This window comes from Brevundimonas intermedia (genome assembly GCF_027922165.1).
Classification (GTDB): domain Bacteria; phylum Pseudomonadota; class Alphaproteobacteria; order Caulobacterales; family Caulobacteraceae; genus Brevundimonas; species Brevundimonas intermedia.
On record NZ_BSFD01000006.1, the window covers coordinates 126779 to 239715 of the forward strand.

Here is a 112937-nt window from a genome sequence, read left to right on the forward strand (position 1 = left end):
TCTCGGCGAACCGCTGCCTATTCGGCCGCGATCGGCGCCTCGGTTTCCGGGCCCCGGGCCAGGTTGCGCAGGACGTAGGGCATGACGCCGCCGGCCAGCAGATAGTCCATCTCGGTCTGGTTATCGATGCGGCAGCGGACCGGGAAGCGGGCCATCTTGCCGTCCGACGGGCGGAACAGCTCGACCCACAGATCCTGACGCGGACGCAGCTTGCCGACATTGGCGTCGGACAGGCCGCGGATGGTGACGATCTCCTCGCCGGTCAGGCCCAGCTTCTGCCAGCCGTCCTGTTTGAACTGCAGCGGCACGACGCCCATGCCGACCAGGTTCGAACGGTGGATACGCTCGAAGCTTTCGGCGATGACAGCGCGAACGCCCAGCAGGCGGGTGCCCTTGGCCGCCCAGTCGCGCGACGAGCCGGTGCCGTATTCCTTGCCGGCGAAGACGACCAACGGCCGACCTTCCGACTGATACCGCATGGCGGCGTCATAGATCGACATGGTGTCGTTCGACGGGAAGTGCTTGGTGACGCCGCCCTCGATCTCGGGCGTGATCCGGTTCTTGATCCGGATATTGGCGAAGGTGCCGCGCATCATGACTTCGTGGTTGCCGCGACGAGCGCCGTAGCTGTTGAACTCGGCCGCCTCGACGCCGTGGTTGGTCAGATAGACGCCGGCGGGCGAGGTCTTCTTGATCGAACCGGCCGGAGAAATGTGGTCGGTGGTGATCGAGTCGCCGAAGATGGCCAGGACGCGCGCCTCGACGATGTCCTGGACCGGGGTCAGGTCCATCGACAGACCTTCGAAGTACGGCGGGTTGGCGACATAGGTGGAGGCGTCGTCCCACTCATAGGTCTGGCCGCCCGTGACCTTGATCGCCTGCCAGTGCTTGTCGCCCTTGAATACGTCCTTGTAGCGTTTGGCGAACATGGCCGGGGTGACCGACTTCTTCTGGATGTCGGCGATCTCCTGCGAGGTCGGCCAGACATCCTTCAGGAAGACGTCGTTGCCCTTCTTGTCCTGACCGATCGGATCCTTGGTGATGTCGATCCGCATCGAGCCGGCGATGGCGTAGGCCACGACCAGCGGGGGCGAGGCCAGATAGTTGGCCTGGACGTCCGGGTTCACGCGGCCTTCGAAGTTGCGGTTGCCCGACAGGACCGAGGTCGCGACCAGGGCGTTGTCGTTGATCGCCTTCGAGATCGCCGGATCCAGCGGGCCCGAGTTGCCGATACAGGTGGTGCAGCCATAGCCGACCAGGTTAAAGCCCAGGGCGTCCAGGTCCTTCTGCAGGCCGGCGTCGGTCAGATAGTCGGTGACGACCTGCGAACCGGGGGCCAGCGAGGTCTTGACCCAGGGCTTGGCCTTCAGGCCGAGCGCATTGGCCTTGCGCGCCACCAGGCCGGCGGCGATCAGGACCGACGGGTTGGAGGTGTTGGTGCAGGAGGTGATGGCGGCGATGACGACGTCGCCGTCGCCGACGGTGAACTTCTCACCGTCCACGGCCGCGCGCGGGGCGTCGGTCGGACGGGCGAAGACATCGACCAGGGCGGTTTCGAAGGCCGGGGCGGCCGTGGTCAGTTCGACGCGGTCCTGCGGACGCTTCGGACCGGCCAGCGACGGCACGACCGAGGCCAGGTCCAGTTCCAGAACGTCGGTGAAGACCGGGTCTTCCGAGGTCTCGTCGATCCACAGGCCCTGGGCCTTGGCGTAGGCTTCGACCAGGGCGACGCGCGCCTTGTCGCGGCCCGTGGCGGTCAGATAGCCGATGGTGGCGGCCGAGACGGGGAAGAAGCCGCAGGTGGCGCCGTATTCCGGGGCCATGTTGGCGATCGTCGCCTGGTCCTCGATGGTCATGTTCGGCAGGGCGTCGCCGAAGAATTCGACGAACTTGCCGACCACGCCCTTCTTGCGCAGCATCTGGGTGACGGTCAGCACCAGATCGGTCGCGGTCGTGCCTTCCGGCAGGCGGCCGGTCAGCTTGAAGCCGATGACCTCGGGGATCAGCATCGGGATCGGCTGGCCCAGCATGGCGGCCTCGGCCTCGATGCCGCCGACGCCCCAGCCCAGAACGGCCAGGCCGTTGATCATGGTGGTGTGCGAGTCAGTGCCGACGACGGTGTCGGGATAGGCGACGGTCTTCTTGCCTTCGTCCAGGGTCCAGACGGTCTGGGCCAGGTTCTCCAGGTTCACCTGGTGGCAGATGCCGGTGCCGGGGGGCACGACGCGGAAGTTGTTGAAGGCCGACGAACCCCAGCGCAGGAAGTTGTAGCGCTCGATGTTGCGCTCATATTCGCGCTCGACGTTCTGGCCGAAGGCCTTGGCCGTGCCGAAGTGGTCGACCATGACCGAGTGGTCGATGACCAGATCGACCGGGACCAGCGGATTGATCTTGGCGGCGTCGGCGCCCAGGGCGCTCATGGCGTCGCGCATGGCGGCCAGATCGACCACGGCGGGCACGCCAGTGAAGTCCTGCATCAGGACGCGGGCCGGGCGGAAGGCGATCTCGTGCTCGACCGAACCCTTGTTCTCGACCCAGGCGGCGACGGCCTTCAGGTCGTCCTGCGTCACCGAGACGCCGTCTTCGTTGCGCAGCAGGTTCTCCAGCAGCACCTTCATCGAGCGCGGCAGGCGGGAAATCCCGGTCAGACCGGCTTCCTCGGCGGCCGGAAGGCTGTAATAGGCGTATTTCTTGCGCCCGACGGAAAGATCCTGGCGGGTGTTGAAGCTGTCGGTGGACGGCATGGAGAGTTTTCCTCTGGTCAGCGCCGCCCGACAATCCGGTTGCGCCTTCGCGCGGCAGACGCAGCGGCTCACAGGGCCCCTGCGCGCGCGGCGAAAGCCTGCTGCGGCAATCGTGCCTATAGTCCGCTCATCGCGCACCGTCCATGTGTCCACACCCTCGACGCGGACATTGAGAAAGGTTCTCAAAACAAAGGCGTTCTTCTCCCTCCCCGTTCCGGGGAGGGGGGCTGAGCGGAGCGAAGCCGGGTGGGGCGGGCTCCGCGCCCCATCACTGGCCTTGCTTCCCGGAAATCGTACACCCTCGCCGGGCCGCCCCCACCCCGTCGCTACGCGACGCCCCTCCCCGGAACGGGGAGGGAGAGTGTCGCCGTCATGATCCACACCCTCTCCATCTCCGACCTGACCGTCTCCCGCGGCGAGCGGCTCCTGTTCCAGGGGCTCGACCTGCGCATCCAGGCCGGGGAAGCCGTAGTGCTGACGGGCGCCAATGGCGCAGGCAAGACCAGTCTGCTGCGCGCCATCGCCGGCCTGCTGCGCCCCGACGCGGGGGAGGTCGCCTTCCACGACGGCGACGGCAATCCGCTGGACGAGCGGCTGGCGCGCGGCCGCGAAACCCATTTCCTCGGCCACCAGGACGGATTGAAGACCAGTCGCACGGCGCGCCAGGAGCTGGGCTTCCAGTGCGACTGGCTGGGTCACGTCCAATGCGGCTTGGACGATGCGGTCGAAGCCTTCGGCCTCGCCCCGCTGCTGGACCTCGAAGTCCGCCGCCTGTCCGCCGGTCAACGCCGCCGTCTGGCCATGGGCCGGCTGGTCGGGTCGCCGCGCGCCCTATGGCTGCTGGACGAGCCGATGGCGCCGCTGGACGCTCGCTGGCGCGCCGTCTTCGCCGACCAGATGCGCCGCCATCTCGACGCCGACGGCCTGATCCTCGCCGCCGTTCACGACCCCCTGCCCCTCCCCGCTCGCACCCTGGACCTGGGAGGTCTGACGTGAGCCGTCCTGTGGACGCCGAACCCCGCCCCCCCGGCCTGCGCGGCGCGACGCGCGTGCTGCTGGAGCGCGAGCTGGACCTGGCCTGGGGCGGCGGGGGCGGCCCCCTGCTGGCCTGCGGCTTCTTCGCCTGTCTGACCGCCGTCCTGCCCCTGGCCGTGGGCGGCGATCCGCGCACGCTTTCACCCGTCGCCGGCGGGATCGCCTGGCTGGCTCTGGCCCTCGCCTCGCTGTTGTCGCTGGAGCGGCTGTTCGAGCGGGATCTGGAGGACGGGGCGCTGGACCTGTTGGCCCTGGGCCATCTGCCGCTGGAATCGGTCGTTCTGATCAAGGCCCTGGCCCAGTGGATCGCGGTCGGCCTGCCCCTGGCCCTGACCGCGCCGGTCGCCGCCCTGGCCCTGGGTCTGCCGCCGGCTTTGATCCCGCTCACCGCCTTGTCGGCCTTGATCGGCGGGGCGGGCTTCGCCTTCACCGGAACCCTGGGCGCCGCCCTGGCCCTGGGAGCGAAACGCGGAGGCCTGTTGATCGCGGTCGTGGTCCTGCCCCTGTTCATTCCGCCGGTCGTCTTCGGGGCCGGCGCGCTGGAACGCGCCGCCTCAGGCCAGTCGCCCGGCCCGGCCCTGGCCTTCCTCACCGCCTATGTCCTGTTCGCGGGCGTCATCGCCGCCTTCGCCGGGGCCGCAGCGGTCAGGAACGCCCAGGGATGACCGACGCGATCCGCCGCTTGCCCGCCGTCCCGACGCCGCGTAATCGCTGACGCCATGTTCGGCCTGTCCAACCCGCAGCGCTTCATGGCCTTCACCGGCCCTCTGACCCCCGTCCTCTGGGCAGTCGCGGCCGTGCTGCTGGCGGTCGGAACCTGGCTCAGCTTCACCGTCCCCGCCGACTATCAGCAGGGCGACACGGTGCGGATCATGTTCGTCCATGTGCCCGCCGCCGTCTGGGGCCTGGGCGCCTACTCGGCCCTGGGGGTGTCCAGCTTCTTCGCCCTAGTCTTCCGCCACGCCCTGGCCGACGCCGCCGCCCGCGCCGCCGCCCTGCCCGGCGCCGCCTTCACGGCGCTCGCCCTGTTCACCGGCTCGCTGTGGGGCCAGCCGATGTGGGGAACCTGGTGGGTGTGGGACGCGCGCCTGACCAGCGTCCTGGTGCTGTTCCTCTTCTACCTCGGCTATATGGCTCTGCGGGCCTCGATCGACGACGAACAGAAGGGGGCGCGCGCCGCCGCCGTCCTGGGTCTGGTCGGCCTGATCAACCTGCCCATCGTCAAATTCTCGGTCGACTGGTGGAACACCCTGCACCAGCCGGCCAGCTTCCTGACCCCCGGATCCTCAGGCCTGGATACGGTCTATCTGCCGCCCTTCCTGACCATGCTGGCCGCCTATGGGATCCTATTCGCGGCCCTATGGCTGACGGCGATCCGCACCGAGATCCGCCGCCGCCGCGTCCTGACCCTGCGCGCTCGCCAGGCCCTGGAAGCGTAAGATGCTCGACCTCGACATGACCCCCTACGCCGCCTTCGTCTGGCCCGCCTGGGGCGTCAGCGCCCTGGTCCTGGCCGCCCTGGTCGCCCGCGCCGTCATCGCCTCGCGCAGATGGAAGCGTGAGCTGGAGCGACTGGAAGCCGACGCGCCGTCTAAAGCGGTGGACGCCCCTCGTCCTCAAGCAGCGCAAAGCGCGGTAGGACAACCAGAAAGTCCTCAAGTAGCGCGAAGCGCGATAGGACCCCAAAAGTGAACCGCTGGCTGGCCCTGCTTCCCCTCGTGGTTCTGGTCGCCCTGGCCGCTCTGTTCGTCGGCTGGTCGCTGAAGCGCGATCCGGCCTTCAAGCCCGACGCCATGGTCGGCCAGCCCATCCCGGAAACGGTTCTGCCCATGCTGACCGGCGACACCGCCGGGCCTGGCAATCTGGACCTCAAGACGGCGGGGGTCGGTCGGCCCATGCTGGTCAATGTCTTCGCCTCCTGGTGCGCCCCCTGCCGGATCGAACACCCCAAGCTGTTGGCCCTGAAGGCGCGCGGGATCGCCGTTGTCGGCGTAGCCTACAAGGACGAGCCGGTCGCCACCCGCGCCTTCCTGGACGAGCTGGGCGATCCCTATTCCATGGTTCTGGTGGACCGCGATGGTCGGGCCGGTCTGGACCTGGGCATCTCCGGCGTGCCCGAGACCTTCGCCGTCGACGCCATGGGCCGGATCACCGCCAAACAGTCCGGCCCCCTGCTGAACGACGCCGATATCGACCGGCTGGTCGCCTCTATGCAGGCCCCGCCGAGACCCCTGCCGAACGAAAAAGCGCGTTAACCCTCTTTCGAGAGGCATTGTTAACGATTGATCGCTCCGAATGCGTTAACGATTGGGCATGAGCGCGATTCGCCCCGGTTTGCCGCAGTCCCTGCCCACGCCCGTGGGCGAGGCTCCGTCTGCGCGAAACGCCCAGGCCGCCTTCTTCCGCGCCGCGATGAATCAGGTTCAGGCGTCCCAGGTTCAAACCACGCCGATCCAGGTTCAGGCGCCTGTCGCCGCCCCGACGCGCCCCGTAGCGCCGCCGCCCGCGGCCGACGGAGAAACGCCCCGGATCATGCGTCCGGGCACCTATCTCGACATCAAGGTCTGATCAGTTCCAGCCCTTGCTGGCGATATACTGCTGCAGCAAATTGATCCGCGTCGCATCCGACGGGTGGGTCGAGGCGAACTGCGGGACGCTGGCTTGGCGTTGCGCCGCCATCAGCCGCCACAGGGCCACGGCCTCGGACGGCTTGAACCCCGCCGCCGCCATATAGTCCACGCCCAGCCGGTCAGCCTCCAGCTCATCGCGTCGCGAGTAGGGCAGCAGCAGCCCGTATTGGGCCGCCAGGCCGCCATAGGCGTTGACCGCATCGCCATAGCGTCCCGCCGCACCGCCCACGGCCGCCAGGCCGACAGCGGTCAGCGACTGGCTCGAGGCGCGCTCGGCCGCGTGGTTGGCGACGACATGGCCGATCTCATGACCGATGACGCTGGCCAGCTGGTCGTCGTTCTGGACCAGGGCCAGCAGGCTGTCGGTCACGCCGATCTGGCCGGACGGGAGGACGAAGGCGTTAGGGCTCTTCTCGCTGAAGACGGCGTAGTCCCAGGTCCGGCCGCCCAGGCCCGCCGCCTGAACCAGCCGCCCGCCGACACGACGGATACGATCGACCTGGGCGCCGGAGGTCTGAACGCCCGGCTTGGCGATGGCCTCGCGCCAGGCGGCGGTCGACTGCTGCGACAGGGAGGCGTTGTCCACCAGCAGCAGCTGATTGCGCCCCAGCGCCTCGTTATAGGCGCAGGCGGACAGGGCCGAGGCCGCAACGGCGGCGACAGCCAGGACACGGAAGGGGCGACGAACAGGGATCACAGGCGGCCTCGTGCACGATTTGCGGAACAGCCAAGCAAATCTCGCAGCCCCCGTCGAGGTTCCAGTCGAGGTTCCAGTCGAGGTTCCGCTCAATCCCTGGGCGTCGCCCCCAGCAGGGTGCGACAGGCTTCCGCCTCGGCCGCCAGGGCCGCGCGCCGGGCCTCGCCGAAACCGTCCAGGGTGCGATAGGGCATGGCCAGCCGCACATTGTCCCTCAGCCGGCCCCGGTTTCGCTCCAGAAAGCCCCAGTACAGCCGGTTGAAGGGACAGGCCGCGTCGCCGCTCTTGCTCTTCACATCATAGCGGCAGCCGCCGCAGTAGTCGCTCATCCGATCGATATAGGCCCCTGACGCCGCATAAGGTTTGGACCCCACGATCCCGCCGTCGGCGAACAGGGCCATGCCCCGCGTATTGGGCATCTCCACCCATTCGTAGGCGTCGGCGTAGACAGCCATATACCAGTCGTCCACGGCGTCGGGATGCACGCCCAGCAGCAGGGCCAGGTTTCCCGTCACCATCAGCCGCTGGATATGGTGGGCGTAGGCGTTGTCCCGCGTCGTCTTCACCGCATCGGCGACACAGGCCATGTCGGTCTCGCCGGACCAGTAGAACCACGGCAGGGCCCGGTCTGCGTCCAGGAAATTCCTGACCCGATACTCCGGCGCCTTCAGCCAGTAGATTCCGCGCACGAACTCCCGCCAGCCCAGGATCTGGCGGATGAAGCCCTCGACCGCGTTCAGGGGCGCCCGCCCGGCGCGATAGACCGCCTCGGCCCGGCGGCAGACGTCCAGCGGATCGAGCAGGCCCAGGTTCAGAGAGGTCGAAATCAGCCCGTGCCACATCCACGGCTGGTTCTCCGCCATGGCGTCCTGCCAGTCGCCGAAAGACGGCAGGATCACCTCCAGGAAATGCGCCAGCACCGCCTCGGCCTCCGCCGCCGTCGTCGGCCAGCCGAAGGCCTCCAGCGACCCGAAATGGTCCCCGAACAGCCGCTCGACATCTGCGATGGCCACTCGGGTCGTCGCATTCGGCGGGGTGCGCAGCCGCGCAGGCGGCGTCACGCCGCGCGGCAGTTTCTTGCGGTTCTCGGCGTCATAGTTCCAGCGCCCGCCTTCCGGCTGGGCGCCGTCCATCAGCAGGCCCGTCTCGCGCCGCATCTCGCGATAGAAGAACTCCATCCGCAGCTGCGACTTGCCCGAGGCCCAGCGCCGGAACCGGTCATGCGAACAGAGGAAACGGCGATCCTCGCGGATCTCGACAGGCAGCCTCGCCCCTTCCGCAAAGCCCGCCAGATGCTCAGCCAGCCGCCATTCGCCGCATTCGGTGGCCACCACCCGGTCGTAGCCGCCGCCCTCCAGCACCCGATCCAGTTCCCCGGTGATCGAGCCGCTGTTGTCGGGATCGTCGATCCGCACATAGCGCACCCGCACGCCCCGCGCCGCCAGCCGCTCGGCATGGTTCCGCATGGCCGCGAAGGTCAGCGCGATCTTCTGCTTGTGATGGCGGACATAGGTCGCCTCGTCGCGCACCTCGGCCATCAGGACAGTGTCGACCCCGGGCTCAAGCCCCTCCAGCGCCGACAGGCCGTCGGACAGTTGGTCGCCCAGCACCAGCCTCAGGACAGCCATGGTTCACCCCGCCTTGCGGGCCAGGGCCTGAAGCCGGGGGCGCACGCGCAGAAACACCCGATAGGCGGCCTCCAGCCCCGCCAGCACCATGGGTGCGCGCGCCGCCAGCCCGAGAGGGCGCAGCAGGGGAATGGCCCGCCACATGGCCGCAAAGGCCGCCGCCCCCGACAGCAGCCGCCCGTCCTCGCGGGCGTGGAACCGGGCGAGCAGGGCGTCGCGGTCCAGGGGACAGGACGCGTCGTCGCCTGAGGCCACATCGACGAACTGGATCGCGTCCCGGCGATCCAGCCGCCGCATCAGGGCGATCTCGCGACGGCACAGGGGGCAGCCCCCATCATACCAGACGAGCAGCGGGGTCTGGGTCGGGGTTGAGGGCAAGGAAAGGCTCCAGTCATCGACGACGACGGCCTTCCGGGCACGCAGCGCGCAGTCGCAATCCTATACGCAAATTTCTATAACCTGGATCAGACGCCGCCCTGATCGATGGCCGATATCCAATGGATGCCGAAATGACCGACCGCCCCGCACTGCCGCCCCTCCCCCGCGTCCTGGGCTTCGCCGGACTTCTGCCCCAGGCGGCGGCGGTCGCGGTCCTGGTTTTCGGCGGGCCGGACGTCCGGTTCGCGGCCCTCAGCCTCGCCTACGCCTACGCCGCCCTGATCTTCAGCTTCCTGGGCGGGGTCTGGTGGGGCCTGGCCGCGACTGCGCAGGGCGGGGCGCCGCGTTGGGTCTGGATCGCCGCCGTGGCTCCGTCCCTGCTGGCCCTGGCGACGGCCTGGCCCTGGGCGACCGGTCAGACCTGGCCCGGCCCATCCCTGATCGTCCTGGGAGTCTGCCTCGCCGCCAGCCTGGGCGTGGATCTCCGGCTCAAGGCCGCCGGTCTGACGCCCCAGGGCTGGCTGGCCCTGCGCGCGCCTCTGTCGCTCGGACTGGGCCTCCTGACCCTCGCGGCCGGCCTGATCTAGGGCAAAAAATCGGGGCCTGCCGAAAACGACAGGCCCCTGATTTTGTCAGTCTCGACTTGGAGCGGGCGAAGAGATTCGAACTCTCGACCCCAACCTTGGCAAGGTTGTGCTCTACCACTGAGCTACGCCCGCACTCCGTAGGAGCTAGGTGCGCTCCCCGTCGAGGAGGGGGCGTATAGCGGAGGGTTGCGGCAGGCCGCAACCCCTTTTTTTGGGGCTGTCGCACTTCGTGCTGCTTGAGCCCAAAAAACACTCGCCGCCCCGCCGTAGACGCGCCCCGACGCTCGCCACGGAGGCGCCTTCGCGCTAAAGCAGCGAGCCTCGTCATTCCCGCGAAGGCGGGAACGCGTCGCGAGCGTAGCGCCCTTCCGCGCCTCAGCGCGGCGCCAAGCGTATAGCCCCGTCCAGCCGGATGCACTCGCCGTTGATATAGACATTGCGGGCCAACTCCAGCACCAGGGACGCATAGTCGGCGGGCGTGCCCAGGCGGCTGGGGAAGGGAATGGCGGCGGCCAGGGCGTCCTGGATCTTCTGGTCCATGCCGGCCATCATCGGCGTCCACATGATGCCGGGCAGGATGGTGTTGCAGCGCACCCCTTCCTGGGCCAGATCCCGCGCGATCGGCAGGGTCATGGCGTAGACCCCGCCCTTGGACGCCGAATAGGCCGCCTGGCCGATCTGGCCGTCCTGGGCCGCCACCGACGCCGTATTGACGATCAGGCCGCGCTCGCCGTCCGCCATCGGCTCCAGGGTCACCATTCCGGCCGCCGACTGCGACAGGACGCGGAAGGTGCCGAACAGATTGACCCGCACGGTGCGTTCGAACTGGGCCATGTCATGGGCCTTGATCTCGCCGGTGTCCTTCTTGCGCGAGACAGTCTTCATGCCGGTGGCGATGCCGGCGCAGTTGACGGTCAGCCGCTCCTGGCCGTGGGCGGCGCGGGCCTTGGCGAAGGCGGCGGCGACCGAGGCGTCGTCTGTCACGTCCACCTGGCAGAAGACGCCGCCGATCTCGGCCGCGACGGCCTCGCCCTTTTCGGCGTTCAGATCGAACAGGGCGACCTTGGCGCCCGTGGCGGCGATGGCGCGCGCCGTGCCTTCGCCCAGGCCCGAGGCCCCGCCCGTGACCACCGCTGCGATGCTGTTGTCGAGTTTCATCCCGGTCGTTCCTATGTTGTAATGAACCTGAGTTTCGTTTGAGGATTTAGCGGCCATGACCGCCAAAGCCAAACCCGCCGATCCCGCCGACGCCCTTGACCCGCGCAAGGCCCTGGTCCCGTCGGTGGTCAAGGTCAACGAGGTGCGCGTGACCAAGGGCTTCTGGCCCAAGCTGCAGCGCACCGCGGCCCGCATTCCCTTCGCGGATCAGGCCCTGGCCGCCTGGTACGCCGCGCGCGACCCGGCTACGCCCCTGCCCGCCAAGGGGATGATCTTCGCAGGCCTGGCCTATTTCATCATGCCGATCGACGCGATCCCCGACCTGTTCGCGGGCATCGGCTACACCGACGACGCCGCCGTCATCGCGGCTTTGATCGCCACCCTCGGCGCCAACATCAAACGCCGCCACCGCGACCAGGCCGAGGACGCGGTGCAGCGGCTGAAGGGGGAGTAGGTCCTACCCCTCTCCCCCCTGCGGGAGAGGGAGACCGCGCACGGCGGCGCAGCCGTCGTCCTGGCGCGGTCGGGCGAGGGGTCGTACAGGCCTCGCCGTTTCGCACCGACCGACCCCTCATCCGGCCCTTCGGGCCACCTTCTCCCGCAAGGGGAGAAGGAAACTCAATCCCCCACGACCACCACGATCTTGCCCAGAGCCTGACGATCGCCCAGCGCCTTGATCGCCGCCCCCGCCTTCTCCAGCGGGAAGGTCTGCGACACGCGCGGCTTGATCTTTCCGTCGGCGTACATCTGCATCAGCTCGGCCATATTGGCGGCGTGGCCCTGGGGATCGCGCGCCACCGCGGCGCCCCAGAAGACCCCGATCACCGACACCGACTTCAGCAGGGTCAGGTTCAGCGGCAGGGACGGAATCCCCGCCGGGAATCCGACCACCAGATACCGCCCGTTCCAGTCCATCGCCCTCAGCGCCGGATCGGCATAGTCGCCGCCCACCGCATCATAGACCACGTCGGCGCCGTCCCGCCCCGTCGCCAGCTTGAACTCGCCCGACAGTTCCTTCTGCGCCGCCTTGTCCATCGGCCCGGTCGGATAGATCAGGCCGTTGTCCGCCCCCAGGTCCAGAGCGAACTGGACCTTGTCGTTGGTCGAGGCGGCGGCCACGACCCGCGCCCCCATGGCCTTGCCCAGTTCGACCGCGGCGGCGCCCACGCCCCCGGCCGCCCCCAATACCAGCAGCGTCTCTCCCGCCTTCAGCTGCGCCCGGTCCTTCAGCGCATAATAGCTGGTGCCATAGGTCATGATCAGGGCCGCCGCCTCTTCGAAGCTCATGGCCTCGGGAATGGGAATGACCGTCTCGGCCTTGACCGCCAGCCGTTCGACAAGCCCGCCCCAGCCGGGCACGGCGATGACCCGGTCGCCCTTGCGAACCCCTTTGACGCCCTCGCCCACCGCCTCGACCACGCCCGCGACCTCAGCGCCGGGCGAGAAGGGCCGTTCGGGGCGGAACTGATACCTGTCCTCGATGATCAGGGTGTCGGGATAGTTGATCCCAACGGCCTTGACTTCAATCACCACCTCGCCCGCCTTGGGCGTGGGATCGAGCACGTCTTCGACCACGAGGGTTTCGGGACCACCGGGGGCCTTGGACAGGACTGCGCGCATTATTCCTCCCTTGGGCCTATCGCGCTTCGCGCTACTTGAGGCCCGTTTGTGTTCGGCCGACATGGCGCGGCCTTCTCGACGACGCTAAAGAGCGCCACGCCCGTTTGAAAGAGGCGAAACAACAGGCTCAGGAAGACGACATGACCGCCCTCATCCTCCACGGCGGCGCCGGCGCCCGGCGCGAACGCAACTATGACGCCGAGGTCGTTCACATGCGCCAGGTGGTCGAGGCCATGAAGGCCCGGCTGGATGCAGGCGACAGCGCTCTGGACGTCGCCGTGGCGGCGGTGACCCTGCTCGAGGATTCCGGCCTCTATGTCGCCGGCAAGGGCGCCTCTCCCAATCTGGCCGGCGCCTATGAGCTGGACGCCAGCCTGATGGACGGCGCCACCCGCCGGGCCGGCGCCGTCGCCGCGCTACAGGGCTTCCGCAACCCCGTCGTCGCCGCCCGTGCGGTGATGGACCGCACCCCCCACGTCATGCTGGTGGGCGAGGGCGCGGCCCTATTCGCCCACGACCAGGGGCTGGAGCCCATCGCCGACGAGGCCGCCTGGTACACGGGCGCCGGCCAGGGCGAGGACAATCATCCGCCCGGCACCCTCAGCCACGGCACGGTCGGCTGCTGCGTACTGGACAGCCGGGGCCGTCTCGCCGCCGCCACCTCGACCGCCGGGGTCTTCGGCAAGATGCCGGGCCGCGTCGGCGACACCCCCATCCCCGCCGCCGGAACCTGGGCCGACGGCCACGCCGCGACCTCCTGCACCGGCCAGGGCGAATATTTCATCCGCGTCGCCGCCGCCGCCCAGGTCGCCTGGCGCGTCGCCACCGGCCAGACTTTGGCGCAGGCGACCCAGGCCGTCATCGACGAGATCGGCCATATGGGCGGCGACGGCGGCCTGATCGCCCTGGACGCCGCCGGAAACATCGCCTGTCCCTTCAACAGCCAGGGCATGAAACGCGCCTGGCTGACGCCGGAGGGCGAGATCGGCGTCGAGGTGTTCGGCCGCTGAGCTGAGCCCAGGTCGAAGCGCCCATAGAAAAAGGGCGGCGAGACCAGCTCGCCGCCCTCCTTCCGTTCTGCCTGCTCAGCCGAGGCTCAGAAGGTCCAGTCGAAGCCCACGCGGACATAGCGCGGCGACTGATAACTGGTCGGCTGACCATAATAGAGGTCAGCGCCGTCGGGGCCGTTCAGATCGCCGAACTCGTAGAGGTCGGAGACGGCGTCCAAGTCGAACAGGTTGAAGATGTCGGCCCGGAGAACCAGGTCGCCCGGCATGCTGACCGGCACGGTGTAACGCAGCGAGACATCGAAGGTGGTCTGCCAATCCGAGGTCATCTGCGAGCCGCGCGGCGTAGCTTCACCGTTGCAGTAGTAGGATGAGGCTCCATAGTCGTAAGCCGGGTTATTGGCGTCGGGATAGTATCCGATGCAGCCATAGTGACGCGGCGACGCCACGGTCAGATTGCCGCCGACCGTCAGGTCACGCAGCACCTGATAGGAGCCGAACAACTTCAGGACATGAGCCCGGTGGTTCGGCAGCAAACCATAGGCGCCGTCCGTCAGGCCCGGCTGATCGAAGTCCTGAGTGATGCCGGCGTCGGTCTGGCCATTGTCCGACTTCACATAGCCCTCGGTATTTCCTTCGCTCTTGGACAGGACATAGGAGCCGCGCAGGCTCCAGATCCCGTCGAAGGCGCGGTCGAAGGTCAGCTCCAGCGACTGATAAATACGCTTGGCCTTGGGATAGCCCAGGTCTTCGGCCGAGAACTCGATCGTCCGCACCTCGGTCTCGCCCGGCAGGGGGTCCGACAGGGTGATGGTCGAGGCGGCGCCGGGATTGACGATCACATACTGGTGGAAGCCCGACCAGATGCTTCCGCAGCCCGAGATTCCCTGTTCCTCGCAATAGTTCACGACGGCTAGGTCGATCGCCACGTCTTCGGCGTTCCGCAGCAGGTTGCGATAGGTGTAGTTGGCGCCGACGGTCCACAGATCGCCGATCTTGCGCTCATAGCCGAACTGGAACTCATCCTCGGCGGTCGATTCCAGGTTCTTGGCCACCAGCGACTCGGTCGAGGGCGCCGAGCCGTCCGCTGTCACGGTGCAGCCCGACACGCCAACCGTGCCTATGCCGCCGGCGGGACATGCCGCCGCGCTCGAATAGCCGACGATCTGTTCGCCCAGATTCGGGACGCCGTTCTCATCATAGGGCGTGGTCTGATCGACGAGGAAGTACTCGGTGATGCTCAGTTCCGACGACGCCATGCGATAGGCCGTGTTGGACGCGATGGGCAGATAGTACCGTCCGTAGGACCCGTAGAAGCGGCTACGGCCGTCATTCAGCGGATCAAAGGTGAAGCCCAGACGCGGCCCGATCTCTTCGTCAAATGACGAGATGGTCTCCCCAGTCGCCCCATTCAGATTGAACTTGTCGAGCCGGATGCCGAGGTTCAGCGTCAGCTGCTCGTTCACGTCCCAGGAGTCCTGGAGGTAATAGGCTTCGTTCTCGTTCTCGAACGTGCCGCCGGCGCTGTAGCTGCTGACCGCCACATAGGTTTGCCCCGGCGACAGATTGCCACCCTGCGCTTGCGAAGTCGCAGAGGTCGCCGTGTAATAATAAAACCGTTGCCCACCTGTACGACGGGTTTCTCGAGCGAGAGACAGATTTTCGTGATCTATTCCCGCCCGCAAATGGTGCTTTCCGAACAGATCGAAATAGAGGTCTGCGTCAAAACGCCAGAATTCGCGTTCTGTTTCACGAACAGGCGTGTAGCTGCTCGAAGTCTGCTCCGACACGCGGCCGATATAGGCCGTGCCAGCATCATTCAGCCTAAAATCGTAAGCATAGGGCGCCGTGACATCGCCGCTGGTCGAAACGGCGCTGTCCTTGTTCTTACCATAGGCGGCTGAGACCGTGAGCCAGTCCGTCAGCGTGCCCGTATAGCGGGCCACAAAGCTCTCACCGCCGCTCTTGGCGTAAGAGGTGTTGGCCAGATCGCCGACGGCGCCGGTTTCGGAGTCCCAGTTGTAGATGTCATAGTTGGTTTCCCGGGTCGTATCGAACCAGGTGAACTCCAGATGGTGGTCGTCGGTGACATAGCCGTCCAGCTTCACACCATAGAAGGGGTCATCCGAGGCGCTAGTGGTCTTTGTCCCACCGGTGATGCTGTAAGAACTGGCCTCGGTGTCGCGGAACTCGGTGAGGCCGTAGAAGAACAGCCGATCCTTGATGATCGGACCGCCCAGCTCCAGCGTGGTGGAGCTTGAATCGGCTTCATAGAGCGAGTTGGCCGAGGCGTAGGTGTCGGGCGACTGGGATCGCAGGCTATCGGGCGCATAGTTGCCATGCAGGGCGATGTAGAGGTCGTTGGACCCGGACTTGGTCACGGCGTTGACGATGCCGCCCGTGGCGCGACCGAACTCGGCCGCATAGCCGCCCGTCTTGACCTCGACCGACCGATAGAAGTCGAACGGCACCGTGGAGGCGCCGATGTAGTTGTCGAAGTTCGTGATGTTCAGGCCGTTGATATAATAGGCATTCTCGGCCACCGACGAGCCGCCGATCGAGGGCACGTCGCCAAAGGTGCTGTCACCAGCCACCGTGCCTGGCGCCAGAAGGATGATGGAGCTGATGCTGCGGCCGACCGGGGTGGTCTTGACCAGGTCTTCCACGTCGACCGTCAGGCCCGTGGTCGTTTCATTGAAGTCCAGGTTCCGGCGCGCCGCCGTCACCACGATCTCGCCCACGGTGTCCGCCGAGCCTTCAGTCAGGCTGAAGCTGTAGGACGAGGTTCCGCCCAGAGCGATCTGAACCGACTGGGCCACCGGAGCGTAGCCGGGCGCCGTGATGGTGACCTTATAGCGACCGATCGGCAGAAGGGCGGCGCGGAAGTCGCCCTCGGCGTCTGTGGTGGCCGAGCGGCTGAACCCCTGTTCCGTCGACTGGATTTCGACCGTTGCGCCGACGACCGGGGCGCCGCCCTCGCCGACGACCGAACCGGTCAGGGTGCCTGAGGAAATGTCCTGAGCCATGGCCGGCGTCGGCGTCGCCAGAACCGGCGCCAGAACGCCGACCGCGGCCGTCAAGCTGCTGATGATCGTGCCGGACAGCAAGGTCCGCCGGATGCTTCGAATGTTCAACTCAATATCCCTCCAGTTGAGTAACGGGCCCAACCCTGACCCATCGATCGCCGCAAAAACGACGATCTGGAGAACACTTGTCGATAAGAGTGCAGCCCACCAACCCACAAACCCCTCTATAATTAAATTTCATACATAGATGTCACTCATTTGCCTCAATGATTATTGCACATCTGCAATAATGGATGCTCTTTAATACAATAGTGATACGCCTGAAACTGTCTCGATACACAGTCGCACGATGCCGACGCAGTCGCAGGAATGGTCGATCGTCCGCCATCTCTCCGCGCGGAGTCGGTCATCATTACAGCTCCGTAAGGTGCACAACCGGCGGACGCTGGTACGGTCGCCTCCGCCCCGGCGTTCCGGGCCTGGAGACCCCCGATGAAAATCCGCCTGACCGTCACCGTCGCCGCCTCGGCCCTGCTGCTGGGATTGACCGCCCCCGCCTTCGCCGCGCCCGCCCCTGTCGCCGCCGCCATCGCCGTCCAGGCGCCCCAGGGCGTCACGGTCCCGCCGTTGGGCTTCGCCAAACGCGTGCTGCCGAACGGGCTTGAGGTCTATACGGCCCGCGACGCCGACACCTCGAACGTGACGGTCCAGGTCTGGTACAAGGTCGGGTCCAAGGATGATCCCGCCGGCCGCTCGGGCTTCGCCCACCTGTTCGAACACCTGATGTTCAAGGCGACCAAGAACCTGCCGCCCGAGACTTTCGACCGGCTGACCGAGGACGTGGGCGGGTCGAACAACGCCTTCACCGCCGACGACACCACCGCCTATTTCGAGACCGTGCCCGCCAACCACCTGCAGCGGATGCTGTTCGCCGAGGCCGAGCGCATGGGCTCGCTGGTCGTGGACGAGCCGACCTTCGTCGCCGAGCGCGACGTGGTGAAGGAAGAATACCGCCAGCGCATCCTGGCCAATCCCTATGGCCGCCTGTTCGGCCTGTTCGTGCCCGAGACCCTGTATCAGGAGAGCCCCTATCGCCGCGCCGGCATCGGCTCGATCGAGGAGCTTGAAGCCTCGTCCCTCGACGACGTGCTGCGCTTCCACGCGACCTACTACCGGCCCGACAACGCCTATCTGATCGTGGCCGGCAACTTCGATCAGGCCCAGCTGGACCGCTGGATCGACCAGTATTTCGCCCCGCTTAAGAACCCGACCACGCCCCTTCCGGCCAATAATGTCGTAGAGCCCGAGCCGACCGGCCCGCGAGACGCCACCTATTATGCGCCGAACGTCCCCCTGCCCGCCGTCGTGGTCGGCTGGCCGACGGTCAAGTACGCCGACGCCGACCGCGCCGCCCTGACCGTGCTGGACGGCATACTGTCGACCGGCGAGAGCAGCCGCCTGTACCGTTCGCTGGTGTATGATCAGCAGATCGCCGCCCAGATCGGCTCGACGCCCGACTTCGCCCAGCAGGCCGGCAATCTGACCGCCCTCGCCATCATGGCTCAGGGTCACACCGCCGAAGAAGGGATCGCCGCCCTGAACGCCGAGATCGCCAAGCTGCGCGACGCCCCCGTCACCGCCGCCGAACTGACCGAGGCCAAGAACGAGATCGTTGCTGACGCCCTGCGCAGCCGCGAGACGGTCGACGACCGCGCTACGGCGCTCGGGTTCGCCCTGATCAACACCGGCGACGCCGCCGCGGCCGACCGCGAGATCGCCCAGATCCAGGCCGTCACGGTCGCCGACGTCCAGCGCGTGGCCCGCAAATATCTGACGCCGCAGCGCCAGTCGACGATCCGCTATCTGGCCAGCGACGCCCAGACCCCGCCCTCGGTGCAGAAGATGAACGTGGACGCCCCGGTCAAGGTCGCCGACCTGGCGCCGGCCGGAACCCCCGCCGTCCTGCTGCCCGAGGCCGAGCGCACGCCCCTGCCGCAACCGTCGGCCGAAGTGGCCCCCGCCACGCCCAGCGTCGCCGACTTCCGTCTGGACAACGGCCTGCGCATTCTGGTCGCCCCGACCGACGGGGTGCCGCTGGTCTCGGCCCGCCTCAGCTTCGACGCCGGTTCATCCGACGATCCGGCGGGCAAGGCCGGGATCGCGTCGATGACCGCCGCCCTGCTGACCCAGGGCACCAAGACCCGCACGGCGCCCGAGATCGCGACCCAGATCGAACAGCTGGGCGCCTCCATCGGCGCCGGCGCAGGCGTGGACTTCACCAATGTCTACGCCAACGCCCCGGCCAACGCCTTCCCGGCGACGGTCGCCCTGATGGCCGATCTGGTGAAGAACCCGGTCTTCGCCGCCGAAGAGCTTGAGCGTCAGCAGGCCCAGGCCCTGGACGGCCTGCGCGTCGCCCTCAGCCAACCGAACGCCATCGCCAGCATGACCGTGGGCCGCGTCATCTACGGCGACGCCCCCTATGGCGCGACCCTGACGCAGCAGACGGTGCCGGCCATCACCCCGGCCGACGTCGCCGCCTTCCACGCCGCCCGCTATCGGCCGTCGGACGCGACCCTGGTCTTCTCCGGCGACATCACCCCCGCCGCCGCGCGCGCCCTGGCGCAACAGGCGTTCGGCGACTGGCGTCCGGCTGGCGCCGCCCCCGCCGTCACGGCCAATCCCGCCGGTCAGGCCCTGAACCCGCGCGTCGTCGTGGTGAACCAGCCCGGCGCCGGCCAGGCCGCCGTCACCGCCGCCCTTCGCGGCGTGTCGCGCACCGACGCCGACTTCTTCCCGCTGACGGTCGGCAACACCCTGCTGGGCGGCGGCTTCTCGTCGCGGCTGAACCAGGAGATCCGCATCAAGCGGGGCCTGTCCTACGGCGCCGGATCCTCGCTGGGCGTCCGCGCCGACGCCGGGGTCTTCACCGCCTCGACCCAGACCAAGAACGAGACCGCTGACGAGGTCGCCGATCTGATCCTGGCCGAGATCGCCAAGATGGGCGCCGAGACCCCGTCCCAGGCCGACCTGGCCCCGCGTCGCGCCACCCTGATCGGCGGCTTCGGCCGGTCTCTTGAGACGGTCGACGGCCTGGGCGCCCTGGTCGCAAACCTGGCGCTCTACGACCTGCCGATGACCGACCTGGCCGACTACGCCGGCCGCGTCCGCGCCGTGACCCCGGACCAGGTCCAGGCCGCCTTCGCCGAACACCTGCCGGTCAATCGCGCCAGCCTGGTGATCGTCGGCGACGGTTCTCTGTTCCTCGACGCCCTGCGCGCCAAATACCCGAACCTCGAGGTCATCGAGGCGGGAGAGCTGAACCTGAACAGCGGTTCGCTGAAGTAGGGATCGCAAAGACTTCTCCCTCCCCGTCCGGGGAGGGGGGGGGGGGCGCGTAGCGACCGGGTGGGGGCGGCCAGGCAAGGCCGCACCTGTCCGATCCAATACAAGCCTGTGGCGCATCACCCTGCCGTCCCCACCCGGCTTCGCCTACGGCTCAGCCCCCCTCCCCCGCAGGGGAGGGAGAGGCGCCGTCTCAGATCCTCAAACCGACAGGCACACCACCTGCGCCACCCGCAGGTCCCGCCGCAGCGCATCCGCCACCCGGCCATAGTTGTCGATGGTCACCGGCTCGCCCAGCACGACCTCGTCCGCGCGCTGTTCGCCGCGAATGGCGGGCGCGAAAGACTCGGGCGCCGTGGTGTAGATTCGGCCCCGACGCGGCGCCTCGGCGATGGTGACGCCCAGGACGCGGCCGCGCCCATCCATCACCGGCGCCCCCGACAGGCCCGACAGGGTTCCCTCCAGCCCGTCGGTGCGACCGACCTCGGCCCAGGCCAGGACTGGTTCGTCATGGGCGCCGCGCCCGGACACCTTCAGGGTCTCGCGGCCCAGCAGGCGCGAGGTCACCTCGCCGGCCCGCCCCTGGGGGAAGCCGGGATGAAAGGCGCGCTGGCCCTTGCGCAGGGGCGTCTGGGCGGCGACCGGCAGGGCGGGCGGCCCGCCGTCGGTGATCAGCAGGGCCACGTCGGCGCGCGGCGCCAGCCGCACGTCGGCGGCCACGGCCCGGCCGCCGCCGATCACAAGGGCCGGGCGACGACAACCCTCGACCACATGCCGGGCGGTGACCCAACGCCCGCGCCCGGCGATGGAGAAGGCGGTGCCGGACTGGGGCGTGAACGGCGTGTCCGGCGCATCCAGGGTCACGGTCGAATCGAACGGGGTGACGGGCCCCAACAGGGCGCCCTCGATCTCGTCCGGCGGCGGCGGCGCCGGCGGAGCGTCTGCGTTCTCGCGTCGGCCCAGCGACACGGCCAGCAGCACGCCCGCGACCGCGCTGTAGATGGCCCAGTCCGGCAGGCGAGGGAATTGCATGATGCGACCCGTTCGCCGCTCAGCCGGTCAGGGCGGCGGACAGGATCAGGGCGGTCGCCAGCTTGGCCCCGACTAGGACCACGGCGGCCGAGACCTCGCCGTCCTTGATCCGCTGCGGCAGGCCGTGCAGCATCAGGTCCACGATCCGGAAGGCCAGCAGCTGCAGCACCAGGGTCGCCACGCCCCAGATGGTGATGTCGCGCACCGAGGTCGAGACCGACAGGGACACCGCCAGCGGAATGGCCAGACCCACCAGAATCCCGGCGAAAGCCACTGCGGCGGCCGGATTGCCCTCGCGGATCAGGGCGATCTCCCGCCACGGCGTCAGCATGGCGTAGACCGCCGCCCCCGCCGCGAGCAGCAGCAGGGTGACGGCCAGGTGCATGACCATGACCGGGAAGCCCGAGGCGAAAGCCTGCACCTCGGCGCTCGACAGGACGTTCGACAGTGAGGGGTCCATATCCACACGCCTTGCCCGATTGCCGCCCCAATCCGCAAGCGCGACGAAGCAACACCTTGTGACGAAAGATTACAGACCGTTGTCCTGCGGCTTGTTCGCACGCGCCTTGGCCAGGGCCGCGCTCTCGCGTTTCAAGGGCTTGGCGACCGGGCAGACCTCCTGGACATAGCCGTTCAGGGTATTGGTCAACTGGTCCGGCGCCAGGCTGTAGTGGACGTATTGTCCCTTCTTCTCGCTGGTCACCAGACCCGCGACCTCGAGCACCGACAGGTGTTGGGACACGGCCGGCTTGGAAATCTCGAACTTGGCCGCGATCTCGCCCGCCGTCAGGTCGGCGTGGGCCAGATAGGCCAGGATCTTGCGACGGATCGGACTGGAGAGGGCTTCAAACACGCGTTGCATGGGTTGGTATTTAAGCGATTTGCTAAGCACTTGCCAGGGGTTCATTTCGGTGTTTAAGTGATTACCTAATTACCTACCGGGAGACGCGACATGCACCACCCTGATCCCTGCGCGGTGAACAGCCTGGTCGAGACGCCCGGCTGCAGCCCGACCGAGGGCCGGGTCGTATGGGACCCGCTTCATTCGCTGTGGAACGGCGGCATGTTGGCGGCCACCCTGATCTTCGGTGCCACGACCTTCAGCCTCGCCGCTGTCGCGGTCTTCGGGGTCACGACGGGTGCGACGCTTCTGCTGGGCCATTCGGTCGGATTTCACCGCCGGCTGATCCACGGCAGCTTCGACTGCCCGCTGTGGCTCGAGCGGATCCTGGTCTGGTTCGGGACCCTGGTCGGCATGAGCGGCCCCTTCTGGATGATCCGCAGCCACGACATGCGCGACTGGGCCCAGCGCCAGACCGACTGCCACGACTATCTGGCGCACCGGCGGCCGATGGCGATCGACGCCTGGTGGCAGATGCACTGCCGGCTGGTGCTGGAACGGCCGCCGCGCTTCGAGCTGGGCCGGATCGGCCGCGACCCCTTCTATCGGTTCCTTGAACGGACCTGGATGCTGCAACAGCTTCCTGCCGCGGCGGCGCTATGGCTGATGGGCGGCTGGGGCTTCGTGGTCTGGGGCGTCTGCGCCCGGGTCTCGGCCAGCGTCATCGGCCACTGGTTCGTCGGCCATCTGGCCCACCGTCGCGGTCCGCAGACCTGGCTGGTGCGCGAGGCGGGCGTCCAGGCCCATGACGTGCCTTGGGCCGCCATCCCGACCATGGGCGAGGCCTGGCACAACAACCACCACGCCTATCCCGGCTCGGCGAAGATCGGCCTCTATCCCGGCCAGAGCGACTGGGGGTTCCGCTTCATCCAGCTATTGGAGCGGCTGGGTCTGGCCCGGGATGTACGGACGCCAGAAAACATGGGTCCGAGACCTCTAAACAGAGTTGGGACGAAGATATGATCAAGTCAATGTCGGAGCGGCTGGGCGCGCTCATCATTGCAAACGTCCTTGCCGCAAGCACCATCGCGGGGATGTCGGCCGTCGGAATGTGGATCGGCATAATCATTTCACCCGGCGAAGCTGGCTTGGGCGACGCCATAGGCTTGGGACTGCTGTTCGGGCTGCTCGCAGCCCTCTACAGCTTCATAATCTCTTTCCCAGTCTATCTTGTTGGGTTGATTGTCGTCGGAATTCCAACTTGGTGGATTCTTCATAATTCAGGCCGAGTCAGTGCAGGGGCTTTCTCGATTACGGCGGCAATCGAAAGCGTTCTCGCAGGCGCAATCGTCTTTCGACTTCTTGCCCCGGGCACGGAATTAGCCGCCCCACTGCTGGCGATCCCAGGCGGGCTGGCCGGATGGATCATTTGGAGGCGTAGCTATAAGGCCGTCACGCCGCAGCCTGCTCCGCCTTCCTGAGCGTGCTCGCCCGCACCTTCTCGCTCTCGGACTTCAGCTGGCCGCAGGCGGCCAGGATGTCGCGACCGCGGGGGGTGCGGATGGGGCTGGCGTAACCGGCCTTGTTCAGGATGGCGGCGAAACGCTCGATCGTCTTCCAGTCCGAGCATTCGTATTCGACGCCCGGCCACGGGTTGAACGGGATCAGATTGATCTTGGCCGGAATGCCCTCGATCAGCTTCAGCAGGGCCCGCGCCTCTTCCGGGCTGTCGTTGACGCCCTTCAGCATGACGTATTCGAACGTCACCCGGCGCGCATTGGACAGGCCCGGATAGGCCCGGATGCCCGCCATCAGCTGGTCCAGCGGGTATTTCTTGTTCAGCGGCACCAGGACGTCGCGCAGGGCGTCGTTGGTGGCGTGCAGGCTGATGGCCAGCATGGCCGCCGTGCGCGTGCCCAGGGCGTCCAGCTGCGGCACGACGCCCGAGGTCGAGACGGTGATCCGGCGACGCGACAGGGCGATGCCCTCATTGTCCGAGATGATGTCGATGGCGTCGGCGACATGATCCAGATTGTAGAGCGGCTCGCCCATGCCCATGAAGACGATGTTCGACAGGCGGCGGTCTTCCTTCGGCGACGGCCATTCCTCCAGGTCGTCGCGCGCCACCTGGACCTGGGCCACGATCTCGGCCGCGGTCAGGTTGCGGACCAGCTTCTGCGTGCCGGTGTGGCAGAAGGTGCAGTTCAGGGTGCAGCCGACCTGGCTGGACACGCACAGGGCGCCGGCCCGACCCACGTCGGGAATATAGACGGTCTCGATCTCGATGCCCGGCGCGGTGCGGATCAGCCATTTGCGGGTGCCGTCCTTGGACACCTGGCGCTCGACCACTTCGGGACGGGCCAGGGTGAAATGCTCGGCCAGCTTGGCCTGCATGTCCTTGGCCACATTGCTCATGGCCGCGAAATCGGTGACGCCGTAGTGGTGGATCCAGCTCCAGACCTGGCTGGCGCGCATCTTGGCCTTCTCGGGCGGACAGACGTTCGCGTCGATCAACGCCTGGCGCAGGCCCGCGCGCGTCAGACCGGACAGGTTGACGGGGGCCTTCACGGCAGGCGCGTTCGAGACACGGGAAAGATCGAGCGTGATGCTCAAGGCGGCGATCCTGGATGCGGTTTAGCCGGCCTCTATAGCACAAACCCCGGCAATTGCATGACCGGGTGGTTCAGGACGCGGCTAGAGCCCTACGTCCCAGACGCCGGCGTCGCGCATCCGGGTCAGTTTCGCCTCTTCCGCCCGGCCGCCCATGTCCTGAGCCATGCCGCGTACGGCGGTCGAGACGGTCGTCTTGTGTACGCCCGGAACCACGGCGTGGGCGAAGGCCGCGCCGGCCAGGCGCAGCAGTCGGAACCCAAAGGCGGCCGAAGCGGTCATATGCTGGAAATAGGTCTCGCCGACCTCGCGCGGATGGTCGCGGAACAGGCGGTCGAACGGCGTCGAGCCCGAACGGGCGCGGTCGATCGTCGTCTGGCTCATGCGGCGGCTCCGGCGGTTCGAAGAGACCGATGGTCACGTGGGAGCGGGCCTGACGCAAGCCCTGTTTTGCAAACACCGACACAAGCCGACGCCCAGCCCATCGTCATGCGCGAGAACTCGGGCTAGAGTCGCGTCTCGATCAAGGGAATTTCGATGACGCTTCGCTCAAAGGCCGCCTCCTCCATGGCTATAGCCGCGGCTTTGCTGGCCTTCGCCGGTCCGGTCTTTGCGCAGTCTCTGGCGCAATCCGGTCAGAGCTATCTTCCCTATGACGCCCGGCGCGGCGTGTTCAGCTTCGCCCCTGGTCTGGAAGGCTCCCTGCCCGCCGTGGTCCAGGTCACGACCCTGGGCCAGTCGCGCGGCCCCAGTTCGGACGCCGAGGATCCCAAACCCTATGCCTCGGGCTCGGGCGTCATCGTCGATGCGGCACAGGGGATCCTGATCACCAACAATCACGTGGTCGAGAACGGGCGGAAATTCACCGTCGACCTGACCGACGGTCGGCTGTTCGACGCCGTCCTGGTCGGGGCGGACAAGGCCACCGACATCGCCGTGCTGAAGATCGTGCCCGACGGCCGGCCGCTGAACCTGAAACAGGTGCAGACGGTGGATTCCGACACCCTCCGGACCGGCGACCTGGCCTTTGCGGTCGGTTATCCCCTGGGTCTGGACCAGACCCTGACCATGGGCGTCATCTCGGGCCTGAACCGCTCGGGCCTGGGCGACGCGGTCGAGGACTATATCCAGACCGACGCGGCCGTGAATTCGGGTAACTCGGGCGGGCCGCTGCTGGACAGCCGGGGTCGGCTGATCGGCATCAACACCTCCATCCTGTCCGGCGGCATGGGCGGCGGCAATGACGGCATCGCCTTCGCGGTGCCCACGCGCATCATGCTGTATGTCGCCGACCAGCTGCGGACCCAGGGCGAGGTCAAGCGCGGCGAGACCGGCGCCATCTTCGCCTCCCTGACCGCCGAGCGCGCCCGCCAGATGCGGCTGGGCATCGTGCGCGGCGCCGTAGTGGCCGATGTGGCGCCCGGCTCGCCGGCCGAAGAGGCGGGCCTGCGCGACGACGACGTCATCACCCGCATCCAGGGCCGTCCGGTGGCCAACGCCGGCTCGGTCAACGCCACGGTCGGCATCGCCGCGCCGGGTTCGAGTCTGAACGTGGTCTATCTGCGGGCCGGGCACGAGGCCACGACCGCCCTGACGGTCGCCACCCCGGTCGAGGGCGCGGTCCAGGTCGGCGCCAACCGGGTGCTGGCCTATGGCGCGACCCTGCGCGACCTCGACGGCGAGGTTCAGGTCGTCGCTGTCGAAGGCGGATCACTGGCGGCCCAGGGCGAGCTGATCGCCGGCGACATCATCACTTCGGTCGGAGGCGCCCCGGTGTCGAACGCCCGCGCGGCGGCGGAGGCCCTGCGCGGATCGGCCGGCGCGGTCGCGGTCGAAGCGCGCCGCAACGGCGATACGGTGACGGTGAACCTGGAAATCCCGCTTACGGCCTGAGGGCGGAACGAGTCCGGATCGGGAGCCGACCATGGCGCATCCGATCCGGACCTAGCTCCAGACAGCGAAACACCCGCCTTGCCTGGGAGGGGGAGGGGATCGGCAAGGCGGGCGCTCGCTTGGAGGAAGCATCGGCCGCCGGAGCCCTTGGTGGAAACATCCAGGGGGGCTGGGGGGGGCTGTTCAGGATCCGGACGCTTCCGAACTCCGACGAGCCGATGATCGATATTTCGCCGCCCAAACAGGCGCGCGAAGGACCGAAACAGGGCCATTTGGTGTCGCTTGCGTTTTCTTCGCCTGTCCGCCCCCTCTGGCGCCCCCCCTCTGGCGCCCCCCTCTGGCGTCTGCGGCGGCTTGGCCTAAGTTCAGACCATGAGCATGAACCCGCACGAGACCCAGCCCCAGTCAGGCCCGGTCTTCTTCGAACGGCGCGAGTTGGACCTGATCCTGCGGGTCTATGGCCGTATGGTCGCCCAGGGCGAATGGCGCGACTATGCCATGGTCGGCCACAAGGAGTTCGCCGAGTTCGCCGTTTTCCGCCGCTCGGGCGACGCCCCCCTCTACCGCATCGAAAAACGCCCGGCCCTGCAAACCCGCCAAGGCCAGTGGGCCGTCATAGGCGAAGGCGGCCAGATCCTGAAACGGGGCCGTGACCTGGCCCAGGCGCTACGGGTGTTCGACGGGCGACGGTTTCAGGTGATCGACTGAAACCATTCACCTCTGGCGCACGACAGGGGAAAGCCAATCGTCGTCGCTTAAAGCGATGTTGACCGGGCTCCTCGCTGGTCCGCCGACGACGGTTATCGGCTTGAGGACGATGTCGAAATCCTCGTCGGGATCGATGACCGCGTAGGCTGGCGGCGAGATCTTAGCCATCACGAAATAGCGTCCGTCCGGGACGCCGTCGAATCGGAACGCGCCGACTGCGCCGCACACCGCTTCTCGGATCAGTGCTGTCGACTCGGGCCACCGCCACTCCGCGACGGGTCCGCTGCGCCAGGCCCCTTCGTCTTTAAGGCCCCACGCCATCTGTTCAGTCAGCAGCCAGCGATTCCGAGGCGTATCCGGAATCAGTCTGATCGGCTTACCTTCGCACGTCAGCGTCTCTTCGGGCCCAAACCCCATGCCGGCCGGCAACACTCGCGTGCGACGGGCCGTCATCTGAAGCACGCCGGATAGCGGAAAGCCCTCCACCCGGAGCCACGCTTGGTCCGATGGATCAGGCTCGCGAAACCGATCAAACGTGCGCTCTTCGGACGCTCTTTGATAGGCAGCCATAGTGAGGCAGCTCGTAAGCGGCACGGTCAGCAAAAGACTGACGGCAACCCTGACCAGGTTCAGCATTCGCGCCATGGCCCACCCCTCCGTTGGTCTCGACGACGAATAGCCGGCGCCTCAAAAAAGAAAGGGCCCAGCGAGGGGCCCTTTCCGCATCCGTCTTGCGACCGATCTTTAGTTCCGGTTGCCGCCCATGAAGGCCAGCAGGAATTGGAACAGGTTCACGAAGTTGATGAACAGGCTCAGGGCGCCGAAGCCCGTGGCCACGCCCATGGCGTTCTGGTCGCCGCCCAGGGCGTAGTAGGTCATCTTCAGGCGCTGAGTGTCATAGGCGATCAGACCCGCGAAGATCAGCACGCCCGCGCCGGAGATGATCAGATACAGGGTCCCCGACTGCATGAACATGTTGACGATCGAGGCGATGATCAGGCCGATCACGCCGAAGATCAGGAAGGTGCCCATGGCCGTCAGGTCCTTCTTGGTGGTGTAACCCACCAGGCTCAGACCACCGAAGGCCGCCGCCGTGACCAGGAAGGTCGAGGCCAGCGAGGCGCCCGTATAGCGCAGGAACAGGATGCCCAGGCCCGCGCCGATCGAGGCGACCACGGCCCAGTACAGCAGGTTCACGCCCTTGGCCGTCGGGTTCTTCATGAAGAACATCGAGCCGAACAGCAGCACCAGGGGCGAGAACTGGACGATCATGCCCAGCATCGTCAGACCCACGCGTCCGTCCGGCGTCACGCCGAACAGCAGTTGCTGCACCGCCGGCACATTGCCGGTCACATAGGCCAAGGCCGCCGCGACCACGAGGCCCAGGGCCAGCTTGTTGTAGACGCCCAGCATGAAGCCGCGCAGGCCGGCGTCCACCGACATGTCGGCCGTCTGCGGCAGGGGACGGGCGTAGCCGTTGTTGAAATCGCTCATGGCGACGAACTTTCTCCGATTGGCCGAAGAGACTTCTTCGGTCACAGGCCGTGAATATCGGGAGCCACGGGCTCCACTGCAAGGAAAACCGGACTTGGACGGGCCGGTTCCTGCCGCTACCTTCGGTCGCATGCTTCGCCTGTTCGCCGCCCTGACCTTGCCGCCCGACGTCGGCGAGACGCTGAAACGCCGCCAATCCGGGCTTCCAGGCGCGCGCTGGCGGCCGCTGGACGCCCTTCACGTCACCCTGGCCTTCTATGGCGAGACGGACGAGCGCCGGGCCGACGACCTGGCCTCCGAGTTGGCCCGCGTCGCCGGCGGCCCGTTCGAGATCGTGCTGAAAGGCGTCGGCGCCTTCGGCGACGACCACCGCAGCCACACCCTCTGGGCCGGGGTCGAGACGCCGAACGAGCGACTGGCCGTCCTGGCGGGGCGTTGCAAGACGGCCGCCGCACGGGCGGGCCTGACGCTGGAGGCGCGCGACTATCGCCCCCACGTCACACTGGCCTATCTGAAACCCCAGACCAATCCCGACCGGATCGGCGCCTGGATGGCGGGCCACAATCTGCTGCGTTCGCCCCCGATCCGCATCGACCGTTTCGGCCTCTATTCCAGCGTTCTGACCGGCGACGGCAGCCAGTATGCGCTGGAGCGGGAGTATCTGCTGTGAACCCCTACGCCGTTCCACCCCACGTCACCCTGGGACCGACGCTGGAGACGGCGCGCCTGATCCTGCGCCCGCCGGCGGTCGAGGACTTTCCGCGCTGGGCCGAATTCATGACGGACGAGGAGACCGCCCGCTTCATCGGCGGCGTCCAGTCCCCGCCCCAGGTCTGGCGCACCCTCTGCGCCGTCGCCGGCATGTGGGCCCTGACCGGCGAGGGCATGTTCTCGATCCTGGAAAAATCGACCGGTCTCTGGATCGGCCGCATCGGCCCCCTTCACCCCTACGGCTGGCCGGGCCGCGAGGTGGGCTGGAGCCTGCACCGCGACGCCACCGGCAAGGGCTACGCGGTCGAGGCGGCGGCGGCGGCGATGGACTACGCCTTCGACGTCCTGGGCTGGGACGACGTAATCCACTGTATCGACCCCGACAACCTGCCCTCAGCCCGGGTGGCGGCGCGGCTGGGCTCGGTCAATCGCGGACGCGGCCAGTTGCCGGATCCGATGCAGGACCATGTGATCGACCTGTGGGGTCAGACGCGCGCCGAGTGGGCGGTCAATCGGGCGAAGCTGAATCCCTGACGGCAACCGAAGGCCCGTCTTCGACGTATCCGCTTTTCAACCTCGAACAAGGATACGCCCGATGATCCGCGCCGCCCTGATCGCCGCCGCCCTGGTCGCCCTGCCTTCGACCGCCCTGCCTTCGACCGCCCTGGCCCAGTCGCGCGACGTCGATCTGGACCGGTTCGACGGCCGCTGGTTCGAGATCGAGCGCAGCCATAACGACGTCCAGAAGGACTGCAGCCGGGCCCAGATCGACTTCACGCGTCAGGATCGGCCCGACCGCTACGGCATCGTCGTCACCTGCACCCGCCGCGCCGACGGGCGCAACGAGGTGCTGCGCGCCAACGCCCGCATCGCCGACACCACCACCAACGCCAAATTCCGCTTCACCCTGCCCGGCCTGCTCAGCTTCGGCGGCCTGGCCGGCCAGAACTACTGGGTCTGGGACCACGATCCCGAATACAACTGGGCCATCTTGGCCCTGCCGAACAAGTCCGACTGGTGGATCTGGCACCGCGACCAGAACGCCTCCGCCGCGGAACGCACCCGCCTGATGGCCCGCGCCCGCGCTTTGGGCCTGGACATGAGCCGGGTGGTCAGCACGGGACGCTGACGGGCCGGCGCCGGGCTTAACGAGGGCTTATCGCAAGGCTCCGGACAACTACGAATAGGCACACTCGACGAACATGGATACCGATTCCGCCACCCTCAACGCGGAGCGACCATCGTGAACGACTGTTGTGCACCCAAAAGCCCGGCTCCCCTTTCCACCATGTCGCGGCGCGGGGCCTTCGGCCTTATCGCACTCGGCGCCGGCGTCAGCCTGATGTCCACCCTGGCGCCGGGCGTCGCTCGCGCGCGCGGCCACACCGAGATCCTGCTGCTGACCTGCATGGACTATCGCCTGACCGACGACACCATCGCCTATATGGAAGGGCGCGGCCTGCACGACAAATACGACCACATCGCTCTGGCCGGCGCCTCGCTGGGCGCCATTACCGACAAATACCCCGCCTGGGGCCAGGCCTTCTGGAGCCATCTGGACGTCGCCATGGAGCTCCACCACGTCCACAAGGTCGTGGTGATCGATCACCGCGACTGCGGCGCCTACAAGGTCATCTTCGGCGAGGCCGCCGTCGATACGCCCGAGAAGGAGCTGGCGCTCCACACCCAGGAGCTTCACGCCTTCCGTGACGAGATCAAGCAACACCACCCCGAGATTGAGGTCGAGCTGGGCTTGATGTCCCTGGACGGCAAGGTCGAGGAAATCGCTTAAGGCGGGACCTCCGCGCACACGCCAAAAAACGCGCCCGCGATCCTGAGCCTGTCGTCCCCGCCGGACGACAGGCCGCTTGCGTTCGGAACATATCCGGAACATAAATCCGGCATGGCCGCCACCGCCGTCTCTCTCGAACTGGTCTTCAGCCGGCCGGAAACCACCCTGTCGGTCACGCGCGGGGCGGCGCGGCTGATGCTGGATCTGGGCTATGCGCCCCTGCTGGAGGTCGGCCTGCCCAATGGGCGGCGGGCCGACGTCATGGCGATCGGGCGGCGGGGCGATATCGTGATCTGCGAGGTCAAGTCGGGGATCGACGACTATCGCATCGACCGCAAATGGCACGAATACGGCCCCTTCTGCGACGCCTTCTATTTCGCGGTGGCGCCCGAGTTTCCGCAAGCCGTCCTGCCGGAGACGCCGGGCCTGATCGTCGCCGACGGCTTCGGCGGGGCCGTGGTGCGCGAGGCGCCGGCGACGCCCCTGGCGCCCGCCCGTCGCAAGGCCCTGACCCTGGCCTTCGCCCGCCTCGGGGCGATGCGGACGATGCGGGACTAGGGTTCAGCGCGCGCAATTTTGCGAAGAAGACCGCGCCGATTCAAGACCTTGAAGAAATCCTGCGGGGTTCGACCTGACGCGTTCCGGAACGGGCTTATGATCGGATCTGGGTCTTTGACATCGCAATCAAGCCACGCACGCGGGCGCCCGAGGCCGAAGCGCTACCTATGGTCGAAAGAATAGACTCAAATAGACTCAAAATTTTCTCGGTGAATTGAGTCTATTTCGCCGCCCCCAGTCCACTCCAATTGCACCGCGCAATTTCATCGCTCAGCTTTCACAAGCTAAAACAGCGTGTTGATCGCCAGTTGCACAGATTGCACCGGTTTCGAACGACAGTGGAATTTCGGCGGCAAGACCGGGACGTCCCGCTTCAGAGACGGCGGAACACAGCGGTGGCGAAGCCTTCGGCGGTCAGGCGCGCCTCGACCTCGGCCAGGGCTTCGATCACCACGCCGCCCCCATGGCCGACCGTCGTGTCGCCGGTCGAATGGATGATCCGCTCGGCGTCGATCATCAGGGCGGAATGGCCGGTCCAGTCGTGATCCCCGCCGGACGCCCGCCAGACGACGATGTCGCCGCGCTTCAGGGCCCCGGCGGGCGCAGCCCGGCCCAGTTCGGCCTGGCCGTCAGAACGACGCGGACCCGGCAGGCCGCAGGCCAGCAGGGCCTGCTGCACCAGGCCGGAGCAATCGGTCGAGATTGAGGATCGTGCGCCCAGTTCGTGCGGCCGGCCCAGCAGGCGTTCGGCCACGGAGACCAGGTCGCGCTCGAACTCGCCGACCGGCGCCAGATCCGTCTCCGCCACGCCTTCGACGGCGTCGACCACCAGGGCGTTCAGCGGCAGGGCGGCGTCCACAGCGGCGACCCGGCGCGTCGCGAGGGGCGCGCCCTTCGACAGGCTGTCCAGCACCACCCAGCCGACCACGCCGTCGCGGCGGGCGCGGCCCCAAGCGCGGCCATTGGCCCGGTCCAGCACGTCGAAGGCCTCGCCGTGCAGCAGCTGATTGATACGGACATCCTGGTCCGACAGGATATCCGCCACCGCGACGCGGCAGTGCATGGCCTCGGTCTTCCGATAGGCGGCGGCGCGCACCAGGCCTTCCAACGCCTGTTCGGCGAGGTCGGGGCGGGCCAGTCGGTCGCCGGCAGGAAGAAGATCGAGGACGTCGGTCAAACGCGGTCTCGCATTGGTTTGGGCGACCGTCTTACCCCCCGAAGCCGAATCCCCCGTTAATGGCGGTCGCTTTTCGGACGCGCCTCCGGGATGCGGCGCTCCGCTTGACGCCTGGGCGCGGCGCCCCATCTCCTGATCGACCGCGATGACGCGGACGGGCTTGCAGGGGGTGTCCCGGTGTTTACGTCTTTAATCCTCTTCATCGTCCTCGGCCTGACGATCTTCGATGAGGGTCCAGTCGGCGGCGTCCTGCGACGCTGGCTGGTTTCCGTCCCAGCGCAATTTCTGTCGCAACTGTCCCGGGGGCAGTTGATCGGCCTGGCCTGTTTCGCGCTCATCGGAGCGGCGGCCGTCACCCTGTTCGAAGCCGAAGGTTTGAGGCTGTTCGCAATGGCTGCGCCCGAGATGGTCGGCTGGTTCCTGATGTTCGACGTGACCGTGCTGTTCGACCTCTTGGTCCTGACGGTCAGTCTGCACGCCCTCGCCGGCTGGCGCGGCCTCGGCCGCCTGGCGCAAGCGGCGCGGGATCAAGGCCTGCGCCTCTGGGCTCAGGTTCGGACACGAGCCCGATCCCGCGCCCGTCGCCTGCGGCGCCCCCGTCCGCCCGCCTCCGGGTCGCTGGACGACGAGCCGGGACGCGACATCCCCGCCTGGGCCTGACCTCAGCCCTCGTAGCGGCGCTTCAGCAGGGCGTAGCAGGCCCGGATCGCCTGGGCCTCGCCCCCTTCGGGATAGCCGGGCCGGGCGCGGGGGTTCCAGGCGAAGATGTCCATATGGGCCCAGGCGCCGGTCGACGGCGCGAACCTCTGCAGGAACAGGGCGGCGGTCACCGACCCTGCCTGGGCCCAGGCCGAGGAGTCGTTCTTCAGGTCCGCGATCTCGGTGTCCAGGGCGCTGCGATAGCCGGCCCACAGCGGCATCCGCCACAGGGGATCCCCCACCTCGGCCCCCGCCGCCAGCAGCCCCGCCGCCAGGGCCTCGTCGTCGGTATAGACGGGCGGCAGGTCCGGCCCCAGGGCGATCCGCGCCGCCCCGGTCAGGGTGGCGAAGTCCAGGGTCAGGTCGGGCTCGTGCTCGCCCGCCCGGGTCAGGGCGTCGGCCAGGATCAGCCGCCCCTCCGCATCGGTGTTGCCGATCTCGATCGTCAGCCCCTTGCGGCTGTTCAGGATATCCCCCGGCCGGAAGGCGTCGGCCGAGACCGCATTCTCCACCGCCGCCACGATCACCACCAGCCGCACCGGCAGATCGGCCTGCATCACCAGCCGCCCCAGGGCCAGGGCGTGGGCCGATCCGCCCATGTCCTTCTTCATGTTCCGCATCCCGGCGGCGGGTTTCAGGTCCAGCCCCCCGGTGTCGAACACCACCCCCTTGCCGACCAGGGCCACCAGCGGCAGATCGGTCTGGTCCAGCTTCCAGCCGATCTCGATCAGCCGCGGCGCCCGGTGCGGCGCCGCCGCCCGACCCACGGCGTGAACGGCGGGGTAGTTCGCCTCCAGCAGGGCCTCGCCCTCAGTCACGGTGATCACGGCCCCGGCGCTCTCGGCGATCTCGCGGGCGATGGTCTCGATCTGCAAAGGCCCCATGTCGGCGGCGGGGGTGTCGACCATCTCGCGCGCCAGGGCGCAGGCGGCGACGATCCGCGTGGTCTCGGCCACGTCCAGCCCCTCGGGCGCGACCAGCCTGACCGGCGCCCGATCCGGCCGGGCCTTGTAGCGGTCGAAGACATAGGCCCCCAGCAGGAAGGCCAGGGCCGCTCGCCCCGCCGCCTCCGCCTCCAGCTCCAGCCGGTACAGCCCGCCGGGCAGCCGCGCCGAAAGGCCCCGCGCCGCCATCGGATCGAAGACCCCGCCGGTCCCGACCAGCACGGACCCGATCCCTTCTCCCTGAGGCGCGATCAGTAGTTGGCCCTGTTTGCCCTCGAACCCGTTCAGCTCGGCCCAACCGCACGCGGCGTCGTCCAGCACGTCCTTGGGTCCGACGAAGCGGATCGGAACGGCGCCCGCCCCGTCTTCAGCGGCGACCAATAGCGGATGAGATTGGGACATGACGGGCCTTCTTAACCAACAGTTGACGCGAACCGGCGACTCTGGAGCCGACCGAGGACCGTCAGGACTCCACCCATGTCGCCCATGCCCGCCCTTCTCGCAACCGCCGCCCTGCTGGGCCTGTCTGCGGGACCGTCCCTGGCGGCCGATCCGGCCCCCGCGCGCGCCCCCGCTTCGCCCGAGGCCCGCGCCGCCTATGAGCGGATGGACGCCCTGTCGCGCTCGGTCTTCTGGGCCAGCGAGCAGCAGGCCAATCCGTCCGACCCCGTCGCCGGGGTCAAACTGGCTCAGGCCCTGCGTGAACTGGGCCGCTACGACCAGGCGGCCGAGGCCGCCCAGGCGACCCTGACCGTCCAGCCCGCCAATCTGGACGCCCTGTTGGAGCTGGGCCGCGCCCATATCGCGCGCGGCCAGGCCTTCTATGGCGTCGCGCCGTTAGAGAAGGCGCGCGACCAGGCGCCGCGCGACTGGCGGGCCTACTCGCTGCTGGGCGTGGCCTATGAGCAGGTTCGACGCTTCGACGACGCCCAGGCCGCCTGGAGCCAGGCCCTGGCCCTGTCGCCCGACAATCCCGACGTCCTGACCAATGCCGCGACCGCCGCCCTGACGCGGGGCGACGCCCCCGGCGCCGAAGCCCTGCTGCGCCGCGCCGCGGCCCAGCCGACCGCCTCGGCCAAGGTGCGCCAGACCCTGGCCATGAGCCTGGGGCTGCAAGGCAAGATGGGCGAGGCCGAACAGATCCTGCGCCGCGAACTGCCGCCGGAACAGGCGGAGCGGAACCTCGAATGGCTGCGGACGCGCGGAACGGCGGGAGCGGCTCCCTCCGAGACCGCGCGCACCTGGGGGTCGCTGCAGGGCGGCTGACGGGGTTTGCGCCGGGTCGCCCCCCGTGCTGGATAGGCGCATGGCTTCCTCCCCCCGCGCCCCCAAGACCTATCAGGCCTTCCTGTTCGACATGGACGGCACCCTGATCACCTCGACCGCCGCCGCCGAACGCGTCTGGACCCGCTGGGCCCAGCGTCACGGCCTGGACGTCGCGACCTTCATCCCCACCATCCACGGCGTCCGCGCCGCCGACACCATCCGCCGCCAGAACCTGCCGGACATCGACCTGGCGGCCGAGGTGGCGTGGGTCGAGCGTGGCGAGATCGAGGATGTGGACGGGGTGGCCCCGATTCCCGGCGCCATCGACTTCGTCCGGCGGCTTCCGCCCGACCGTTGGGCCGTGGTCACATCCGCCACCGTACCCCTGGCCCGCGCGCGCCTCGCCGCTGCGGGCGTGACGCCGCCCGCCCTCATGATCACCGCCGAACAGGTCGAACGCGGCAAGCCGGACCCGGCCGGATATCGGCTGGCGGCCCAGACCCTGGGCTTCGACGTCGCCGACTGTCTGGTGTTCGAGGACGCCGAGGCCGGCATCAAGGCCGGCGAGGCGGCCGGCGCCGACGTCGTGGTCGTCACCGCCGCCTGGACCCACCCGCTGGAGACGCCGCACCCGCGTCTGGCCGACTACGCCCAGGCGCGGTTGGCGATCGAGGACGACGGTCGGCTGAGATTCGCCGCCTAGGCCGACTGAGCGGAGGTTAGGCCGCCGCCGAGATGTAGGACTCGTCGTCGGGCACAGCCTTGAACACGGACACCTTGCTCCTGAGCCGGTCGGTCTCGGCGCGGATCGAGTGGCTGGCGGCCGTGCTCTCTTCGACCATGGCGGCGTTCTGCTGGGTGAAGCGGTCCATCTGGGTCACGGCGGTGTTGACCTCGTCCAGGCCGCTGGCCTGTTCGACGGTGGCGCTGGCGATCTCCGACACCAGACCCGAGATCTCGCGAACCTGATCGACCACCTTGCCCAGGGCCGCGCCCGTCTGGTTGACGAGGCGTGCGCCCAGCGAGACCTGCTCGTTTGAGCTGGAGATCAGGCCCTTGATCTGTTTGGCGGCGTCCGCCGACCTTTGGGCCAGGGCGCGCACTTCCTGGGCGACGACGGCGAAGCCGCGACCGGACTCGCCCGCCCGCGCAGCCTCAACACCGGCGTTGAGCGCCAGCAGATTGGTCTGGAAGGCGATCTCGTCGATGGTGCCGATGATCAGCTCCATCTCGCGCGACGAGGCTTCGATCAGGCCCATGGCCGTCACGGCTTCCGTCATGGTCTGGCCGCTGCGCTCGACATCCGTATGGGCGGAATCGACGGCCTGTTTGATCTTTCCGGCGCCGGCGGACGTCGCGCGAACCGTGACCGTGATCTCGTTCAAGGCGGCGGCGGTCTGTTCCAGGCTGGCGGCCTGTTGTTCGGTGCGCTGGGCCATCTGGTCGGCGGCGGCGCTGACGTCATGGGCGCCTTCGCCCAGGCTGGCCACGCCGCTGGAAATGTCGGCGATCAGGTCCTTCAAGCTCTTGAGCGCCGTGTTGTAGTCGCTGCGAAGCTTCTCGTAGTCCGCCGGGAAGCGCTTCTGGATCGGCGACGTCAGATCGCCCTGCGCCAGCTGTTCCAGGGCGGTCGAAAGGTTCTGCACGACTTCTCGCGCGGCCGCGTCGGCACCGGCGCGGGCCTCGTCGGCCTCCGCCTTGGCGCGGTCGGCCACGGCTTTCGCCTGGTCCGCTTCAGCCTTGGCCAGGGCCGTGTCGCGGAACACCAGAACGGCGCGCGCCATATCGCCCACCTCGTCGGCGCGATCCGCGTCCACGGCGATGTCATTGTTTCCGCGCGCGAGCTGAGCCATGGCCGCAGTCAAGGTGGTGATGGGCCGCGCGATCATACGGCTCAACATCACCGACAGACCGACGGCGATCCCGATGAGCGCCAGACCGCCGATGACCAAGGCGGCCATTGCGGTGATGATCGCGGCTTCTTGGCGCGCGCCATTATCTTCAATCCGCCGGACCTGCTCGTCGCGAATTTCGCGTAGCGGTAAGACAGCCGCACTGACCAGAACCTTCTTTCCGGCGTCCCGGACAGCCTGTTGCGCCTCTTCTCGCCGCCCTTCACGGACCTCGCCGATCAGCCGATCGCCCCAGTCCTTGCGCCAGGCAAGCGTGGCGACGCGCGACTTTTCAAGCTCTTCCAGCAGCGCGGGGTCGGTGAGCGTGGTCTTCAATTCAGCCGAAACACTGTCGTATTCGTCGCGGCCTTCGAAATAGGATTTGAGGTAGGTCTCATCGCCGGTGACGAGGAAACCACGAAACTGGCTGTTTTGACGGAGGATTGCGGTCTCCAGCGCCAGGCTCTTGGAGTGGATGGACTGTGCGAGGTTGTTGCTCTCAGTAGACGACCTGATCGCCACTATCGTGGCGAAGAAAATCATCATTATAACGGCCGCCGAGACGCAGATCGCTACAAATGAAAAACTCAGCTTACGCGGAATGTTCATTGCATTGATCATTACCAGCTCCACAAGAAACACATTCGGACATTATTCTTGCGCCGAATGGCTTAATAATTCGCTCTTTTTTCAAAGCGGAAACATACGCACTAAGCACCGCCCTCATCCTGGCCGGTGGCCGAGATGAGGGCGGGATGTTCTATTAGAAGGTGACCCCGACGCCGGCGCTCACCGTTTGACCGCTATCCTCGGTCGGATAGGCGCCCGAACGATTCTCGGCGTTCCAGTGGATCAGGTTGAACTGGAGGCGAATGACGTTGTCGAGGTACCAGTTGACCCCGGCAGTCGCCGCCCAACCCTCGCCCGCCGTCGGAACGCCGGAGTAGTCGATGTTCTCGTAGCGAGCCAGCAACTCGATCGCGCCGGGACCGCCGTCCAGGACCGGCCGCAGAACGCGTGGCTGCGCGAAGGTGCCGAGGTGAGCGTTGTACGGCGGCAGTTCGCCGGTGAGGAAGTACCCGCTCGACAGGCTCCAGGCTTCGCTGACGAAGTCGGGCCGCCCAGCATCCAGTTCGGCATTACGTTTGCCCGCCTCGCCCATGACCCAGAAAGGTCCAGCATAGCCGCCGGCTTCTACGCCATAGCCCCGCGTTCCCGTGCCGCCGGTCAAGGTTCCGCTCGAAACGCGCAGGGCCCCGTTGAAGCGGCCGCCGATCACCGTGTTGCGCGTCAGAGACCCGGCGCCCTCGGCCAGCTGCTCATCGAAGCCCCAGGCCCCGAGGTGAAGGGTGGTGCGCTCGGTCTTGACCGGGTTCCAGTGGATCCGTCCCATCAGCGTCTGGCTGTCGGAAACCACCTGGCGATTATCGATATAGTCGCCACTGAGGGTCAGAGAGGCGTGGCCGCTCTTCCAGAACACGCGAGGCATCAACGAAATGCCGTAGAAGCCGCGCTGCGGAATGATGGAGGTCGCGACGACGTTGCGCTCCAGGAAGGGGGGCGCATCAGAGCCGCTCGAACCCTCGAAGCTGCGGTCGTTGAACATGTTGCCGAAGCGAACATCGTAGGAAATGTCGCCGACCTTGTCGCGCCAACCGACGAAGGCTGTGCCCACGTCAGACACGTTGTCGGCAAAGTCGTTTTCGAACTGGTAGAAGAAATTCGGCCCCGCAGAACCCTCGATCCCGATCCGCAGCGCGCGCATTCCGGTCGTCGTGATGTTGCGCGCATCATAGTCCGACCCGAAGGTCGAACTGGTGTGAGCAATGATGCGGCCGCGCATCTTGAACCGGTATTTGCCGTCCGGCGAATAGAAGGCTGGCAGTCCGCCTTTCCATTCCGTCGTCACGCCGGCGGTGTTGTTGGCCTCGGCACGGGCTTGGTCAGCGGTCTGTTCCGCCAGACCAGGCTGCACGATGTTGGTCGCGAAAAGTTCTGAGGCGCTGTCACCGTCTGTGCTTGCGCGGCGCGAAACGCCAGGCGTCCGAACCGCAGCCGAAGGTGAGGGGGCGGCAGTTCCGACGGGCTTGGCGGCTTCGATCGCATCGAGCCGGGCGCGAAGCGCGGCGATTTCCCCAGCCTGTGCGCGAACCAGAGCGGCAAGATCTGCCTGATCAACAGATTCCGTCTGTGCGAAACCAGGGCTGGCGAACAGAACAGCCACTAAAGCCGTACCAGCAAGAAGCGTATTTTTCATTTCATGATGTTCCCTGATTTTCCCGACGACCCGTATTAATATTTGAGTACACAAATATTTGGAGCTCACGGCTCAATTTACTTATGTTTTTGCGCCATTTGGATGTGATATATTGCAACAATCACATCCAATATCATATTGTTTACGCCTAAAGCGCCCACCCCTCTCGGCGCGAACGAAGAATTAGCCCAAACAACACTAGTACAAATACATACGTAAAAACCCCTAACCCCTAACCAGCCCCGGCTTCATTTATTGATTTTGAAGTTAACTTAACGCTAATCGCCAATGCGTAGCTTCCCCTACACGTTCGCATCAATTTTATTGGGACTTCAGCATTTAACCTTCTGAAAATGTTTAGCGTTGCATTTGAATTTAGTCATTGTTGATTAGATTTCAGCCCGATCTAGGCGCTCCTTAATATGAATGCGAAATTTATATCATCGCCATGCATATTGAGGCCTATAATCATCAATACTGATTACCTTCAGACCTGTACGGGCAAATATAAATGAAAACCGTGCAACGGCAGCAGACATATCAGCCCTTGCCTGAAGTTCAGAGCCCCAAAAAACTTGAAAAGATGAGCCTTAAGACTGACGGCACGCAGGATTTTCTACTCACGGCCGACAGATGCCGCGCTATGGGCTCGACCTTTATCGCCTCCGTCCTAGAGTCCGTCGTCGCCCAGTTGCCGCGCGCGCCGGTCAGCGCCGCCATGATTTGCAACTGGCCAGGCGACCCAGCGGCAGCCGCCCTCGCCCTGCGGGTCAACGGCGCGCTCCACGCCCTTGCACGGCGAGGAACCCCCAAGCGGCTCGCGCAGCTTTACCGTGGAGAACACGACGACTTCGACGGCGCCATCGCCGCCGCGTTGTCGGAACAAGACCAGTTCATCGCCGACTGGCTTCGGCACCCGACCCAGACCAACGAGGTGGCGCGCGCAGGCGCGACAATGGCCGCCCTGATGGCGTCAGCGCGCCAATGGGGCATGCCGTTCGAACTGCTGGAATTGGGATCGAGTTGCGGTCTGAACCTCAACCTCGCGCACTACGCCTATCGCCTGGGCGGCACTGAGGCGGGGGATCGCGTCTCCACCGTGAGGATCGAGCCCAGATGGCGGGGCGCGCCTCCGCCTATGGTTCCCGTCTCGATCGCCACGGCGCGCGGCGTGGATCTGCACCCTCTTGACGCGTCAGACCCACAGGACCGCGAGCGCCTTCTGGCCTTCGCCTGGGCCGACCAACCCGCCCGAATGGATCGCCTGGAAAAGGCGCTTGAGATCGCGCGGGTCCATCCGCCACGCGTCGATTTGGGAGACGCGCCCGCGTGGCTGGCGCAGCGTTTGGCAGAGCCGCAGCGGGCAGGCCATTGCCGGGCTGTGGTCCACACAATGTTCCTGCAGTATCTCGACCAACGTCATCGCGCCGACCTCACGGCCATACTGGATGCGGCCGGCAGCCGGGCGACGCCGGACGGCCCACTGGTCTGGATCAGCTTTGAATGGACGCCCGACCGCAGCGAAGTCGAGTTACGTCTGACGACTTGGCCTAACGGCGAGACGAGGGTTCTGGCGAAATGCCATCCCTACGGCGACGCGGTAGAGTGGCTGGACGGCGACACGGGCTCGCTCGCCCCTTAGATCGCCTTGATCGCCCCGCCATCCAGCCGGATCAAGGATCCGGTGACATAGGCGGCGAGCGGGCTGGCCAGGAAGGCGGCGGTGGCGCCGAACTCCTCAGTCGTCCCGATCCGCCCGACGGGGATGGATTTGACGGATTCGGCCCTGGCCTCCTGCGGCGTGACGCCGGTGCGTTCGGCCGCCGCCTGATCAAGGCGTTCGATGCGGGGCGTGTCGATCCGGCCGGGCAGAAGGGTGTTGACCGTCACCCCGTCCGGTCCGACCTCGTTGGCCAGGGTCTTGGCCCAGGCGGCCACCGACGCCCGCAGGGTGTTTGAAACCCCCAGAGCCGCTGACGGCTCGACCACGGTGATCGAGGCGACATTCAGAATCCGGCCCCAGCCGGCCGCCCGCATCCGCGGCAGCACCCGATCGGTCAGGCGGAAGACCGACAGGACCATGGATTCGAAATGATCGCGCCAAACCGAGGGCTCTAGGCCCGACACGCCCGACGGCGGCGGCCCGCCGGTGTTGTTCAGCAGGATCTCGACATGTCCGCCCAGCAGTTCCTCCGCCAGATCGACGGCCTTCAGCAGCGCCTCGTGGTCGGCTAGGTCCGCCGTGACCACGACCGCCCGGCCGGGTCCTGCGGCGTTCAACTCGTCGGCCACGGCCTGAAGCTTCACCGCATCCCGCGACAACAGGGCCACATGGACGCCTTCCGCCACCAGGGCTGTCGCCACGGCGCGACCCAAACCGGACGAACCGCCGCAGATCAGGGCGCGTTTGCGGGCGAGTTTCAGGTCCATGTCGGCTCCTTGCTTCGATCGAGCTGCGGATATCGGGTTTCCGCAGCGTCAGCGCAACGCGACGTTAACCGACGCGGCGCACCATCCTTCTCATGTGGCCGTCAGCAGCTGTCTGGATCGGCCGTGGAGGGCCGGCCCATGTCGACCAAGATGACCTCGAGCGTGCGTCGCCACAGCGACCATTTCGAACCGCAGGACACCGATCCGCACGAGCAGCGCCGCCTGCGCGGCCAGCTGGAGCAGATCGATTACGCCGCCTATATCGCCAACAAGGAATTGATCGGCCACACCCTTACCGGACTGGACGCCGCCTCCTTGCAGAAGCTGGCCGTTCTAACTGCGGGCGCCCGCGCCAAATGGGCCGCTGAGGCCCTGCGCCTGGCCCATTCAGGTTCGCCCGTCACCCCGGACCAGGTCGCCCGCCTGACCGCCGCCCGAACCGCCTTCGACGAACTCGCCGAAGCCTATGAGGCCCTGCGGCGCATGGTCGAGCGGGGGTATGCGGTGTTGAAACCGTCCTAGATGGAACGCCTGGTGGAGCCGAGGGGAGTCGAACCCCTGACCTCGTCATTGCGAACGACGCGCTCTACCAACTGAGCTACGGCCCCGTTTCCAGTGCTGGATCGGGCCTCCAGGCGAGGCCGGGACATAGAAGGCGGGCGGGCGTGGTGTCAACGGACTTGTGCGCGCAATCGAAGCAGGTTCGCACGGAAGATTGTGGGATGGGTCGGCTACGGCTAGAAGCCGGAGCTCGCGCCTTGCAGGAGAATACATATGGGCACCGCCCTGGTCTGGCTTGTGAACACCATCATCGGCCTGATGGTCTGGTTCATCATCATCCAGGCGATCCTGAGTTGGCTGTTCGCCTTCGACGTGATCAACCACCGCAACCGGTTCGTGAGCCAGATCGCCGACTTCCTGGACCGGATCACCGCGCCGATCCTGGAGCCGTTCCGTCGGATCATTCCGACCCTGGGCGGGATCGATATTTCGCCGATCGTCGTGCTGCTGTTGCTGCAGTTCGTCCGCATCCTGTTCAACGCCTCCGCCGCCCCGATCCTGATCGGCATGCTGGGCTGAGGCGCCACGGCGGCGGGGATTCCGACGGGCGGGGACGATTCCACCCTTGCGCCGCGCCGCCAGCTTCCTAAAGGTGCCGGCCCCGACCATTATTGACCACGGTTCATGAGCACGATCACCACAGTCGCCGTCCTGGGCGCCGGACAGATGGGCGCAGGCATAGCCCACGCCGTGGCCCTGGGCGGCTATTCGGTCCGACTCTATGACGTGACCGCCGCCCGGTTGCCGCTGGCCCAGGGCGAGATCGCCGCCAGTCTGTCGCGCCATGTCGGGCGCGGCCTGGTCGGCCAGGGCGAGGCCGACGCCGCCCTGGCGCGGATCTCCGTGACCGAGGTCATCGCCGACGCCGTGACCGGCGCCGACCTGGTGATCGAGGCGGCTCTGGAAGACGAGGCGGTCAAGAAGGCCGTCTATGCCCAGGTCGCGCCGCACCTGGGACCGCAGACCCTGCTGGCCTCAAACACTTCGTCCATTTCGATCACCCGGCTGGCCTCGGCCTCGGACCGGCCCGACCGGTTCATCGGCCTGCACTTCATGAAGCCGGCGCCGGTGATGAAACTGGTCGAGATCGTGCGCGGCATCGCCACCTCGGCCGAGACCCATTCGGCCGCCGTCGCCTTCGCCGAAAGCCTGGGCAAGACGACGACGGACGCCGAGGACTTCCCGGCCTTCATCGTCAACCGCATCCTGGTGCCGATGATGAACGAGGCGATCTTCGCCCTGTATGAAGGCGTCGGCAACGTCGCCTCCATCGACAAGGCGCTGCGGCTGGGCGCCAATCACCCGATGGGGCCGCTGGAACTGGCGGACTTCATGGGGCTGGACGTGGTTCTGGCCATCATGAACGTGCTGTACGACGGGTTGGCCGACAGCAAATACCGCCCCTGCCCCCTGCTGGTGAAATATGTCGAGGCCGGCTGGCTGGGCCGCAAGAGCGGGCGCGGCTTCTACGACTATTCCGGCGAGACGCCGGCGCCGACGCGATGAGCCGGTTCGAGACCTATGCCGACCTGCCGGGCCAGGCGACGATCCATTCGCGGCCCGCGCCCCTGTATCCGATCCTGGCGTCGTTAGCCGGCGCCGCCTGGCCGCCGCTGTTGCTGACCCTGCCCTTCTGGCCGCCCAAGGCCGTCGGCGTGGGACGGGATCTGGACTGGCGGCTGCTGGTGCTGCTGATCGGCCTTGTCGTGGTGCCCCTCGCCCTGTGGCGCATCATCGAGGAACGCCGCCGCAGTGGCCGACCGGGTTCGCGCCTGGGCGTCGTGTGGCGCTTCATGCTGTTCGGCGGCCTGGCCGCGGCGGCGGTTCAGGTGGTCTGGGTCCTGGGGATGACGATGTTCGGCTGGTTCGAGGCCGGCGACGTCATGCAGGCCCTGGGCGCCACAGAGACGACCTTGCTGATCTTCGGTGTCGGCGGGCTTCCGATCGCCATGGTGGTGGGGGTCAGCTATGCGCTCTGGGCGGGGCTTTGCGCCGCCTTCATCGCCTTCGAGGCCAAACCGGCCGTGAAGGACAGACTGGGCCTGATGCCGAAAGTTTAAGCGACGCTGAGGCCTGACTACAGGGATTGGGGGATCCTATGTCAATGGAAAGACAAGCGAGCGAAACAACGCCGAACCAGAGCGAGGCCCTGGCGCCCGTCAAGTCGGAAGCGCGGATCGTCACGCTGGACATCATGCGGGGCCTGGCCGTTCTGGGCATTCTCGCGGTCAATGTCGTGTCGTTCGGCCTGCCCTTCATGGTCTATAGCAACGCGGACCTGAGCCCATTTCCGGTGACCGGGGCCAACGCCGTCGCGCGCTGGTCCGTGGACGTCTTCTTCCATCAGAAATTCATCACCCTGTTCTCGATGCTGTTCGGCGCCTCGATCTTCCTCGTCGGAGGCGACCGCGATGACGAGGCCCGGGGCCGGCTGCTGCGTCGCCGACTGTTCTGGCTGGCGGTCATCGCCCTGATCCACGGGCTGGCCTTCTGGTACGGCGACGTCCTGCTACTCTACGCCTGGTCAGGCCTGTTCGTGATGCTGATGCGATCAATGCCCGCCGGCGTGCTGATCGGGGTCGGTCTCGGGGTGACCTTGTTCCTGGGGGCCATGCAGGCGGGGCTGGCCTGGCTGATGGTCGCCGGGCCGCCCGAGGTGGTCGAGGCGATGAAGCAAGGCCAGCCGCAGGATACGCTTGAAGCCGTGCAGGCCGCCATCGCCGCCTATCGCAGCGGTTGGGCGGGCGCCATGGGCCAGAATCTGATGTCGTGGGCGTTTCTTCAGGGCGCCAGCCTGACGATGTTCGTCTTTTCGACCGTGGCCCTGATGATGACGGGTCTGGGTCTGTTCAAGGCGGGCTTTCTCAGCGGGCGGGCGCCGACCTGGGTTTATCTGGCCGTGCTCGCTGTGGGCGCCGCCGTCCTGGCCCTGCTGGGCGTGCTGGAATGGACCGAGATCATGGCGCCGAAGGGCGCTCACCCGACACGAGGTTTGGCGGAGGTCGTCGCCTCCTTCCCGATTTTCGTCACCCTGGCCTATGTCAGCTTGATCGTGCTGGTCGCCAGAAAAGGCCCTTCCTGGCTGGCGCCCCTGAGGCCCGTGGGCCAGATGGCCTTCACCAACTACCTATCCCAGACCCTGATCATGACCACCGTCTTCTACATGCCGTGGGGGCCGCGCCTGTTCGGTCAGGTCGATTATGTCGGCATGTGGGGCCTGGTAGCCGCCGTTTGGGCGCTGCAGCTGATCTGGTCGCCACTGTGGCTGGCGCGGTTCAGCATGGGGCCGCTGGAGTGGGTCTGGCGCTGTCTGACCTACGGTCGCGTCGTGCCGATCCGAAAAGAGGCCTGATCGCGCTTTTATCGCAGGCGCGAAGGGATTAACTGGGGGCCATGGCCGCCCCGGATACTCCCGCCGAAACCTTCAAACGCGCGCTCGGCCATGCCGCCCGCGCCCTGGCCGAGCAGCCCGAGCTGGAGGTGGTGTTCGGGTCGGACGGGCCCAAACTGGTCGGCGGGGTCCTGACCCTGCCGCATCCGCCGCGCGATCCATCCGGCCCCGAGAGCGCCTCGCTGCGAGGTCAGGCCGACCGGCTGGCCCTGCGCCTGGCCAATCACGACGCCGCCGTCAACGCCCGCATGCGGCCGCTCGACAGCAAGGCGGCCGAGGTGTTCGACGCGGTCGAACAGGCGCGGGTCGAGGCCGTGGGCTCCGAATATCTGGCCGGGGTGCGCGACAATCTGGGCGCCGCCCTGATCACGCGGCTGGAAAAGACCGGCGCCCTGCGCATCGCCGAGGCGGACCGGGTGCCGGTGTCCGAGGCCGTGGCCCTTCTGGTCCGCGAGCGGCTGACCGGCCGCGCGTCGCCCGACGGCGCCAGGTCCATGCTGGACCTGGTCCGCGCCGGCATCGAGGCCAAGGCCGGAGACAAGCTGGACGCCCTGGCCGCGACCGCCGGAGACCAGGCGGGCTTCGCCGAGAAGATGCGCGACGTGCTGCGGGCCCTGGACCTGGACCCCGGCGACGGACGCGGCGAGGACACGTCCGAAGATCCCGGCGATGAGGAGCCGGATCCCCAGGAACCCGACGCCAGCGACGAACCCGACGAGGAGGAGGACGAGCAGGGCGGCGAGGGCTCCCAGTCCATGGAGGGCGACGCCGACGATCAGTCGTCGGAACAGGAGCGCGAAAGCCGCCCCGAGGGCGCGCCCGCCGATCCCGACGGCGACGGCGCAGAAGACGGACCTGAGTTGAACGAGGGCCAGCAGCCCAATCGCCAGCAGACCGCCGACGACGGGCGGGCGGTCGACTTCTACCGCGTCTTCACCACCGCCTATGACGAGGTGGTGGACGCCGCCGACCTGTGCGACCCGATGGAGCTGGAGCGGCTGCGGAACCTGCTGGACCAGCAACTGACCATTCTGTCGAGCGTGGTCTCTCGTCTGGCCAACAAGCTGCAACGCCGCCTGCTGGCGCAGCAGAACCGCTCCTGGATGTTCGATCTGGAAGAGGGGATGCTGGACACGGCGCGCCTGACCCGGATCGTCACCGACCCCACCGCGCCCCTGTCGTTCAAGGCCGAGAGCGAAAGCCCGTTCCGCGATACGGTCGTGACCCTGTTGCTGGACAATTCCGGCTCGATGCGCGGGCGGCCGATCATGGTGGCGGCGGTCTGCGCCGACATCCTGGCGCGGACCCTGGAGCGCTGCGGGGTCAAGGTCGAGATCCTGGGCTTCACCACCCGCGCCTGGAAGGGCGGACAGAGCCGCGAAGCCTGGATCACCGCCGGAAAGCCCGCCAATCCCGGCCGCCTGAACGACCTGCGCCACATCATCTACAAGGCCGCCGACGCCCCCTGGCGCCGGGCCAAGAAGAACCTGGGCCTGATGATGCGCGAAGGCCTGCTGAAGGAAAACATCGACGGCGAAGCCCTGCAATGGGCGCACAATCGCCTGCTGGCCCGGACCGAGCAGCGCCGCATCCTGATGGTGATCTCGGACGGGTCGCCGGTCGACGACTCCACCCAGTCGGCCAACGCCGCCCTCTATCTGGACAAACACCTGCGCCAGGTGATCGCCGAGATCGAGGACCGGTCGCCGGTCGAGCTTTTGGCCATCGGCATCGGCCATGACGTGACCCGCTGGTACCGCAAGGCCCTGACCATCGTCGATGTCGAACAGCTGGCCGGCGCAATGACGGAGAAACTGGCGGAGCTGTTCGAAGCCGAAAGCGCCGGCGTCCCGACCCGCCGGGTGCGCAAGAAGCTGGCCGCATGACCCGCTTGCGCCGTCTCGCCGTCGCCTGGGCCGCCCTGGCGCTGACGGCCTGCGCCGCCACGCTCGGCCCGCCTCAACCTAGTCTGTCCGACAACGACGGCTGGACCTTCGCGCCGGCCGAGCTGAAGACCGTCGGTCTGGGCCTGCCGGGCGCCGTCCTGGCTCCGGGGGTCAGTTTTGCGGGAGGAGTGGAGATCGTCGCTGGCCTGGGCTCGCCCCTGCACGGGCTTTCCGACCTGAAATTGACTGGCGACGGCGGTTTCGTGGCCGTGTCCGACGCCGGGGATTTGGTGCGCGGCGTCCTGCGGCTCGATCCTCAGGGCCGGCTTGTCGGTGTCGATCACCTGGCGTCCCGCCGCTTGACGCTGGAGAATGGTCAGCCGATCGCCGACAAGATCGACGGGGACGCCGAGGGTTTGGCCCTGACTCGATCGGGCGATCTGCTGATCAGTTTCGAGCGCCGCCATCGCATCTGGAACTATGGCCCGCTGTCGGACCTGCGCACACCGACGGCTGTGTCGTCGCCGGACGTCGCCTTCCCCGACAACGAAGGCATGGAGGGACTTGCTGCGGCCCTGCCCCGTCAAGGCGCAGAGGGCTGGCGCGCCTTGGGCGAAGGCGGCGGCGTGTGGGATTGCACGCCGGACCGCTGCCGCGTCGTGGTCTCGCCGCCGGCCGAGGCGCCGAAGGACAGCGACTATCGCTCAACCGGCCTGGACCGCGATCCTTCCGGCGACGGGTGGTTCATGGTCGAGCGCCGCTATACGCCCCCGTTCGACATGCGCGGACGTGTTCGCCGACTGACGCCCGACGGGACGCCGGGTCCGATCCTGGTCGAGCTGAAACTGCCCGGCACGACCGACAACTTCGAGGGTGTCGCGGCCGAGCGGCGGGGCCAGGGGACGCGGCTCTATCTGCTGTCCGACGACAACGCCAACCCGGCCCAGCGCACCCTGCTGCTGGCCTTCGACGTCCGATAGATCAGGCCGCGCCCGCCCATTGGGCGGTTTCCGGTTCGCCCTCGACCGCCAGCAGGGCCTTGACGAAGGCGTCGCGCCAGATGCCGACATCGGTGTCGCGCACCACCTGCATCAGGGCCTCCCACTTCCGGATTCGCTCGGACAGGGGCATGGTCAGGGCCTTCTGGATGGCGTCCGACAGTTCCTCGCGGCTGTAGGGATTGACCAACAGGGCCTCGCCCATCTGTTCGGCGGCCCCCGCAAAGCGCGACAGGATCAGCACACCGGGATCATCCGGGTTCTGAGAGGCGACATATTCCTTGGCCACAAGGTTCATGCCGTCGCGCAACGGCGTCACCAGCCCGACCCTGGCAGCCCGATAGATGCCGGCCAGTTGATCCCGGCGATAGGTCCGGTTCAGATAGCGGATCGGCTGCCAGTCCATGTCGCCGAAGGCCCCATTTACCCGACCCGCCAGCGAGTCCAGCCGCGCCCGCAGGTCCTGATAGGAATCCACGTCGTCGCGCGAGATCGGCGTCACCTGCAGCAGGAAGACCTCGCCCCGCATCGAGGCGTTGTCGTGCAGGAACTGCTCGTAGCCCAGAAGCCGTTCTTCCAGCCCTTTGGAATAATCCAACCGGTCCACGCCCACGATCATGGCCCGGAAAGCCGATGAGGCCGCCATTCGGTCGTAAGTGCGCGCCCCCAGTGTCGAATTCCGCGCCGCCAGGAAGCCGTCCACGTCGATGCCGATGGGGAAGACGCCGGTCTGGACCCGCCGCCCGAAACACTCCAGCCCGCCGTGGCCGAACAGCTCGCCCTGAGCCTCGCTGACCACATAGTCTGTGAACAGGTCACACCACTCTTGCGTATGGAATCCGATCAGGTCGAAGTCGAACATCGACTCCACCAGCCGCCGGTGATGCGGCAGAGTGACCAGCAACTGACGCGCCGGCCAGGGCGTGTGCAGGAAGAAGCCGATCCGGTTCCTGACCCCCAGGCGGCGCAGATCCCGCGCCATCGGGATCATGTGATAGTCGTGGATCCAGATGATGTCGTCCGGCTCGATCACCGGGGCCAGAACCTCGGCGAACCTTCGGTTCACCCGCTCATAGCCCTCGCCGTAGGAGCGTTCATACTGGGCCAGGTCGATGCGATGGTGGAACAGGGGCCACAGGGTCTTGTTGGCATAGCCGTTGTAATATTCGTCGACGTCCTGCGGCTCCAGATCGACCAGACCGACGGTGACGCCAGCCCGATCCTCCACCTTCATCTCGCCAGTGAAGGTCTCGACCGTCTCGCCCGACCAGCCGAACCACAGGCCGTCGTATTTCCGCAGCGCGGCGGACAAGGCCATGGCCAGACCGCCGGCGGAGCCTGCGGCAGGGTCGGAAGGGGCGGAAACCCGGTTGGATACGACGATCAGGCGACTCATGACTTCACTTCGACAGCGACCCCAGCCCCGGGGTCAGACAGGTGTTCGGCGTATCAACGCACGTCGGTCCAGGAACGGCTCAACATCACGGCGCAATTGATGATGCCGACCAGGGAATAGGTCTGGGGGTAGTTGCCCCACAGCTCGCCGTCCTCGACCGAGATGTCTTCGCTCAACAGGCCGGCCTGGGTGCGCCGGGCCAGCATCTCCTCGAAGATGGCCCGCGCCTCCTCGACCCGACCGTTCTGGTGCAGGGCCTCGATGAACCAGAAGGTGCAGAAGTTGAAGGCGGTCTCCGGTTCGCCGAAATCGTCGGGCTCGACATAGCGGAACAGGAAGGGTCCCTTCTTCAGATCGCGCTCGATGGCGTCGAAGGTCGCGACCTGACGCGGGTCGTGGGCGTCGAGGAAGCCCAGATCCGTCAGTTGCAGCAGCGAGGCGTCCAGTTCACGACCGCCGAAACTGGCCGCGAAACGGCCCTCGTCCGGCAGGAAGGTCTCGGCCTCGACCCGTTCGCGGATGATCGTCGCCCGCTCGCGCCAGACCTGGCCCCGGCCGGTCAGACCCAGGTGATCCGCCGCCTTGGCCAACCGGTCGCACGCCGCCCAGCACATGACCGATGAATAGGTGTGAACCCGCGCGATGGTGCGGAACTCCCACAGACCCGCGTCGGTCTGGTCGTGCATGGCGAAGGCGCGTTCACCGACCTTCTCCAGGGCGTGGAAATCCGCGATGGTGCCACGCCGCAGCAGCCGCTGATCATAGAAGGCCTGGACCAGCGGAAGCACGATCTGTCCGTACACGTCATGCTGCAGATGTTCGTGCGCCTGATTGCCGATCCGCACCGGCTTCATGCCGCGATAGCCCTCGACCGTATCGACGATGCTCTCGCCGATCCCCGGCTCCAGCCCCACGCCATAGACGGGCTGGACATGGCCGCCGGCGGCGTCATCGACCAGATTGCGCAGATAGCCCAGATAGTTCTCCAGGATATCGACCGCGCCCAAACGGTTCAGCGCCCGCACGGTGTAATAGGCGTCGCGGATCCAGCAGTAGCGATAATCCCAGTTGCGCCCGCTCTCCTTGAACTCGGGCACCGAGGTGGTCATGGCGGCGACGATGGCTCCCGTCTCCTCATAGGCGCAGAGCTTCAGGGTGATGGCCGCCCGGATCACCGCCTCCTGGTAATCGAGCGGCAGATACAGTTTGCGCACCCAGTCCTGCCAATAGGCGACGGTGCGGTCCAAGGCCGCCTGGACGCCCGGACCGACATCCTGGTCATAGCCCTCGTCCGGGCCGAGGAAGAAGGCGTGCGGCCGCTCCAGCCGGAAGGTCCGCTCTTCCAGCACGTGGGACACTGGACAATCCGTCGTCAGACGGAAGGTGACGTCCGGACACATGAAGCGGATATGGTTCGACCCTGAGGTATAGGGCGCCGGCTGAGCGCCCCAATCTGCAGACGGGCGCAGCCGGATACGGATGCGCGGCGTTCCTTCCAGAGGGCGCACGATCCGCCCGAAGGCCAACGGTCGGTAGGTGCGCGAATGTTTTGGATGCCTGGGTGCGAAATCGATGATCTCGACCGCCGCCCCGTCGTCGGCCGTCAGAACGGTCCGCAGCACCGGCGTATTGCGAATATAGGCCTGACTGACGTGTTTCAGCCCCTCCAGTTCGACGGCCCAATAGCCATGATCCGGCGCTTCGCCGTTCATCAGGGCCGAAAAAACCGGATCGCCGTCCACACGTGGGGCGCAGGCCCAGACGAACCGGCCCTGACGGTCGATCAGGGCGCTGATGGCGCAGTTGCCGATGGGGAAGAGGTCAAGATTGGGTTTCATCGGTCAGGCCTTCGCCACGGCTTCAAGCCAGGACAGGACGGCGTCCACGTCATCCAGCCGGTAGCGCGCGGCTGTCTCGCGCTCTGGTCCGACCAGCACGCCATAGCCGCCCAGGGCGGCCGCCGCCTCGAACCCATGTTCGTCGGTCAGATCGTCGCCCAGCATGACGGGGATCGCCCCGTGGAACGGCTCGTCCTGCATGAAGGCGGTCACGGCCGTGCCCTTGTCGGCGCCGGGCGTCTTCAGTTCCAGCACCATGTGACCAGGTTGAAGGCTCAGGCCAGTCTCGGCCTGAAGGCGCTGCGCCAGCGCCACCGCCGCCGCTGTTTGATCCGGCGCCTGACGATAGTGCAGACCGGCGGACACGCCCTTGTCCTCAACAATCACGCCCGGCCGGTCGGCCGCGAAGGCCTCGAACGCCGTCAAAGCCGCAGCCACGCCGGCGTCGGCCGCCTCTCGTTGGATCGAACCATCCTTGAGCCGGCGCTCAAGCCCGTGCACGCCGGACGCCGAGGTCAGGGCCGAGCCCGAAATCCGATCGATCTCGACGATGGTGCGCCCGCTGACGATGGCGACGCGACCGCTCAGACGAGCTTCGACAGCCTTCAGCACCGCCGTGCGGCGCGAGAGGGGGCCCACGCCGTCGGGGGTCGGCGCCATGGGGGCGAGAACCCCGTCCATATCCAGGAACAGGGCCACCCCGTCTGCAAGGACAGGGGGCGTGGGTAACAGAAGCGCGGCGGCTCCGGCGTGAGACGGCATGTGAGTTCGGACTCTTTCTTGACTTCCCCAGCGTCCGACAACGCACCAGTGCGGCAAAGGTTGACCCGAAAGCGACAAAGTCGTCTGAAAGGTCGTGTTGCGCGCGGCCTTGGGATGGGGCAAATCGCGCGGCTCGAACCAAGGAGAGCCCGGAGACGGGCCCGTCAGACCATGCCTGAGATCATCCATTCGTCTCCCGAAGACATCGCCGTGATGAACGAACGCGCCCGCGAGGTGATACGGCTGAACGTCGAGGCGCTTGAGGCGCTGGAGCGGTCCATCGACGTTTCCATGGCGCGCGCGGTCGATGTGATCATGAGCCGGCCGGGCTATGTGATCGTGACCGGCATGGGCAAGTCGGGCCATATCGGCGGCAAGATCGCCGCCACTCTGGCCTCCACCGGCACCAGCGCCTTCTTTGTCCATCCCGCCGAGATGAGCCATGGCGACCTGGGCATGCTGCGGCCCGACGTCACCGTGCTGGCCATTTCCAACTCGGGCGAGAGCCGCGAACTGCGCGATCCGCTGATCTATTGCCAACGCAACGGCATCCCTGTCATCGCCATAACCCAGCGCCCGGCCAGTTTCCTGGGTCGTAACGCCGCCGTCTGCCTGACAATGCCCAAAGTGGCCGAGGCCTGCCCCAATGGCCTGGCGCCGACCACCTCGACTCTAATGACCCTGGCCCTGGGCGACGCTCTGGCCATGGTTCTGATGGACCGCCGGGCCTTCAGCGCCATGGATTTCGGCCTGCACCACCCCGGCGGGGCGCTGGGCATGAGCCTGCAGAGCGTGCGCGAATGGATGGGCGACAACGCCGCCGCCCCCGCCAGCGTGCCGCTGAACGCCAGCTTCAGCGAAGTCGTCTCAGCCATCACCGAGGGTCGCAAGGGGGCGGTCGCGGTCCTTCAGGCGGATGGATCCCTCGCTGGAATCGTCACCGACGGCGATTTACGTCGCGCCTTCCAGCGCGACATCACCAATCTGACCGCCGCCGATATCATGGGCGCCAATCCGATCACGGTCGAGCCGGAAGCGCGGATGAGCGACGTCGTCGATCTTCTGACCGCCAACAAGATCGCCAATCTGTTCGTGGTCGAGGAAGGCCGACCGACCGCCATCGTCCATATCGCGGAACTGATGCAGGCCGGCTACGTCGCCTGAAGGTCCGAAGATGCGCATCCTCTACGACGCCAGCCGGTTGATGAGCCGGGCCGACCGTTCCGCCCCGACCGGTGTGGACCGGGTCTGTCTAGCCTATGCCGAATGGCTGCTGTCCCGGTCAGACGTCGTCACCATACCGGTACGCGGTCGCAGGAATCGGTTGGTGGCCGTAAAGGCCAGCTGGTTCCGCAACTTCGTCGCCGACCTGCGGAGCAGATGGAACGGCGCGAACGACGCCCAAGGCGATCTGGCGCACGAAGCGCGGCTGCTGGGCGCTCTGGCCGCCGCCGTCCGGCCCGAGACGTCCGTTGTCAGCCCGCCGCCCGGTCCGATTGCGGAAAAGCCTGCTGACAAGGGGCGGGTGCTGAAGCAGTTCTTTCGGTCACGCCATGGCGCCGCCCTGCCGGCGGCGGACCTGTATCTGAATGTGGGCCACACCACTCTGCACGATCCCTCGGCGCTGAAGGAACTGGAGGCGGCTGGCGTCGAGCGCGTCGTTCTGATCCACGACCTGATTCCTGTCACCCACCCGGAGTTCTGCCGGCCCGGCGACGGGGACAAACATCACGCCCGCGTGGCCAACACCCTCCGCCACGCCAGCCGGGTGATCGTCAACTCGGCCTATACCGAGCACGAGCTGCGCGCCTTCGCCTCGCGCGAAGGTCTGCCCCAGCCGCCGGTTCACGTCGCCCATCTCGGCTTGGAGCCCGCCTTCGGCGTCGGCGAAGCTTTCGCGGCCCCGCGACCCTATTTCGTCCATGTCGGCACCATAGAGGCGCGCAAGAATCTGGCGCTTCTGCTGACCTTGTGGAGACGGCTGGAGGAACGACTCGGCGACCAGACCCCATCGCTGGTTCTCGTCGGCCGGTACGGCTGGGAGAACGAGGCGGTGCTGGATCATTTGGAACGGTCGCCGAACCTGCGGGGCGTGGTGCACCAGGCCTCTAATCTGTCCGATGTCCTGCTGGCGCGGCTGATGCGCGGCGCGCGGGCAGTCCTGGCCCCATCTTCCGTCGAAGGGTTCGACCTGCCTGCGGTCGAGGCCCGCGCCATGGGGCTGGCGCTGATCGCCTCAGACATCCCGCCCCACCGCGAACTGACGCCTGAAGCGGAGCTGATCGATCCACTGGATGGACTAGGGTGGCTGGCGGCGATAGAGCGCGCGGCCCTGAGCCCGCCGACCGTTCCGGCGGCCCGTCCCGCACCCTCCTGGCCCGCGCACTTCGAGATTGTCGCCGACGCCATAGGCCTTAAGCCGCGCTCCCCTCTGGCGGGAGTCTCCAAAGGCTTGTAATCAATCCGCGAACAAGGGCCGACCCGCTTCATGACTCGCACCATCCTGCCCCTCGCCATCGTCGCCATTCTGGGCGGCTGCTCTACGCTGCCGCGCGATGGGCCCTCAGGGGCTTCGATCAACGCGGGAGCCACCACCGCCCAGACCCAGGGCAGCTACGCCCTGGTGCCCCTGACCTATGAGGTGACCGAGCGGATGAAGGCGGTCCCGCCCCAGTTCTTCGGCACCCTGGCTGCGGCGTCGAGCGAACAACCCGCCGATGTCATCGGCGTCGGCGACACTTTGACCATTTCGATCTACGATCCGTCCGGCGCCCTGTTCGGCGGGACGCTCGGCGGGGGCTCCAACGCCAATCGCACCCAAGCGACCCTGTCGGGCGGCTCGCAGGCCCTTCCCGGCGTCACGGTCGACCGCAGCGGATCGGTCGCCGTGCCCTTCGCCGGCCAGGTGCGCGTCGAGGGCCTGACGCCGCCCCAGGCGGCGGCGGCGGTTCGCCGGGCCCTGGTCGGCAAGGTCGCCAATCCCCAGGTTCTTGTCGGCATCGCCGACAACGCTTCCAATACAGTCAATGTCTTCGGCGACGTGCGCCGACCCGGTCGCGCCCCCCTGGGGGTCAACAGCGACCGCATCCTCGACGTGATCGCGGCCGCAGGCGGCTCGGCGCGTGAAACCGACGACCTGACCATCAGCATCCAGCGCGGCGGCCAGACCTATACGGCGCCGATGACGGCCGTGACGACCGAGTTCGGCGAGAACGTCCGCCTGCAACGCGGCGACGTGATCAATGTCCAGTACAAGCCCCGTCGCTTCTCGACCTTCGGCGCCCTTAACGCCGTGACCCAGGTCGACATGCCCGCCGGGCCGATGACCCTGACCGGCGCCATGTCCAAGGTCGGCGGACTGAACACCAACACCGCCAACGCCCGTCGCGTCATGGTCTTCCGCTTCGAGCGGCCTGAAGTCGCCGAGGCCCTAGGCATCACCCAGCCGGCTACGCCGAAGGGTGTGCCGGTGGTCTATCAACTCGACTTCAACGAGGCCGCCAACGTCTTCGCCGCCACCAATATGCAGATCATGCCGGAAGACGTGATCTATGTACCCCTGGCCGGCGCTGCCGAGGCCCGTAAGTTCTTCGAGGTTGTCCAGAGCCTTACCCGCGTCGTCTATGACGTGTCAGTGACCAGCTCTCTCAACACCGACTGAGGGTGCGGACGCGCTGGCAGATCCTAATGTCGCGACTGACCGGGCCCGACTCCGGTCGGTCGCAAAGGACAGACATCCATAGCGCGGCGACATCCCCCTTTGATCGTCCTTCTGATACCGAGCCGGGCGCCCCAGACCCTCTGGACATCGCCCTCGCCGAGATCGAGGCGGGGGCCCTGGAAGTCTATGCCCGCGCCGGACTGCCGACCGACCCAGGGCATTATCGCAAGCCGCCCGACACGGACGCCTGGACCTTCATCGCCGCCACGCTGCCGCCCGAGGCGCGCTTTGCCCTGACGTTGGAGCATCCAGCGGAAATGGGCTGGCGTTTCGCGCGGCTGCAGGACTTGGGTGCAAGGTCCGATCGCCCCGATCTGCAAGCCGCCTCGCGCTTGCTGAACGATATTGCCGATCTTCGAGCGGCGCGGCGCGGCCGTCTGACCGAGGACCATCTAATCGTCGCCATGGAGCTGGGCGGAGCTTGGCGGGCGCTCAGAGACTCCAAGGCCGTAAAGGCGTCGCGCCTGACCTTAACGCCGCCTTCCTCGCCCAAGAAGCCGCGCGCCAAGCGCGACAAAGGGGTGAAGCCGCGCTAGGAACGCCGCCTTCCCCGAACGCCAGAGCTTGCCCATGTCCGACGCGCCCGAATATCCGCCCGAAACCCCACCCGTGGGCCGCATCATCGCCATGCCGGCCGACACCAATCCCGAAGGCGACATCTTCGGCGGCTGGCTGCTGGCCCAGATGGACGTGGCTGGCGCAACACCGGCCTTCGAACTGGCCCAGGGGCGTTGCGCCACCGTCGCCCTGGACGGCATGGTGTTCCACCAGCCGGTCGCCGTCGGCGACGAGGTCAGCATCTACGCCGAGGTGATCGGCACCGGCCGCACCTCGATCCGCATCCACGTCGAGGCCTGGAAACGGTCGCGCGGCCAGCCCCTGGCCACTTCGGTGCGCGTGACCCAGGGCGTCTTCACCTATGTGGCCATCGACGAGAACCGCAAACCCCGCCCCCTGCCCGGCAAGGAATAGGCGGTCCCCTCAAGGTATGGCGCCGTCCGGTTGACAGCAGCGCAGCCGGGCCGACAAATGCTCAGGCCGTTTGGGGGAACAGCATGATCGTCATCGCCGCCTATATCGCGGGTCTCTTTCTGGTTCTGCGGGAGGCCGTTCCGTGGCTTAAGGCGCGAGCGTCGGGGGTCATCTACACGCGCGGCCACCGACGCCATAAGGTGTTGCGCGCGGAAGAGCCGGAACGCTTCGCGGCTCTGGCCGCGAACCGGTTTCGAGCCATAGGCGTCGGCGCACTGGTTCTCGCGCTCGCCGTCGGCTGGACCGTTTGGACCCTCTTCGGCGCCGTTTTACAGGCCGCTGCACCGCTGTAGAACAGCGTGCGACGCCTGGAAATCTTGACCTCGCGCCGGGGCGCGCCTACGTCCCGGCCATGGCCATCCGACGCATCCTCACCATCGACATCCCCGCCGACCTGGCGATTCTGAAACAGGTGTCCAAGCCGGTCGCGGGCGTCGATGACGCCGTGCGCGCCCTGATGGACGATATGCTGGAGACCATGTACGCCGCGCCGGGCATCGGCCTGGCCGCCGTACAGATCGGCGCCCTGGACCGGGTCATCGTCATGGACCTGGGGGATCGCGACGGAACCGTCTGCGAAACCGAAGAGGAAGACACTCCGGAAGCCGCCGAGGCGCGCAAGAACCCGCGCTTCTTCGCCAATCCGGAGATCCTGTGGACCTCGGACGAGCTCTACACCTATGAAGAGGGCTGCCTGTCGATCCCCGAGTATTTCGACAAGGTGGAACGCCCGGCCCGCGTCCGCATTCGCTATCTGAACCGTGACGGTCAGTCGGTGGAGGAGGAGGCTTCGGGCCTCTACGCCGTCTGCATCCAGCACGAGATGGACCACCTTAACGGCGTGCTCTTCATCGACCACCTGTCGCGGCTGAAGCGGGATCGCGCCGTGACTAAGGTCAAGAAGGCCGCCCGCGACAGGATCGCCGCCTGATGACTCGACGCCCCACTCGCCCCATCCGCCGCGGCCAGTCCCTGGTCATCGACACCCAAGGCCGCCGTCGCCTGACCCGCAGTCAGAAGATCGGCGTCGCCGGGGTCGCCACCCTGGCCGGCGTCGCCGTGCTGGGCGTGGTGGCGGGCCTGCTGCTGGACCGGCTGCTCGATTTCGACGACGCCCTGGACGCGGGCGGCGAATGGGACGAGGGCGGCGGCGTCTTCACCCGCTGGCAGTAAACCTCTAAAGGCGTGGCCATGCGCCTTGCCTTCATGGGAACTCCCGACTTCGCCGTGCCGTCCCTGGCCGAGCTTCTCGCCTCGGGCCATGAGATCGTCGCCGTCTATTCGCAACCGCCGCGCCCCAGGGGCCGGGGGCAGAAGCTGACGCCGTCGCCGGTTCACGCCTTCGCCGAGACCATGGGCCTGCCGGTCTTCACGCCCGAGAGCATGAAGTCGCCCGAGGCCGTCGCCGACTTCCAGAGCCTGGACCTCGACGCCGCCTGCGTCGTCGCCTACGGCCAGATCCTGAACGCCGAGGTGCTGGCCGCGCCCCGGCTGGGCTGTCTGAACCTGCACGGCTCCCTGCTGCCTCGCTGGCGCGGCGCGGCGCCGATCCAGAGGGCGATCATGGCCGGCGACGCCGAGACCGGGGTCCAGATCATGCAGATGAGCCTGGGCCTGGACGAAGGCCCGATCCTGCTGGGCGAGCTGATGGACATCCGGCCCGACGATACCGCCGCCAGCCTGTCCGAGCGCATGGCCCATGTCGGCGCCGGCCTGTGGCCCAGAGCGCTGGCCGCCATCGATCGCGGCGGCGTCACCCCGACCGAACAGGTCGGCGAGCCGACCTACGCCAGGAAGATCACCCCCGCCGAGGCCCGCATCGACTGGACCCGTCCGGCGGCCGAGGTGGACGCCCATATCCGCGGCCTGTCGCCCTTCCCCGGCGCCTGGTTCGAGGCCCCGTCGGAAGCCGGACCGGTTCGGATCAAGGCCCTGCTGTCGGCCCTTGCCGACGGCTCGGGCGCGCCCGGCGAGACCCTGGACGACGCCCTGACCGTGGCCTGCGGAACCGGCGCCGTTCGCCTGATCCGCGTCCAGCGCGAGGGCAAGGCGGCGCAATCGGCCGAGGAGATGCTGCGCGGCTTCGCCCTGCCGGCCGGGACCGTGCTCGGCTGATGCCGCGCTACAAGCTGACCCTGGAATACGACGGCACGGCCTATAACGGCTTTCAGGCCCAGGCGGACCAGCCCACGGTTCAGGGCGCGGTCGAGGCCGCCATACTGGCCTTTTCGGGCGAGCAGATCCGCATCGCTGCGGCGGGCCGCACCGACACCGGCGTCCATGCGACGGCCCAGGTGATCCATGCCGATCTGGAGCGCGACTGGCCGGTGGATACCGTCCTGAACGCCATCAACGCCCATCTGATCAAACAGGACGTCTGCGTCCTGTCCGCCGAATACGCGCCTGATCCGGAGTGGCATGCGCGGTTCTCGGCCACCGGCCGGGGCTATCTGTACCGGATCCTGAACCGGCGGCCCCAGCCGGTGCTGGAGCGGGACCGGGTCTGGCACGTCAAGAAGAGCCTGGACGCCGAGGCCATGCACCATGCGGCCCAGGTCCTGGTCGGGCATCACGACTTCACCACCTTCCGCGACGTGGGCTGCCAGTCGAAGTCGCCGATCAAGACCCTGGACGTGGCCCGAGTCTCTCGCTTCGGCGAGGAGGTGCATCTGGTCTTCCAGGCCCGCAGCTTCCTGCACCGCCAGGTCCGGTCGATGGCCGGCACCCTGGTCGAGGTGGGTCTAGGCCGCTGGACCGCCCACGACGTCAAGGCGGCGCTGGAGGCGAAGGACCGCGCCCGGTGCGGCCCCGTCGCCCCCTCGGCGGGGCTCTATCTCAGCGGCGTGCGCTACGACTGAACCCCGCCTGGGGCCGGATCAGCCGCGCTGCTGAACCAGGACCTCGGCGATCTGGACCGCGTTCAGGGCCGCGCCCTTCCGCAGATTGTCGTTGGAGACGAACAGGGCGAGGCCGTGCTCGACCGTCGGATCAGGACGCACCCGGCCGACGAAGACCGGATCCTGACCTGCGGCCTCCAGCGGGTTCGGCACGGCCGTCACCACCACGCCCGGCGCCTGGGCCAGCAGTTCCAACGCCTGGGCCGCCGACAGCGCCCGCTCAAACTCGACATTGATCGACAACGAGTGGCCGGTGAAGACCGGCACCCGCACGCAGGTGCCGGAGACCGGCAGGCCGGGGATTTCCAGGATCTTGCGGCTCTCGTCGCGCAGCTTCAGCTCCTCGTCGGTATAGCCGTCCTCGCCCAGGCTGTAGTTCAGGGCCACGACATTGGCGGCGATCGGCACGACCCACTTCTCCGGCGCGCCGAAGTCCACGGACCCGCCGTCGCGGGCCAGAGCCGCGCCCTGTCCCACGGCCGCACGCGACTGATCCTCCAGCACCCGGATCCCCTCGACCCCGCCGCCCGACACGGCCTGATAGGTCGAGACCGTCAGACGCTTCAGCCCCGCCGCGTCGTGCAGGGGCTTCAGCACCGGCATGGCGGCCATGGTGGTGCAGTTGGGGTTGGCGATGATCCCCTTGGGCAGGTCAGCCAGGGCGTGGGGGTTCACCTCGGCGACCACCAGCGGCACTTGCGGATCAGAGCGCCAGGCGGACGAGTTGTCGATCACCACCGCGCCGGCGGCGGCCACCTTGGGCGCCAGGGCCTTGGACGTGTCGCCCCCGGCCGAGAAGAAGACGATGTCCAGCCCAGCGTAGTCCGCCGTCGCCGCATCCTCGACCACAATCTCGGTCTCGCCGAAGCGGATCGTCTTGCCCGCCGACCGGGCCGAGGCGAACAGGCGCAGCGAGGCCAGCGGGAAGTTCCGCTCGGCCAGCAGGCCGCGCATCATCTCGCCGACGAGGCCGGTGGCGCCGACGATGCCCACGTGGGGGGGATTGAACGGGGAAAAGGACATTCAGGCGTCTCCTGGAAGGATGGAGGCGCGGGGTTCAGCCGGATCGACCGCCCCGCGCATCGGCGGGGCTTGGGATCGGGGTTCGGCGCTTCAGACCTCGCGCACACCCGAAACCGCCCCGCCGAAGCCGGTGGTTTTCAAGGTAATCGCTTTGGTCATGGTGCGGGTCACGGCGACGCCCTCTAAGGGCAAGGATCGGTCGTGTAAACAGACGTTTGCACAAAAGATCGGCCCGGCCGCCCAGTTTCTCCGGCTACACGCGCACAAATCCGTCGCCGCCGCCGCTGCAAAACCCTCGGGCGGTTCGAAATTGCGCTGCACCCCAGAAAACAGTGCAATGTGCAAAAGAGTGCAATTGGGCGGGCCTCCCTTCGGTATCGACCGGCGGGAGTATAGGCCCGCTGGAAGGCATGGTTAGTTGGAGGGCGAATCTTTCAGTCAGGCGGTTGTTTTACCGACGGAATATTTTCGAAATTTGGATAGCTGATTGCCGTTGCAGACCGACCCAAGGTCCGCAACGGGTGGTTAGCGCGCATCGGCGCTCGGTGCGTGGGGCGATGCTAATCGGCTACGGGGCCGACCAGCCGGGGAGCGACGAACTCCGGTCCACACCGATCAAAGCGTTCAGGATGATCGGAAAGCAGCCCTGGCGCGCCTCCCCCGAAAAAGGGACGACAAAAAAAAGGGCGGGGCCTCGCGGTCCCGCCCTTGTCGTTCAGGCTTTGGGCGCCGTCAGTTGCGATAGGCCGGCGGCATCGGCGTCTGTTGCCGATAGCGGTCGCGCAGCAGCAGGGCGCGGCTGGTCAAGGGTTGCTCGACCCCGTCGATGAAGACGGCCGAGGCCTGACTGAGCGGCTCCAGCGGGTCGCCCGACCAGACCACGACGTCGGCGGCGGCGCCCGGCGCGATCTGGCCGAACTGGCCGCCCATGCCGAAGATCCGGGCCGGATTGACCGTCAGGGCGGCGATGGCGGCGCCATAGGGCAGGCCGTGCGAGACGGCGTTGCCGGCGTTGTAGCGGGCCTCGCGGGCGCGGTGGGTCGAGCCCTCGTTGCCCTTGATGGCGATCACCACGCCGGCCGCGTTCAGGGCCGCCGCATTCTCCATCCGCGCCGCCCGCATCTCGAAATCGCTGGGCAGGTTGGAGATGGGGTTCAGCAGGACGGGCACGCCCGCCGCGGCGATGTCGCCGGCGACCAGCCAGCCTTCCTCGGCGCCGTCCAGGATCAGCTTGATCCCTTCCTCGCGCGCCAGACGCAGCACCTGCTGGATGTCGGACGCCCGGTGGACGCTGACGATCAGGGGCATGGAGCCGTTGGCGACCGGGATCAGGGCCTCCAGGTCCGCGCGCGACAGGCTGAGGTCGCGCAGGCCCGCCCGCTCATAGGCCGACTTGTTGCGGGCGTAGAGGCGGACCTCGGCCATCGTCTCCTTGAACAGGACGAACTGGGCCCCGCGCGCGCCGCCGGCGATGTCGGCCCCGGCCTCGCCGAACGGGGCGACCATGGCCACGCGCGGCTTGACCAGGATGTTCGCGTCCTGACCCAGGTCGATGACCGCCGCCTGGCCTGCGAACAGGCCGGGCGTCTGATAGCCGCCGTCGCCGGCGCCGGCCGTCTCGTCCTCATGCACATGGCCGCCGGACGAGCCGGGGTGCTGGGGCACGACCACGGCGCGGGTGATGCCGCCCAGACGCGCCACCGGCAGGGTGAAGGACCAGGGGTCCAGGCCGTAGGAGATGTCGAAGGCGGCGCTGAGGGTGTTGGCGCTGTTGCGCAGTTCGTTGGTGCCGCTGACGGCGCCGACCTCGGTCCCGGCGAGACCGGAATCGACGGCGACGAAGCCGGGGGCGACCACCTTGCCGGTCGCGTCGATGACGCGGGCGCCGGACGGCGCCGCGCCGGCGCCGACCGAGACGATCTTGCCGTCACGGATCACGACCGTGCCGCCCTCGATGACAGAGGTTCCGGTCAGGACGCGCCCGCCGACGATGGCGACGGTGTCCTGGGCGAGGGCGGGGGCGGCGAGAGACAGAGCCGCCACGGCGCCCGCGAGGATGTGGGACAGACGCATCAGCGGGCTCCTTCGGCGACGTTGGCGGCGGTCAGGCCATAGCCCGGCTGGCCCAGCTCGAAATCGCTGGTCGGCTGATAGGCGGGGTTGGTCCGGTCGAAGGTCAGGGCGCCGTCGATGAAGACCTGGTCGGCGCGGGCGTAGATCGAGAAGGGATCGGCGCTCCAGATCACCACGTCGGCGCGCTTGCCGGCCTCCAGCGAGCCGGTCTGGTCGGCGATGCCGATGGCCTTGGCGGCGTTGGAGGTGATCCAGCCGATGGCGTGCTCTTCCGAAATGTTCAGCCCGGCGCGACGACCGGCCGACAGGGCCGCGGCGGCTTCCTGGTTCAACCGTTGAGTCAGTTCCGCGTCGTCGGAGTGGATGACGGCGCACGAGCCCTGTTGCGCGTCGACCAGGGCGGCGTTCTCCTCGATGGCGTCCAGGGCCTCCATCTTGAAGCCCCACCAGCCGGTCCACATGGCCGCGCAGATGCCGTTGGCGGCCAGTTGCGGGGCCAGTTTGTAGGCCTCGGTGGCGTGGTGGAAGGTGGTGATGCGATAGCCGAATTCCTTGGCCATATCGATCATCATGGCCATTTCGTCGGCGCGGTAGCAGTGATTCTGGATCAGGATCGACCCGTCCAGCACCCCCGCCAGGGTCTCGTTTTGCAGGTTGCGGGTCGGGGCCGCGCCCTCGCCGTCCTCGCGCCACTTGTCCCACTTGGCCTTGTAGTCGCGCGCGGCGATGAAGGCGGCGCGGTAGCCGGCCATATTGCCCATGCCGGTCGCCGGGCTCTGGTTACGGCCGCCATAGACGCGTGACGGGTTCTCGCCGCAGGCCATCTTGACCGTATAGGGGGCGTCCGGGAATTTCATGCCCTGCATGGTGATCGAGGGCGTGTTGCGAATGGTGACGCCCCGGCCACCGAACAGATTGGCCGAGCCGGGCAGGATGTGAAGCGTGGTGACGCCGCCGGCGCGGGCGGTGTTGAAGCCCGGATCCTGGGGCCACAGCGAATGTTCGGCCCAGACCTGGGCGGTGTTCGGGCTGGTGGCCTCGTTGCCGTCGCTCATGCCCTGCACGCCGGGCGACGGATAGACGCCCAGGTGGCTGTGGACGTCGATGACGCCGGGGGTGACATAGCGGCCGCGCGCCTCGATCACGCGATAGCCGGCGGGGACTGGGGTCGAGGCGTCGCCGACAGCGGCGATCTTGCCGTCGGTGACCACGACCACGCCGTTCTCGATCTTGCGGTCCGTGCCGGTCAGGACGGTCGCGCCGACCACGGCGAAATTCTCGCGCGGCAGGGGCTGATAGGTGGACGGATAGGGGTTCAGGGTGGTCGCCGGATCCAGGCCGGCGGCCAGGGTCTTGTCCTTGGACGGCGCGGCGGCCTCCGAGTCCGCGCCCGTGGTGGCGCAGGCCGCCAAGCTCAGCATAGGCAGGCCGAGCACAGCGCAGCCTATGGCCGCGAGGCTGACGCCCCGCAGATGATGTCCGATCATCAGATCCCCTCTTCCCGACGACACGCCAGCCCGACGTGTCTTGCGACCGTCATAGGAGGGTCATCCGGCAAAGGCGTCAAAAGATTTCGATGTTCGATAAGCGGGCGGGCGTGTTGCTCCTAGCTTTCGTCATTCCGGGCGAAGGGCCGCTTGGCCCGGAGCCCCGGAACCCAGCGGCGCGCGTGAGCGCGAACCTGTCGCGGACTCGATCTTCAAACAGCCTGCGGCGCATGGATTTCGCCTTCGGCGCCGCTGGGTTCCGGGTCTTCGCTGCGCTTCGCCCGGAATGACGAAAGAAGGGCTACGGCGAGGTCAGACGCTCTGGACGCGCCTGTCCCTGACCGCTAACGGCACGCGCATGAACGACGACGAAAACCCCCATCTCGACCGGCCGCTGCGGTCGTTCGGCCGGATCAAGGCGCGGCCGATCAAGCCGCGTCAGGCGGCGCTGATGGACAGCCTGCTGCCCGAAATCGCCGTGCCGGACCCCAAGGCCGGTCCGCTGGACCCCAAGACGATGATGCCCGAGGCTGCTGAGGTGTGGCTGGAGATCGGTTTCGGCGGCGGCGAACATATGGCGGCCCAGGCGGCGACGCGGCCCGACGCCCTGGTGATCGGCTGCGAGCCCTTTCTGAACGGGGTCGCCTCGGCCCTGCGCCATGTCGAGGAGGGCGGGCTGAAGAATGTCCGCATCCACGCCGACGACGCGCGCGACCTGGTCGACGCCCTGCCTGACGCCTCGGTCGACCGGGTGCTGATCCTCTTCCCCGACCCCTGGCACAAGGCGCGGCACAACAAGCGCCGCCTGTTGCAGGACGAAACGGCCCAGGCCTTCGCCCGCATCCTGAAGCCGGGCGGCGCGCTGCGCTTCGTCACCGACTGGCGCGACTATGCCGAATGGACGCTGGAACGGCTGGAGCGCACGCCGGGGCTGGAGCGGATCGGCGCGGCGGATCAGGACTGGTTTGTCCCTCCGGCGGACCATGTGGTCACCCGATACGAGGAGAAGAAGCTGGGCGACACCGCGCCGATCTTCCTGGAATACCGGCGCACAGCCTGAGGCGGGGTCTACGGAGTTTTACGTAGTTTAAGCATAGACGCCTGTTTAACGAACTTCATTAGTGATGGTCCCTAAGTAGAATAACGGGGACGGACCATGAAGGCGTTGACGATCGGCGGCAGGATCAATCTGCTGGCCCTTGTGACCATGGCGGGTCTGCTGGTGATCACCGGCCTGTCCCTGATGCGGCTGGACGCCGTGATGCGCGAAGACATCGCCGACCGCACCAAGAAGTCCGTCGAGATCGCCCACAGCGTCGTCGCCTATTATCAGGGCGAGCAGGCGGCCGGTCGGTTGACGCAAGACCAGGCCCAGACCGCCGCCAAGGCCGCCGTCGGCGCCATGCGGTACGGTGCGGACGACTATTTCTGGATCAACGACATGCATCCCACCATGGTGATGCACCCGATGAAGCCGGCGCTGAACGGCACGGACCTGAGCGCGAACAAGGACGCCGACGGCGTGCTGATGTTCAAGGAATTCGTCGCCGTGGTGCAGAAGGACGGCGAGGGCTTCGTCGAATATCAGTGGGCCAAGCCGAACCAGGAGGGGGCCTCGCCCAAGATCTCCTATGTGAAGGGCTTCGCGCCCTGGGGCTGGGTGATCGGCTCGGGCGTCTATACCGACCAGATCGCGGCGGCCGTGGGCAAGGCCGCCCTGGCCCTGGGTTCCATGGCCCTGCTGGTGCTGCTGGCGGTCGGGACAACGGGCTGGTTCATCGGCCGGTCGGTGTCGGCCCCCGTGGTGGCGCTGGAGCGGCGGATGCGCGGCCTGGCCGAGGGCGACAAGACCTCCGAGATTCCCGGTGTCAAACGCGGCGACGAGATCGGCAAGATGGCCGCCGCCCTGGCCGTCTTCCGCGACGCCGCCATCGAAAAGGACCGGCTGGAGGCCGAGACCCTGTCGCAACGCTCGATGAGCGAACAGGAACGGGCCGCGCGCGAGGCCGAAAAGGCCGCCGAGGCCGAAGCCGACCGCGTCACCATCGCAGCCCTGGGCCAGGGTCTGTCAGCCATGGCCGACGGCGACCTGACCTATCGGATCGAGGCGGAGTTCGCGCCCAAGGCGGCCCAGCTGAAGACCGACTTCAACGCCGCCATCGCCCAGCTGCAGCAGGCCGTCGCCGTGGTGGTCGCCAATATCGCCGGCATTCGTTCGGGCGCCGGCGAGATCTCGCAGGCCGCCGACGACCTGTCGCGCCGCACCGAACAACAGGCGGCGGGCCTGGAAGAGACCGCGGCTGCGCTGGACGAGATCACCGCCACGGTCAACAAGACCGCCTCGGGCGCTCGCCAGGCCTCCGAAGTCGTCCAGGCGGCCAAGGGCGACGCCGAGACCTCGGGCGTCATCGTTCGCGACGCCGTCGAAGCCATGCAGGCCATCGAGGGGTCTTCGGATCAGATCAGCCAGATCATTGGGGTCATCGACGAGATCGCCTTCCAGACCAATTTGCTGGCCCTGAACGCGGGCGTTGAAGCCGCCCGCGCCGGCGAGGCCGGTCGCGGCTTCGCCGTCGTGGCTTCGGAAGTCCGCGCCCTGGCCCAGCGTTCGGCGGAAGCCGCCAAGGAGATCAAGACCCTGATCTCGACCTCGACGGCCCAGGTCGGGTCGGGCGTCAAACTGGTCGGCCAGACCGGGGAAGCCCTGCAACGGATTGTGGATCGTGTCGCCGAGATCGACGGCCTAGTCTCGGAAATCGCCGCCTCGGCCCAGGAACAGGCCGTGGGCCTGGCCCAGGTCAACACCGCCGTGAACCAGATGGACCAGGTCACCCAGCAAAACGCCGCCATGGTCGAGCAATCGACCGCGGCCAGCCATTCGCTGTCGCAGGAAGCTCAGTCGCTTCAGGCCTCGGTGGCCCAGTTCAAGGTCGGGGACACGCGCCGTGCGTCCACGCCGGTCGCCGCGCCACGTTCTGAGCCCCGTCCCGAGACTCGTTCCGCCGCCTCGGCGCCGGTCCGCTCGACCCATATGGCCGCCGCCCTGAAAACCCTCGGTCGCGGCGGCGCGGCGCCCGCACATCACGCCGCCCCGGCGGCGGACGGATGGGAAGAGTTCTGATCCTCCTCCAATGGGAATAAAGAACGACGATATGTAATTGGCCCTAGGTCGTGGTTTACACTTCTTGTCGATTTGGAAACCATAAATTGGCTCCAGCTTCAGGCGTCGCCTGTCCGCGCCGCGGACTGTCCTTTTCCGCCCCTTGAGTGATGTCCGGCGGGCGGGGCGTGTGTTCGCATCGCGCAGACGGGATCGTGACGACTGAGGCTCCGACACAAGGGGCCGCCTGGATGAAGATCACTGTCAGGAACCGTCTGCTGGCCGGCCTCGCCGCCATGGGCGCGGCGCTGTGCCTCATCGCGGCGGTCAGCTGGCTGTCCGCCGCCGCCGCCGGGGCGCGGATCCAGACCATCATCGTCGACCGGGTCGCCCCCATGCAGGCGCTGAAGGTGGTCAGCGATATGTACGCCGTCAACATCGTGGACACGGTGCATAAGGCGCGCTCGGGCGCCTATAGCCAGCAACAGGCGATCGACAGCGTTCGCCAGGCCAAGGGCCTGATCCAGACCAACTGGGCCGGCTTCAAGGACCTCAGCGGGGCCTCGCCCGAGGAGCAGGCCCTGATCGACACGGCCAACGCCAACCTGCCGCGCGCCGAGGCCGTGACGGCCCAGCTCGAGGCCATACTGGCGTCGGGCGACCGGGCCGCCCTGGCGTATTTCGCCGACAACACGCTGTATCCGGCCATCGATCCCCTGACCGCCGCCATCGGCGCCCTGGTCGATCTGCACGCGCGGGTCGCGCGCGAGGAGGCGGTCGCGGCCCAGCACGCCTTCCGCCTGTCCCTGATCGCCATGGGGGTGATCAGTCTTCTGGCGATCCTGACCCTGATCTCGGCGACCCGGTTCGTTCTGACGGGCGTCACCGCGCCCCTGGACGCGCTGACGCGGACGATGCGCCGCCTGGCCGCAGGTGAGCAACAGATCGATATTCCCGCCGTGGGCCGCCGCGACGAACTGGGCGAGATGGCCGCCGCCCTCATCGTCTTTCGCGACGCCGCCGAGGCCAAGCGAAAGGCCGACGCCGATCTGGTCGACGCGCGGGCCGCAGCGGAACGCGAACGCCAGGCCGCCGGCGAGGTGGTCGAGCGGGAACAGCAGGCGCTGGTGGTTCGATCCTTCGGCGTGGGCCTGTCCAAGCTGGCGGACGGCGAGCTGACCTATCGCGTCACCTGCGACCTGCCGCCGGAGTATGCGCAGCTGCGCGACGACTTCAATCGGGCCATGGACCAGTTGCAGCAGGTCATCGGCGTGGTCCTGGGCAATGTCGCGGGCCTCCGCTCGGGGGCGGGGGAAATCACCCAGGCGTCGGACGATCTGGCGCGGCGCACCGAACAGCAGGCGGCCTCGCTGGAAGAGACGGCGGCGGCCCTGGATCAGATCACCGTCAACGTCAACAAGACCGCCTCGGGGGCGCGTCAGGCCTCGGACGTGGTTCAGGCCGCCAAGGGCGACGCCGAGACCTCGGGCGTCATCGTGCGCGACGCCGTCCAGGCCATGCAGGCCATCGAGGGCTCGTCCAACGAGATCAGCCAGATCATCGGGGTGATCGACGAGATCGCCTTCCAGACCAATCTGCTGGCCCTGAACGCCGGCGTGGAAGCGGCGCGCGCTGGCGAGGCCGGTCGCGGCTTTGCGGTGGTCGCCTCCGAAGTGCGGGCCCTGGCCCAGCGTTCGGCCGATGCCGCCAAGGAGATCAAGACCCTGATCTCGACCTCGACCAGCCAGGTCGGGGCGGGGGTGACCCTGGTCGGCCAGACGGGCGAGGCCCTGCAACGGATCGTGGACCGGGTGGCGGAGATTGACGGTCTGGTGTCGGACATCGCGGCCTCGGCCCAAGACCAGGCCATCGGATTGGCCCAGGTCAATACGGCCGTGAACCAGATGGACCAGGTCACCCAGCAGAACGCGGCCATGGTCGAACAGTCCACCGCCGCCAGCCATGCCCTGTCGCAGGAGGCCGAGTCGCTTCAGGTCTCGGTGTCCCAGTTCAAGGTCGAAACAAGCGGCGTCAGGCCGGCCGCCGCGCCCTTGCCGGTGCGTCCGTCGGCCCGCCCCATGGTTCAGGCGTTGAAGACCCTGGGTCGCGGCGGCGCGGCGCCCAAGTCTGAGGCCGAGTCCGAGGGTTGGGAAGAGTTCTGACGTCGGCGGGGCGCTGGTCCGCCGCGCGGTGAACGCCGGTATATGTAGTTTACCCTAAGGCCTCGTTTACACATCGTCCCGATACGGGACGCCACAATCGCGCAGGCTTCAGACCTCATCCCTCTGTCGCCCCGGGGGACCTTGATCGTCCATCTTTCCGGGGCCGCATGGCCGGAGCGCCTGAGGCTGGGTTCAAGCCTTGAACCCTGTCGGTGCTGTGGCTTCTGGAGATGGCCGTGAACAAAATTCTGTCCGACACCAAGGTCGCGGTGAAGATCATCGTGCCCCTGATCCTGCTGGCCCTTGTGGGGCTGGGGGGCGCCGCCTACAGCGCCTGGGAGATGAAGCGGATCGACGCCGACTACAGCCGGCTGGTCGATGTTGAGGGCGTCGCCCTGGTGAAGATGGTCCGGGTCAATCGGACCGTTCAGGGTCTGGGCTATGACGCCTACAAGATCTTCGCCTATGACGGCGCCTCGGCCGAGGCGCGCGATGCGGCTGATCACGCGAAGGAAAAGATCCAGACGATCGAAACCTTGCTCACCGAGGCCGAGTCCACAGCGCCCCACTGGAAAGACGAGATCGAGAGCTTCCGCGGCCCCTTGAACGAAATCCGAACCCTGGTCGGCCGGTCGGTCGAGTTCGGCCTCATCAATGACAAGGCGGCGGAGCGGGTTCTGCTGACTCAGCTCGACGCCAAGATGGCCGATCTGGTCCCCAAGTTGACCGCCTTCACCAACGCCAAGGTCAAACTGAGCGCCGAAGAGTCGGCTCAGCTCTCGCAGAACGTCAATACGGCGGCGCTGAAGACCCTGATCGCCATCGCCCTGGCGACCGTCGCCGCCCTGGCCGCCGGCCTTGTCGTGGCCCGGTCCATCGTCGGCGCCCTGACCGGAATCGGCGATCGCATGGGGCGGCTGTCCGGCGGCGACACCACGATCGACGTGCCCCACGCCCAGCGCAAGGACGAGCTGGGCAAGATGGGGATCGCCCTGATCGCCTTCCGCGACGCCGCCGTCGAGAAGATGGAGCTGGAAGCCGAGGGCGCGGCCCTGCGCACCCAGTCGGACGAGGAGCGGGCCCGCAACCAGCGCGCCGCAGACGCCCTGGCCCGCGAGCAGGCGACCGTGGTCGCGGCCCTGGGCGAAGGGCTGGAACATCTGACGCGGGGCGACCTGACCTACAGCATCACCCAGGACTTCCCGGGCGATTACGCCAAGCTGAAAGCCGATTTCAACACCGCCATCGCCCAGTTGCAGCAGGCCATGGGCGTGGTGCTGGGCAATGTGGCGGGCATCCGATCAGGCGCCGGCGAGATCTCGCAGGCCGCTGACGACCTGTCGCGCCGCACCGAACAACAGGCCGCTTCGCTGGAGGAAACAGCTGCGGCCCTGGATGAAATCACCGCCACCGTGAACAAGACCGCCTCGGGCGCGCGCCAGGCCTCGGACGTGGTTCAGTCCGCCAAGGGCGACGCCGAGACCTCGGGCGTCATCGTCCGCGACGCCGTCGAAGCCATGCACGCCATCGAGGGGTCCTCGGCCCAGATCAACCAGATCATCGGCGTCATCGACGAGATCGCCTTCCAGACCAATCTTCTGGCCCTGAACGCCGGGGTCGAGGCGGCCCGAGCGGGCGAGGCCGGTCGCGGCTTCGCCGTCGTGGCTTCGGAAGTCCGCGCCCTGGCCCAGCGTTCGGCGGAAGCGGCGAAAGAGATCAAGACCTTGATCTCGGCCTCGACCACCCAGGTCGGCTCGGGCGTGAAACTGGTCGGCCAGACCGGCGAGGCTTTGCAACGGATCGTGGATCGTGTCGCCGAGATCGACGGCCTGGTCTCGGAAATCGCCGCCTCGGCCCAGGAACAGGCCGTGGGCCTAGCCCAGGTGAACACCGCCGTCAACCAGATGGACCAGGTCACCCAGCAAAACGCCGCCATGGTCGAGCAATCGACTGCGGCCAGCCATTCGCTGGCCCAGGAGGCCGAGGCGCTTCAAACGTCGGTGGCCCAGTTCAAGGTCGGCGAGACGGCCCGCGCCGCTCCGGCCCTGCGTTCGGCGCCCAAGCCTGCGCGCCCTGAGCCCCGGCCCGCCGCCTCTGCGCCCGCCCGCTCGAACCATATGGCGGCGGCGATGAAGACCATCGGGCGCGGCGGCGCGGCGCCTGCGCCCCAGGCCGCTCACCAGGCCGCTCACCAGGCCGCGCCGGCTTCGGAGGGCTGGGAGGAATTCTAGGGCCGAACCGGCGACGGGGGCTGGCGCGGCGGCGATGAACCGGCCAGCTATGGCGTTCCCCACTGGAGCCCTGGCTGGAGCCCTGAAATGACCCTCTCGATCTACGACGTCGCGGTCCCCGTCCTCGTGCGCGGTCTGACCAATCTGTCGGGCTTTCTGGACAAGGCGTCGGCGGACGGCTTTGACGAAGCCGTTCTGATCCAGGCCCGGCTTCATGAGGACATGCGGCCTCTGCCCGCCCAGATCCAGCTGGCGTCGGACACGGCCAAGGGCGCCGTGGCGCGGCTGGCGGGCGTCGATAACCCGGCCATGGCCGACACCGAGACCAGTTTCGCCGAACTGAAGGACCGGATCGCCCGCACCCTGGCCTTCATCGACAGCGTTGATCCCGCCGCCTTCGTCGGCGCCGAGACCCGGCCGGTGACGCTGAAGACGCCCAGCCGCGAGATGAATTTCGACGGCCTGGGCTATCTGACCAGTTTCGTCTTGCCCAATTTCCATTTCCACGTCACGACCGCCTACGCCATCCTGCGCAAGGAAGGCGTGCCGTTGAGCAAGATGGATTATCTGGGGCGGTTGGCGCTGATCTGAGGCGGATTAAGCGCTGAGATAAATGGTGGTGACCTGACCAGGCAAGCGAACTGCTGCCGCGCTGATGATTCTTGGTCTCGGCTCGGTTGCGCCTCCATCAAAGGCCACCCCAGAGCCGACAAGCAGGAGTCGAGGTTGGTAGCCGCCGGTGGAGTCAACATATAGGCACATTGACACCTGAGCTTTGCAGTTCTAGCTGTCATCAACTCCAAGTTGATGGCACGTGATGGATTTCTCAACGACGGCAAGTAAACTGTCTCGAGGGCCGCTCGGGATAATTGCACTTCTAATAGTGCTCGTTTATGCCTTGGCATCGATAGTAGCTGGAGCTGCTACTTTCAGTTCGTCAATGGAGCGTATACCGCTCGTCTACTTTATGGTCTTGTTTCCTGTTTTGGTGCTGGGTTGTTTCACTTGGCTTCTGGCGCGCCATCCTACAAGTTTGTATCCGCCAACAGACTTCAAAGACGAGAGAAACTACTTAGAAGCTCAGCGGATCGCGCGAGCTACGGGGGCGCTGGTAGCTGCTAATTTAGCAAGCACTTCAGGGAAATCTCCAGATCAAGCTGTAGCCGAAGCGGTAGCGGCCATCGATCAAGCGCCCAGACGAGGCGAGGAGGGGCGGTGCATTTTGTGGGTGGATGACCGTCCTGAGAACAATAGGCTTTTACGAGATGCTATGCGTGAGTTTGGCATAGATGTTCATATAGCTTTGTCCACTCAACAGGCGCTGGATGCCTTAAGGCGTCAGGAATTTTCAGCGATCATCTCAGACATGGGGCGAGTGGAGGGGCCGCAAGAAGGCTACGTCCTGCTTGAGGCGGTAAGATCTCAAGGCCTCAGGCTGCCATTCTTCATATACGCGGGCTCGAATCTGGACGAGCACAGGAAGGAAGCGCTGCGGAGAGGCGCCCAGCTGTCAACCAACGATGCAAATGAGCTGTTCAGACAAGTTATAAGGACTGTCTCTGGGGATGTGAGCTGATTGGGGCTGACAAGCGATCCTGAACCGCCTATACGGCCCTCCACATCGTTAGACCGGCGTCCAACGGCGTCGTTCCAAGCGGCGGCCCGGACGGACCGCCGCTTTTGTTTTGGATAATCGCCGCTTGCGCGCAAGAACCGCCCAGGACCGCCAACTGCTGGAGCTGATCGACCCCATCGCGGAGTCGCTCGGTCTCGAGGTCGTGCGCGTCCGCCTGATGACCGGCTCCAAGCGCCAGCGTCTGCAGATCATGGCCGAACGCCCGTCCGACCACGACATCTCGGTCGAGCAATGCGCCAAGCTGAGCCGGGCCGTGTCGGAGGTGTTCGACGCCGCCGACCCCATCGCCGGCGAATATATGCTGGAAGTTTCGTCGCCCGGCATCGACCGACCCCTGACCCGTCCCATCGACTTCGACCTGTTCGAGGGCGAGGAGGCGCGGCTGGAGACGGACCGGATGATCGAGGGCCGCAAGCGGTTCAAGGGCGTTCTGGCCGGCTATGAGGACGGCAATGTCCTGATCGACCTGGACGGCGAGGACGAAACCGCCCTGATCCCCTTCGACTGGTTGAGCGATGCGAAACTGGTCCTGACCGACGCCCTGATGAAACGGGGCGCCGCCATTCGCGCCGCGCGCGGCGAACCTGAAGACGACGGCCTGCCGGAAGGTGAGGCCGCCGAAGACACAACCGACACCACGACCCCTTCTGAGGACAACGCCTGATGGCCGTCACCGGTATTTCCGCCAACCGCCTCGAACTGCTGCAGATCGCCGAGGCCGTGGCTAGAGAGAAGAACATCGAGCGCGAGATCGTCATCGAGGCGATCGAGGAGGCGATCCAGAAGGGCGCCAAGTCGCGTTACGGCGCCCATCACGACATCCGCGCCAAGATCGACCACAAGACCGGCGAACTGGCCCTGACCCGTCACGTCACCATCGTCGAGGACGACTGGCAGCCGGAAGACGAGCTGGAAGAGTTCAACGACAGCGCCATGGTGCGCCTGAAGGACGCGCTGAAGCGCGATCCCGAGGCCGAGGTCGGCAAGGAATATGTCGAGACCCTGCCGCCGTTCGAGTTCGGCCGCGTCCAGACCCAGATGGCCCGCCAGGTCGTGACCGGCAAGGTCCGCGAGGCCGAGCGCGCCAACCAGTACGAAGAGTTCAAGGATCGCGTCGGCGAGATCGTCAACGGCACGGTCAAGCGCGTCGAATACGGCAACACCATCGTCGACCTGGGCCGGGGCGAGGGCGTCATGCGCCGCGACCAGTCCATCCCGCGCGAAGTGTTCAACATCGGCGACCGGATCCGCACCTACATCTACGACGTCCGGCCCGAGGCCAAGGGCCCGCAGGTCATGCTGTCGCGCGCGCACCCCGGCTTCATGGCCAAGCTGTTCGCCCAGGAAGTGCCGGAAGTCTATGACGGCGTGATCGAGATCCGCGCCGCTGCGCGGGACTCGGGCTCGCGCGCCAAGATGGCCGTCCTGTCGAACGACAGCTCGATCGACCCCGTCGGCGCCTGCGTCGGCATGCGCGGCTCGCGCGTTCAGGCGGTCGTCGCCGAACTGCAGGGCGAGAAGATCGACATCATCCAGTGGAACCCGGACGAGCCGACCTTCATCGTCAACGCCCTGGCCCCGGCCGAAGTCTCCAAGGTCGTGCTCGACGAAGAAGCCGGCCGCGTGGAAGTGGTCGTGCCCGACGAACAGCTGTCGCTGGCCATCGGCCGTCGCGGCCAGAACGTGCGTCTGGCCTCGCAACTGACCGGCTGGCAGATCGACATCATCACCGAGTCCCAGGACTCCGAGCGCCGCCAGCGCGAGTTCAGCGAGCGCACCGGCCTGTTCCAGGAAGCCCTGGACGTGGACGAGGTCATCGCCCAGCTGCTGGTCACCGAAGGCTTCGCCACGGTGGAAGACCTGGCCTATGTCGACCCGTACGAAGTCTCGGAAATCGAAGGCTTCGACGAAGAGACCGCCGAAGAGTTGCAGGCCCGCGCCCGCGACTTCCTGGACCGCAAGGCCGCCGAGCTGGACGCCAAGCGCGTCGAACTGGGCGTCGAGGACGGCGTGCTGCAGGTTCCGGGCGTGACCCTGGCCATGGCCGTCGCCCTGGGCGAAGGCGGGGTCAAGACCGTAGAGGACCTGGCCGACCTGGCCACCGACGAAATCCGCGGCGGCTACGAAGTGAAGAACGGCGAACGGGTCAAGGTCCCGGGCGTGCTGGAAAGCTTCAACCTGGCCCAGGAAGACGCCGAAATGCTGATCCTCCAGGCCCGCGTCGCCGCCGGCTGGATCGACGCCTCGGAACTGCCGCAGCCCGCGCCGGAAGAGGCCGAGGAAGACTTCGCCGACGGCGAATACGACCCGGACCAGGTGTTCGGCGAAGCCCCGGCTGAAGACGCCCCCGAAGACGCAACGGAGGTCCTCGCCGAGGACGACTCCGAACCGTCGAACGCGTGATGGGAGACCTGGCCACATATGAGCTTGCGCGACGCAACGATTGATCGGGAACGCCGGGACCTCGTCTCTCACGAGGTCATGGACGAATCTCGCCTGATCCGTTTCGTCGCCGGGCCCGATGGCCAGGTGGTTCCCGACCTGGGCAGGAAACTGCCCGGACGCGGCCTGTGGGTCGAAGCCAGCCGCACCTCGATCGAGACGGCGGTCAAGAAGAACGGCTTCACCCGCGCCGCCAAAACCAAGCTGACCGCCCCGGCCGACTTGGCCGATGTCGTCGAACGGCTGCTGTTCCGGCGCTGTCTCGACCAGCTGGGTCTTGCCCGGCGCGAAGGCGTGCTTATCTCTGGCTTCGAGAAGTCCGCCGCCAATCTGCGGGCCGGCAAGGTCGCCTGGGTGATCGAGGCCGCCGACGGTTCGGCCGACGGGCGTGGCAAAATCCTCGCCCTGGCCCGCCATCAGACCGCGAAAATCTGCGGCGCGTTCACTGTGGACGATTTGAGTTTGGCCCTTGGGCTGGAAAATGCGATACACGCCGTCCTGCTTGCGGGCGGACGGGCCGATCGGTGGACCATGGAGGTCGAACGATTGGCTGGATTTCGGCCGCTTCGCCCCGCTCACTGGGATCTTCCCAGGGACGAGGACGGATCGGCGGGAGCAACCCCTTCAGGGGCGAGCTAAGGATTTTGGCGGCCGAGGGCCTGTCTCCAAGGGCGGAGACGGGCTCACGGTCGTTCATGTGCATTGAGACGACGGCGGGATTTTCCGCCCTATTAAAGCGACCGTATGAGCGACGAAAACGACAAGACCAACCAAGGCCAAGGTTCGAGCCAGGGCGCCCCGGGCGGCACGCCGTCCCAGACGGGGCCGCGCGCGCCGCTGAGCCTGAAGCCGCGCGTTGTGGGATCGGTCCCGACCGGAACCGTGAAGCAGAGCTTCAGCCACGGGCGGTCCAAGACGGTGGTGGTCGAGACCAAACGCCGACCCGGCGCCGGCGGACCGCAACGGCCTCAGGGCTTCGACGTCGCGCGCCCGCAACAGGCCGCCTCCCAGAACCGGCCCCAGGGTCAGCGGTCGTCGCAACCGGCCGGCGGCGCCCTGTCGGCCGAAGAGCAGGAAGCGCGTCGCCGCGCCATCGCCATGGCCACCCAGGCCAACGCCGCCAAGGCTGCGGCCGACGCCGCCGCCAAGGCCGCCGCTGAAGCCGCTGCGCGCGAACAGGCCGCCGCCACCGAACGCGCCGCCCAGGCCGCTGCGGCTCAGGCCGCCGCCGCTCAGGCCGCCGCCGAGGCCGCCCGCGCCGAAGCCGCCAAGCTGACCGCTGCGGCCCCCGCCGCTCCGGCCAAGCCCGCGCCCAAACCGGCTGCGCCCGTCGCCGCCGCTCCGGCTCCGGCTCCGGTCGCCCCCACGCCAGCGCCTGCCCCGGCGGCTCCCGCCGCTCCGGCCCGTCCGGCGGCTCCGGCGCGTCCGGTCGTCAACTTCGGCCAGCGCGTGCCCAAGCCCGGCAATCCCCAGCGCGCGGCGCCCGAGCGTCCCGCCTTCGGCGGTCGTTCGGCCCGTGAACAGGCCATGGGCGGCGGCGAACGCTCCTATACGGATCGTCCGCAGACGGATCGTCCGCAAGCGGATCGCCCCCAGGGCGCCCGTCCGGCCCCCGGCGGCGCCGGCCGTCCGCAGGGCGCCAAGCCGGCTGAACCCGTCCGCTACTCGGCCCTGAACCCGCGTCCGGCCCCCGGCGCCGCCCGTCCCGGCGGTCCGCGCACCGGCCCCGGCGGTCGTGCGACCCCGAATGCGCCCCCGGCCCAGGCCGAGGTGGCTCGCCCCAGCCGCGCCCCCGGCGCCGGCTTCGGCCGCCCGGTCGGCCGCGACGACGATCGCGAGAAGCGTTTCTCCGACGCCGGCAAGGCGGTCAGCCGCACGCGCGGCGAGCCCAAGCGCCGCGAAGGCCGGATGACCATCCAGTCCGTGGTCGGCGACGGCGACGCCGCCGAGCGGATGCGCTCGCTGGCCTCGGTCCGTCGCGCCCGCGAACGCGAGAAGGAAAAGCGTAAGGGCGGCTCGACCGACGCGCCCAACCGTCCGCGCGAAGTGGTCATCCCCGACGTCATCACCGTGCAGGAGCTGTCCAACCGGATGGCCGTCCGCGGCGTCGACATCATCAAGTTCCTGATGAAACAGGGCCTGATGATGAAGATCAACGATGTGATCGATTCCGACACCGCCGAACTGGTGGCCGAGGAATTCGGCATGGCGGTGAAACGCGTCTCCGAGTCCGACATCGAAACCGGCTTCCTGGGCGAGGCCGACGACGCCGACGCCTCCGAAGTCCGCGCTCCGGTCGTGGCCATCATGGGCCACGTCGACCACGGCAAGACCTCGCTGCTGGACGCCCTGCGCACCACCGACGTCGCAGGCGGCGAAGCCGGCGGCATCACCCAGCATATCGGCGCCTATCAGGTGCGCCTGGAAGACGGCCAGAAGGTCACCTTCCTGGACACCCCGGGCCACGCCGCCTTCTCGGCCATGCGGGCGCGCGGCGCCAATGTGACCGACATCGTGGTGCTGGTCGTGGCCGCCGACGACGGCGTCATGCCCCAGACCATCGAGGCCATCCAGCACGCCAAGGCGGCCAATGCGCCCCTGATCGTGGCGGTGAACAAGATGGACAAGCCGGGGGCGACGTCTCAGAAGGTCGTTAACGAGCTGCTGCAGTACGAAGTCATCGCCGAAAACCTGGGCGGCGAGACCCAGATCATCGAGGTCTCGGCCAAGGAGCGGATGAACCTCGACGGCCTGCTGGAAGCCATCCTGGTCCAGGCCGAGGTCATGGACCTGCGCGCCAACGCCGATCGCTCGGCCGAGGGCGTGGTCATCGAGGCCAAGCTGGATAAGGGCCGCGGCCCGGTCGGCACCGTCCTGGTCAAGCGCGGCACGCTGAAGCGCGGCGACATCGTCGTGGCCGGCGGCTCGTGGGGCAAGGTTCGCGCCCTGCTGAACGAACGCAACGAGCAGCTGACCGAGGCCGGTCCGTCCGTCCCGGTCGAGATCCTGGGTCTGGACGAGGCCCCGTCTCCGGGCGACGTCTTCGCCGTGGTGGAATCCGAAGCCCGCGCCCGCGAGCTGACCGAATACCGCCAGCGGGTGAAGCGCGAAAAGGCCCAGGTTTCGGGCGGTTCGGTCTCGCTGGTCGACATGATGGCCAAGCTGGGCTCCAAGAAGGCTTCGGAACTGCCGGTCGTCATCAAGGCCGACGTCCAGGGCTCCGCCGAAGCCATCATGGGGTCGCTGGACAAGATGAGCACCGACGAGGTGCGCGCCCGCACCGTCTATTCCGGCGCCGGCGGCATCACCGAGAGCGACGTCAACCTGGCCAAGTCGGCCGGGGCGCCGATCCTGGGCTTCAACGTCCGGGCTTCGAAACAGGCGCGCGATCTGGCCGACCGCGAGGGCGTCGAGATCCGCTACTATTCGATCATCTACGACCTGCTGGACGATATCAAAGGCGTGCTGTCCGGCATGCTGGCGCCGCTGCAACGGGAAACCTTCCTGGGCAACGCCGCCGTCCTGCAGGTGTTCGATATCTCCAAGATCGGCAAGATCGCCGGTTGCCGGGTGTCGGAAGGCGTGGTCCGCAAGGGCGCCCGCGTCCGTATCGTCCGCGACGACGTGGTCGTGCTCGAACTGGGCACGCTCAACACGCTCAAACGCTTCAAGGACGAGGTCAACGAGGTCACGGCCGGCCAGGAATGCGGCATGCAGTTCCAGGGCTTCCAGGACATCAAGGAAGGCGACTACATCGAGTGCTTCACGGTCGAAGAGATCAAGCGCACCCTGGACTAGTCCAGGGTCGCGACAGCACCGACAGAGACAGGCCCGGAACCCAGGTTCCGGGCCTTTTTCTTTGCGTCCGTCCCGCGCATCATGCCAAGCGTGGCGGGAGACGCCGCACAGGGATCGGTTCATGGCCAGACCACATCTGTCGTCCGGCGACTTCTTCGGCGCCGCCTCGCGCACGGTCGAGGCCGGGGGGTTTCGCGTCGGCCTGTGGATCGCCGACCGTCCGCCCGAGAGCGTCGTGTTTCACGCCCATGACGACGCCCATTTCATCCTGGCGCTCGACGACGGCTATTGCAGCCTGGCGCACGACCCCCTGACGCCCCAGGGCGCCGCCTTCGGCCCCGGCGCCCTGGTCTGGAACCCGCCGGGCGTCGAACACCGCGACTGTTTCACCGCCGCCGGCGGCCGTTTCCTGTCCATCAGCTTCGATCCGCCGAAGAGCGCCGGGCGCGGCGACCCTATGCGGTTGCGCGGCGCCCTGGCCGAAGGCGCGGCGCGACGTCTGATCGGGGTGGCCGGCCGGTTCGCGGCGGGGGACGCGGTGGCGATGGAGGGGCTGACCCTGGATCTGGCGGCGGCGGTGCTGACCCCCGGCGACCTGAACGAGGACCCGGCGCCCGAGTGGCTGCTGCGGGCCCATGAGGTTCTGCACGACCTGGCCGACCGGCCGGGGCTGGAGGTGGCCACCGTGGCCCGCATCGTCGGCGTTCACGCCGTCTCGCTGGCGCGCCGCTATCGTCGCCATTTCGGCCGTTCGCCGGCCGCCGCCATTCGCCAGGCGCGGGCCGATCGCGCCGCCGGGCGTCTGGCCCGGGGCGTGGACCTGGCCGAGCTGGCCGCGCTCGGCGGCTATGCCGATCAAAGCCATCTGACCCGCGAGTTCGGTTCCATCTACGGCCTGACGCCCGGCCGCTATCGCGCCCTGTTCGCCTGAGCCGGTTTCACCTGTTCAAGACCCGGCGCGAGCATCCTGCCACACCTCGGGTCTCGCTCCTCTTCAAGGATTGTCATGCGTCCCCTGCTTATCGCGGCCCTCGGCCTCGCGCTCATCTCCTCTCCGGTCCTGGCCGAACCGGCTTGGCCCGTCGCCGCGCCTGAAAGCCAGGGGGTCTCGGCCGAGGGGCTGGCGGCCATGGACGCCGCCGTCCGCGCCGGGACCTTCCAGAAGATCACCAGCGTCCTGATCGCCCGCCACGGCCGGCTGGTCCATGAGGTCTATTTCGACGAGGCCGGTGCCGAGGGGGCGGGCCGCGAGAGCCGGCGCAACACCCGCTCCGTGACCAAGACCGTCACCGCCATGCTGGTCGGCGCCGCCGTCGCGCGCGGCGACATCGCCGGCGTCGACGCCCCGATCCTGCCCTTCGTCGCCGACCACGGGCCGTTCGACAATCCCGACCCGCGCAAGGCCGCGATCACGGTCGAGGATCTGCTGACCATGAGCTCGCTGCTGGAATGCGACGACGACAATTCCTTCTCGCGCGGCAACGAGGAGCGGATGTATCTGATCGAGGACTGGGTCAAGTTCGCCCTGGACCTGCCGATCCGGGGCTTTCCGGCCTGGATTCCGAAACCGGCGGATCAGCCCTATGGCCGGGCCTTCAGCTATTGCACCGCCGGCGTGACCACCCTGGGCGCCGTGGTCCAGTCGGCGACGGGCGAACCGCTTCAGGCCTTTGCGCGCGACGCCCTGTTCGGCCCGCTGGGGATCGAGGGCGAGCAATGGCAGACCTCGCCGATGGGTCTGGCCCAGGGCGGCGGCGGCCTGGGCCTGCGCAGCCGCGACCTGCTGACCCTGGGCCAGCTGTTGCTGAACCAGGGCCGCTGGGACGGCCGTCAGGTGCTGCCGGAGGCCTTTACGAAGGCCATGACCGCCCCGCATTCCACGGTCGATCCCGAACGGGGCGACTACGGCTATCTGATCTGGCTGCCGACCTATCAGGTCAACGGCGTGGCCCATCCCGCCTGGGCGATGGCGGGGACCGGCGGCAACAAGGTGGTGATCGTTCCGGACCTGGACACGGTCGTGGTGGTGACGACCGAGAACTACAATGTCCGCAATCCGCACGGTCTGGCCGACGCCCTGATCGCCGGCCACGCCCTGGCGGCGATGAAATAGGCGGGCGCGGCCTGAAACGACAAAGGCCCGGAACCCAGGTTCCGGGCCTTTTCTTTTGGCGCTCGCGGCGGCTCAGGGCGCCGGACGGGTGACGCGCGAGGACAGGTTCTGGACCACGTCGCGAGCGTCGAAGGCGTTGGGGTCGCCGGCGGGCTTGGGACCGCGGCCCATGATGATCTCGGCATTGGCCTCGTACCGGTCGATCTGCCGGGTGTCGAAGTCGTTGTCCCAGCTGTTCCACGGGCTCCAGAAGCCGCCGCGGTAATAGCGCCACGACGGACCCCAGTAGGGGCCATAGAAGCTGTTGTAACGGCTGTAGAAGGGATCGGGCGTGGAGACGAAACGGGTGTCGCGGTCGGTGGCGCGGTTGACGGTGGCGAACCAGTCATAGCCGCTCTCGACCGTCAGTTCGGCCGAGCGCAGCAGCAGGCCCATCTCGACCTGTTCGCGCGACGTCACCGAGTTTCCGGCGAAGCTGACGCGGAAGCGGTTGGACTCGACCCGCTGTTCGGCATAGCCGCCGCGCTGGCCGTTGAGGCCGGCGGGCTGATAGGGGGTGGCGGTGGCGCAGGCGGCCAGGGCCAGACCCGCGACGGCGGTCAGGGCCAGGGCCCGGAGCGCCGTCCTGTTTCTGGGTAGGGCTTTCATGAAATCAACTCCTTGATCGCCCATTCGGGCGCGCTGGCGGCTGAACGGCGCATGAACGGCCATGTTCCCCGTCAATCTAGGACGAAGCCGGACCGCGTCTAGAGCCTTAATACAATCAGTACGGCCGCCGTGAGCAACAGGATGCCGACGAACAGGCCGAAGCCGCGCCGGAACCGGGGCTGCTGCATGCGCTGCGACAGGGCGGCGCCGGACAGGGCGTAGGCGCTCATCGACATCATATCCATGCCGATCACGGCCAGGGCGAACAGGGCCAGTTGCGGCGCGACCGGCCGCTCGACGTCCAGGAAAGGCGGCAGGACGGCGGTGAAGAACAATATGGCCTTGGGATTGGCGATCTGGACCGCGAAACCGTCGACGAAGGCGCTGCGGCCCTTGCGCACCGCGACGGCGTGGTCGGGCTGCTGGGGGTCGGCGGGGGCGGCGTCGCGCCAGGCGCCGCGCAGGGCCTTGATCCCCAGCCAGGCGACATAGAGGGCGCCCCCTATGGCGATCAGGTGAAAGGCGTCGGGAAAGGCCTTGACCAGGGCGCCCAGGCCCAGGGCGGCGGCGGCGAACCAGACCAGGGTGGCGCAGTTCATGCCGACCACCCCCACCAGGGCCGAGGCCCGCCCCTTCTCCACCCCGGTCGCGACCGCGAACAGATTGGCGGGGCCCGGTGTGATGGCCATCACCACCATGACCCCCAAAAAGGTCGAATAGAGGTGCGGATCGACGGGAAGGGCGGCCATGCGGCGTCGTGTCGCTGCGATCGCGGGCGCGGTCAAGAAGAGGCCTGCTTCCTCTCCCTTTCGTCATTCCGGGCGAAGGGCCGCTTGGCCCGAAGACCCGGAACCCAGCGGCGCGCGAGAGCCCGAACCTGTCGCGGACTCAAGGTTTAGAAACGGCGCGTCGGATGGATTTCGCCTTCGGCGCCTCCCCCGGTCCCGCTTCGCGGGCCGGAGGATGACGAGGGGTTCCGGGTCTACGCTGCGCTACGCTCGGAATGACGAAAGATGGGGGGCAGGCGGCCTCTTTCCTCGAGGCGAGAGCCTCGGTCGGCAGCGCCAGTGAGCAGCGTCAGGCGGCCGGCGTCTCGGGCGGTTCCGGGGCTTCAGGCGCTTCGGGCGCCTCCGGCGCCTCGTCCTCGGACTCGAGGGAGTCGCTCGCCTGGTCCAGGGCGTACTGGGCGATCAGGCCGTAGGTCTCCATCTGCTCCGGGTCGGGATTGGTCCAGGCGCTGTTGCGGGCGATGCCGGTTCCGGCGGCTATGCCTTTCTGAAGCCCTTCCTCCATCGCCTGCTGAACCTCGGGGTCGTTCATAGCCTGTTCGACCAGGGCGTCGACGTCGATGTCCTTCAGGGCCTCGGCGGCCAGTTCAGAAGCGTGTTGCGTGGCCTCGGCGGTGAAGGCGGCGACGTCGGGCGCATAGTCGGACCAGAGGGCGGCGATCTGCCGGCCGCGCTCGCTCTCGCTCAGGCTCGCGTCTTCGGAAATGGCCTCGGCCCGTTTGCCGAAGGCCTCCATCCGCTTCTCGAAGGCGTCGGCGGCGGATTCCAGCCGGGCCTCGGCGGACTCGGGGTTGGCGGCGGCGGGACTGGCGCCGCCGTCCTGCGCCAGGGCGGAGGACAGGGGCAGGAGCGCCAGGGCGGCGGTCAGGCTGAGAGCGCGGATCATGGGTGGCTTCCCCGTTGACGACCCGATCAAACTCCGCCCAAGGCCGCCCGGCCTCAAGTGAAATCGCGGTAAGACTATTGCGGCGTGGCGGGCGCCGGCGCAGCGGCGGCGGCCTCGACCTGGGCGCGAACCATGGCGGGGATCGCCTTGATCTGCGTCTCCGCCGCCGCGAGTTGATCCGCCGGCGCCCCCTGGGCGCTGGCGAAGGCCTGAACATCGGCGGCGAAGGCGTCGACTACGGGCTGATAACGCGCCTGCAGGGCGTCCAGGTCGGTCTTGGCCTTGGTCTTGTCCGTCTGGGCCGCAGCAGCCTGCATCTCGGTCGCCATCGTCTCCATCGTCTTGCCGAAGGCTTCGGCGCGCGCCTCGAAGGCGGCCTCGTCCGGGCTCTCGGCCGCTGGAGCGGCGGGGGCGGTCTGGGCCGAGACGAAGCTGGGGGCGGCGACCAGGATCAGGGCGGCGGCGGCGCAGGACAGAAGACGCATGGGCGGACACTCCAAAAAGAGCGGCCGATCGCCGCCAGATCCGTGTCTTATCGTAGGGGCCATCGGCCGGGTTGAGCAAGGCGAAGCGCCTATGCGTGATTCTACCTAGTTCTGGGAGAACGGGATTCTTAAGCAATCTCCGCCAATTGAGGCTCATGGACGGGAGCGGAAAGACCTTGAGACGGGGGCGTTGGCGATTCTTCCGGCATGACGCCGGTCTTGAGGCTGGGGCGCCCCCCTGGCTCTATGTCCTGCTGTTCGTCGCCGCCCTGAGCCTGGGCCAGTGGAGCATGGCGGCGCTGCACGCCACCGTCATGTGGCCCGCCAACGCCGTCCTGCTGGCCGCCGTGCTGCAACTGCCGCGCGACAAGGCCCGGGCCGTTCTGATCGGCTGCGTCCTGATCAATCTGGGCAGCAATATCGTCCGGGGCGACACGCCCCTGTTCGTCTTCGCCAACGCCGGGCTGAACCTGTTGCAGGTGGCGGTCGCGACCCTGCTGGCCCGGCGCCTGTGCGGCGCAGCCCTGGATATGAGGCGGCCAAAACGCCTGTTCCGTTTCGCCGTCGGCGCGGCCATACCGGCGGTGGCGCTGACCACGGTGCTATCGGGCCTGATCGTCCTGCTGGTCCGCCCGATGCCGCTCGAGGTTCTCAACTTCCGCCTGCACCATCTGTTCGACATGGAGCTGCTGGCGATGATGATCGTCACCCCGGCCCTGCTGCTGGTGGCGCGTCGGCACCGGTTCCATCATGACGCCCAGGCCTCGCGGGTCGAGGTCGGGGTTCTGGTCGGTCTGATGTGCGCCGCCGCCCTGTGGGCCTTCGGCCAGACCACGGCGCCGATCCTGTTCATCATCTTCCCGCCCCTGATCCTGCTGGCCTTCCGCCTGTCGCCGCCGTGGACCGCCGGGGCGGTCGGCCTCATCTCCGTCATCGCCGTGGGGGCGACCCTGATCGGCAGCGGCCCCGTGGTGCTGACCCGGCTGAGCCAGGATCCCGCCCTCGCCTCCATTCCGGCGGTGATGCGCCAGATGAATGTGCTTCACCTCTTCCTGCTGACCGTCATGGCGACGGCGCTGCCGATCACCACCCTGTCGACCGAGCGCCGGCGCCTGTTCGCCCGTCTGCATGATCGGACCGAGACGGCGCTCGCCGCTCTTCAGCGCGCCGAGAAGGCCGACGCCGCCAAGTCGCGCTTCCTGGCCATGATGAGCCACGAGATGCGCACCCCCCTGACCGGGATCACCGGCTACGCCGACCTGCTGTCGCGCCATCCCGAGCTGGACGCCGAGGGCCGGCGTCAGGTCGAGGCCGTGCACCAGTGCGGCGAGGCCATGCTGCGGCTGATCGAGGACCTGCTGGAGGTGTCGAGCGGCGGCGGGGAGGTGGTCTCCAAACCCGTGGACATGCGCGCCCTGGTGGACGAGGCGGTGCGGCCGGCGCGGGAATGGGCGACCATCCGCGGTCTCGACTTCGTCGTCGACTACCTGCCCGGCGCCGAGGGCGCGGCCCTGACCGACGGCCGGCGCCTGCGCCAGATCCTGCACCATCTGGGCAGCAACGCCGTCAAGTTCACCGGTCGGGGCGGCGTGCGCATCCAGGTCGAGCGGCGCGACGACCGGCTGCGGTTCGAGATCCACGACACCGGCTGCGGCATGACCGAAGACGTCCTGGCCGGCGTCTTCAGCCTGTTTGAACAGGCCGACGCCACCACTCGCCGCGCGCATGAAGGCGCCGGCGTGGGCCTGGCCCTGGCCAAGACCCATATCGACCGTATGGGCGGCGCCGTCTGGGTCGAGAGCGCCCCGGCGATGGGCACGACCTTCACCGTCGAGATTCCCGCTCCCGCCGTCGAGGTCGCCGCGACCCCCGACGCCCTGCCGGTGCAGGACCGGCGCATGCGGGTCCTGATCGTCGACGACCATCCGTCCAACCGCGACCTGATGCGGATCATGCTGGAGGCCGCCGACTGCGAGACGGCCGAGGCCTGCGACGGCCGCGAGGCGGTCGATGCCGTGCGGGCCGGCGCCTTCGATCTGGTGCTGATGGATGTGCGCATGCCGGTGATGGACGGGGTCGCCGCCACCCGCGCCATCCGCGCCCTCGAAGGCCCGGCGGCCGAGATCGCCGTCCTGGCCGTCACCGCCGAGGCCATGCCCGAGGACGTGGCCCGCTGCCTGACCGCCGGCATGGACGCCCATCTGGCCAAGCCCATCACCCAGGCCAAGCTCTACGCCGCCATGGACCAGGCCATGGACGCCGCCGAACACAGGGTCGACGACGTCCGGGCCGCCTGAGGGGGGGCCACCTGAGGGGGCCGCTTGAGGCCGCCTACCAGGTCAGGTTGACCCGCGCATAGACGAACCGCCCGTTGAAGCCGAACGGCGAGTTGTAGGGATAGCCCAGCACCCCGTTCGAATTCAGCGACGCCGGAGTCGCGTCCGGATATTCGTCGAACAGATTGTCCGCCCCGACCGCCAGCCCGACCCGGTCGGTCAGCTGATACCGGCCTTCCAGATCGATCACCGTCTTCTCGCCGGTGCGGTAGTCGTTGGCCGCCACCGACCCCGGTTGCAGCACGTCGCCGTAATAGGTGGCCCGCAGGGTGGCGCCCCACTTCTGCAGCCGCCAGTCGGCCCCGGCCGAGACCTTCACGTCCGGCGTGCCCTCCTCGATGGTCAGGATCCGCTGGCGGCCGAACAGGGTGGTGGACAGGTCGGTGTCCAGCGAGACGTCGTTGAAGTTGGCGGCCACGGTGAAGTCGAAGTCGCCCGCGCTGTCGGTCGGCAGGCGATAGCGGCCGACCACGTCCACCCCTTCCGTCGTCGTCGAGACCCCGTTCAGGAAGAAGCGCGCCGCCTGGACCCCCAGCGGGGTCAGCAGGGTCGGATTGCGGATCAGCTCGGACAGGACGATCTGGTCCTCGATGTCGATCTTGTAGGCGTCCACCGTCAGGTCGAAGGCCCCCAGCCGCACCACGGCGCCCAGCGAATAGTTGGTCGAGGTCTCGGGCTTCAGCGGCCGTCCGCCCAGAGCCGTCCCCACCGCGCTGACCGACGGGAAGGTGCCGGTCTCCACCACCGCCCCGTCCTGGATCACCGACGAGGTCGAGGTGAAATAGGACTGTTGCAGCGACGGGGCGCGGAAGCCGGTCGAGACCGAGCCGCGCAGGGCGAAGTTGGGCGTGAAGTCATACCGGCCCGACAGCTTGCCCGTCTGGGTGTCGCCGAAGTCGGAATAGTCCTCGAACCGCACGGCGCCGGCGACCGTCAGCTTGTCGGTGATCGGCAGTTCGATATCGGCATAGGCGGCGAAATTGTCGCGATCGACGTCCACTTCGTTCGACGGCTGGAAGCCGGGGAAGCCCTGGGCCCCGCCCGACAGGGCCGTGTTCGACCCCAGCGGCCCGCGGTTGTAGCTTTCCGGCTGGCCCGCCTCGATCTTATAATTCTCCCAGCGCTGCTCCAGACCCCAGGCCAGGTTCAGCGGCCCGCCCGCCAGACCCGCCTCGAACTGCCGGCTGAAGTCGGCGCCCAGCACCAGCTGGTCATAGATCAGGCTGCCGGAATCGAAACTGGTCAGCGAGGCGGCCCCATAGGTCGAGTTCAGCGAATCCTCGGTGCGGAAATCCAGGGCGTTGCGGCCATAGACCAGGCTGACGTCGGCGTCCCATCCGGCGATGACGCCGCGCAGGCCGCCGGCCAGCGACGCGTCCTGGGAATTGACCGCCACCTTGGGCAGGAAGCCGTTCGGATAGACGCTCGTGACGTTGTTGACGTTGTCCGACAGGCGCGGGAAGGCGGCGCCGGAGCTGTCGCGGTCCTGATAGCCGGCCCAGCCATAGGCTTCCCAGCCATTGCCCAGCCCCTTGCCGGCGTTGGCGAAGACGGTCCACTGCTCGACATCCGGATCGCCGAACCGGGCGGTCACGGCGCCGTTGGCGGCGGCGCGGGGATCATAGTCGGACCGGTTGGTCGACTCGCGGTTCAGATATTCCGCCGACAGGGTCAGGAAGCCGTCGTCGCCCAGGGCGAACCCTTGCCAGGCCGAGGCGGTGGTGGTGGCGCCGTCCTCCTCGTCGCGCTCGCCGCGCGCGGTCTTTACCGTGGTCAGATATTGGCCATAGGTGACGCTGGCGCCGCCGCCGCTGGAGGCCTCCTTCAGCCGCAGGTTCACCACCCCGGCGATGGCGTCCGACCCATACTGGGCCGAGGCCCCGTCGCGCAGCACCTCGACCCGGTCCAGGGCCGCGGTCGGAATGGCGTTCAGATCCACGGCGGCCGAGCCGCGGCCGACGACGCCGTTGGTGTTGACCAGGGCCGAAGCGTGGCGGCGGGTGCCGTTGACCAGGACCAGGGTCTGATCGGGCGACAGGCCGCGCAGGGTCGCCGGACGGATCGAGTCGCTGCCGTCGTTGGCCGAGGGGCGCGGGAAGGTCAGGGACGGCACCGACTGGGCCAGGGCCGCAGCGAACTCGGTCGTGCCCCGGTTCTGCAGGCTCTGGGCCGTGACCACATCGACCGGCGCCAGGGTGTCGAGGCGCGAGCGATTGGGCACGCGGGTGCCGGTGACGACGATCTCGTCCACGGTCGCGGCTTCATCCGGGGTCTGGGGGGCGGCGGCGTCTTGAGCGAAGGCGGGCGCGGCGCTCAGCAGGGCGACGGCGGAGACGGTGGCGAGAAGAGCCGGCGAGGCGGCTCTGAAAGCGGTGCGCATTTGAGAGATTTCCTGATGATTGTTTCTTGGCGCGCACGGGCGCGCGGAACCGGCGTCTTCGACGTCCGGCCTATGGGGTTGGATGTGACGGATAGGGCGGCCTCAGCCGCTACATCGTCCGCCGCGCCGATAAGGGCCGGCCTGTGTCAGGACTTTGAACATCGTCGTCTCCGACCGCGCGGTCAGGGGGAGCGCCTCGCGGTCATGGCCATATCAGGGCGGAGATGCGGCGGGTCAATGCGCGGGAGGGGCCATGTTTGCTGAGGACGGCGGATAGAGAATCTACACCCTCCCTTTCGTCATTCCGGGCGAAGGGCCGCTTGGCCCGAAGACCCGGAACCCAGCGGCGCGCGAGAGCGCGAACCTGTCGCGGTCTCGGTGTTCAGACATCCTGCTGCGGATGGATTTCGCCTTACGGCGCCGCTGGGTTCCGGGTCTCCGCTGCGCTGCGCCCGGAATGACGAAAGAAGAGGGGCGTCGACCCTCGATCACCCCGCCTCAAACGGAAACCGTTCAGCCCAGAACCCCCTGAGCTCCGGCAGCTCATCCACCCGCCTCACTCCCAACTTTCGTCATTCCGGGCGAAGGGCCGCTTGGCCCGAAGACCCGGAACCCAGCGGCGCGCGAGAGCGCGAACCTGTCGCGGACTCGGTGTTCAAGCATCCTGCGGCGGATGGATTTCGCCTTACGGCGCCGCTGGGTTCCGGGTCTCCGCTTCGCTTCGCCCGGAATGACGAAAGGAGAAGCGCGCGTTCAAGACCCCCTCCGTCTCTCCGCTGCGCGTCGATCCACCTCCCCACCTTGTGGGGAGGAGACAGCCAGGGTCCGTCCCACCGTCTCCTCCCCGCTGTGCGGGGAGGGGGACCGCCGCGCCGCTTTGCGCGGTGGTGGAGGGGCTCTTCGCCGCGGGCTCGACCCTCGATCACTCCGCCTCAAACGGAAACCGTTCCGCCCAGAACCCCCTGAGCTCCGACAGCTCATCCACCCGCCTCACCACCGCCGCCATCTTCGGCGCGACCTCATAGAAGCGCGCGCGGCGCGGCGTCCACCGGCTGGCCACGGCCACATAGAGGTCCAGCACCGTCAGGCTCTCGCCCAGCAGGAACCGCCCCGGCGCGATCTGGCGGTCCATCATCCCCCAGCACTCCGCGATCCGGTCCTCGGTGCGTTGCAGGATCCGCGCCTGATCCTCCGGATCGTCGCCCGCCAGCCGCGAAGGCACGTCCCGCACCCAGTACATCGAATAGATCGCGGCGGGCACGAAGCTCATCCAGCGCAGGAACTGCCCGCGCCGGGCGTCGTCCGGCCTGGGCGCCAACCCCGCCCCGGCACGGCTGGCGGGATGATGACGGTCCGCCAGCCAGATCAGTATGGCGGCGCTCTCCGTCAGGATCTCGCCCTCGGGCGTGACCAGGACCGGCAGTTGCCGCATCGGATTGACCGGCGCCACCTTGTCCCGCTCGGCCTCCCCCTCCCAGGTCGGCGCCTCGACCACGGTATAGTCCAGCCCCAGCAGGGTCAGCGCCGCCTCGACCGGAACCGATCCGGACCCGGCGGCGCCATAGACGGTGAAACTCATCCGATCCCCCTTCAGTTATTCGCGTTGGCCCATGACTGATGAGCGAAGATGCGATCGCTACTTGCCCCGGAAAAGGTGAAAAGACGCAAGCGCCGTCTGCGACAGACACGCCGGAACGTAGCCTTCAGGGGGCAAGGTGAAGTGCCGCCAGACCCGAAAGCAAGTCTGGCGGCGATCCCACTACTGTCGTGGATGAGGTGTTGGTTTTGGTGGTCGGTATTTTTCTCGGCACCGGTCCCCGTGGTTTGGCGGAATGAAAGTTTTCCGTCGTTTTCGGACACGCTTAGGCATGCTCAGCTCCCTTGCTGCGCGTAGTTCTGGGTTGACTTAGGAGCTGGATTTTGGTTCAAACTTCTACCGCTAGAAATCTGTGGGGCCCTGGCTCCTAAGATGTGGAAGCCCGCCGAAAGGCGGGTTTTCTGCTATTGGGGTTACATTACCCTTCCCCCTCGATCCGACTGGCTAGAGCCATTCTGTCTCCCTCCCGCTTGATCACTGCCTCATTTTTGAGGTTTGAGAGCATGGGGTAGAAGGATGTGGGCTTGATCTGAGCGCCGTGTCGCTTGGCGATTTCCTCGTTTATCTCCGCTGAGGTCATCCAGATTTTTTCGCCCTTTAGCGCCTCAAGCACGAGTTCTCGACGGCTGAGCCTTATTGGCGGCACGTCGAACGCAAATGTGTCGCGAGGTTCGTCGTTCTTGCCAGGCTGAACAGGCTGCAGCTCAAATGTCTTACCCTCGGGTCTCTCGGCCTCCAATCTGACCAGCACTTTTTCGGCGACTTCCAGTTCTGCATCCTGAAGGTCAATAGCTGCTCGTTGCCTCGCAAGGTGGGCGCGCTTGTCTCTGATTTGCTGCAGCGGGTTCATGAGGGGCCATAGACCATGACTCGCTTCTTTCCGCAAGGCCGGAAAGAAAGAAGGTCAAAGTTTAGGGGTAAAGACATGTTCTGCTTCTGTCTGCGCTTATCGTTTGGTCGATGTGAATGGTGAAAAAAATTTCAAGCCTATCGTGCGGGTGTGTGTGAAATCAGAGTGTTAGATATAAAAACCACCCTCTGAATATCCGCGTTCGGAACCGGGCTTACACTCGCGCCCATGACCGATGAACCCAATACCCAATCCGATCTCTGGCTCCGTATCCGCCGCGACTTTCAGTCGGGCGACGCCGCCGCCGTCGTGGCCGAACGCTACGGGGTGTCGGAACGCTCCGTGCAACGCCACGCCGCCGCCGGGGGATGGCGACGTCAGGACCAGAGACGCGATCCGGCCCGCGAGCGCCTGGTCCGCCGCGGCGTCGTGCCGGACTTTTCCCTTCCGCCGGGCGGCGATACGGAGCTGGAAAAGACCCGGCTGGCGCATGAGAAGGATCTCTTCACCCTGCTGGTGGACCCCCAGCCCGCCGAACTGCGCCGCTACGCCTTCAAACAGGCCTGCGAGGCGGCGGCCATGCGGCGACCGGCCGAGGCGGCGAGCTGGATGCGGCTGGTCGTGCTCAGCCAACGCACCGGCCGGACCCTGGAGCAGGAGGCCGGGCCGTTCCGCGACACCGACCATATCCTCGCCGCCTTCCTGGAGGCGACCAAGGCGGTGGAGGCGGTCGACGCCCTGGTGGCCGCGACGGCCGAACGGGCGTCCGGCGTCTCAGGGCCTCAGGAGGATGCGCCATGAGACTGCATGGATTTGGCGGTTTGGCGGTTTGTCACCCTGTTTTTACGACACGCCGCTGCATTCGCCGGCCTGGACGGTCGGCGGACCATCCCCAGGCCCGTCCCCAGTTTCCTCAATCCAAACCACAAGATGTAGCGGGTAGGACAATTTGTGATCACCAAATAGGTGATTTCCGACTTGGCGCCGGGCGCGCGGAGTCGCATGGTGAACCCCTCTCCGGAATCGCTCTTTCAGGTCCAGTTCGATGAACGCCATCACCCCGATCATCCGCCCCGACCGCGCCGGTCTTCTGACCCCGTCCGCCGCCTACAAGCCGTTCCGCTATCCGTGGGCGTTCGACATGTGGAAGAAGCAGCAGCAGGTCCACTGGATGCCGGAAGAGGTGCCGCTGGGCGAGGACGTCAAGGACTGGGCCTCGACCCTGAACGACAATGAACGCAATCTGCTGACCCAGATCTTCCGCTTCTTCACCCAGGCGGACATCGAGGTTCAGGACAACTATATGGAACGCTACGGTCGGGTGTTCAAACCGACCGAGGTGAAGATGATGCTGGCCGCCTTCGGCAATATGGAGACCATCCATATCGCGGCCTACGCTCTGCTGCTTGAGACCATCGGCATGCCCGAGAGCGAGTTCGGCGCCTTCATGGAATACGAGGCCATGCGGGACAAGCACGACTATATGGGTCAGTTCGGCGTGGATTCAGACGCTGACATCTGCCGGACCCTGGCCATGTTCGGCGGCTTCTCGGAGGGGGTTCAGCTGTTCGCCTCGTTCGCGATGCTGATGAACTTCCCGCGCATGAACAAGATGAAGGGCATGGGCCAGATCGTGTCCTGGTCGGTGCGCGACGAGAGCCTGCACTGCGAGGGCATCATCAAGCTGTACCACGCCTTCAACAAGGAGACGGGGGCCGTCACCAAGACCGTGGCCGATGACATCGTCGACTGCTGCAAGACCGTGGTGAACATGGAGGACAAGTTCATCGACCTGGCCTTCGAAATGGGCTCGGTCCAAGGCATGACCCCCGAAGACATCAAACAATATATCCGCTTCATCGCCGACTGGCGCCTGCGCCAGCTGAAGCTGCCGGAAGTCTATGGGGTGACGGAAAACCCCCTGCCCTGGCTGCAGTCCCTGCTGTCGGGCGTCGAACACGCCAACTTCTTCGAGGCTCGCGCCACCGAATATTCGAAGGCCGCGACCCAGGGAAACTGGCACGGCGCCGACGGCGTCTGGACCGAGTTCGACCGCATGATGGCCCGCCGCGACATGAGCCTGGTCGCCGGCTGAGCCTACCGGCCTATTGCGGCGTGGGGGGCGCGCAGGCGCTCCGCACGCCCGACTGGCACAGCCGCACCCGCTCGCGCCAGGCCGCATAGTCGCGGTCATACTGGTCCTGGGCCGCTCGGGTCGCCTCGGCCGCCGCCCGGGCCTGGTCCTCGATCCGCCGGACCTCGATCTGGTGCCGGGCCAGGGCCGCGTCATACTCCAGCCGGGCCGCCTCATCGGCCCGGTCGGCCAGGCTGTTCTGGGCCGCGATCTCGTCGTTCAGGGCCCGGGTCAGCCGCAGCTCTTCCTCGGTCTGTTTGGAGTCCTCGGCCCGGTGATAGGCCTCGCCCCGCGCCCGCTCCAGCGCCTCGCGCGCGGCCGGGTCGTTGGGATCGGGCAGGGCCCGCTGGTCGCGGTAAGGGTCAGGGGCCTCCTGCGGGGCCGCCTGAACCGCCGTCGCCGCCAGCAGGGCGCAGATCAGGGACGCGCGGATGATCATGGACATCTCCAGGGTTCTGACCCAGCTTGGCCTTTAAGAAGCTCCGCCGCAACAACGTCCTCGTGACGAAAAGGTGGCGCCCGACGCGGCTTCGCGTCATGGTCGAGGTCCTCTCTGACGTCATCCCCGCCACCGAGCCCACGCCATGATCCTCAGCACCTCGTCCGGAGACTTCCCCATCCCCGCCGAAGTGGCGCGCCAGCTGCCCAATGTTCCGCCCCTGCCCGATCCCGCCGCACCCAACGCCAGGCTGCAGATCGAGGATTTCCGGCACTGGCTGGACGCCTCGCCCGAGCACGCCATCGACTACGAGCGGCTGCGGCGCTGGCATCTGGTGCAGGACGAACTGGCCGCCCAGGCCAAGGCTGCGAACCGGACCTTCGTCGTCTCCGACGACGGGCTGGAATAGGGATCAGGCGGGGAGGCGCAGCTCGAAGACTGCACCTTCGCCTTCTTTTGGGACCAGTCTCAGCTCCCCGCCGTGCAGGGCCGCCAGCTCACGCGATATGGTCAGGCCCAGACCCGATCCGTCCGAGCTCTTGGAGCTGACGAAGGGTTCGAACAGCCGCTCGGCCAGGCGCGGCGGAATGCCCGGCCCGTCGTCGGCGATGCGGATGACGCACAGCCGGTCCTCGCCAAAGGCGCTGACCGTGATCGCCCCCTTCCCTCGCCGTTCGGCCGGCCGCCCCGCATCGGCCTCGATGGCCTGCCGCGCATTGCGCATCAGATTGACCAGGATCCGATAGAGCTGATCCGGATCGGCCTCGACCGCGAACCGGGCCGGCAGCTGTTTGACCAGCCGCACTCCGTCCGGCTCCAGCCCCGCATCCTCGGCCGCCAGGGTCAGGGCCTTGGTCAGGACCACGCGGGTCTTCTGGGGCGCCGGCTCCTCGCTGCGGCCGTATTCGAGCACATTGCGCGACAGGCTCGCAGCCCGGCTCAGCGCCCGCTCCAACCGCGGCAAGGCCTTGGCCACCTGCGGGTCCGCCGAGGTCGCCAGCCGCTCGGACGCCATCTGGGCCGAGGTCAGCATGTTGCGCAGGTCGTGGTTGATCTTGGCCACCGCCTCGCCCAGGGCCACCAGCCGGGCGCGCGAACGCAGCGATTGACGGACCTCCTCCTGCATCCGCGACAGCTCGCGTTCGACCCGGCCGATTTCATCATGCCGGTCGGACGGCGCCTCGGCCTCGCTCTCGGGATCGGCGGCGAACCGCTCCATCGACCGGGTGACGCGCCGCAGGGGTCGCAGCACCAGCAAGGCCAGACCACCGTACAGCAGGGCGCCGGCCGTCAGGGAGACCAGCAGGGACACCAGGAGGCTGTTCAGCAGGAAGGCCTTCAGTTCGAGCTTCAGCGGCTGGGCCGGGGTGACGATCTCGATGAAGTCGCCCGAGCGATAGCGGGGCTTGGCCTGAACCCGCAACGATCGGTCGGGATGGCCGAACAGGGTGCGCCAGGGGTCGGTCAGCCGCGCCCAGCTGTTCTGCTGGCGCAGGTCGATCAGCTCGGGCGCGCGGGGCAGGTTGGGCGCCTGGAGCAGCAGACGTCGGACCCCCTGTTCCGTCAGGGCCACGGCCTGGACCCCGCCGATCCGCATCAGCTCGGCCGCCGTGTCGTCCTCGACCGCGCTATAGGGCAGGGCCTCGACCCCGACCGAGGCCAGTTCGGCCGCTTGCAGGCGGTCGCGCAGCCAGCGCTCGTGGAAGGCGGCCAGGTTCGGTCCCATGATCAGGGCCTCGACCGCCAGGGTGAAGGCTACGGTCAGCAGCAGCAGTCGGGCCGACAGGCCGTCGGGCGCGCGAGGCCGCAGCCGCTCGCGCCAGGTCTCCACCGCCTCGGGCGACAGTTTCAGCGCCGCCGCCGCCTTGTCGAACAGCGCGCTCATGCCGGGGCGGTCTCTGCGCGTCGGGCGCGGATCATCTGCACCAGCTTGATGCCGATGGGCAGCAGCAGGGACAGGAAGACCACCCCCATCAGCGGCCAGAAGAACTGGCGCAGCAGCATCGGCAGGTCCGGCCGCACCCCGGCCCGCAGCAGGTCGGCCAGTTGCGACCCGATCCAGGTGTAGATGAAGGTGGACGGCAGCAGGCCGATAAAGGTGGCGATCACATAGGGCCGTAGCGGCACAGCCATCATGCCCGCCGTGGCGTTGACCAGGACGAAGGGCACGCTGGGGATGACGCGCAGGGTGAACAGGGTGGTGAAGGCGTTGCGGTCGATCCCCTTGGCCAGCCGATCCATGAAGCCGGCGTCCGCCTCGAACTTGGCGCGCAGCCATGTGCCGATCGAGGTGCGATAGACGAAATAGATGACGACCGAGCCTATTGTGGCCCCGCTGGCCTGGGCCAGGGCGCCGACATAGGGGCCGAACATCATCCCCCCCAGCAGGGTCAGAAAGACCGGCCCTGGAATGGTGGAGGCGGTGGCGACGGCGTAGACGGCGATGAAGGCGACCAGGGCGATCCACCAATGGGCCTGGGCGTAGGCCTGAAGATTCAGCCCGTGCTCGCGGATCAGATCCATCGACAGATAGCGGTTCCAGCCCAGGGCGAAGAAGGCGACCACTAGGCCGGCGATGACCGCCAGCGGCAGCAGTCGCAGGCCCCATTCCTTCGCCGTTCGTTTCGCCATACGCTCTTCATTCCCGAAATGCCGTCCGAGCGTTGACTCACGCGGACATGCGACTTATACGCCCGCCCTTCCTGCGACGGACGCCTCTTGCCCCGCCGCCCAACCTTTTAACGTCAGGAGCCGACCGTGAAGCGGACCTATCAGCCGTCGCGACTCGTGCGCAAGCGCCGTCACGGCTTCCGCAGCCGGATGGCCACCAAGAACGGCCAGAAGATTGTTGCGCGCCGTCGCGCCAAGGGCCGCAAGCGCCTGACGGCGTAAGCGGCTTGCGCGTCCGGACCTTGGACGCATGAGCGACCCTTTACAGATCAAACGTCTGTTGCGGCGGCCCCAGTTTCTGGCGGCCGCCAAAGGCGTTTCCGAGGCGCGCGGCGGCGTGGTGATCCAGAGGCTGGAACGCGGCGACGGATCGCCGCATATCGGCCTGGGCTTCACCGCCACCCGAAAGATCGGCGGCGCCGTGGTGCGCAACCGCGCCAAACGCCGTCTGCGCGAGGCTGCGCGAGCCATGTTGCCCGTGCATGGCGTGCCCGGCAGCGACTATGTCTTCATCGCCCGAATGGGCACGACCGAGCGTGCGTGGGACCGTCTGCTTGACGACGTGAAATCGACGCTTACAAGGCTGGCGACACCGAAGGCCGACCGGCCTTCGCCCGCCCGCGCCCCATCCGGCCAGGACCGCCCGAATCCATGAAAAACGAGAACTCGCGCAACACGATCATCTTCATCGTGTGCTCGGCCCTGATCCTGGGAATTTACTGGTTCACCGTGCTGCGTCCGCAGGCCGAGCGCCGCGCCGTGCAGCAGCAGGCCCAGGCCGAACAGTCCCAGACGGCCGAGAACGCCGCCCGCACGGCCTTGAGCCCGCAGGGACCGACCTTCGTCACTGATCGCAGCCAAGCCCTGAGCACGGCCGCGCGCGTGCCGATCCAGTCCGGCACCCTGAAGGGCTCCCTGTCGCTGCAGGGCGGTCGCATCGACGACCTGTTCCTGACCGACTACAAAGAGACGCAGGACAAGCCCGAGCCGGTCGAGCTGTTCCGCCCGCAGGGCATGCAGAACGCCTATTTCGCCCAGTTCGGCTGGACCGGCCCCAATGTGGTCGGCGGCGTGCCGGGACCGAACACCGTCTGGCGCCTGACCGCCGGCTCGACCTTGACCCCGACCAGCCCGATCACCCTGACCTGGGACAACGGCCAGGGCCTGCGCTTCACCCGCGTGGTCTCGGTCGACGACCGCTATGTCTTCTCGATCCTGGACACGGTCCAGAACCTGGGAACCCAGGCCATCACCATCGCCCCCTACGGCAGCGTCCAGCGCCAGGGCGTGCCGCCGCTGGCCGGTTCCTCCCACATCGTCCATGAGGGCGCCATCGGCACCTTCGGCAAGCCGGGCGCCTATCGCACCGAGCAGAAGAAGTACAAGGACTGGCTGAAGGAGCCGCGGATCGAGAACGCCTCGACCGGCGGCTGGCTGGGCATCACCGACAAATACTGGCTGGCGGCCCTGCTGCCGCAGCAGAACGAGGCGGTCGAAACCGAATTCCGCGTCCGCGACGTCAACGGCGGCCAGCAGCTGGAAGCCAATATCCTGGGCGCCACCCGCACCATCCAGCCGGGCGCGACCGCGACCGAGACCCAGCGCCTGTTCGCCGGCGTCAAGCGGGCCGAGGTGCTGAAGACCTATGAGGAGAACCTGGGTCTGCCGCGCTTCGTCTATGCGATCGACTGGGGCATGTTCTGGTTCCTGACGCGCCCGATCTTCTGGATCCTGGAGAACGTCTACGGCCTGGTCGGCAGCTTCGGCGTCGCCATTCTGGCCCTGACCGTCATCGTCAAGCTGATCATGTTCCCGCTGGCCAACAACGCCTACGCCAGCATGTCCAAGATGCGGAACCTCCAGCCCAAGATGGAGGAGATCAAGAAGAAGTTCAAAGACGATCCGCAGAAGCAGCAGCAGGAGACGATGGCCCTGTACCAGAAGGAGAAGATCAATCCGGTCGCCGGCTGTCTTCCGCTTCTGCTGCAGATCCCGGTCTTCTACGCCCTGTACAAGGTGCTGACCGTCACCATCGAAATGCGCCACCAGCCCTTCCTGGGCTTCATTAACGACCTGTCGGCGCGCGACCCGTCGGTGGTGTGGAACCTGTTCGGCCTGATCCCGTGGGATCCGGCGACCCTGCCCCTGTTGGGCGGCCTGCTGGTCGGACCGCTGGGCATCGGCCTGCTGGCGGTGGCCTATGGGCTGACCATGTGGCTGCAGACGGCGATGAACCCGCCGGCGGCCGACCCGGTCCAGCGCCAGATCTTCCAGTTCATGCCGCTGGTCTTCACCTTCATCATGGCCCCGTTCGCGGCGGGTCTGCTGGTCTACTGGGCCTGGTCGAACATCCTGACCATCCTGCAGCAGTATTACATCATGCACCGCTACAAGGCGGAGAACCCGATCGACGACTTCATCGCGCGCATCCGGAAGACGAAGGCCGCGTGATCGACGAAACCGAGTTCACCCCTGAGGACATCGAGGCCGCGCGGATTCTGTTCGCGCGGCCGGCGACCTTCATCATGGGCGCCGCCAAGATCGAGCAACTGCCCGATCCCGACCTGCCCGAGATCGCCTTCGCCGGTCGGTCGAACGTCGGCAAGTCCAGCCTGATCAACGGCCTGGTCGGCATGCACAAGCTGGCCCGCGCCTCGAACGAGCCGGGCCGGACGCGCGAGGTCAACTTCTTTGACCTGGACGGCCGGATGCGCCTGGTGGACCTGCCCGGCTACGGCTGGGCCAAGGCGTCCAAGACCACGGTCAAGAAATTCCAGGACCTGGGCCGCGACTATCTGCGCGGCCGGGTGACGCTGAAACGGGTCTATCTGCTGATCGACAGCCGCCATGGGCTGAAGAGCGTGGACAAGGAGGCGCTGGACGCGCTCGACCTCGCCGCCGTCAGCTATCAGATCGTCCTGACCAAGGCCGACAAGCTGAAGAAGGGCGAGGGCGAGGCCGTTCAGGAAGCGACGCTGAAGGCCATCTCCAAACGCCCCGCCGCCTTCCCGGTGGTGGCCCTGACCTCGTCCGAGAAGGGGCTCGGTCTGCCCGAACTGCGCGCCGAGATCATGCGCACCACCGGTGCGACGCTGGATTGATCTTGCAGAGGCATCGTCGCCCTCGGGCTTGACCCGAGGGCCGGATTGTCCGCCGCATTGCGCCTGAGGCGACGCAGAGCCCGGTCCACACCCGATCCTCGGGTCAAGCCCGAGAATGACGGCGATGGGGACAGCGAGAGAATGAAAAAAGGCCCGGAGATCGCTCTCCGGGCCTTCTTCGTTTCAGCCTGTGGCCCGCCCTACTGGGCGGCGGGAGCCGCCGAGCGGACCTCGACCGGCAGGCCCAGGGCGTCGAGTTGCGGCTTGACCACCGCGGCGTCGCCGACGACGACCCAGACGAAGCGGGACGGGTCGAGGGCGGTTCTGACCGCCGCATCCATCTGCGCCGCCGTCAGGGCGTTGGTGCGGGCGGCGACCGTCTCAGGATAGTCGTCCGGACGGCCCAGCATGTCATTGGTCCGCATGGCGCCCAGAACCGCGGCCGAGGTCTCGTAGCTGCCGGCCAGACGGCGGGTGTTGCCGTTGACGGTGCGCTCCAGCTCGGCCGGGGTCACGCCCTTGCCGCCCTTCAGGAAGTCGTTGAACTGAAGGTTCAGCGCGGCGATGGCCGGCCCGGTCTGGTCGGCCTGGACCGGGGCGGTGACCAGATAGGGGACGCGACCGGCGAAGCCGGCGGCCGAGGCGTTGACCCCGTAGGACCAGCCCTTGGTTTCGCGCAGGTCCGAGTTGATGCGCGACAGGAAGTCGTTGCCCAGCACATTGTTGGCCGCATTGAACACCAGCAGGTCGTCCGTGCCCTGCGCCGCCAGAACCTCGCCGCCCAGGATGTAGGACTGGGGCGACTGCGGCCGGTCGATCAGCACGATCTTGGACGTGGTGGCGGGGATCGAGCCGGAGAAGTCCTTCACCCCCTTGGCGACGGCCGGGGCGGTCCAGCGGCCGAACTCGGCCTCCAGAACGGGGGTGATGTCCGACAGGGGCTTGTCCGAGACCACGAAGATCTTGGCGTTGTCGGGCCGGATCCACTCGGCGTAGTCGGCGCGGATGTCCGCCTCGGTGATCGCCTTGACGCTGGCTTCGTCGCCGTTGCCGCTGAAGGGACGCCCATAGGGGCTGGACGCGCCGTAGATCAGTTCCGGCAGGGCGCGGCTGGCCAGGGCGGCCGGCTGGGTCCGTTCGGCGGCGATGCGCGACAGGCGGGTGGCGCGCAGACGCTCCAGCTCGGACGCGGCGAAGGCCGGATTCTTGACCACATCGGCCAGCAGGGCCACCGACGGCTTCAGGTTCGGCGTCACGGCGGACAACTGCACCACCGAACGGTCCATGGTGGCGCCGGTCGAGATGCTGGCCCCCAGGGTTTCCTGGGCCTCGGCCAGCTGGGTCGCATTCAGGGTGCGGGTGCCCTCGTCCATCAGGTCCAGCATCAGGCTTTGCAGACCCAGTTTCGACGCATCGTCCGCCGCCAGGCCGGCGTTGAAGTCGATGGCGATCTTGGTCGCCGGCACCGCGTCACGCTGGGCGTAGACCACCTCGACGCCGTTCGACAGCCGGGTGCGCTGGACCGCCGGGAAGTCGACGTTGGCGACAGCGGCGATCTCGGGCTTGGGCATGCGGGCCACGCGCTCGATCGGCGGGGCGGGGGTGTGGTTGGCCCCCGACGGCGCCTCGGCCGCCTCTTCATAGGCTTCACGTTCGCCCGGCAGGGTCGTCAGGGTGTAGGCCGGGCGGGTCAGCCACTTCTGCATCGCCGCCTGGACCTGGGCCGGCGTGACCGCCGCATAGGCCTGGAGCTCCTTCTTGTAGTGTTCCGGGTCGCCGGCGTAGAGCTGGCCTTCGGCGAGGGCGACGGCCTTGCCGCCGAAGCCGCCGACCTGTTCCAGCCCCTGCACGGTGCGCGAGACATACTGGGTCTTGACCCGTTCCACCTCGGCCGCGGTCGGGCCGTCAGCGATCAGGCCGTTCAGAATTTCGCGGGTGCGGGCCTCGACGGCGGCCGGATCCTGGCCCGGCTTCACGTCGACGGTGATCTCGAACATGCCGACGCGATGATAGGCGCCGTTCGAGGCGCTGACCGATACGGCGCTCTGCTCGCCGCGCACCAGGGCGTTGTCCAGGCGGGAGCTGGCCAGGCCGCCCAGCACCGAGGCGCCGACGCTGAGGGGCACGGCGTCCGCATCCAGCAGGCCGGGCACGGCCCAGCTGATCTGGATCCGGGCGTTGGAAACGCGGTCTTTGGTGGTCTCGGCGATCGGCGCGGCGAGGGTCGGGACGGCGGCCTGGGCCGGGGTGTTGACCGGACCGCGCGGGATGGGGCCGAAATATTTCTGGGTCAGTTCACGCGCCTTGGCGGGCGTGATGTCGCCGGCCAGGACCAGCACCGAGTTGTTGGGACCATAGTTGGAGCGGAACCAGTCGCGCACCGTCTCCATCGACGCCGCGTCCAGGTCGGCCATCGAACCGATGGTCGAGTGGCGATAGGGGTGGCCCTCGGGGAACAGGGCTTCGAGCTGTTTGTACTCATTCAGGCCATAGGGCTGGTTGTCGCCCTGGCGCTTCTCGTTCTGGACGACGCCGCGCTGCAGATCGAGAGTCTCCTGGGTGATCGCGCCGAGCATATAGCCCATGCGGTCGCTTTCCATAAACAGGGCCTGTTCCAGCGCCGGGGTCGGAACGGTCTCGAAATAGTTGGTGCGGTCGAACCAGGTGGTCCCGTTCATGTCCGTCGCGCCCATGTTGCGCATCGGGGTGAAATAGCTGCCCGGCGCATTCTCGGACCCGCCGAACATCAGGTGTTCGAACAGGTGGGCGAAGCCGGTCTTGCCGGCCGGTTCGTCCTTGGAGCCGACATTGTACCAGACCGACACGGCCACGACCGGGGCCTTGTGGTCCTCGTGCACCAGCACGGTCAGGCCGTTGTCGAGGGTGAACTTGGTGTAGGGAATATCGACTTCAGCGACCAGTTCGGACACCGGCGCGGCCTGGACCGCAGGCGCAGAGGCCTGCGCCGGTGCGGCGGGCGCCGAGGCCCAGACCGGAGTGGTGACCGCCAGAAGGGCGGCCGCAGCGACGAGAGAACCTGTGCGACGCATGGAATGACATCCTTGGATTACAGTTGAACCGGACCATAACGACGGTCTGTGCGCTGGCAACGCGACCCGTTGAACATGAACAAAGCTTCATGTTCGCGCGCCCGAGGCCCGGAAAAGGTTGCATCACCGGACCCCCGGTCTTATGCGCGCGTCAACTCCCCGATCCCTGCTGCTGAGTTTACCGAAAGAGCCGCCATGTCCGCCCCCGCCGACAAGCCCGTGAAGAAAGTCGTCCTCGCCTATTCGGGCGGGCTGGACACCTCGATCATCCTGAAGTGGCTGCAGACCGAATATAACGCCGAGGTCGTGACCTTCACCGCCGACCTGGGCCAGGGCGAAGAATTGGGCCCGGCGCGCGAGAAGGCGCTGAAGCTGGGCATCAAGCCCGAGAACATCTTCATCGACGACCTGCGCGAAGAGTTCGTGCGCGACTTCGTCTTCCCGATGTTCCGCGCCAATGCGCAATACGAGGGCGACTATCTGCTGGGCACCTCCATCGCCCGTCCGCTGATCTCCAAGCGCCAGATCGAGATCGCCCGCCAGGTCGGCGCCGACGCCGTCTGTCACGGCGCGACCGGCAAGGGCAACGACCAGGTCCGCTTCGAACTGGGCTATTACGCCCTTGAGCCGGACATCCGCGTCATCGCTCCCTGGCGCGAGTGGGAGTTCCGCAGTCGCGAGGCCCTGCTGGACTTCGCCGAGAAGAACCAGATCCCGATCGCCAAGGACAAGCGCGGCGAGGCGCCCTTCTCGGTCGACGCCAACCTTCTGCACTCCTCGTCCGAGGGCAAGGTGCTGGAAGACCCGGCGGTCGAGGCGCCTGAGTTCGTCCACCAACGCACCATCTCGCCCGAGGACGCGCCGGACGTGGCCACGGTCATCGAGATCGGTTTCGAGAAGGGCGACGCCGTCTCGATCAACGGCGAGGCCATGAGCCCCGCCACGATCCTGACCGCCCTGAACCAGTACGGCCACGACAACGGCATCGGCCGTCTGGACCTGGTCGAGAACCGTTTCGTCGGCATGAAGTCGCGCGGCGTCTACGAGACCCCCGGCGGGACCATCCTGATCGCGGCGCACCGCGGCATCGAGAGCATCACCCTGGACGGGGGCTCCATGCACCTGAAGGACCAGCTGATGCCGAAATACGCCGAGCTGATCTACAACGGCTTCTGGTTCTCGCCCGAGCGCGAGATGCTTCAGGCCGCCATCGACAAGAGCCAGGAAAACGTCTCCGGGACGGTCAAGGTCAAGCTGTACAAGGGCAATGTCTCGGTCATCGGCCGCGAGAGCCCCAACAGCCTGTACGACCAGGATCTGGTGACCTTTGAGGAAGGCGTCCAGGCCTATGACCACAAGGACGCCGCCGGCTTCATCAAGCTGAACGCCTTGCGCCTGCGCGTCCTGGCCAAGCGCGACGCCCGCAAGGCCTAGCGCCAGACCGCCCGAGGGACGCCGATGACCGTCAAGGACCGCCTCAGGATCCACGAGACCCGGCTTCTCTCGGACAACTGGTATGTGCTGAAGACCACCCGTTTCGACTGGAAACGGCGCGACGGCGTCTGGCAGACCCAGAACCGCGAACATTACGACCGGGGCAATGGGGCGGTGCTGCTGCCCTATAATCCGGCGGCGCGAACCGTGCTGCTGGTGCGGCAGTTCCGGCTGCCGGCCTATCTGAACGGCTATGACGACCTGCTGATCGAGGCGGCGGCCGGCCTTCTGGACGACGCCGAGCCCGAGGTGCGGATCCGCGCCGAGGTCGAGGAGGAGCTGGGCTATCGCCTGGGCGCGGTGCGCAAGGTGTTCGAGGCCTTCATGAGCCCCGGCTCCGTCACCGAAATCCTGCACTTCTTCGTCGCCGAGTACGACCCGTCGATGAGGATCGGCGACGGCGGCGGCCATCCGGACGAGGGCGAGGATATCGAGGTGCTGGAGCCCACGCTGGACGAAGCCCTGGCCATGATCGCCGACGGCCGCATCCGCGACGCCAAGACCATCATGCTGTTGCAGCATCTGGCTCTGACGCTGCGGACCTAGGCGCGCCGTTCCGGCCTAGTCGGCGATCTCTGACCGCGCGATCCTCAGGATCGCCCGGTTCCGGTCGTCCGTCACCCAGATCGACCCGTCGGCGGCGACCGCCAGGACTACGGGCGCGCCGCGCGGCTGACGGCCCGCCGTCGTATCCCAACCCGGCGTCAGCACCTTGCCGCGCACGCTGGGCGCGCCGGCCGGATAGGGCAGCGAGCCACGCGGATAGATGGCGTAGCGTCCGCCCCGGTCCGTCAGGGGTCGGCCTTGCCCGTCCGTCTCGGCCGCCACGATGCGACCGCCCGCGCGACGAAAACCGTGCCAGCTCATCAGCAGCCGGCCGCGCAGTTCCGGGAACATGCTCCCTTCATAATAGACAAGGTCCAGCGGCGCGGCGTGCGGCGGCAAGAGGGCGACCGGCGGGTCGCGTCGGTCGCAGCGGGCCCGGGCCGCGCTCCAGCCCGGCAGGGGCGTCGTCAGATCCACGCAATAGGGCCAGCCGTAATGGCCGCCCTGACGCAGGACGTTGATCTCGTCATAGGGATGGTCGGGCGTGGTCAGATCGACCGAGTTCTCGCCTTGCAGGATCGTCCCCGACCGATGCCGCACCAGGGCGATGGAGTTGCGCAGGCCAGAGGCGAAGACCGTGCTGTCCTCGGCCCATCGGCCGTCGCCCAGATAGGCGTGACGCCGCACCTGGGCCGTTTCGGCGCTGTCGGCGCATCCGCCTGAGCCGTCGGTGCGCGGCCGACCCCGAACGTCCAGACACCGGTCGCTAGGCGCCCCCACATTGACCAGCAGGGCGCCGTCGCCGTCGAAGACGAAACTGGACAGGGGATGGCGGTTGTCGTGCAGCCGGTTGTCCGGAAGGTCGCCGATCACGGTCCGCACCGTCGCCGCCGGATCGGCCGCCTCGGGGTCCAGGGTCAGGATGCGGTTCATCTCGGACAGATAGATTCTTCCGTCCGGTCCCCGCGCCACCGTGTGGGGCATGGAAAGCCCCTGGGCCAATCGGCGCCAACGGGCGGCTCCGTCGGCATCGAACGACAACCGCCAGACCGCGCCGCGCCCGGTCTCCCAGCCGCCCAGGTCGGTGACCAGCCAGTCGCCGCCGGACAGGGGCAGCAGGCCGCGCGGCATGCGCGGTCCGTCGGCGCCCGATCCCTGCCAGACCAGACCCAGACAGTAGCCGAGCGCCATCCGCACCGTGGTCGCGGGCCGACCGCCGCAGTCGCCGTCCACGGCATAGGCGGGCGCGGCCGGCTTCGCGCTGGCCGGCAAGCCCAGCGGGCCCATCAGTGTGAGGACAGCCAGCGAAATTAGGGATCGAAGCGGAAGGCGCATCCGTCCTTGGTAAGGCCCGGCCGGGCGGATGGCGAGGGGCGCGACAGGCTTACGGCGCGAACAGAATCCACAACCCCGTGCCCGCAAAGCCCACAGCGGCGGCGAGTCGGATCCAGTTCAGCGGCAGTTTCTTCGCCGCCGTCTCGCCCAGCAGAACCGCAGGGCCGTTGACCAGCATCATGCCCAGGGTCGATCCGGCCACGACCAGGGGCAGGTTCTCGAACCGGGCGGCCAGCATGGCGGTGGCGACCTGGGTCTTGTCGCCCATCTCGATCAGGAAGAAGGCCGAGGCGGTGGTCCAGAAGATGGCCCAGAAGCCGCGCTGAACCTCGCCCTTCTGTTCGTCCAGGGTGTCGGGGATCAGCGCCCAGGCGGCGAAGCCCAGGAAGGCCACGCCGACGATCCAGCGCATCCAGTCGCCGGTGATGAAATGGGCCAGAACCGTGCCGGCCAGGGCCGCAAAGGCGTGGTTCAGCAGGGTGGCGGCGAGAATGCCCAGGATGATGGGCGTCGGCCGTCGCCAGGTCGCCGCCATGACGATGGACAGCAACATGGTCTTGTCCCCGATCTCCGCGATGGAGACCAGGCCGGTCGAGATCAGAAAGGCTTCCAAAAAGGAACCTGTGTGCGCGGGAGCCTCGGCGGACGGACCTGTGGCGTTCGCAGCCGGGCCCCGCGTGGACATCCCTGCGAAAGCCGCCGGTCTTGCCGTGATCCCGACCCAAAAGGCCTGGACCGTTCCCGCGCCATCCTCTCCGGGAGAGGAAGTATGTTGACGCGAGCCCCGCTGATGTTTGCGGGCGGCTACTCCCCGATGACGAGGCGGGGTTTAGGCCGCGACGCCGGAAATGAAAAGTCGATAACGACTCGCAAAGAGTGGGGTCAGATCAGTCCCTGCCGTCCCGCCTCCGCCGTCAGGTCGTCGCGGAACTGGGGCGCGGCCAGGGCGATCAGGGCGCGCGCCCGCTCGCGGGTCGATTTGCCTTTCAGGTTGGTCCAGCCGTGTTCGGTGACGACGATATGGACGTCGTTGCGGGGCGTGGTGACCGGGCCGTCCAGCCGGGCGACGATGCGCGAACAGGTCCCCTTGGCCGCTGTCGCATGACAGGCGATGATCGACTTGCCGCCGTCCGAGCCATAGGCGCCGCGCACGAAGTCCAGCTGACCGCCGGACGCCGTGAACTGGCGGCCGTTCAGGAACTCCGAACAGCAGGCGCCGCTCAGATCGATCTGAAGCGTGGCGTTGACCGAGACCATCTTGGCGTTGCGCGCGATCACGGCCGGATCGTTCACATAGGAGACCGGACGGGCCTCCAGGCCGCGATTGCCGTCCAGGAAGTCATAGGTGTTCTGGTCGCCCATCGAGAAGGCGAAGACCCCGACGCCGGGGTGCAGGGTCTTGCGGGCGTGATTGGCCACCCCGGCCTGCATCAGTTCGACCAGGCCCGGCGTCAGCATCTCGGTATGGACCCCCAGGTCGCGGTGGTCCTTCAGGGCGTCGCAGACGGCGTTGGGCAGGGCGCCGATCCCCATCTGCAGCGTCGCTCCGTCCTCGACCAGGTCGGCGATGATCCGGCCGATGGCGAGGTCGGCCGGCTGGGGCTCGGCCCTGGGCACGACCAGCAGGGGGGCGGCGTGTTCCACGATCCCGGCGACCTTCGACACATGGACGGTGCAGTCGCCGAATACGCGCGGCATGTGCGGATTGACCTCGACCACGATGGTCCGGGCCGTTTCCGACACCGGCTTGGCGTAGTCGGTGTTGGTCCCGAACGAAAAGAAGCCGTCGGCGTCCATCGGCGAGACGGTGCAGACCAGGGCGTCCACCCCGACTTCGTCGCACAGCAGGCGCGGCGACTGCTGGAAGCCGGTCGGGATGAACTGGACCGGATTGGGCCGCCCCTCCTCGAAGGCGCGCTGCTCCAGCCGGCGTTCGACGGCGCTGTGGAACAGGCTCCACGGCCGGATCCGGTCCATCAGCTCGTAGCGCAGCACGGTGTCGCCGGCGATGGCGGTGGAGAGGAGATAATAGAGGTTCACATCCTCGACCTCGCCCCGCTCGGCCCGTTCGGCCAGGGCCTTCAGCAGGGCCGGGGGTTGGGACACGCCCAGGCCCATGGCGACCTTGGCGCCCGACCGGATCAGGGCGGCGGCCTGGTCCGGCGTCTTCAGCCGTTCGGCATAGAGGGCGGCGTGGTCCATGGCGTCTCTCCCGTCTGCGCGCCGCCCTGTTCAGATCGAGGCGGCGTCTTAGGGCAGACTATCCTGCGTCCGAGCTGAGGACGGGTCTAGACTTTCGTCGGAACGGTCATGGTTTCGGGCTCGATCGGAGACGGCTCGTCCTGCAGGGGCGCCTGATGACGCTTCTGCCAGCGCGCGACCCCATAGGCGACCAGCCACAGGACCATGGCCCAGGCCGAACCCACGGCCCAGCCGGCGAAAACGTCGGTCGCCCAGTGCGCGCCCAGATAGATGCGGGTCAGCCCGACCAGCAGGGCCATCACAATGCCGACGCCCAGGACGAAGATTTTGAACCTCTGACGCGGAAAGGCCCGCGTCAGCATGACGGCGACGCTGAGATAGAAGACGGTCGCCAGCAGGGCGTGGCCGGAGGGGAAGCTGGCGTTGATCGTCTCGACCGCCTGCATGACTTGGGGCGGGCGCTCGCGCTCGAACACCGCCTTCAGGCCCTCGCTCAGCATCACCCCGCCCGCCAGGCCCAGGGCCAGCAGCAGGGACGACAGCCATTTCCGCTGGCTCAGCAGGAAGACGATGACGATCAGGGCGAACAGGCCCAGCACCGATATGCCGCCCAGGGAGGTGAGGTCGGCCGCCGCCTCCTTCAGCCACCACGGGCCCCAGGGACGGCCGGGATCGTCGGCATAGGGGCGCAGCAGGGCCAGCACCTGATGATCGAAGGCCTGGCCGTCGGCCTCGGTCATGTCGTCGGCGATCTCGATGAAGGTCATGACGCCCAGCGCCGCGACGAGCAGCGCCGTCAGGGCGGCGAACTCGGTGCGCGCGACCGTCAGGGCGCGTATCAAAAAGGGACGGAAATCGGAAACAGCCATGGGGCGTCGAAACGGCCAAGCTCGCGCGAGGTTCCGATCACGCGTTCGTGATCTCGCAACTGCGAAGGCGTCTGACGGGTTTGCTGGCTTGCGCGCTGGATTTTCCCCAGGCGTGGACGACTTGTCCGACCGATTCGCCGACAAAGCGAGCGTCAAGACGTTGACGGGTTATTAGGCATGTGCGCCCTATATGTGGGCTCGGGGAGCGTTGAAGCCACTAGATGATGTGGTTGCGGCGCAGGTGGCTCTAGGCTGTTTATTGTTCAGGACGCAGATGACCATGGCTGGCGGCGAGGCTTTGAAGACGACGGAATTCCAAGGTGTTGTGACGAATACGACCCCTGAGAAGCCGCATCTGACTGTCGTGAAATCGGTCCAGGTGGATCGTTCGCGCGACGCCCTCCTGACCGACTTCGGCAAGAAGACCCTGGAAGACCGCTACCTGCTGGCGGGCGAGAGCTATCAGGACATGTTCGCCCGCGTCTCGACCGCCTTCTCGGACGACGCCGAGCACGCCCAGCGCCTGTACGACTATATGAGCCGCCTGTGGTTCATGCCGGCGACCCCGGTCCTGTCGAACGGCGGAGCCGATCGCGGCCTGCCGATCTCCTGCTTCCTGAACGCCGTCGGCGACAGCCTGGACGGCATCCAGAGCGTCTGGAACGAGAATGTGGCCCTGGCCTCGAACGGCGGCGGCATCGGCACCTACTGGGGCGGCGTCCGTTCCATCGGCGAGAAGGTCAAGGGCGCGGGCAAGACCTCGGGCATCATCCCCTTCATCCGCGTGATGGACAGCCTGACCCTGGCGATCAGCCAGGGCTCGCTGCGCCGCGGCTCGGCCGCCGTCTATCTGGACATCCACCATCCCGAGATCGAGGAGTTCCTCGAGATCCGCAAACCCTCGGGCGACTTCAATCGCAAGTCGCTGAACCTGCACCACGGCGTCAACGTCACCGACGAATTCATGGAGGCGGTGAAGGCCGGCGCCACCTTCGACCTGAAGTCGCCCAAGGACGGCGCGGTCATCAAGACCGTCGACGCCCGCTCGCTGTGGACCAAGCTGCTCGACATCCGGATGCAGACCGGCGAGCCCTATATGATCTTCTCCGACACGGTGAACCGCCAGATGGCGCCGCACCAGCGCGAGCTGGGCCTGAAGGTCAAACAGTCGAACCTGTGCGCTGAAATCATGCTGCACACTGGCCGCGATCACCTGGGCGTGGACCGGACCGCCGTCTGCTGCCTGTCGTCGGTCAATGCCGAGACCTTCCTGGAATGGCGCGAAGAGCCCAAGTTCATCGAAGACATCATGCGCTTCCTGGACAACGTCCTGGAGGACTTCATCCGCCGCGCGCCGTCGGAAATGAAGGCCGCCGTCTATTCGGCCAAGCGCGAGCGTTCGGTCGGCCTGGGCCTGATGGGCTTCCACTCCTTCCTGCAAGGCCAGGGCGTCGCCTTCGAAAGCGCCATGGCCAAGTCGTGGAACATGCGCCTGTTCAAGCACCTGCGTCGCGAGGCCGACAAGGCCAGCCGCGTTCTGGCCGAAGAGAAGGGCCCCTGCCTGGACGCCGAGGAACGCGGCGTCATGGAACGGTTCAGCCACAAGCTGGCCATCGCCCCGACCGCCTCGATCTCGATCATCTGCGGCGGCACCTCGGCCGGCATCGAGCCGATTCCGGCCAATATCTACACCCACAAGACCCTGTCGGGCTCGTTCGCGGTCAAGAACCCCTATCTGGAGCGCCTGCTCGACGAGAAGGGGATCAACACCGAGGCGGTCTGGAACTCGATCCTCGAGCACGAAGGCTCGGTTCAGCATCTGGACGCCCTGAACGAGGACGAGAAGGGCATCTACAAGACCGCCTTCGAACTGGACCAGCGCTGGGTGGTGGAACTGGCCGCCGACCGCGCGCCGGAAATCTGCCAGGCCCAGTCGCTGAACCTGTTCATCCCCGGCGACGTCAACAAATGGGACCTGCACATGCTGCACTGGTCCGCCTGGGAGCGCGGCGTGAAGTCGCTGTATTATCTGCGCTCCAAGTCGGTGCAGCGCGCCGCCTTCGCCGGCGCCGAGGACAAGGCCGAGGCGGTCATCGACCCGAACCAGCCCGACCTCTTCTCCATGCCCAAGACCGACTACGACGAGTGCCTGGCCTGCCAGTAGGCGGTTAGACCCAGAGACCCAAAAGGGCTCCGCGACGCGGGGCCCTTTTTCACGTCTGGAACCCCCGCGTGGCGCCGTCGTTTCAAAAGAGACGAAACAGTGTCGTGAAAATGTCTGTTGGAGTCTGGTTGCAGCTGGTGCAAGCTGGAGAACAGCGGACGGTGGGGAGACCGAATGCGCGTTGCGGTGTGGAGCGTTGGAGTAGGGATCGTCCTGGCGGCTGCCGGCGTCGCCGAAGTGCGCGCACAGGCCATGGT

At 67.4% G+C, this 112937-nt stretch carries 104 protein-coding genes, 2 tRNA genes and 1 riboswitch (1 of these 107 cut by a window edge); of the genes, 64 read left to right on the top strand and 42 right to left on the bottom strand.

Going from position 1 to position 112937, the window contains the following annotated elements; genetic code table 11:
- Window positions 1-17: 17 nt before the first annotated feature.
- Entirely contained in the window at window positions 18-2744 is a 2727-nt protein-coding gene (gene acnA, locus PKE72_RS10855) for an aconitate hydratase AcnA (protein ID WP_271165387.1), read from the bottom strand.
- Between the two features lie 372 nt (window positions 2745-3116).
- On the opposite strand from acnA, the gene ccmA reads away from it, so the two are divergent.
- Genes ccmA through PKE72_RS10885 form a run of 6 tightly spaced genes read left to right on the top strand, consistent with a single transcriptional unit; the run spans window position 3117 to window position 6347 of the window.
- Window positions 3117-3740: a heme ABC exporter ATP-binding protein CcmA gene (gene ccmA, locus PKE72_RS10860; protein WP_271165388.1), complete on the top strand. Its 624-nt coding sequence runs from the start codon at window positions 3117-3119 to the stop codon at window positions 3738-3740.
- On the top strand, window positions 3737-4444 hold the full coding sequence (gene ccmB / locus PKE72_RS10865; RefSeq protein ID WP_271165389.1) for a heme exporter protein CcmB: 708 nt from the start codon (window positions 3737-3739) through the stop codon (window positions 4442-4444). Before ccmA ends, ccmB begins: the two co-directional genes overlap by 4 nt.
- Window positions 4445-4498: 54 nt before the next feature.
- Window positions 4499-5218, top strand: a complete 720-nt coding sequence (locus tag PKE72_RS10870; RefSeq protein WP_271165390.1) for a heme ABC transporter permease — start codon at window positions 4499-4501, stop codon at window positions 5216-5218.
- 1 nt (window position 5219) lies between these two features.
- Window positions 5220-5471: a heme exporter protein CcmD gene (gene ccmD, locus PKE72_RS10875; RefSeq protein ID WP_271165391.1), complete on the top strand. Its 252-nt coding sequence runs from the start codon at window positions 5220-5222 to the stop codon at window positions 5469-5471.
- Complete coding sequence (locus PKE72_RS10880) at window positions 5468-6034, top strand: DsbE family thiol:disulfide interchange protein (protein ID WP_271165392.1); 567 nt, start codon at window positions 5468-5470, stop codon at window positions 6032-6034. Before ccmD ends, PKE72_RS10880 begins: the two co-directional genes overlap by 4 nt.
- Window positions 6035-6092: 58 nt before the next feature.
- The gene (locus PKE72_RS10885) at window positions 6093-6347 is read left to right on the top strand and encodes a hypothetical protein (protein WP_271165393.1); all 255 of its coding nucleotides are present in this window, start codon (window positions 6093-6095) and stop codon (window positions 6345-6347) included.
- On the opposite strand, the gene PKE72_RS10890 is transcribed toward PKE72_RS10885, so the two are convergent.
- The 3 genes from PKE72_RS10890 to PKE72_RS10900 form a co-directional block, all read right to left on the bottom strand.
- Window positions 6348-7106, bottom strand: a complete 759-nt coding sequence (locus PKE72_RS10890; RefSeq protein WP_271165394.1) for a M48 family metallopeptidase — start codon at window positions 7104-7106, stop codon at window positions 6348-6350.
- Window positions 7107-7195: 89 nt separating this feature from the next.
- Entirely contained in the window at window positions 7196-8734 is a 1539-nt protein-coding gene (locus tag PKE72_RS10895; protein ID WP_271165395.1) for a cryptochrome/photolyase family protein, read from the bottom strand.
- Window positions 8735-8737: 3 nt separating this feature from the next.
- The gene (locus PKE72_RS10900; protein ID WP_271165396.1) at window positions 8738-9112 is read right to left on the bottom strand and encodes a thiol-disulfide oxidoreductase DCC family protein; all 375 of its coding nucleotides are present in this window, start codon (window positions 9110-9112) and stop codon (window positions 8738-8740) included.
- A 131-nt stretch (window positions 9113-9243) separates the two neighbouring features.
- Here PKE72_RS10900 and PKE72_RS10905 point away from each other — a divergent pair, with 131 nt between their 5' ends.
- Window positions 9244-9699 (top strand): DUF3429 domain-containing protein, encoded by a 456-nt coding sequence (locus tag PKE72_RS10905; RefSeq protein WP_271165397.1) that lies wholly within the window; start codon window positions 9244-9246, stop codon window positions 9697-9699.
- Window positions 9700-9756: 57 nt separating this feature from the next.
- Here the strand turns inward: PKE72_RS10905 and PKE72_RS10910 are convergent.
- Window positions 9757-9831 (bottom strand) — tRNA-Gly (locus PKE72_RS10910).
- Window positions 9832-10074: 243 nt separating this feature from the next.
- Complete coding sequence (locus PKE72_RS10915; protein WP_271165398.1) at window positions 10075-10857, bottom strand: SDR family NAD(P)-dependent oxidoreductase; 783 nt, start codon at window positions 10855-10857, stop codon at window positions 10075-10077.
- A 55-nt stretch (window positions 10858-10912) separates the two neighbouring features.
- On the opposite strand from PKE72_RS10915, the gene PKE72_RS10920 reads away from it, so the two are divergent.
- A complete protein-coding gene (locus tag PKE72_RS10920) occupies window positions 10913-11311 on the top strand; it encodes a YkvA family protein (RefSeq protein ID WP_271165399.1) in 399 nt (132 codons plus the stop codon).
- A 164-nt stretch (window positions 11312-11475) separates the two neighbouring features.
- Here the strand turns inward: PKE72_RS10920 and PKE72_RS10925 are convergent, their stop codons facing one another.
- Complete coding sequence (locus tag PKE72_RS10925; protein WP_271165400.1) at window positions 11476-12477, bottom strand: NADPH:quinone oxidoreductase family protein; 1002 nt, start codon at window positions 12475-12477, stop codon at window positions 11476-11478.
- Between the two features lie 140 nt (window positions 12478-12617).
- Here PKE72_RS10925 and PKE72_RS10930 point away from each other — a divergent pair, with 140 nt between their 5' ends.
- Complete coding sequence (locus PKE72_RS10930) at window positions 12618-13487, top strand: isoaspartyl peptidase/L-asparaginase family protein (protein WP_271165401.1); 870 nt, start codon at window positions 12618-12620, stop codon at window positions 13485-13487.
- An 86-nt stretch (window positions 13488-13573) separates the two neighbouring features.
- Here the strand turns inward: PKE72_RS10930 and PKE72_RS10935 are convergent, their stop codons facing one another.
- A complete protein-coding gene (locus tag PKE72_RS10935; protein ID WP_271165402.1) occupies window positions 13574-16618 on the bottom strand; it encodes a TonB-dependent receptor in 3045 nt (1014 codons plus the stop codon).
- 384 nt (window positions 16619-17002) lie between these two features.
- Here PKE72_RS10935 and PKE72_RS10940 point away from each other — a divergent pair, with 384 nt between their 5' ends.
- Window positions 17003-19858, top strand: a complete 2856-nt coding sequence (locus PKE72_RS10940) for a M16 family metallopeptidase (protein ID WP_271165403.1) — start codon at window positions 17003-17005, stop codon at window positions 19856-19858.
- 198 nt (window positions 19859-20056) lie between these two features.
- On the opposite strand, the gene PKE72_RS10945 is transcribed toward PKE72_RS10940, so the two are convergent.
- The 3 genes from PKE72_RS10945 to PKE72_RS10955 form a co-directional block, all read right to left on the bottom strand.
- The gene (locus PKE72_RS10945) at window positions 20057-20887 is read right to left on the bottom strand and encodes a S1 family peptidase (RefSeq protein WP_271165404.1); all 831 of its coding nucleotides are present in this window, start codon (window positions 20885-20887) and stop codon (window positions 20057-20059) included.
- A 19-nt stretch (window positions 20888-20906) separates the two neighbouring features.
- Entirely contained in the window at window positions 20907-21347 is a 441-nt protein-coding gene (locus PKE72_RS10950; protein ID WP_271165405.1) for a DUF350 domain-containing protein, read from the bottom strand.
- A 69-nt stretch (window positions 21348-21416) separates the two neighbouring features.
- Window positions 21417-21749 (bottom strand): metalloregulator ArsR/SmtB family transcription factor, encoded by a 333-nt coding sequence (locus tag PKE72_RS10955; protein ID WP_271165406.1) that lies wholly within the window; start codon window positions 21747-21749, stop codon window positions 21417-21419.
- A 90-nt stretch (window positions 21750-21839) separates the two neighbouring features.
- Here PKE72_RS10955 and PKE72_RS10960 point away from each other — a divergent pair, with 90 nt between their 5' ends.
- The gene (locus PKE72_RS10960) at window positions 21840-22751 is read left to right on the top strand and encodes an acyl-CoA desaturase (RefSeq protein WP_271165407.1); all 912 of its coding nucleotides are present in this window, start codon (window positions 21840-21842) and stop codon (window positions 22749-22751) included.
- Entirely contained in the window at window positions 22748-23209 is a 462-nt protein-coding gene (locus PKE72_RS10965) for a hypothetical protein (RefSeq protein WP_271165408.1), read from the top strand. Before PKE72_RS10960 ends, PKE72_RS10965 begins: the two co-directional genes overlap by 4 nt.
- Here PKE72_RS10965 and rlmN read toward each other — a convergent pair.
- Together rlmN and PKE72_RS10975 are read right to left on the bottom strand one after the other, a co-directional pair.
- A complete protein-coding gene (gene rlmN / locus PKE72_RS10970) occupies window positions 23181-24341 on the bottom strand; it encodes a dual-specificity RNA methyltransferase RlmN (RefSeq protein WP_271165409.1) in 1161 nt (386 codons plus the stop codon). The genes PKE72_RS10965 and rlmN overlap by 29 nt on opposite strands.
- A gap of 81 nt (window positions 24342-24422) precedes the next feature.
- Window positions 24423-24722 (bottom strand): DUF6356 family protein, encoded by a 300-nt coding sequence (locus PKE72_RS10975; RefSeq protein WP_271165410.1) that lies wholly within the window; start codon window positions 24720-24722, stop codon window positions 24423-24425.
- A 153-nt stretch (window positions 24723-24875) separates the two neighbouring features.
- On the opposite strand from PKE72_RS10975, the gene PKE72_RS10980 reads away from it, so the two are divergent.
- Both PKE72_RS10980 and PKE72_RS10985 read left to right on the top strand, forming a co-directional pair.
- Window positions 24876-26231, top strand: coding sequence for a trypsin-like peptidase domain-containing protein (locus PKE72_RS10980; RefSeq protein ID WP_271165411.1), 1356 nt, complete (start codon window positions 24876-24878; stop codon window positions 26229-26231).
- Window positions 26232-26603: 372 nt separating this feature from the next.
- Window positions 26604-26939 carry a DUF2794 domain-containing protein gene (locus PKE72_RS10985; protein WP_271165412.1) on the top strand — a complete coding sequence of 112 codons (336 nt, stop codon included), beginning with the start codon at window positions 26604-26606 and terminating at the stop codon, window positions 26937-26939.
- A gap of 6 nt (window positions 26940-26945) precedes the next feature.
- Here the strand turns inward: PKE72_RS10985 and PKE72_RS10990 are convergent, their stop codons facing one another.
- Together PKE72_RS10990 and PKE72_RS10995 are read right to left on the bottom strand one after the other, a co-directional pair.
- The gene (locus PKE72_RS10990; protein WP_271165413.1) at window positions 26946-27584 is read right to left on the bottom strand and encodes a hypothetical protein; all 639 of its coding nucleotides are present in this window, start codon (window positions 27582-27584) and stop codon (window positions 26946-26948) included.
- Between the two features lie 99 nt (window positions 27585-27683).
- A complete protein-coding gene (locus PKE72_RS10995; protein ID WP_271165414.1) occupies window positions 27684-28433 on the bottom strand; it encodes a Bax inhibitor-1/YccA family protein in 750 nt (249 codons plus the stop codon).
- Between the two features lie 130 nt (window positions 28434-28563).
- Between PKE72_RS10995 and thpR the strand changes: the two genes are divergently transcribed.
- From thpR to mmcB, 5 genes are all read left to right on the top strand, one after another.
- Window positions 28564-29103 (top strand): RNA 2',3'-cyclic phosphodiesterase, encoded by a 540-nt coding sequence (thpR, locus tag PKE72_RS11000; RefSeq protein WP_271165498.1) that lies wholly within the window; start codon window positions 28564-28566, stop codon window positions 29101-29103.
- Window positions 29100-29678, top strand: a complete 579-nt coding sequence (locus PKE72_RS11005; RefSeq protein WP_271165415.1) for a GNAT family N-acetyltransferase — start codon at window positions 29100-29102, stop codon at window positions 29676-29678. The genes thpR and PKE72_RS11005 overlap by 4 nt, the downstream gene beginning before the upstream one ends.
- Window positions 29679-29739: 61 nt before the next feature.
- Entirely contained in the window at window positions 29740-30273 is a 534-nt protein-coding gene (locus tag PKE72_RS11010; RefSeq protein ID WP_271165416.1) for a lipocalin family protein, read from the top strand.
- 159 nt (window positions 30274-30432) lie between these two features.
- A complete protein-coding gene (locus tag PKE72_RS11015; protein WP_271165417.1) occupies window positions 30433-30936 on the top strand; it encodes a carbonic anhydrase in 504 nt (167 codons plus the stop codon).
- A gap of 111 nt (window positions 30937-31047) precedes the next feature.
- A complete protein-coding gene (mmcB, locus tag PKE72_RS11020) occupies window positions 31048-31494 on the top strand; it encodes a DNA repair putative endonuclease MmcB (RefSeq protein WP_271165418.1) in 447 nt (148 codons plus the stop codon).
- Window positions 31495-31867: 373 nt separating this feature from the next.
- On the opposite strand, the gene PKE72_RS11025 is transcribed toward mmcB, so the two are convergent.
- Window positions 31868-32671 carry a C40 family peptidase gene (locus tag PKE72_RS11025; RefSeq protein ID WP_271165419.1) on the bottom strand — a complete coding sequence of 268 codons (804 nt, stop codon included), beginning with the start codon at window positions 32669-32671 and terminating at the stop codon, window positions 31868-31870.
- Between the two features lie 177 nt (window positions 32672-32848).
- On the opposite strand from PKE72_RS11025, the gene PKE72_RS11030 reads away from it, so the two are divergent.
- On the top strand, window positions 32849-33331 hold the full coding sequence (locus PKE72_RS11030; protein ID WP_271165420.1) for a hypothetical protein: 483 nt from the start codon (window positions 32849-32851) through the stop codon (window positions 33329-33331).
- A gap of 2 nt (window positions 33332-33333) precedes the next feature.
- On the opposite strand, the gene PKE72_RS11035 is transcribed toward PKE72_RS11030, so the two are convergent.
- A complete protein-coding gene (locus tag PKE72_RS11035) occupies window positions 33334-34716 on the bottom strand; it encodes a leucyl aminopeptidase family protein (RefSeq protein WP_271165421.1) in 1383 nt (460 codons plus the stop codon).
- A gap of 75 nt (window positions 34717-34791) precedes the next feature.
- Between PKE72_RS11035 and PKE72_RS11040 the strand changes: the two genes are divergently transcribed.
- Together PKE72_RS11040 and PKE72_RS11045 are read left to right on the top strand one after the other, a co-directional pair.
- The gene (locus PKE72_RS11040; RefSeq protein ID WP_271165422.1) at window positions 34792-35580 is read left to right on the top strand and encodes a tetratricopeptide repeat protein; all 789 of its coding nucleotides are present in this window, start codon (window positions 34792-34794) and stop codon (window positions 35578-35580) included.
- A 40-nt stretch (window positions 35581-35620) separates the two neighbouring features.
- On the top strand, window positions 35621-36283 hold the full coding sequence (locus PKE72_RS11045; protein ID WP_271165423.1) for an HAD-IA family hydrolase: 663 nt from the start codon (window positions 35621-35623) through the stop codon (window positions 36281-36283).
- Window positions 36284-36299: 16 nt separating this feature from the next.
- Here the strand turns inward: PKE72_RS11045 and PKE72_RS11050 are convergent, their stop codons facing one another.
- Both PKE72_RS11050 and PKE72_RS11055 read right to left on the bottom strand, forming a co-directional pair.
- Window positions 36300-38018 carry a methyl-accepting chemotaxis protein gene (locus PKE72_RS11050; protein ID WP_271165424.1) on the bottom strand — a complete coding sequence of 573 codons (1719 nt, stop codon included), beginning with the start codon at window positions 38016-38018 and terminating at the stop codon, window positions 36300-36302.
- Between the two features lie 217 nt (window positions 38019-38235).
- Window positions 38236-39798, bottom strand: coding sequence for an OprO/OprP family phosphate-selective porin (locus PKE72_RS11055; RefSeq protein WP_271165425.1), 1563 nt, complete (start codon window positions 39796-39798; stop codon window positions 38236-38238).
- Window positions 39799-40312: 514 nt separating this feature from the next.
- Between PKE72_RS11055 and PKE72_RS11060 the strand changes: the two genes are divergently transcribed.
- Complete coding sequence (locus tag PKE72_RS11060) at window positions 40313-41371, top strand: DUF2332 domain-containing protein (protein WP_271165426.1); 1059 nt, start codon at window positions 40313-40315, stop codon at window positions 41369-41371.
- On the opposite strand, the gene PKE72_RS11065 is transcribed toward PKE72_RS11060, so the two are convergent.
- Complete coding sequence (locus tag PKE72_RS11065) at window positions 41368-42159, bottom strand: SDR family oxidoreductase (protein ID WP_271165427.1); 792 nt, start codon at window positions 42157-42159, stop codon at window positions 41368-41370. The genes PKE72_RS11060 and PKE72_RS11065 overlap by 4 nt on opposite strands.
- Window positions 42160-42297: 138 nt before the next feature.
- Between PKE72_RS11065 and PKE72_RS11070 the strand changes: the two genes are divergently transcribed.
- Window positions 42298-42681 (top strand): hypothetical protein, encoded by a 384-nt coding sequence (locus PKE72_RS11070; protein ID WP_271165428.1) that lies wholly within the window; start codon window positions 42298-42300, stop codon window positions 42679-42681.
- A 10-nt stretch (window positions 42682-42691) separates the two neighbouring features.
- Here the strand turns inward: PKE72_RS11070 and PKE72_RS11075 are convergent.
- Window positions 42692-42767, bottom strand: a tRNA-Ala gene (locus PKE72_RS11075).
- Window positions 42768-42933: 166 nt separating this feature from the next.
- Between PKE72_RS11075 and PKE72_RS11080 the strand changes: the two genes are divergently transcribed.
- The 6 genes from PKE72_RS11080 to PKE72_RS11105 all read left to right on the top strand — a co-directional run bounded on the left by PKE72_RS11080 (window position 42934) and on the right by PKE72_RS11105 (window position 48977).
- Window positions 42934-43239, top strand: coding sequence for a YggT family protein (locus PKE72_RS11080; RefSeq protein WP_271165429.1), 306 nt, complete (start codon window positions 42934-42936; stop codon window positions 43237-43239).
- A gap of 105 nt (window positions 43240-43344) precedes the next feature.
- Window positions 43345-44226, top strand: coding sequence for a 3-hydroxybutyryl-CoA dehydrogenase (locus PKE72_RS11085; protein ID WP_271165430.1), 882 nt, complete (start codon window positions 43345-43347; stop codon window positions 44224-44226).
- Entirely contained in the window at window positions 44223-44780 is a 558-nt protein-coding gene (locus PKE72_RS11090) for a phthalate transporter (RefSeq protein WP_271165431.1), read from the top strand. Before PKE72_RS11085 ends, PKE72_RS11090 begins: the two co-directional genes overlap by 4 nt.
- Before the next feature lie 44 nt (window positions 44781-44824).
- Window positions 44825-46072: a DUF418 domain-containing protein gene (locus PKE72_RS11095; protein WP_271165432.1), complete on the top strand. Its 1248-nt coding sequence runs from the start codon at window positions 44825-44827 to the stop codon at window positions 46070-46072.
- Window positions 46073-46113: 41 nt separating this feature from the next.
- The gene (cobT, locus tag PKE72_RS11100; protein WP_271165433.1) at window positions 46114-47997 is read left to right on the top strand and encodes a cobaltochelatase subunit CobT; all 1884 of its coding nucleotides are present in this window, start codon (window positions 46114-46116) and stop codon (window positions 47995-47997) included.
- A complete protein-coding gene (locus PKE72_RS11105; RefSeq protein ID WP_271165434.1) occupies window positions 47994-48977 on the top strand; it encodes an esterase-like activity of phytase family protein in 984 nt (327 codons plus the stop codon). The genes cobT and PKE72_RS11105 overlap by 4 nt, the downstream gene beginning before the upstream one ends.
- Before the next feature lies 1 nt (window position 48978).
- Here PKE72_RS11105 and PKE72_RS11110 read toward each other — a convergent pair whose 3' ends face one another.
- Genes PKE72_RS11110 through otsB form a run of 3 tightly spaced genes read right to left on the bottom strand, consistent with a single transcriptional unit; the run spans window position 48979 to window position 52991 of the window.
- Window positions 48979-50391 (bottom strand): alpha,alpha-trehalose-phosphate synthase (UDP-forming), encoded by a 1413-nt coding sequence (locus tag PKE72_RS11110; protein WP_271165435.1) that lies wholly within the window; start codon window positions 50389-50391, stop codon window positions 48979-48981.
- A gap of 53 nt (window positions 50392-50444) precedes the next feature.
- Window positions 50445-52229, bottom strand: coding sequence for a glycoside hydrolase family 15 protein (locus tag PKE72_RS11115; protein ID WP_271165436.1), 1785 nt, complete (start codon window positions 52227-52229; stop codon window positions 50445-50447).
- Window positions 52230-52232: 3 nt separating this feature from the next.
- Window positions 52233-52991, bottom strand: coding sequence for a trehalose-phosphatase (gene otsB, locus PKE72_RS11120; RefSeq protein WP_271165437.1), 759 nt, complete (start codon window positions 52989-52991; stop codon window positions 52233-52235).
- Window positions 52992-53162: 171 nt separating this feature from the next.
- On the opposite strand from otsB, the gene PKE72_RS11125 reads away from it, so the two are divergent.
- The 10 genes from PKE72_RS11125 (at window position 53163) to truA (ending at window position 60602) form a co-directional block, all read left to right on the top strand.
- Entirely contained in the window at window positions 53163-54155 is a 993-nt protein-coding gene (locus PKE72_RS11125; protein WP_271165438.1) for a KpsF/GutQ family sugar-phosphate isomerase, read from the top strand.
- A 10-nt stretch (window positions 54156-54165) separates the two neighbouring features.
- Window positions 54166-55449 carry a glycosyltransferase family 4 protein gene (locus PKE72_RS11130; RefSeq protein ID WP_271165439.1) on the top strand — a complete coding sequence of 428 codons (1284 nt, stop codon included), beginning with the start codon at window positions 54166-54168 and terminating at the stop codon, window positions 55447-55449.
- 30 nt (window positions 55450-55479) lie between these two features.
- A complete protein-coding gene (locus tag PKE72_RS11135) occupies window positions 55480-56652 on the top strand; it encodes a polysaccharide biosynthesis/export family protein (protein WP_271165440.1) in 1173 nt (390 codons plus the stop codon).
- A gap of 26 nt (window positions 56653-56678) precedes the next feature.
- Window positions 56679-57248, top strand: coding sequence for a hypothetical protein (locus PKE72_RS11140; protein WP_271165441.1), 570 nt, complete (start codon window positions 56679-56681; stop codon window positions 57246-57248).
- A gap of 34 nt (window positions 57249-57282) precedes the next feature.
- The gene (locus tag PKE72_RS11145) at window positions 57283-57684 is read left to right on the top strand and encodes an acyl-CoA thioesterase (RefSeq protein ID WP_271165442.1); all 402 of its coding nucleotides are present in this window, start codon (window positions 57283-57285) and stop codon (window positions 57682-57684) included.
- 83 nt (window positions 57685-57767) lie between these two features.
- A complete protein-coding gene (locus PKE72_RS11150) occupies window positions 57768-58037 on the top strand; it encodes a hypothetical protein (protein WP_271165443.1) in 270 nt (89 codons plus the stop codon).
- Window positions 58038-58096: 59 nt separating this feature from the next.
- Window positions 58097-58675, top strand: a complete 579-nt coding sequence (def, locus tag PKE72_RS11155; RefSeq protein ID WP_271165444.1) for a peptide deformylase — start codon at window positions 58097-58099, stop codon at window positions 58673-58675.
- Window positions 58675-58917, top strand: coding sequence for a hypothetical protein (locus tag PKE72_RS11160; RefSeq protein WP_271165445.1), 243 nt, complete (start codon window positions 58675-58677; stop codon window positions 58915-58917). The genes def and PKE72_RS11160 overlap by 1 nt, the downstream gene beginning before the upstream one ends.
- 18 nt (window positions 58918-58935) lie before the next feature.
- Complete coding sequence (gene fmt, locus PKE72_RS11165; protein ID WP_271165446.1) at window positions 58936-59859, top strand: methionyl-tRNA formyltransferase; 924 nt, start codon at window positions 58936-58938, stop codon at window positions 59857-59859.
- The gene (truA, locus tag PKE72_RS11170; protein WP_271165447.1) at window positions 59859-60602 is read left to right on the top strand and encodes a tRNA pseudouridine(38-40) synthase TruA; all 744 of its coding nucleotides are present in this window, start codon (window positions 59859-59861) and stop codon (window positions 60600-60602) included. The genes fmt and truA overlap by 1 nt, the downstream gene beginning before the upstream one ends.
- Window positions 60603-60620: 18 nt before the next feature.
- On the opposite strand, the gene PKE72_RS11175 is transcribed toward truA, so the two are convergent.
- The 3 genes from PKE72_RS11175 to PKE72_RS11185 form a co-directional block, all read right to left on the bottom strand.
- Window positions 60621-61664: an aspartate-semialdehyde dehydrogenase gene (locus tag PKE72_RS11175; protein ID WP_271165448.1), complete on the bottom strand. Its 1044-nt coding sequence runs from the start codon at window positions 61662-61664 to the stop codon at window positions 60621-60623.
- A 732-nt stretch (window positions 61665-62396) separates the two neighbouring features.
- Window positions 62397-63737 (bottom strand): amidohydrolase family protein, encoded by a 1341-nt coding sequence (locus PKE72_RS11180; RefSeq protein WP_271165449.1) that lies wholly within the window; start codon window positions 63735-63737, stop codon window positions 62397-62399.
- The gene (locus PKE72_RS11185) at window positions 63737-65224 is read right to left on the bottom strand and encodes an amidohydrolase (protein WP_271165450.1); all 1488 of its coding nucleotides are present in this window, start codon (window positions 65222-65224) and stop codon (window positions 63737-63739) included. Before PKE72_RS11185 ends, PKE72_RS11180 begins: the two co-directional genes overlap by 1 nt.
- A gap of 358 nt (window positions 65225-65582) precedes the next feature.
- On the opposite strand from PKE72_RS11185, the gene trmB reads away from it, so the two are divergent.
- From trmB to PKE72_RS11245, 12 genes are all read left to right on the top strand, one after another.
- Window positions 65583-66284: a tRNA (guanosine(46)-N7)-methyltransferase TrmB gene (gene trmB / locus PKE72_RS11190; RefSeq protein ID WP_271165451.1), complete on the top strand. Its 702-nt coding sequence runs from the start codon at window positions 65583-65585 to the stop codon at window positions 66282-66284.
- A 96-nt stretch (window positions 66285-66380) separates the two neighbouring features.
- Entirely contained in the window at window positions 66381-68345 is a 1965-nt protein-coding gene (locus tag PKE72_RS11195; RefSeq protein ID WP_271165452.1) for a methyl-accepting chemotaxis protein, read from the top strand.
- Between the two features lie 230 nt (window positions 68346-68575).
- Entirely contained in the window at window positions 68576-70486 is a 1911-nt protein-coding gene (locus tag PKE72_RS11200; RefSeq protein WP_271165453.1) for a methyl-accepting chemotaxis protein, read from the top strand.
- Window positions 70487-70716: 230 nt separating this feature from the next.
- On the top strand, window positions 70717-72717 hold the full coding sequence (locus tag PKE72_RS11205; protein WP_271165499.1) for a methyl-accepting chemotaxis protein: 2001 nt from the start codon (window positions 70717-70719) through the stop codon (window positions 72715-72717).
- 87 nt (window positions 72718-72804) lie between these two features.
- Window positions 72805-73308 carry a DUF1993 domain-containing protein gene (locus PKE72_RS11210; RefSeq protein ID WP_271165454.1) on the top strand — a complete coding sequence of 168 codons (504 nt, stop codon included), beginning with the start codon at window positions 72805-72807 and terminating at the stop codon, window positions 73306-73308.
- A gap of 349 nt (window positions 73309-73657) precedes the next feature.
- On the top strand, window positions 73658-74293 hold the full coding sequence (locus PKE72_RS11215; protein ID WP_271165455.1) for a response regulator: 636 nt from the start codon (window positions 73658-73660) through the stop codon (window positions 74291-74293).
- 124 nt (window positions 74294-74417) lie between these two features.
- Complete coding sequence (gene rimP, locus PKE72_RS11220; RefSeq protein ID WP_271165456.1) at window positions 74418-75017, top strand: ribosome maturation factor RimP; 600 nt, start codon at window positions 74418-74420, stop codon at window positions 75015-75017.
- Entirely contained in the window at window positions 75017-76756 is a 1740-nt protein-coding gene (nusA, locus tag PKE72_RS11225; RefSeq protein WP_271165457.1) for a transcription termination factor NusA, read from the top strand. Before rimP ends, nusA begins: the two co-directional genes overlap by 1 nt.
- 18 nt (window positions 76757-76774) lie before the next feature.
- Window positions 76775-77434 (top strand): RNA-binding protein, encoded by a 660-nt coding sequence (locus PKE72_RS11230; RefSeq protein WP_271165458.1) that lies wholly within the window; start codon window positions 76775-76777, stop codon window positions 77432-77434.
- 105 nt (window positions 77435-77539) lie between these two features.
- A complete protein-coding gene (gene infB / locus PKE72_RS11235) occupies window positions 77540-80593 on the top strand; it encodes a translation initiation factor IF-2 (RefSeq protein ID WP_271165459.1) in 3054 nt (1017 codons plus the stop codon).
- 121 nt (window positions 80594-80714) lie between these two features.
- Window positions 80715-81524 carry a helix-turn-helix domain-containing protein gene (locus PKE72_RS11240; protein ID WP_271165460.1) on the top strand — a complete coding sequence of 270 codons (810 nt, stop codon included), beginning with the start codon at window positions 80715-80717 and terminating at the stop codon, window positions 81522-81524.
- A 75-nt stretch (window positions 81525-81599) separates the two neighbouring features.
- Window positions 81600-82706, top strand: a complete 1107-nt coding sequence (locus PKE72_RS11245; RefSeq protein WP_271165461.1) for a serine hydrolase domain-containing protein — start codon at window positions 81600-81602, stop codon at window positions 82704-82706.
- A gap of 72 nt (window positions 82707-82778) precedes the next feature.
- Here PKE72_RS11245 and PKE72_RS11250 read toward each other — a convergent pair whose 3' ends face one another.
- The 4 genes from PKE72_RS11250 to PKE72_RS11265 form a co-directional block, all read right to left on the bottom strand.
- Window positions 82779-83354 (bottom strand): CC0125/CC1285 family lipoprotein, encoded by a 576-nt coding sequence (locus PKE72_RS11250; protein WP_271165462.1) that lies wholly within the window; start codon window positions 83352-83354, stop codon window positions 82779-82781.
- A 98-nt stretch (window positions 83355-83452) separates the two neighbouring features.
- Window positions 83453-84103, bottom strand: a complete 651-nt coding sequence (locus tag PKE72_RS11255; protein WP_271165463.1) for a LysE family translocator — start codon at window positions 84101-84103, stop codon at window positions 83453-83455.
- Between the two features lie 328 nt (window positions 84104-84431).
- Window positions 84432-85028 carry a hypothetical protein gene (locus tag PKE72_RS11260; protein ID WP_271165464.1) on the bottom strand — a complete coding sequence of 199 codons (597 nt, stop codon included), beginning with the start codon at window positions 85026-85028 and terminating at the stop codon, window positions 84432-84434.
- Between the two features lie 74 nt (window positions 85029-85102).
- On the bottom strand, window positions 85103-85513 hold the full coding sequence (locus PKE72_RS11265; RefSeq protein WP_271165465.1) for a translation initiation factor IF-2: 411 nt from the start codon (window positions 85511-85513) through the stop codon (window positions 85103-85105).
- A gap of 176 nt (window positions 85514-85689) precedes the next feature.
- Between PKE72_RS11265 and PKE72_RS11270 the strand changes: the two genes are divergently transcribed.
- Window positions 85690-87810, top strand: coding sequence for a hybrid sensor histidine kinase/response regulator (locus PKE72_RS11270; RefSeq protein WP_271165466.1), 2121 nt, complete (start codon window positions 85690-85692; stop codon window positions 87808-87810).
- 34 nt (window positions 87811-87844) lie between these two features.
- Here the strand turns inward: PKE72_RS11270 and PKE72_RS11275 are convergent, their stop codons facing one another.
- The 3 genes from PKE72_RS11275 to PKE72_RS11285 form a co-directional block, all read right to left on the bottom strand.
- Complete coding sequence (locus tag PKE72_RS11275) at window positions 87845-90229, bottom strand: TonB-dependent receptor plug domain-containing protein (protein ID WP_271165467.1); 2385 nt, start codon at window positions 90227-90229, stop codon at window positions 87845-87847.
- A 922-nt stretch (window positions 90230-91151) separates the two neighbouring features.
- Entirely contained in the window at window positions 91152-91808 is a 657-nt protein-coding gene (locus PKE72_RS11280; protein WP_271165468.1) for a glutathione S-transferase family protein, read from the bottom strand.
- Between the two features lie 436 nt (window positions 91809-92244).
- Window positions 92245-92676: a hypothetical protein gene (locus tag PKE72_RS11285; protein ID WP_271165469.1), complete on the bottom strand. Its 432-nt coding sequence runs from the start codon at window positions 92674-92676 to the stop codon at window positions 92245-92247.
- Window positions 92677-92904: 228 nt separating this feature from the next.
- On the opposite strand from PKE72_RS11285, the gene PKE72_RS11290 reads away from it, so the two are divergent.
- Entirely contained in the window at window positions 92905-93477 is a 573-nt protein-coding gene (locus PKE72_RS11290) for a hypothetical protein (protein WP_271165470.1), read from the top strand.
- 244 nt (window positions 93478-93721) lie between these two features.
- Entirely contained in the window at window positions 93722-94771 is a 1050-nt protein-coding gene (locus tag PKE72_RS11295; protein ID WP_271165471.1) for a ribonucleotide-diphosphate reductase subunit beta, read from the top strand.
- Window positions 94772-94781: 10 nt separating this feature from the next.
- Here the strand turns inward: PKE72_RS11295 and PKE72_RS11300 are convergent, their stop codons facing one another.
- Window positions 94782-95249: a hypothetical protein gene (locus PKE72_RS11300; protein WP_271165472.1), complete on the bottom strand. Its 468-nt coding sequence runs from the start codon at window positions 95247-95249 to the stop codon at window positions 94782-94784.
- Window positions 95250-95394: 145 nt separating this feature from the next.
- On the opposite strand from PKE72_RS11300, the gene PKE72_RS11305 reads away from it, so the two are divergent.
- Complete coding sequence (locus PKE72_RS11305; RefSeq protein ID WP_271165473.1) at window positions 95395-95658, top strand: hypothetical protein; 264 nt, start codon at window positions 95395-95397, stop codon at window positions 95656-95658.
- 3 nt (window positions 95659-95661) lie between these two features.
- On the opposite strand, the gene PKE72_RS11310 is transcribed toward PKE72_RS11305, so the two are convergent.
- Complete coding sequence (locus PKE72_RS11310) at window positions 95662-97134, bottom strand: sensor histidine kinase (RefSeq protein WP_271165474.1); 1473 nt, start codon at window positions 97132-97134, stop codon at window positions 95662-95664.
- On the bottom strand, window positions 97131-97880 hold the full coding sequence (locus tag PKE72_RS11315) for a TVP38/TMEM64 family protein (RefSeq protein WP_271165475.1): 750 nt from the start codon (window positions 97878-97880) through the stop codon (window positions 97131-97133). Before PKE72_RS11315 ends, PKE72_RS11310 begins: the two co-directional genes overlap by 4 nt.
- Before the next feature lie 126 nt (window positions 97881-98006).
- Here PKE72_RS11315 and rpmH point away from each other — a divergent pair, with 126 nt between their 5' ends.
- From rpmH to yihA, 4 genes are read left to right on the top strand one after another with little or no spacing between them, the layout of a single operon-like run.
- Window positions 98007-98141: a 50S ribosomal protein L34 gene (gene rpmH / locus PKE72_RS11320; protein ID WP_003164000.1), complete on the top strand. Its 135-nt coding sequence runs from the start codon at window positions 98007-98009 to the stop codon at window positions 98139-98141.
- Between the two features lie 28 nt (window positions 98142-98169).
- Window positions 98170-98574, top strand: a complete 405-nt coding sequence (gene rnpA, locus PKE72_RS11325; protein ID WP_183196814.1) for a ribonuclease P protein component — start codon at window positions 98170-98172, stop codon at window positions 98572-98574.
- The gene (gene yidC, locus PKE72_RS11330; protein WP_271165476.1) at window positions 98571-100370 is read left to right on the top strand and encodes a membrane protein insertase YidC; all 1800 of its coding nucleotides are present in this window, start codon (window positions 98571-98573) and stop codon (window positions 100368-100370) included. The genes rnpA and yidC overlap by 4 nt, the downstream gene beginning before the upstream one ends.
- Window positions 100367-101020, top strand: a complete 654-nt coding sequence (gene yihA / locus PKE72_RS11335) for a ribosome biogenesis GTP-binding protein YihA/YsxC (protein ID WP_271165477.1) — start codon at window positions 100367-100369, stop codon at window positions 101018-101020. Before yidC ends, yihA begins: the two co-directional genes overlap by 4 nt.
- A 200-nt stretch (window positions 101021-101220) precedes the next feature.
- On the opposite strand, the gene PKE72_RS11340 is transcribed toward yihA, so the two are convergent.
- A complete protein-coding gene (locus PKE72_RS11340; protein WP_271165478.1) occupies window positions 101221-104070 on the bottom strand; it encodes a M16 family metallopeptidase in 2850 nt (949 codons plus the stop codon).
- A 195-nt stretch (window positions 104071-104265) separates the two neighbouring features.
- Here PKE72_RS11340 and PKE72_RS11345 point away from each other — a divergent pair, with 195 nt between their 5' ends.
- Together PKE72_RS11345 and PKE72_RS11350 are read left to right on the top strand one after the other, a co-directional pair.
- A complete protein-coding gene (locus PKE72_RS11345; protein ID WP_271165479.1) occupies window positions 104266-105504 on the top strand; it encodes an argininosuccinate synthase in 1239 nt (412 codons plus the stop codon).
- Window positions 105505-105528: 24 nt separating this feature from the next.
- Window positions 105529-106110, top strand: a complete 582-nt coding sequence (locus PKE72_RS11350) for an NUDIX hydrolase (RefSeq protein WP_271165480.1) — start codon at window positions 105529-105531, stop codon at window positions 106108-106110.
- Window positions 106111-106125: 15 nt separating this feature from the next.
- Here PKE72_RS11350 and PKE72_RS11355 read toward each other — a convergent pair whose 3' ends face one another.
- From PKE72_RS11355 to PKE72_RS11370, 4 genes are all read right to left on the bottom strand, one after another.
- Window positions 106126-107445, bottom strand: a complete 1320-nt coding sequence (locus tag PKE72_RS11355; protein ID WP_271165481.1) for a PQQ-dependent sugar dehydrogenase — start codon at window positions 107443-107445, stop codon at window positions 106126-106128.
- Between the two features lie 49 nt (window positions 107446-107494).
- Window positions 107495-108058: a TMEM165/GDT1 family protein gene (locus tag PKE72_RS11360; RefSeq protein WP_271165482.1), complete on the bottom strand. Its 564-nt coding sequence runs from the start codon at window positions 108056-108058 to the stop codon at window positions 107495-107497.
- Between the two features lie 70 nt (window positions 108059-108128).
- Window positions 108129-108271: riboswitch (yybP-ykoY riboswitch) on the bottom strand.
- A 56-nt stretch (window positions 108272-108327) separates the two neighbouring features.
- Window positions 108328-109647 carry an acetyl-CoA hydrolase/transferase family protein gene (locus PKE72_RS11365; RefSeq protein WP_271165483.1) on the bottom strand — a complete coding sequence of 440 codons (1320 nt, stop codon included), beginning with the start codon at window positions 109645-109647 and terminating at the stop codon, window positions 108328-108330.
- An 86-nt stretch (window positions 109648-109733) separates the two neighbouring features.
- Window positions 109734-110516, bottom strand: a complete 783-nt coding sequence (locus PKE72_RS11370; RefSeq protein WP_271165484.1) for a phosphatase PAP2 family protein — start codon at window positions 110514-110516, stop codon at window positions 109734-109736.
- 274 nt (window positions 110517-110790) lie between these two features.
- On the opposite strand from PKE72_RS11370, the gene PKE72_RS11375 reads away from it, so the two are divergent.
- Window positions 110791-112680 carry a ribonucleoside-diphosphate reductase subunit alpha gene (locus tag PKE72_RS11375; protein ID WP_271165485.1) on the top strand — a complete coding sequence of 630 codons (1890 nt, stop codon included), beginning with the start codon at window positions 110791-110793 and terminating at the stop codon, window positions 112678-112680.
- Window positions 112681-112854: 174 nt separating this feature from the next.
- Window positions 112855-112937: the beginning of a lipid A-modifier LpxR family protein gene (locus PKE72_RS11380; RefSeq protein ID WP_271165486.1), read on the top strand. Its footprint extends 781 nt past the window's final position; only the first 83 of its 864 coding nucleotides appear in the window; it begins with the start codon at window positions 112855-112857; its stop codon lies off the right edge, out of view.

Excerpts from the sequence above, each read along its gene's own strand:
- PKE72_RS11060 (WP_271165426.1), top strand. The coding sequence starts at position 40,313 with ATGAGCCTTAAGACTGACGGCACGCAGGATTTTCTACTCACGGCCGAC.
- PKE72_RS11230 (WP_271165458.1), top strand. The coding sequence starts at position 76,775 with ATGAGCTTGCGCGACGCAACGATTGATCGGGAACGCCGGGACCTCGTC.
- PKE72_RS11240 (WP_271165460.1), top strand. The coding sequence starts at position 80,715 with ATGGCCAGACCACATCTGTCGTCCGGCGACTTCTTCGGCGCCGCCTCG.
- PKE72_RS11370 (WP_271165484.1), bottom strand. The coding sequence starts at position 110,516 with ATGGCTGTTTCCGATTTCCGTCCCTTTTTGATACGCGCCCTGACGGTC.
- PKE72_RS11180 (WP_271165449.1), bottom strand. The coding sequence starts at position 63,737 with ATGCGTCTGTCCCACATCCTCGCGGGCGCCGTGGCGGCTCTGTCTCTC.
- PKE72_RS10965 (WP_271165408.1), top strand. The coding sequence starts at position 22,748 with ATGATCAAGTCAATGTCGGAGCGGCTGGGCGCGCTCATCATTGCAAAC.
- PKE72_RS11115 (WP_271165436.1), bottom strand. The coding sequence starts at position 52,229 with ATGAAACCCAATCTTGACCTCTTCCCCATCGGCAACTGCGCCATCAGC.
- PKE72_RS11315 (WP_271165475.1), bottom strand. The coding sequence starts at position 97,880 with ATGGCGAAACGAACGGCGAAGGAATGGGGCCTGCGACTGCTGCCGCTG.
- PKE72_RS11290 (WP_271165470.1), top strand. The coding sequence starts at position 92,905 with ATGACCGATGAACCCAATACCCAATCCGATCTCTGGCTCCGTATCCGC.
- fmt (WP_271165446.1), top strand. The coding sequence starts at position 58,936 with ATGCGCCTTGCCTTCATGGGAACTCCCGACTTCGCCGTGCCGTCCCTG.
- PKE72_RS10990 (WP_271165413.1), bottom strand. The coding sequence starts at position 27,584 with ATGGCGCGAATGCTGAACCTGGTCAGGGTTGCCGTCAGTCTTTTGCTG.
- PKE72_RS10905 (WP_271165397.1), top strand. The coding sequence starts at position 9,244 with ATGACCGACCGCCCCGCACTGCCGCCCCTCCCCCGCGTCCTGGGCTTC.
- PKE72_RS11110 (WP_271165435.1), bottom strand. The coding sequence starts at position 50,391 with ATGAGTCGCCTGATCGTCGTATCCAACCGGGTTTCCGCCCCTTCCGAC.
- PKE72_RS11175 (WP_271165448.1), bottom strand. The coding sequence starts at position 61,664 with ATGTCCTTTTCCCCGTTCAATCCCCCCCACGTGGGCATCGTCGGCGCC.
- PKE72_RS11135 (WP_271165440.1), top strand. The coding sequence starts at position 55,480 with ATGACTCGCACCATCCTGCCCCTCGCCATCGTCGCCATTCTGGGCGGC.
- PKE72_RS11090 (WP_271165431.1), top strand. The coding sequence starts at position 44,223 with ATGAGCCGGTTCGAGACCTATGCCGACCTGCCGGGCCAGGCGACGATC.
- PKE72_RS11260 (WP_271165464.1), bottom strand. The coding sequence starts at position 85,028 with ATGATCCGCGCTCTCAGCCTGACCGCCGCCCTGGCGCTCCTGCCCCTG.
- rnpA (WP_183196814.1), top strand. The coding sequence starts at position 98,170 with ATGAGCGACCCTTTACAGATCAAACGTCTGTTGCGGCGGCCCCAGTTT.
- mmcB (WP_271165418.1), top strand. The coding sequence starts at position 31,048 with ATGGCCGCCACCGCCGTCTCTCTCGAACTGGTCTTCAGCCGGCCGGAA.
- PKE72_RS10895 (WP_271165395.1), bottom strand. The coding sequence starts at position 8,734 with ATGGCTGTCCTGAGGCTGGTGCTGGGCGACCAACTGTCCGACGGCCTG.
- PKE72_RS10915 (WP_271165398.1), bottom strand. The coding sequence starts at position 10,857 with ATGAAACTCGACAACAGCATCGCAGCGGTGGTCACGGGCGGGGCCTCG.
- PKE72_RS10920 (WP_271165399.1), top strand. The coding sequence starts at position 10,913 with ATGACCGCCAAAGCCAAACCCGCCGATCCCGCCGACGCCCTTGACCCG.
- PKE72_RS11070 (WP_271165428.1), top strand. The coding sequence starts at position 42,298 with ATGTCGACCAAGATGACCTCGAGCGTGCGTCGCCACAGCGACCATTTC.
- PKE72_RS11300 (WP_271165472.1), bottom strand. The coding sequence starts at position 95,249 with ATGATCATCCGCGCGTCCCTGATCTGCGCCCTGCTGGCGGCGACGGCG.
- PKE72_RS10960 (WP_271165407.1), top strand. The coding sequence starts at position 21,840 with ATGCACCACCCTGATCCCTGCGCGGTGAACAGCCTGGTCGAGACGCCC.
- PKE72_RS11250 (WP_271165462.1), bottom strand. The coding sequence starts at position 83,354 with ATGAAAGCCCTACCCAGAAACAGGACGGCGCTCCGGGCCCTGGCCCTG.
- ccmA (WP_271165388.1), top strand. The coding sequence starts at position 3,117 with ATGATCCACACCCTCTCCATCTCCGACCTGACCGTCTCCCGCGGCGAG.
- PKE72_RS11305 (WP_271165473.1), top strand. The coding sequence starts at position 95,395 with ATGATCCTCAGCACCTCGTCCGGAGACTTCCCCATCCCCGCCGAAGTG.
- PKE72_RS10955 (WP_271165406.1), bottom strand. The coding sequence starts at position 21,749 with ATGCAACGCGTGTTTGAAGCCCTCTCCAGTCCGATCCGTCGCAAGATC.
- PKE72_RS11080 (WP_271165429.1), top strand. The coding sequence starts at position 42,934 with ATGGGCACCGCCCTGGTCTGGCTTGTGAACACCATCATCGGCCTGATG.
- PKE72_RS11275 (WP_271165467.1), bottom strand. The coding sequence starts at position 90,229 with ATGCGCACCGCTTTCAGAGCCGCCTCGCCGGCTCTTCTCGCCACCGTC.
- PKE72_RS11205 (WP_271165499.1), top strand. The coding sequence starts at position 70,717 with ATGGCCGTGAACAAAATTCTGTCCGACACCAAGGTCGCGGTGAAGATC.
- PKE72_RS11285 (WP_271165469.1), bottom strand. The coding sequence starts at position 92,676 with ATGAACCCGCTGCAGCAAATCAGAGACAAGCGCGCCCACCTTGCGAGG.
- PKE72_RS11280 (WP_271165468.1), bottom strand. The coding sequence starts at position 91,808 with ATGAGTTTCACCGTCTATGGCGCCGCCGGGTCCGGATCGGTTCCGGTC.
- PKE72_RS10870 (WP_271165390.1), top strand. The coding sequence starts at position 4,499 with ATGTTCGGCCTGTCCAACCCGCAGCGCTTCATGGCCTTCACCGGCCCT.
- PKE72_RS11140 (WP_271165441.1), top strand. The coding sequence starts at position 56,679 with ATGTCGCGACTGACCGGGCCCGACTCCGGTCGGTCGCAAAGGACAGAC.
- PKE72_RS11185 (WP_271165450.1), bottom strand. The coding sequence starts at position 65,224 with ATGATCGGACATCATCTGCGGGGCGTCAGCCTCGCGGCCATAGGCTGC.
- PKE72_RS11065 (WP_271165427.1), bottom strand. The coding sequence starts at position 42,159 with ATGGACCTGAAACTCGCCCGCAAACGCGCCCTGATCTGCGGCGGTTCG.
- PKE72_RS11095 (WP_271165432.1), top strand. The coding sequence starts at position 44,825 with ATGGAAAGACAAGCGAGCGAAACAACGCCGAACCAGAGCGAGGCCCTG.
- PKE72_RS10930 (WP_271165401.1), top strand. The coding sequence starts at position 12,618 with ATGACCGCCCTCATCCTCCACGGCGGCGCCGGCGCCCGGCGCGAACGC.
- PKE72_RS11125 (WP_271165438.1), top strand. The coding sequence starts at position 53,163 with ATGCCTGAGATCATCCATTCGTCTCCCGAAGACATCGCCGTGATGAAC.
- PKE72_RS10980 (WP_271165411.1), top strand. The coding sequence starts at position 24,876 with ATGACGCTTCGCTCAAAGGCCGCCTCCTCCATGGCTATAGCCGCGGCT.
- PKE72_RS10985 (WP_271165412.1), top strand. The coding sequence starts at position 26,604 with ATGAGCATGAACCCGCACGAGACCCAGCCCCAGTCAGGCCCGGTCTTC.
- PKE72_RS11255 (WP_271165463.1), bottom strand. The coding sequence starts at position 84,103 with ATGGCCGCCCTTCCCGTCGATCCGCACCTCTATTCGACCTTTTTGGGG.
- PKE72_RS11265 (WP_271165465.1), bottom strand. The coding sequence starts at position 85,513 with ATGCGTCTTCTGTCCTGCGCCGCCGCCGCCCTGATCCTGGTCGCCGCC.
- PKE72_RS11365 (WP_271165483.1), bottom strand. The coding sequence starts at position 109,647 with ATGGACCACGCCGCCCTCTATGCCGAACGGCTGAAGACGCCGGACCAG.
- PKE72_RS10940 (WP_271165403.1), top strand. The coding sequence starts at position 17,003 with ATGAAAATCCGCCTGACCGTCACCGTCGCCGCCTCGGCCCTGCTGCTG.
- PKE72_RS11145 (WP_271165442.1), top strand. The coding sequence starts at position 57,283 with ATGTCCGACGCGCCCGAATATCCGCCCGAAACCCCACCCGTGGGCCGC.
- PKE72_RS11015 (WP_271165417.1), top strand. The coding sequence starts at position 30,433 with ATGTCGCGGCGCGGGGCCTTCGGCCTTATCGCACTCGGCGCCGGCGTC.
- PKE72_RS11050 (WP_271165424.1), bottom strand. The coding sequence starts at position 38,018 with ATGATGATTTTCTTCGCCACGATAGTGGCGATCAGGTCGTCTACTGAG.
- PKE72_RS11355 (WP_271165481.1), bottom strand. The coding sequence starts at position 107,445 with ATGCGCCTTCCGCTTCGATCCCTAATTTCGCTGGCTGTCCTCACACTG.
- PKE72_RS11130 (WP_271165439.1), top strand. The coding sequence starts at position 54,166 with ATGCGCATCCTCTACGACGCCAGCCGGTTGATGAGCCGGGCCGACCGT.
- PKE72_RS11295 (WP_271165471.1), top strand. The coding sequence starts at position 93,722 with ATGAACGCCATCACCCCGATCATCCGCCCCGACCGCGCCGGTCTTCTG.
- PKE72_RS11160 (WP_271165445.1), top strand. The coding sequence starts at position 58,675 with ATGACTCGACGCCCCACTCGCCCCATCCGCCGCGGCCAGTCCCTGGTC.
- PKE72_RS10975 (WP_271165410.1), bottom strand. The coding sequence starts at position 24,722 with ATGAGCCAGACGACGATCGACCGCGCCCGTTCGGGCTCGACGCCGTTC.
- PKE72_RS10945 (WP_271165404.1), bottom strand. The coding sequence starts at position 20,887 with ATGCAATTCCCTCGCCTGCCGGACTGGGCCATCTACAGCGCGGTCGCG.
- PKE72_RS11340 (WP_271165478.1), bottom strand. The coding sequence starts at position 104,070 with ATGCGTCGCACAGGTTCTCTCGTCGCTGCGGCCGCCCTTCTGGCGGTC.
- PKE72_RS11085 (WP_271165430.1), top strand. The coding sequence starts at position 43,345 with ATGAGCACGATCACCACAGTCGCCGTCCTGGGCGCCGGACAGATGGGC.
- PKE72_RS11245 (WP_271165461.1), top strand. The coding sequence starts at position 81,600 with ATGCGTCCCCTGCTTATCGCGGCCCTCGGCCTCGCGCTCATCTCCTCT.
- cobT (WP_271165433.1), top strand. The coding sequence starts at position 46,114 with ATGGCCGCCCCGGATACTCCCGCCGAAACCTTCAAACGCGCGCTCGGC.
- PKE72_RS10995 (WP_271165414.1), bottom strand. The coding sequence starts at position 28,433 with ATGAGCGATTTCAACAACGGCTACGCCCGTCCCCTGCCGCAGACGGCC.
- infB (WP_271165459.1), top strand. The coding sequence starts at position 77,540 with ATGAGCGACGAAAACGACAAGACCAACCAAGGCCAAGGTTCGAGCCAG.
- PKE72_RS11375 (WP_271165485.1), top strand. The coding sequence starts at position 110,791 with ATGACCATGGCTGGCGGCGAGGCTTTGAAGACGACGGAATTCCAAGGT.
- PKE72_RS11195 (WP_271165452.1), top strand. The coding sequence starts at position 66,381 with ATGAAGGCGTTGACGATCGGCGGCAGGATCAATCTGCTGGCCCTTGTG.
- ccmD (WP_271165391.1), top strand. The coding sequence starts at position 5,220 with ATGCTCGACCTCGACATGACCCCCTACGCCGCCTTCGTCTGGCCCGCC.
- PKE72_RS11150 (WP_271165443.1), top strand. The coding sequence starts at position 57,768 with ATGATCGTCATCGCCGCCTATATCGCGGGTCTCTTTCTGGTTCTGCGG.
- otsB (WP_271165437.1), bottom strand. The coding sequence starts at position 52,991 with ATGCCGTCTCACGCCGGAGCCGCCGCGCTTCTGTTACCCACGCCCCCT.
- acnA (WP_271165387.1), bottom strand. The coding sequence starts at position 2,744 with ATGCCGTCCACCGACAGCTTCAACACCCGCCAGGATCTTTCCGTCGGG.
- PKE72_RS10925 (WP_271165400.1), bottom strand. The coding sequence starts at position 12,477 with ATGCGCGCAGTCCTGTCCAAGGCCCCCGGTGGTCCCGAAACCCTCGTG.
- truA (WP_271165447.1), top strand. The coding sequence starts at position 59,859 with ATGCCGCGCTACAAGCTGACCCTGGAATACGACGGCACGGCCTATAAC.
- PKE72_RS10885 (WP_271165393.1), top strand. The coding sequence starts at position 6,093 with ATGAGCGCGATTCGCCCCGGTTTGCCGCAGTCCCTGCCCACGCCCGTG.
- yidC (WP_271165476.1), top strand. The coding sequence starts at position 98,571 with ATGAAAAACGAGAACTCGCGCAACACGATCATCTTCATCGTGTGCTCG.
- thpR (WP_271165498.1), top strand. The coding sequence starts at position 28,564 with ATGCTTCGCCTGTTCGCCGCCCTGACCTTGCCGCCCGACGTCGGCGAG.
- PKE72_RS11350 (WP_271165480.1), top strand. The coding sequence starts at position 105,529 with ATGACCGTCAAGGACCGCCTCAGGATCCACGAGACCCGGCTTCTCTCG.
- nusA (WP_271165457.1), top strand. The coding sequence starts at position 75,017 with ATGGCCGTCACCGGTATTTCCGCCAACCGCCTCGAACTGCTGCAGATC.
- PKE72_RS11035 (WP_271165421.1), bottom strand. The coding sequence starts at position 34,716 with ATGTCCCAATCTCATCCGCTATTGGTCGCCGCTGAAGACGGGGCGGGC.
- PKE72_RS11105 (WP_271165434.1), top strand. The coding sequence starts at position 47,994 with ATGACCCGCTTGCGCCGTCTCGCCGTCGCCTGGGCCGCCCTGGCGCTG.
- PKE72_RS11215 (WP_271165455.1), top strand. The coding sequence starts at position 73,658 with ATGGAGCGTATACCGCTCGTCTACTTTATGGTCTTGTTTCCTGTTTTG.
- PKE72_RS11310 (WP_271165474.1), bottom strand. The coding sequence starts at position 97,134 with ATGAGCGCGCTGTTCGACAAGGCGGCGGCGGCGCTGAAACTGTCGCCC.
- PKE72_RS11210 (WP_271165454.1), top strand. The coding sequence starts at position 72,805 with ATGACCCTCTCGATCTACGACGTCGCGGTCCCCGTCCTCGTGCGCGGT.
- PKE72_RS10950 (WP_271165405.1), bottom strand. The coding sequence starts at position 21,347 with ATGGACCCCTCACTGTCGAACGTCCTGTCGAGCGCCGAGGTGCAGGCT.
- def (WP_271165444.1), top strand. The coding sequence starts at position 58,097 with ATGGCCATCCGACGCATCCTCACCATCGACATCCCCGCCGACCTGGCG.
- PKE72_RS11045 (WP_271165423.1), top strand. The coding sequence starts at position 35,621 with ATGGCTTCCTCCCCCCGCGCCCCCAAGACCTATCAGGCCTTCCTGTTC.
- PKE72_RS11345 (WP_271165479.1), top strand. The coding sequence starts at position 104,266 with ATGTCCGCCCCCGCCGACAAGCCCGTGAAGAAAGTCGTCCTCGCCTAT.
- PKE72_RS11010 (WP_271165416.1), top strand. The coding sequence starts at position 29,740 with ATGATCCGCGCCGCCCTGATCGCCGCCGCCCTGGTCGCCCTGCCTTCG.
- PKE72_RS11040 (WP_271165422.1), top strand. The coding sequence starts at position 34,792 with ATGTCGCCCATGCCCGCCCTTCTCGCAACCGCCGCCCTGCTGGGCCTG.
- trmB (WP_271165451.1), top strand. The coding sequence starts at position 65,583 with ATGAACGACGACGAAAACCCCCATCTCGACCGGCCGCTGCGGTCGTTC.
- PKE72_RS11200 (WP_271165453.1), top strand. The coding sequence starts at position 68,576 with ATGAAGATCACTGTCAGGAACCGTCTGCTGGCCGGCCTCGCCGCCATG.